The organism is Enterobacter mori LMG 25706, assembly GCF_000211415.1.
In the GTDB taxonomy this organism is placed as follows: domain Bacteria; phylum Pseudomonadota; class Gammaproteobacteria; order Enterobacterales; family Enterobacteriaceae; genus Enterobacter; species Enterobacter mori.
Window position 1 is genome coordinate 503748 of sequence record NZ_GL890774.1, and the last position, 115343, is coordinate 619090.

The following is a 115343-nucleotide window of genomic DNA, read 5'->3' on the forward strand; positions in this document are numbered from 1 at the left end:
AGAGTCTCCTGGCGCCTTGCGTGCGAGGTGCCAGGAGACTCTTCGGGGACGACGGTGTTCGATTCCGGTGCCCGCCGGTGAAACAACGGGTTCCTTTTGTGCGCAGATGTGCGCCGAGCGATACCGGCCCCAGCCACGAAACGGGTCGGGTGCGATCGCTGACTCAGCGACAGGCTATGACGACGGCCCGGTCCCTGCGGCAGCCCACAGGTGGTTTCCTTGTCTTTCGCTGGAGGCGGTCAGCCTCCAGCGTCCCTGTTCCTCTCCTTCCTCAGCTTGCCCCCGCCGAACCTCAGATCGCTCGATCATGGGAGTTTGCGCCCCAGCCAGAACAGGAAATGCGACATGAACCATCCCAACTTTCAGTACGGCAGCGTCTACAGCGACATTGAGGCCGTCAGCCTGGCCGGGCAGCCGCTCGACTGCCATCCGGCCTGGTTTTCGGAAATCGAGCCGTTCCCGAACGCCGTGCTTGCCCATCACTACCCGGATGTTCCGAATCTGGGCGACATGACGGGTATCGCGGACCAGGTATTCGCCGGGACCGTAACCTCACCCGACATTCTTGTCGGCGCCACGTATTGCCAGGCTTTCAGCGTTGCCGATGCGAGGAAAGGTCTCGCCGACCCGCGCGGCGCGATCACCCTGAAATATAAGGAGTTTGCAAATATCGTTGATGAAACCCGACAGCAGCTGCACCAACCATCCGTCACCGTCCGCTTCGGAGGCGGCAACAGGCAAGGGCCGATAGATACAGCGGCTTGCCTGACCGCACGGGGACACAAGTGCGATTTCGAGGTTGAAACCTTCGCTGCCCAGTCGGTCACCGGGCAATGGACGCACGCCCTGAACACCGCCAACGGCGGTAAAGGTAGCAGCGAGGACGGGACCGGTCGCGGCGTGCCAATCGTCACGTATAAAGCGACTTTGCCGGGAATGCCTGTCGCCTTCTCCCAAACAGCCGCAACGAGGTTCGCCTTGAGGGCGGTGACGGGCAAATCGCGGGCGCGCTGTCGATTGGTGGTGGTAACCGGAAGCTTGCGAACCCTCATTCTCGGCTGACGTCGAGGCCACGCTTCGCCATAGTGCGGCCATGCGTTGCTGATCCCGATCAGCGCCATGCCAGCAGCCGGGTCTTCAGGCTGCGCCGTGGAACAACCACGTAGACCGATCCAGTCCGCTTCGCATCATTCTCGCGGACGCACGCCACAGCCGGCGTCGATGCACCTCGTCCACGCGCGATCACGCTCTTCCAATTCATGCCCGGCGCCTACCGGCCAGCCGCGGTATGTCTTCGCTCTCGTGTTCATTCTTAGCGCCCATAACGGCGCATGACTGTCAGGAGGCCCCCATGGGCACTATTCGTCTCAAAACGAACCAGCACCGTCTGATTTCCAATCTTAGACATGCCTTCAATCCTCAATCCATGCTCGGCGAGCTGCTGCAGAATGCACGGCGAGCCGGCGCGAAAAACGTCCACATCACCGTGGACAACGACACGGTCACTGTCTGCGACGATGGTTCCGGCATCGCCGACCTGCAATCTCTGATTCACATCGCCGAATCCGGCTTGGACCCGGAGCTACAGGCGCGCGAGAACGCCTTTGGTATGGGCGTGCTTTCAACCTTGTATTTTTCCAGGCGTCTGTCGGTGCATTCGGGCACGCAGGCGTTCAGCGCAAGCACCGCGACCATCATCCGCGGCGACGGCATTGAAGTCTACGCCGAAAAGCCTCGTATCGGCACGGAGATTCGTCTCGACGGAGTGCAATCTCCGACTGCCGGCGTCAGTCTGCCGGTTTGGGCGGAACAGCAGTTCAGGAGGTTGTGCGAAGCCTTTCCGGTGCCTGTCTTCCTCAATGGCATGGAACTGGCTCGACCACTGACCGATCCGTCATTGCCTTGGCGCGAAACGTCTGTCGGCCGGATTCTGCTCGACCTGGAGGCTTCATGCGTTCAGTGGCAGTGCTTCTTGCAGGGACTTCCCATCGGGCTTTCACCCAGAGCGTCCAGACATCACGTAGTAGTGTTGCGCAACGACATGATCGCCCGACTTCCCGATCGGCAGCATCTTCTTAATGAAGCTGACGAGTGTGTTCGCATCCGGGACGCGATCAATCAGACCTACCGCCAGGCATTGACCGAAACCAGGGAGCGGTTGCCGGCCAGCGAGTTCATTGAGCACGTGCGACGTGAAGTCGCCTGAGTAATTGTTCCAACGGGGGCAACCCCGAAGAGGAACCTGATGTTCCGTCATCAGTAGCCTACCGGCACATGCAGGACTGGTAACGGTCTTGTGTGAAGCTGCCGGAACAATGAGTTGGGCCCTTTGGGGCCGCGCTGATGCCGTGAGGCTAAGCGTTACCTGCGAGCATCAATGCGGGTACGGCGCTAGGCTGGATGGTATGACCAACGTAAGTGAACTGCTGATAAACACCGTTATGAACAACAAGCCAAAGATGCTGACAGGCTTGAACCAAAAGGTAAGCGGTCGGATACCTCATGTGCTCTTGGGGTACACGGACATTATGACCGCCGGTGGAAAGGCAGGGTCTAACCCATCTCGTTACTCATGCGAAACACGGTAAGCCCGTATCACTGCCCTTCGGGGCAGGCAAACCGTAAGGAATGCTGTTGGTGGTGCGGGTAGAGGAATGTGGAAAAAGCGAATGCCGTCCTGTAATGGGGCGGATAAGGATTGAGCCGCAAGGCAACATCATCCTGCGCGAAAGCGAGCAGAATTCCACTTGGTCTTTCTCTACGAGAAAACTTGTCCAACCTTCTATAAGAGGGAATTGCAGATGACTACGCAAGAAATTGCTTGCGCGGGTGCACCCTCACACGAATCGGTCACATGGCACAGCATCGATTGGGCCAGGTGCCACCGTGAAGTGCGAAGGCTCCAGGCGCGTATCGTAAAGGCGACACGGGAAGGAAGACATGGCAGGGTGAAAGCCCTGCAATGGATTCTGACCCACTCGTTCAGCGGCAAAGCTTTAGCCGTCAGACGAGTCACCGAGAACCAAGGCAAGAAGACACCGGGCGTGGATGGCATCACGTGGTCCACCCCGGAAGCCAAGTCTCAAGCCATGTTGTCACTCAAGCGGCGTGGGTATTACCCTCAACCGCTGAAGCGTGTCTACATTCCCAAAACAAACGGGAAGATGCGACCGTTGGGTAGGCGCTAACAATTTCCACCGTCATGGATCAACCTGACCACATGTTTGCTGGCGTTGCCGGCTGCATGCCCAGGCAGTCGAGACCTTCGAGACTGCGGTGCTTTATTGCACTGGTTGGCCTGTTCTATCGGCGCATACCGCGCCACTCACTCAACCCACAAGGGACCCCTCCCTTGTGGCGGGAATCCCTTGCTTTTCCTCAAGGAGATCCCAATGGACCGTTCCCTCATCAAGTCCCTGATGCCTACGCTGGTCGCAGGTCACGTGCCTCGTAACGCACGAGGCTTCAAGTATCGCGTATTCGATGATCAGCCGCAGATATCTGCATTCGGCTTCGCCATTGATCCCGATGCCTTCGACGGCCAAGTGGTCGCGGCCAGTGACGATGCCATCGTCGTCAAGGTCAAGCCCACCGAGTTCGCGGTGCTCGACCGCCATCTGGTGTCCTCTGTCCCGAACGAAGGGGCCAGGGTGCATGTTCAACCCTACGCACGGCGCCGGTTCGACGGCCTGCGCGCGGACACCGCGGAAGAACGCACCGAGATGACGTCTGACGGCATTCCCTACACGGTCAAGACGCACGTCCTGGGCTCCGCGCCGGCCAAGCTGCCCATCCCCGAGCCACAGTGCCTGGAACTGGGCCAGCTCATCCAGCAGTTGGAAGAAATGCCGGCGCCCGATGGTTTCCGGCGTATCACCCACATGCTGGTCGATGCCGGTGCCCGTGACTTCACCTGGGTCGATCCGAAGCCGTCCAGCATCATCAAGACGCCTCCGGCAATCAGCTTCGCGGTTTCGACCGGAAAGTTTGAGGGCCGGGTGACGATCCTCTATGACCGCGCAGGCGACACCTACGTGGTGGAGCTACATCGCGACGGCGAATTGGTCGTTCGGCACGACGAGGTGTATTTCGACATGCTCGGCGAAGTGCTGGAGCGGCTCATCGACGACGGGCGCTGGCGCCTGATCGACGTGAGCGTGATCGACGCCAAGCCCGCCCGGCGACGCCAGGCGGTGCTTGCGTGACTTTCACGGCCAGCGACTCCTGGGTGGTGTATTCGCCCAACGAGTCGGCCGTCAGCGACAGTGCTGGCTTCTGGTCCAACAAGTTCGGCTGGGTCCCCCTCGACTAGGCGACGTGTTTCCCGACCGATGAGGCCCGTGACGCGGTTCTGCCGATATCGGTCGGCCACGACGCGCGGCTCGTTCCCTGGCTTGAGGCTCAACAGTTCTACGGCTGACCTCAAGACCTCCAGTCCTTCCATCAACCGGTCATGTACCGCAGCGACTCCCCATCCAGAAGGTTGGGGAGCCTTCTCTATTCCACACAGGAGATCCCGTCCATGTCACTACGTTTCAAAGGTGCCGACCTGCGCCCCGTGCTCGCCGAGGCCGAGGCGAACAAATGCCGCGTCGTCCTGGTAAAGGACCACGGCGTCTACTTCCTTGCCGAGCGAGGTGAGGGAACGCCAGAGGGGCGTCAGAAGCTGCTGGCCTACGCCATCGGCTGCAACCCTGACATCGACCCGTTCGATAATTGGTGGGAACGCGCCCGAATCGAGTTGGGTGGCGATGATTTCGCAGAGCATTTCGAACTGCGGGACAGCGTGTTCGCACGCATCCTGAACAGCGAGGACGATCTCGAACTCTCCGCCACGCCGACACAACTGTTCCTGCAAGTCGTTTCACCCACCCAGGGCGACGACTGAACGACGAACCGGTCGCTCTGTACGCAGCAGCGACGTTTCATTCACCCGCCGGGGTCCTGTCCCTGCGTGGGAGGACTCCGGTTTCTTTCTGGAGATATTCATCATGCCAGCAATCACCAGCAGCACATCCTCACAGCCTATCAGCGATACCGGCATCTCGTTTGATGAAACCGCCTGGCGAGCTGTCTGCGAGAAGGTCGCCGTACAAGCCAGCAACAGCTGCGGACTGTCTCACGACTATTACGTCGAACGCTTCAGTTCGGAGATTGAACGACACGTAGATCGACTGCCCGAAAGCCAACGGACACAAGCTCTGCAGATCGCGCAGGACTGGGATTACGCAACACCTGCCGAGAGGCAGGAAACCGACGACTGGAATGCCGAGAACGGCTACTGCACACACGGAATCGAGCTGGGATGTTGCCCGGCAGGTTGCGGTTCATGACACTACACTGATCCAGCGAATCCCCCTGATGGGGGCTTTTTTTCGTGCGGCGAACGAACAATAGGGCTGCGAACCAGTACCGATTCCGGATAGCCGGCTGGCGCAGTGGATGCCACGCTACCGCCATGTTGCGCTGACCCCGGTCAGCAACATGCCCAGGTAGCCATTGGTCTTCAAGGCTACGGCGCGGTTCCGTCCGCGTGATCACACCAGTTCGCACTCGGCATCCCAGCGCGAACGACCGTCGAGCAATCGGTGGTGATGCCAACCTGGTTGTTGCCAGATCTCACGATCCATCAACCCGCGCGGGGGTTACACACCTCCCGTACGGGGGTCGGTGTGTCTCCGCATTCTTGTCCTCAAGTCTGGAGATTCACCATGACCACTTCTACCGAAAAGTCCTTTTTCGACCTGCACATCACTGGCCTCGGCTATCTCAATCGCATCCGCGAAGTGAAGCCGAAGAAAGGTGAGCCGTTCCTGGCCTGCGATATCGCAGCGCTCAATGGTCCGAGCGACGATGTCTCGTACGTGCGTTTTGATACGCGCGTTTCGGGCACCGATGCCCAGCACCTGATCCGTCGCTGCATCGATGCCGTCGAGGCAGAGAAGAAAGTGATGATCGGGTTCCGCCTGGGCGACCTGTGGACCGACACCTTCACCTATTCCAAGGGGAAACGCGCCGGTGAACAGGGTGTCAGCCTGAAGGCCCGCCTGCTGTTCGTCAGCTGGATCAAGGTCGATGGCGTCCTGAAGTACAAGGCCGAACCCAAGCCAGACGAGTCCGAACAGGATGCTGCGGAACAATCCGCTGCATCTGCTCCCGCTCCGCAGGAAAAGCCGGTTCCGGAAGTATCCGAGCCGATCGCCGAACCTGCTGACGAAGCCGCTGACGCGCAAGCACCGGCACTGGCCGAGTCGTTCTGATCCGCAAGGCCCCCTCACAGGGGCCTTGTTCTTTTCATCATCACCAGGAGCACTCCATGATTACCCTCCCGGGCCAGTTGGCTATCAAGACCATCCACGGCAGGAATGGCGACTTCAATGTCGGCCGCCTTTCGACCAGCATTGGTGAGTTCGTCATCAAGAATGCCGAGCTGGACCAGTATGACGAAGGCAAATACGACGGTGATTTCGTCATCACCGAAATCAGACCCTCCACCTACAACACCAGTGGGCGGATGGTCATCGAAATCCGCGCCCACCTGGGCGGGATGACCCTCTCGAACATCGATCGACTGAGCAAGGATGAAGCCCAGCGGCTGAGTCCGCAGGAGGTCGATCCCATTGATGAGGAAACGCAGGCACCTGCGGCCGCGGCCAGGCCTCCAGCCAGGACGAAGGCCCGCAGCACGCGCGATCCACTGGTCGCCACCACGCCGTTCGGCCGCGAACCAGCGGCTGCATCATCCTCCAACGCCTCGGCCGAGGAAGACGATGTCGCACTGTTCGGCATGCTCTGGCCGTTGAGCGAAACCGTGAAACTCGACGCAACCGTCGACCGCCGCGTCCTGCGTCAGCAGCGCGACCGGCTCGATGCGATGGGCTATCGGTTTGAACCGCTCTCCCAGGACTGGCACCTCGCCAGCACCTGATCGACCTTGATCCATCACCCATCGGGGCGCTTCCCCGATGGGCAAGCTTCCGATGATTTCAAACGAGGAGCTTCATCATGAGTCGGCACTGCTTCGACACGTCCCACAAGGGATTTCCCATCATCGTTGTGCTCGGCTGGGATCGGCCGATGCAATATTTTTTCCTGACCATCGAAAAGCCTGCAGAGCTGATCGATGATGCCATGCAGGTCGAGGATGACCGCTTCCTGTACAGCAATATGCACGAGACCGACCCTTTCGGTCATGACCTGGACTACTACCGCGAGGTCTTGCGGCATTTTCAGATCATCGTGCCGGAGAGCCTGTTCAGAGAGGTCCTGTCCGACGCCGAGAGGAATGTCGGCAACCGCTTCGTCAGGCATCAGGCAGACGGTTCATTCACCGAACTGGGGCGCTGAAAAGCCCACGTTCTTTTATCCCCGACGGGCGTCTTTCCCGCCGGGAAGGTCCCCGTTAATTTCTTCAGGAGACCTTCTCATGGGTTGGCTTTTTTCCCGTCGCTCACGTAGCGAACTGATCCATCATCTGGTGCAGTCGCAGGATTGCCAGGCCGCATATGTCGAAACTCTGGCCTATACCCTTCGCGGCAACGTGTTGTGGTCTGTGGTCAAAGTAACGGCGAAAGAGCCGAACAGGCTCAACCTCGCTGCCGGTGAATCCTTCACCTACATCGGCTGCACGCTACTGCAACGCTACCGTAACGAGTGGGGCTACAAGTCGATGGATGAATCCGTTCATCCCTACTACTACAGCTGCCCGCTCAGCTATCTGGAACGCGCACCCACTCAATCGCCGGAATGGCGAGCGGGTGTTCGGGCGTACCACGATCACAGGCGTATAGCGCGTTCGGCATCTGCCGTTCCAGTCGCCTGAAATTCCTCATACCAGTCCTCGGACTGCCCCTGCATTGCAGGTTTTCCACGCATGCGCGCGTCCGGCCTTGTGCCGGCCGTCGATGCCGCTTGCCCAATCCTCAAGGAGATAGACATGCAACTCGCATCTCGTTTCGCATCACGTTCCCCGATTCTGCGTGCAGATCATCCGCTGTCGGATGACCAGATTCGCGCAGTCGCTCCCTCCATCTTCGCGGATACACCGCATGGAAGCCGCTCCGAACGGTACAGCTACATACCGACATCCGCCGTTCTGGCGAAACTACGCAATGAAGGGTTCGAGCCCTTCATGGTGTGCCAGACCCGCGTGCGTCATGAAGACCGTCGCGAGTTCACGAAACACATGCTCCGCCTTCGCCATGCAAGCCAGATCAACGGCAAAGAGGCGAATGAGATCATCCTGCTTAATTCGCATGATGGCACCAGCAGCTATCAAATGCTGGCCGGCATGTTCCGTTTCGTGTGCCAGAACGGTCTGGTGTGCGGCGATATAGTCGGTGACGTTCGTGTGCCCCATAAGGGCAATGTCACTGACCATGTAATCGAAGGCGCCTACGAGGTCCTGAGCGGATTCGACCAGGTGCAGGACTCCCGCGAAGCCATGCGAGCGATCACGCTCGATGATGGCGAGGCGGAAGTATTCGCAAGGTCGGCCCTGACGCTCAAATATGACAGCGAAAGCAAGGTGCCGCCGATCACTGAAAGCCAGGTTCTGGCGACACGCCGGTTCGATGACAATCGCCCGGATCTGTGGTCGGTGTTAAACCGGGTACAGGAAAACCTCGTCAACGGCGGTTTGTCCGGCCGGACTGCCACTGGCCGTCATCAACGCACGCGCGCTGTGCAAGGCATCGATCAGAACGTTCGCCTCAATCGCGCGCTGTGGCTGCTGGCCGAAGGTCTGCGGCAGCTCAAAAGCTGATCTTCGCGGACTACGCCCATTTCGGGCAATGCCTGCGGCTTTCTCCCATCGCTCCTGACGGAGCATTCCTCACCCCCAGGGGCTGTACCAGCCTCACGGGCTGGTGCTGTCCCTGGACCTTTCAAAGGACACGACCATGCCCGATACAACATCTTCGCAACTGCTTCTTCGCATTGACGAATGCCCCGACCTGATGGCCGACGGCTACATCGGCGACGAAGGCGGCAACCTGATATTCCTGTCCGTATGGGCACGAGATACAGCCATTCAGCAGTTTCTGGCCCGACTCACACTGGGTCGTGACGACGATGGTCTGGATCAGTTCCACCTCATCACCGACGCAGGCGGCTCCGTGCCGGTTTTCGTCGGTAACGTCGACAGGCTGGAGAAGCGCTCCACGCGCCTTTTCCGCCGCACGCTGTTCGGCTCGATGGTCAACCTGTGGCTCTTCGACCAACGCTGCGTCAAGCCCGACAAGGCTAACGCCAGCGCGCTGACGCTGTTGCCCAGGGACTCAGGCCACCGGCTTGATCGCTTGTGGACACTGGTACAGGAAACCTGCCCATTGCCACTACTCGATCACTGGCGCGACATCGTGCTGAAGCTCCTGATGGAGCAATCCATGCTGGCACGTCTTCCCATGGCTTACGGGCCACTGGAAGGTCATCGCCTGGCACTGGATGTCCCCGTGCTCACCAGGGCACTCGGCGACCTGATCCGTAACGGCACCCTCAGCGCCACGGCGCATGAACTGGCTTCCGGCATGCCTTTACGGCGCGTCGCCTGAAGCCTCGCAAGGGCATGCACAAGCTGCATGCCCCTCATTTTCACAACCAGAATCAGGAGATTCACATGGCTCTCATGTTCCCCAGGCTTGCCCGCAATTTCGCGAAAAACGGGTACTACCCAACAGACGAACCCACGCTGGAGCGGGTGCTCAACGCGCTGGCGCCGGCCGCGGGTCAAGTCGCCATCATCGACCCTTGCGCGGGCGAAGGCGTTGCCATCGCCGAAGCTGCACATGCGCTTGGCCGTGATCTGGTGTCAGCTTATGCCGTCGAATTCGACGAAGAGCGTGCCAGACATGCCCGAGGGCTTGTCGACCATTGCCTGCACAGCGACCTGATGGATACGCTGATCAGCCGACAGAGCTTTGGACTGATGTGGCTCAATCCCCCCTATGGGGACCTGTCCAGGGATGCCGATGGCAACATTGGCTACCAGGGACAGGGCCGCGCCAGGCTGGAGAAGCTGTTCTATCAGCGCGTCCTGCCGCTTTTGCAGTACGGTGGCGTGCTCGTTTTCATCATTCCGAGCTACACGCTGGACGCCGAAATGGTGGGCTGGCTGACACGCCATTTCACCGGACTACGCATCTATCGTGCGGTCGAGCAGCAGTTCAGGCAGGTGGTGATCTTCGGCACCCGTTCACGCCAGCGCGATCTGGCGAGTGATGCCAAAGCCATCCGCAACCGGCTGCTGCAGATCGGATCAGGCGATATCGAAGCGGAAGAACTGCCGGTCGAATGGCCGTTCGTCCCGTATTCCGTCCCAGCCACACAGGCCGAGCCGGAACAGTTCTACCGGGTCACAATGGAGCCGGAGCAATTCTCGGCCGAAGTTCATCGCCTGCAAGGGCTGTGGCCTTTGCTCGATACGCATCTCGGCGCTTCGCAACAATCGTTGCGGCCGCCGGCCCGTGCCTTGTCTCACTGGCATCTCGCCCTGGCGCTCGCAGCCGGCGCGATTTCGGGTGTCGTGCGCTCCAGATCCGGCAAGGTGATGGTCGTCAAAGGCGATACCCACAAAGAGAAGTCCGCCGCGGTCGAATACAACGAACGCGACGACGGCTCGATCGCCGAAACGCGCATCCTCACAGACAAGTTCGTGCCGGTCATTCGCGCATGGGACATGACACCCGGCTCCCCCACTAGGGGAGAAGTGCTGACCATCCACTGATTCCTCATCCCCCTAAAACCAACGCCTGGTCAGGTGCTGGCTTCGCCTTTTCATCAACGCAACTGGAGCAAACCATGTCCTTCAAACTCTTCCCACGCCAGCGCACCGAGCCGGCCTCCATTCCTCTGTTCTCCAGCGGTGCCCTGACGCTCAGCGCCAGGGTGCAATGGCTGGACAGCACGGGACTGGTTGATCCCCATCGTTTCCTGCATCGCCACCTGCGTGGTGATTGGGGCGATCTCGACGACACCGAACGACGCGCGAACGATGCCGCCCTTCGCTCCGAAGGCGTCCTGACTTCGCGCTACCAGGTGACGCCGCGGCTGTTCCTGCTGGTGACCACCAACGCGAACCACAGCCAGACCGTGATCCGACTGACCAATCCCGAACTGGTCAAGACAGGCCTGGACCTGCTGGAGTTCCCAACGATTGTTTTCATGCAGTCGGGATGGAACGTTTACACGCTTCAGCAGGCCTCGCGCCGGTCATGGCGGATCGGTCAGAAGCTGGCCGTGAAGGTCATCTATCTCGGCTATGCGGACACGTCACAAATGACGTGCCTGTCGCTGATGGCCAAGAAGATCCTCGTCTCGCAGAGCACGTCGGGAGACGTGCCGGAGTCCGGTCTGGATGCCCTCAACACGGATGGCGATTCCGTAGAAGTGGCGATGGCAAGGCAACTTGTCGCCGCCTGATTCAACTCCCATGCCAGCGTCCCATCGGGTCGCCGGCCTTCTCGTTTCTTCCACCTTGCAGTCATGCCCGCGTTCTTCGTGGGCATGACTGTGTTCTTTTTCATCGCAAGGAGATTTCCATGAACACCAAGACCCAAGCTACGTCCGGAATCGTCAACGCTCGCCTGACGCTCGACGTGACCTATCTGCTCAACGGAGAACCCGTATTGGAAATGCTTGAACGCCTGCGCGGACTGTGCGAGCGCGCTATCGGCGAAGGCATATTGACCGGCGAGACCGCCGCGGAGGTGGACACTTGGTCAATCGACGCTTCCCTTTCGCCCTCGGCAGTCGCCAGTGAGACACACGAAGCCGAGATCGCCGCCTTCATACGGCAGCGTATCGAGGACGGAAATCTCGACGCGGAAGACATCCCCGTGCGCATTGTGCGTTACGGCCTGATGGCCCCCGAAGCATTCGTTTCCGAGATGCGTGAACGCATAGACATGGATGACGGCGATGACCTCGAAGCACAGGCCACTGTTACCGTATCGGCCGATCCTCCGGATCATGCAGAATTCGAGATGCGGATCACGGTCGCCTGCGTCAACGCTTCCGGCATGTCCGACATGCCGATCTTCACCGTCAGGATCACCCGGGAAGAATATGACCTGGGTGTTCATTACGACAAGGCCAAAGACCTGGCCCAAGAATCCGGATACGAAGAGCCGTTCGTCTGCTTCGATGCGACAGAACAGGACGCCATACTGTCGGCCGCGCGAAAGCTGGGTTTTGTCCGTGAGGATTGATCCGGTAAGGACGCATCCACTTCATCAGGCCCCAATACGGGGCCTTTTTTTCGGTCCAGAGGGTGAGCCTGAGAAGCTGGTAGTGAAGGTCATCCTCCCAGCCTGCAGCACTGCATAGATTGCTCAATAGGGGAAGCCAGCAAATCCCTTTGTTTGCTGATGCTCCCGACATCAACAGCGATGGTGTCGGTTCAACGTCCCAGAGAACCAACACATGCAACCATTCAGCCACCTTCATCGCCGTCTGGCGGGCTGCGGCCTGCTGATCGCCGCCGTACTGATGAGCGGCTGCACGACGACAACGCCTCCACCCAAGGTCGCCCCGATCGGGAAGCCGGCGATCGCACCGGCAAAACCGAAACCGCAATTCGTACCCGTCGTTCGCTATGGCCGTTACACGCTGGTCGAACTGGCGCCGGCATCGGCACAGCAAGACCTGTTGCTGCAGGTTGTCGATGTCGCCATCCCTGACACGCGCAGCGCGACAGTAGGCGATGCGCTGCGTCACGTTCTGCTGCGTTCCGGCTACCAACTTTGCTCGGTGGGCGACATCACTGCGCTCAACTCATTGCCGCTGCCCGCATCCCACTATCGGCTGGGGCCGATTTTTCTGCGCGATGCCCTGCTGACATTGGCAGGTCCTGCATGGGATCTGAAAGTCGATGATGGCGCTCGCAGGATTTGCTTCAACCGCGCTCAGCAGCCGTCTTCAAGTCAGACCCAATCGCCACCGCAGTCAGCCTTGAGGGCTACCGGTCATGTCGAAAAACGTCCGTTCACAACGGAGGTGCGGCCATGACCACCATCCCTCGCTCTCCCCGTCGCTCGCGCGAACCACTGCTGCGCGTGGTCACCATCACCTGGGTCTTGCTGATCAGCACGGGAGCAGTGGTGAATCACGTGGCGTTGTCCAACCTTGCCACCGAGACAGGCGGCAGCGCACAGAGCACGCAAGTCGCAGCCCTGGAGGCCCGGCTGGCAGAACTGGGTCAACAGCTCGAAGCGCAGCGTCAGCAGCCTGCCGCGTTGACGACCACACAGTTCGAGACCGAGCGTCAGGCCATCGAGCAACGGGTTTCCAGGATCGAGCAGGCCCTCGGCGAACGGCTGACGGTCGATAGCCTTGCCCCGTTGCATAGCCGCATCGAGCAACTGGAAGCCCGCCTGGCGAAAGCCGCTCAGGTCGTGCCCGCCCCAATTCGCACGCAGAAGAACCAGGCCTCCAGGCCCAAAGCGGCGGTTCCTCCATTCAAGGTTGTCGGTCTCGAAATGCGGGGCGGTGAACGCTTCTTGTCGATTCAGCCCGCGGGGGGAGCTTCCTCGCCACTGACCGGCGTTTTGCGGCCCGGTGAATCAGAGGCTGGCTGGCGGCTGGAAACCATCGAAGACCGTACCGCCTTGTTCCAGAACAACGGTCAGGTTCTTCGCGTGGTAGCGCCATAGGAGGGCCAGATGAACCGCATGATCATTTCGCTTGCCCTGGCTACCAACCTTGCCGTCGGCGTCATCTCCCCTGTATCAGCACAGAACACCCGCACGTCCACGTCACCTGTTGTACCTGGTCAGGAACAGGAGACAACCGCGAGCAACAGCGATGAGCAGAACGCCCGCGACTGGGGGCTGCGCCTGGAGGAATGGACACGTTACCGGGAGGTGATGCGCGGTCCGCTGGGCATTTTTTCCCCCAATCTCGATCCGCTCACCGCGCTCGGCATCGAAGCGCGTTCAGATGAAGAGCGCCGGCGCTACGCCGAACTGCAGGTTCAGGTCGAAGCGCGGCGTGTCGAGAAAACACTGGCTTACCAGCATGCTTATGACGCTGCCTGGCAACGCCTGCATCCGGGCATGCAGCGCGTCAATTTGCCGGGGGCCAACCAGACCTCCAGCGCAACCGGCGTGCCGGGCGATGCGAACCGGTTGGCCGTATTCATCAAGGACGGTTGTGCCCCATGCGGCCAGCTTGTCCAGCAATTGCAGACCTCCGGGGCCGAATTCGACCTCTACATGGTCGGCAGCCGCCAGGATGATGCCCGCATCCGCGATTGGGCCAAGCGTGCCCGGATTGACCCCGCCCGTGTTCGTAGCGGTTCCATCACCCTCAACCATGATGCAGGCCGCTGGTTGTCGCTGGGCCTGAAAGGGGATCTGCCAGCCGTCGTGCGGCAGATCGGCGGCGAATGGCAAAGGCAATGAATCGCTACGCACGCCTGCTTGCAGTTCTGGCCGCCTCGATCGCCGGAACCGCGCTCGCCAAGGCACAGGAGATACCGCCTCCTGCCTACCAGGTCGCGGCGCAGCGAGCGGATATTCCGTCCCCGGTGCTCTATGCCGTTGCGCTGCAGGAGAGCGGCTTGCGGCGTGGTGGCCGACTGGTCCCATGGCCCTGGACCCTGAATGTCGCTGGAACCGCCCGCCGTTTCGGCAGCCACGCCGAGGCATGCAGCGGGCTGAGCAAAGCGTTGCGCGAAGTGCCGCCAACTCGTATCGACGCGGGACTGGCTCAGATCAACCTAGGTTACCAGAAGCCTCGCTACAGCCACCCCTGCGACCTGCTCGATCCCTATCGCAACCTCGCGATCGCGGCCGAAATCCTGCGTGAACAGCATACGCCGGGCGAAGACTGGTTGCTCGCGATCGGTCGCTATCACCGCCCGGCTGGCGGCGCCCCCGCCGCGCGCTACCGGCGCAGCGTCAGCCAGCACCTGGCGCGTGTGGTCGGTCCTTCCCGTGCTGACGCTTCCACCAGGAGGAATACCCCATGAAGCCTGCCTTCACTGCCGTTGCCGCGAGGCCGGTTCTTTGCGCCCTGTTATGTGCCGGTGGTCTGCCAGCCCTGGCAGGCCAGCCGCCTCTCGTGGTGGTCGAGGACCATGGAGGCAGGTCGGCCTTGCCTTACTACCAGGCGCTGGACCTGCCACCACGCCAGGGTCAACCGAGCTCGCCGCGGGTCTCGGTGCCGCCGTCCGCAGGCAAGACCTTCAGCGAAGCCGATATGCTGCCCGTGCGCTCGGAGCGGCTGTCGCCCGGCGATGAACCTCGCAGGGTGATCCAGGCACCAGGCCTGGCCCCCGTTTTCCTCATCGGTGATGACGAACGCTCTCGCACCTGGCTGATTGAGCGCAAGGCGGCGCTGCACGAAATCAGCGCCATCGGTCTCGTGGTCAATGTCGGATCGGCGGAGACACTTGCTGGGTTGCGCAAGCTGGCTCCCGAGCTCACGTTGTCTCCGGTATCGGGTGACGACCTCGCGCAGCGGTTGGGACTGCGGCATTACCCGGTCCTGCTCACCGCCACCGGCATCGAGCAGTGAGTGCGCCATCATGGCCCAGCCTCATGCGGTGGAAGTGCTGCTGCGGCCAGCGGTGGAGCTATACACCGTTGCGGTTTGCGCCAGCGCCGCGTTGGTGTGCATAGTAGCCCCCTGGTCGCTGGCGTTAAGCCCGCTGCTGGGCTTCGGCAGCGCTCTGGCATTCCTCGTGTTCGGCGGCATCCGCTTGCGCGAGGCGATGGCCATCTTGCGATACCGCCGCAACATCCGCCGCCTGCCTCGCTATGTCATGACCAGCCGGCAGGTGCCGGTCAGTCGGCAACGCCTGTTTATCGGCCGCGGTTTTCGCTGGGATCAACGCCACACCCACCGGCTGATGCAGACCTATCGACCGGAGTTTCGGCGCTACGTCGAACCCACACAGGTCTACCGTCTTGCCCGGCGCGTCGAAGAGCGCCTGGAGTTCGCGCCGTTTCCGCTTTCAAAACTCGCCCGGGTGATTGCGTGGGACAGCCCATTGAATCCCGCGCGGCCGCTGCCCCCGGTGGGAGGCATGCCACGCCTGCACGGCATCGAGCCGCACGAGATCGACGTCACCCTGCCGCTCGGCGAACGCGTCGGTCACTCGCTTGTGCTGGGAACCACCCGCGTTGGCAAGACCAGGCTCGCGGAATTGTTCATCACCCAGGACATCCGTCGGCGCAACGCCTCCGGTGAACATGAGGTCGTCATCGTCTTCGATCCGAAGGGTGACGCAGACCTGTTGAAGCGGATGTACGTCGAGGCCAAACGCGCCGGGCGTGAGGGCGAATTCTATGTATTTCATCTCGGATGGCCCGACATTTCGGCCCGCTACAACGCTGTGGGACGTTTCGGCCGCATCAGTGAGGTGGCGACCCGCATCGCCGGGCAGCTTTCCGGGGAAGGCAATAGCGCTGCATTCCGTGAATTTGCATGGCGGTTCGTCAACATCATCGCCAGGGCCCTGGTGGAGCTGGGGCAGCGGCCGGACTACCTGCTGATCCAGCGACATGTCGTGAACATCGACGCGCTGTTCATCGAATATGCCCAACGCTACTTCGCAAGCCATGAGCCGAAGGCTTGGGAGATCATCGTTCAGCTGGAGGGCCGGATCAACGACAAGAACACGCCCCGTCACATGATGGGCAGGGAGAAGCGCGTGGTGGCGCTCGAACAGTATCTGTCTCAGGTGCGCGTATACGACCCCGTGCTTGATGGCTTGCGGTCGGCAGTGCGTTATGACCGCACCTATTTCGACAAGATCGTCGCGTCGTTGTTGCCGTTGCTTGAGAAGCTCACCACCGGCAAAACAGCACAGCTGCTCGCCCCCAACTATTCCGACCTGAACGACCCGCGACCGATCTTCGACTGGATGCAGATCATCCGCAAGAGGGCGGTCGTTTACGTTGGCCTGGATGCCCTGTCGGATGCGGAGGTCGCGGCGGCGGTCGGAAACTCGATGTTCAGCGATCTGGTATCCGTCGCAGGACACATCTACAAATTCGGGATTGATGACGGCCTTCCCGGCGCGGCTACCGAGATGAAAATTCCCATTAACGTTCACGCGGACGAATTTAATGAATTAATGGGCGATGAGTTCATTCCCATGGTCAACAAAGGTGGCGGCGCGGGCCTCCAGGTCACGGCCTATACCCAGACGCTGAGCGATATCGAAGCACGCATCGGCAACCGCGCAAAGGCTGGCCAGGTCGTCGGCAACTTCAATAATCTCTTCATGTTGCGGGTACGCGAAACGGCCACGGCAGAGCTGTTGACCAAACAGCTTCCCAAGGTCGAGGTTTACACGACTTCGCTGATGAGCGGCGCCTCCGATAGCTCGGATATTCGCGGCCAGACGGACTTCACCAGCAACACCCAGGATCGCATCACCACGACAAGCGTGCCGTTGATCGAACCCGCGCATGTGGTGTCTCTGCCCAAAGGCCAGGCGTTCGCATTGCTGGAGGGCGGGAACCTGTGGAAGGTTCGCATGCCATTGCCGGCGCCGGACCCGGACGAAGTGATGCCGAAGGATCTGCAGCAACTGGCAGGCTACATGCGCCAGCACTACGTCGAAGCCGGCGACTGGTGGGAAAACCAGGGACTTCCCGGCCTTCAGGATGAGCCCCTGCCGGACGACCTTCTCGACGACTTCCGGCACATTACCACAGTTGAAGACGAGGCGGCACTGCCATGAGCGATCCGGCCGCAACAGCGCAACGCCAGCAGAACCGCCAGCAGGGGCTGATCGCCGGCATCATCACGCTGCCGTTTCGCTTCTTCGGGGTACTGTGCGGCTCGCTCCTTCTGTGCATCGTCATCGAGTGCGTGGGCATGCACCTGTTCTGGCCGGAACAAGGATGGCGGCACGCAGAGGGAATGCTGGACTACGAGCTGACCCAGCTCTCCGGCCACTTCACCCGCAGCGCTCTCATACAGGAGCCGGGGCGAACCGCCCATTGGCTGGTCGAACAGGCCTACGAGTGGACCTTCGTCAAAACCGGCCTGCTGGAATGGATGCGCACTGCGGCGAACCATGCCAGCGCTCCCAGCCATGGCACAGCGCGGGATTTTCGCTACTACATCAGCCAGGCCTATGTCTGGGTGGAAAGCTACCTGATCGCCGCGGCGTTCACGACCCTGGTGTTCATCGTGCGCCTGATGGTGTTGGTGCTGACCTTGCCGCTGTTCCTGATGGCAGCTTTCGTCGGGCTGGTCGACGGCCTCGTGCGCCGCGACATCCGCCGTTTCGGCGCCGGACGGGAATCCGGCTTCATCTATCATCGCGCCAAAGCATCGCTGATGCCGCTGGCGGTGCTGCCATGGGTGATCTACCTGGCGCTTCCAGTGAGTATCAGTCCCTTGCTCATCCTGTTGCCCAGCGCGATGTTGCTGGGATTGGCAATGGACATCGCCGCCGGAAGCTTCAAGAAGTATTTATAGGTGTATTGCCACAATGCAAACTGACACTCGGGTCTGCAAAAGTTGATCGGCAATAACGATCAATCTTCAATTGTTGATCTGCAAAAGCATTCATGAAACACGAAATACTTCTGCCATGATGAAATTCCACCCGGTACGTCAAAGACAGGGAGCCCGGAGTGGAATAGCGACCAACACCATGGAAATCCGCCCGCGCTGTCATTGGCGGTTTTTTCCCTCCGGCCATTGATGGCCTTTTCGGCAGACAAAAAAAACGCCAGCAAGGACGGTAAATGCTCATTCTGACGCGCCGCGTCGGTGAAATTATCCGTATCGGGGACGATATCACCGTCACCGTCCTGGGGGTCAAAGGCCAGCAGGTGAAGTTCGGAACCTCTGCGCCGAAGGACGTGAATGTTCATAGAGAGGAAATCTATGACCGGATTCACGGCGAAAGAGTTTCGGCTCTTTCTGGAAAGAATCTCTATTAGACAGAAGCTATGAATACAGGCGCAATTTTGCGCCTGCTTCTCTTTTCAGTTAGTGGGTCGATCAACCCAGCAGCGTTTTCGCAAGCGACATCTGTTCATGCTCGAATGCGGGCGCGAAATCGTCCAGCTCGTTCGAGCGCAACCCCACCGCGGCACTGAGCGCCACCTTCCGCCAATCCACAACGGCTGCATGCACTTCGGCCAGAACGGCCAGCGCATCGCTCCTGCTCAACGAAAAATACGCGCTTCGGGCCAGCAGCATCTCAATATCGGTGATCGGCCCATCCTCTTCTGACAGCCAGGTCTTGGATTCCCGATCCTTGTCGGGGAAGGGATTGACGTCGAAGGCCGGCGCCAGTCGCCATAGCCCCTGTTCGACATGCAGAAAACCATGGTTCTGCAGGTGGTCGTCCACATTGGTGATCAACAGGTTGAAGACCAGACGCCGCCACAATTGCTGTACATCGGCGGTCGGCGCATGTCCCAGCGAGCGGATAACGTCCGCGATCTCGGTGTAGCTTCGATCCTCTTCGCGCGAAGCCTGGAGCATGGATGCGGCCGACTGATACGGTATACGCCCGTCGGCACCATCGCGATCGAAACGGCGGATGATCGCGACCGGTATGCCGTCGAGTTCCACGATACGGGCAGGCGCAGCGTCGATGCCGGCACGTTGCGCCAGGCACAGCGCCAGCACCTCTCCGCGCGTCACGCTGCGCGTGTCTCCCACGCTCGGGAATTTTCCGATAGCCAGCGCGCCATCTTCATCGACCACAGTGCTCTTGGGCCGCATGCCGCCAAGAGACGTGCCCTTGCCCTGCAGGTAACGCAGATCCTCGGTGCTTTCCTGGCCTTGCTCAACCGCACGGCTGGCGCTGTAGATGCGTTGCAGTTCCAGAAGCGGCGGTGTGCTACGCCTGCCGTCCTCCACCGTCCGACAATAGCAGCCATCCTGGTCGCGCAGACGCAAGGCGCCAACCCGACTAAAGTCGTCAACCGCCAGCAGGTAGTCCAGCTCGGTCAGCGGGGAGAGCGCTGCGTTGTCCTTCCGGCGCTTGGCGTGGTCCCGCGCGATGACCCTGCGTCCCCATGCGTCTGGAGCCGTATCAGCAAGGGCGAAGTGAAAGACCGAATCATGCGCTGACGGTGCCCTGCGTGGTTGATACCCGGCGTGAAGACCGAGATCGGCGGACACATTGAAGCCGGTCGGGTTTGCCAGCCAGTCCTGGTCGTAGGCGAAGGTTGTGTTTTCGCGGCGGCCCTGCTTGACGTAGACGAGGGTGCCAACTGGCGTGCCCGCCTTGCCGATGCAGACCTGAATCTGCTGACGTATCGAAACAGCCGATTTCATAGCGCCCCCGATTTGCCCGGCTTGCTACGCACGCGCTGGGGCAGGTTTTCGTCCATCAGCGTCAGGCCGATGTCGTCACGCGCCGTATCCAGCAGGCCAGCCAGCGCCTGTATCTCACCGAAGACATGCAGTGCGCGGGCAAAGAAGTGGATGGGCACGCGCACATCACCTTTTTCCATGCGCCGGACGGTGGACACGGATGCGCCCATTCGCTCGGCCAGCGAGGCCTGCGAAATCCGGCGGCGCCTGCGTGCCAGCGCGATGTCGCTGCCGAGCTTGCGGATGGCACGCTCGACAGGCAGCGGCAATGGAACATCTACTTTATCACTCTCAACGGAGTGACTATCTGGTTTATGTGTTTTCATGAGGCGGATTATTGCATTCTCCCGCCTAACTTTCAATAACCGCTCTCAAGGGAGCGCGCTTGTCAGATTAGCACCCCTATCGGAATGCTTATTTGCAGTGGAAGCATCTTTCTCCTGATATTGCGCAAGCGGTTCCGGCGCAAGCGAACACGCCACATTCGATCCCTGTCCCCCCAGCGAGCACCCACAGCCGACAGCGGCCGATACCACGTGGGCACGTCCGGACAGGCATATCCCCCGCATCCCAGGAATGTGGTGAGCCGGCAGTTCTCATTGTTTGCGGCTTTCACACGCTCACCGCCGCAGCATCAAGCCATTACGTATCAACGGGGAATGCACGATGGCACGGTCCTACCGCCCGGCACTTGCAAGGCGCAGCACGCTCGCAGCGCTGCTGATTATCGGCCTGTCGACGGCTCTACCGGCAGTCGCGACCGACGACAGCACTGAGAAGGAGCACCTGGCGGCATTCGTTCGCCAGCTGGACCTGCTCGGTCGTCTCGCGAAGCAGTCCGCTGCGACCGCATCGCAGGAGCGCGCCCGCTATCACTTCGACTACACCCGCCTCACGGCTGACCTGCAGCGCATGCGGACCGGCATCAACGACTACCTGACGCCGCAGCGCGCCCAACCGCGCGACCCCGCTGCGTTGCAGGGCGACTACCGACAGGACTCCGAACAGGAGCCGAAGAAATGAATTCCAGCCAGATCACCGCCTTTCAGACAAACGGCGGCTTCACCCCATCCGCCGTCTCCGTCGTGCTGGTCGGCGCCGTGTTCGCGGTCCTGCTGCTGTGGGGCGTGTGGGCGCTGCGTACGGCCTATGTTGGCTGGTCGGAGCAGCGGATTTCCCAGCGTCAGTTCCTCGGTGTCGCGGTGCGTTTTGTCGCGATGTACGTCGTGCTGACTTTTTTCCTCCTCTCGTAACGCAAAGGCTCACATCATGAATCCGGTTTCGCATCCCTTCCGCTACGCACGCATCGCCGCCCTGGCTTCCCTGCCGGCGTTTGCCATGCTGAGTTCGCTCGCTCAGGCCCAGGGCCTGCCCACGCTTGAAGACCCGTCGCGCGGCACGGGCTCGGGCATCATGGATACGCTGCGCAACTACGGCTACGACATCGTGATGCTGATCGCCTTGCTGGTGGTCGCATCGATGTTCGTCGGCGTTTGCTATCACGCTTACGGCACCTATGCCGAAATCCACACGGGCCGCAAAACGTGGGGCCAGTTCGGTCTGACAGTCGCGGTAGGCGCCGTCCTCCTGGTCGTCGGCATCTGGCTGCTCACCGAAGCCACTGGCGTTCTGTGAGGTACGAGCATGTCTGAGCATCAGGACGTCCGGCCTGACGGAACTGTAGCGTTCCTGCCGCATCGCCTCAACCGCCATCCCGTGGTCGTTCGCGGCCTCACGGCCGATGAACTATGGGTGTGTGCGGGCCTGTCGGGCGCGGCCGGCCTGTCGGTGGGCATTCCGCTGGCGATTGTCTTCTCGATGATCGCCATCGCGCCCACCACCATCGTGCTCGGCATCGCCGCCGGCGTCTTTGCCGGCGGCGGCATATTGCGCCGCCAGAAACGCGGCAGGCCAGACACCTGGCTTTACCGGCAGATCCAATGGTGGACCGCACGACGGCATCCGGGCATTGCCCAGTTCGTCGGCGGGCGGGACCTGGTGACCCGTTCGGGCTACTGGACAACCAGGCGGAGGGCCGCCTCATGAGCCGGTTCAAGAACGAGATTACCCATCTGCAGGCGCATATCAAGACCCTGCGCCTGGGCGCGGGCGCTTTGCTGCTGGTGGCCCTGGTCATGGGGATCGGCTGGTGGAATGCGCCGCGCGACCTGACCATTCACGTGCCGCCGGACCTGCGCTCGGGCAGCACCAGGAAATGGTGGGAAGTGCCGCCAGAGTCGGTTTATTCGTTCTCGTTTTATATCTGGCAGCAACTCCAGCGCTGGCCCGTCAATGGCGATGAAGACTATTCCCGCAACATCCATGTACTGTCGCCTTACTTCACGCCATCCTGCCAGAGTTTCCTGCGCCACGACTACGAATATCGCCGCACGGGCGGCGAACTGCGTCAGCGCGTGCGCGGCATCTACGAGATCCCCGGCCGGGGCTACGGAGAAGACCCCACGCTGCGCGTCAGGGCCGTCTCGGACAGCGACTGGATCGTCACGCTGGATGTGACCGCAGACGAATATTACGGCTCCGAACAGGTCAAGCGCGCGCTGGTGCGCTACCCCCTCAAGGTCGTGCGCTCGGATGTCGATCCGGAACGCAACCCGTTCGGTCTGGCCATCGACTGCTACAGCGGCGCGCCGCAGCGCATCACCACCCCTGCCCCTGTGCCCCAGACCAGAGCGACATCCGGCGGCCTCGGCGGCCCATTGGGAGACACGCCATGAAACACGTCCTCTATCTCCTCGGCATCCTGGTCACCGCGGGACTGCCCACTGCGGCCCAGGCGCTGGAAATCCTGCGCTGGGAGCGACTGCCGCTGGCTGTGTCCCTGCATGTGGATCAGGAGCGCGTCGTCTTTATCGACCGCAACGTCCGTGTCGGCGTCCCGGCATCGCTGGCCGGCCGCCTGCGTATCCAGAGTGCCGGCGGCGCGATCTACCTGCGTGCAAGCGAACCGATCGAGCCCACGCGACTGCAATTGCAGGACGCCGATAGCGGCGCGTTGATCCTGCTGGACATTGCCGCCGAAGCTGCGCCGGCAGGTCAGCCACCGCTGGAGCCTGTGCGCATTGTCGAAGCCGAGGGTGCGCCCACCCGCTACGGCGACCTGACGGCGGCAGCAACGGCTGACGACGACACGCAGGACGCGGTGTCCCGCACAGCTCGCCAGACGCCCGTGCCCGTAGTGCTGACACGCTATGCCGCCCAGAACCTCTATGCGCCCCTGCGTACTGTCGAACCGGTATCCGGCATCACGCGTGTCAATCTGAAGCGCAACCTGCCGCTGGACACCTTGCTGCCGACCTTGCCGGTACGCACCCGGGCGCTCGCCGCCTGGTGGCTCGATGGCCTTTGGGTCACGGCTGTGCGTCTCACCAACACCTCGAAACGCTGGCTGTCTCTCGACCCACGCGATCTGCAAGGCGACTTCATGACGGGGGCCTTCCAGCACAACACGCTGGGGCCGGCCGGTACGCCCGATGACACGTCGGTGGTTTATCTGGTGACCAAAGGACACGGCCTGGCTGAATCGCTGCTGCCAACGATCAGTCCCGTCAACGCGGCGCTGAACCTACCGGGGCCGAAGGCACCGACCGCCAAGAATGGAGGCCGTCATGAAAGGTAATGGCCTGCTCAAGTGGCTGATGATCCCGATGGCGCTGTTGCTGGTCTTTGTCGGCGTGAAGCTGTTTTCCGGTGGGGGTAGCCAGCCCGGCCGTGATGGCGGAACCCAGCTCACACCCGAAGAAGCCAGGGCCCTTGGCATCGAAGGCGACACGCCGCGGGATACGGTGGCGACGCTGGTCGGCCAGGTCCGGCAGTTGCGCACCGAACTGCAAACCGCACTGACCGACAACAAAACCCAGAAAGCGGAGAACGAACGCCTGCGCCAACGCGAGGGCGCCATCGATCGCCATATCCAGAGCGCCCTGGAAACCGAGCGTAATCAGTTGAAGAACGACCGCGAGCAGGTCGCCAGCGAACGCCAGCAAACTCAGGGTCTCCTGCAGGATCTCCAACGCCAGTTCGAGAACCTGAGCAACAAGAGCGGACATGCCGATCTGCCGGTCGGGTTGGGACTGGAGCCTGGTGACGGACCCGAAGCCGATGGTGTTCGCTGGATCGAGCCGGAGGATGCCCGCAGCGACGGCAAAAGCCGTACCCTTGGCACAGCCGGGAACTTCACATTCCCGACCAGTTTCGGCCCGGCACAGAAAACGCTGGATACGACGAGGGATGCAGTCGTCGACGCCGGCAGTAAGGCAACCGGCGTCTCCACGGCGAAGCCCGTTTTTACCGTACCTACGAACGCCACGTTGATGGGGTCGATTTCGATGACGGCGTTGATCGGGCGTGTGCCTGTCGACGGGACCGTGAACGATCCATACCCCTTCAAGGTCCTGATCGGTCCGGACAACCTTACCGCCAATGGCATCGACATTCCCGATGTCGCCGGTGCGGTCGTCAGCGGAACGGCGTCGGGCGACTGGACGCTCTCCTGCGTGCGCGGCCAAATCCGTTCGGTCACTTTCGTGTTCCATGACGGCACCATCCGCACGGTGCCCGAGGATGGCGAGCGTGGCGGCAACCGTCAGCAAAGCAACAACGGCAACAGTACGCAGGACGGCCTCGGCTGGATCAGCGATCCCTACGGCATTCCCTGCGTGAGCGGTGAACGGCGCAGCAATGCCCAGCAGTATCTCGGCACTCAGGCACTGATCACCGCTGCCGGGGCAGGTGCGGCATCGCTGATCAAATCCGACAACGGCAGCGTGGCGGTGGTCGCCAACAACAACGGCTCGCTCGGCACGGTCGGCATTTCCGGCAACGAAGCGATGGGCCGCATCCTCGCCGGTGGCGTCCAGGACATGTCGCAGTGGGTGAACAAGCTCTATGGCCAGGCATTCGCAGCGGTGTACGTCAAACCCGGCGCCAGGGTCGCGGTTCATCTCGAACAACCCTTCACCATCGATTACGACCCGAAGGGGCGCAAGGTCGATCATCGTCTCGGAGGTGCTTCTGATGCACAGGATCTGGATTAACGGCCTGGCGGTGCTGGTCATTGCCGTGGCGCTTGGCGGTTGCTCGACCAGCAAGGAAAAACTGCTGCCCCACGATGGAAAGACAATGATGGACATCTGGAACGAGGAAACCGGCGGCAACGCCCGCGGTGGCCAGATCGCACGTCAGTTGCTAGACGCCAGACAATCGTTGCGCCGTCCGCTGACCGAAGTCGATGTGAAGGCCGCGCCTGCGGTCAATGCCAGCTATACGCGCACGGCGCAAAACGAGATCTACCGGCAGTTCCAGCGCCTGCCGAATCCTGATCTCACCCTGTACGTGTTTCCCCATCTCGCGGGCACCGATCCGGTGCCCATCCCCGGCTACACCACTGTCTTCCCGCTGTACCAGCGCGTGCAATACGCCATGCCGGGCGAACGGACTGAGGACTACTGATGGGACCGTTTTTCAAACGCCGCGCTACGGCGACAGAGGTCAATAGCGGCTCCTCGCCAGATGCTCCATCGGATGCCTGGGCTCGCTATCTCGCGTCACTGGAGGCACACGGAATCCCTGAACCCGGCAAGCGGGACGCCACCAGGCACAGGCCCGCAACCCTGGCCGATGAACAGGCGCTGTACGACGTTTCACCGTCCTTTGCCGACCTGCTGCCGTGGGTGGAGTATCTGCCGGAGTCCAGGTGCATGCTTCTGGAGGACGGTGTTTCCGTCGCGGCATTCTTCGAACTGATGCCGATCGGCACGGAAGGACGGGAAGCATCCTGGCTGGCTCAGGTCCGGGACGCGCTGGAAAACGCGCTGCAGGACAGTTTCGACGAACTGGACGAGTCCCCATGGGTGGTGCAGTTGTATGCACAGGATGATGCCGACTGGAACCGCTATCTTTCCACGCTTGAAAACTACCTTCAGCCTCGGGCCAGGGAAAGCGAGTTCACGAAGTTCTATCTCCGTTTCTTCGGCCACCATCTGCGCGCCGTCTCCCGGCAGGGAGGGCTGTTCGAGGATCGCACGGTCACACGCTTGCCCTGGCGCGGGCAGACACGACGTGTCCGGCTGGTCGTCTATCGGCGCGTCGGCAATGCGCCGGCCCGGCGCGGGCAATCCCCCGAACAGGCGCTGAATGTCGTCTGCGAACGCCTAGCTGGCGGCCTCGCCAATGCCGGTGTGCAGGCGCACCGCCTCGATGCCGCCGCGATCCACGCCTGGTTGCTGCCCTGGTTCAATCCAGGACCGGCGCTGCTGGGTCCGACAGACGAAGACCGCGAGCGGTTCTATCGCCTGGCTTCCTATCCTGAAGACACCGAAGAAGGCGAACTGGAACTTGCCAGCGGCACTGACTTCGCGCAGCGGCTGTTTTTCGGCCAGCCGAGATCCGATGTCGAAAACGGCCTCTGGTTCTTCGACGGCATGCCCCATCGCACCATCGTGCTCGACCGTTTGCGCACGCCGCCGGCAACCGGCCATCTGACCGGCGAAACCCGCAAGGGAGGCGACGCCATTAATGCCCTGTTCGACCAGATGCCCGAAGACACGACCCTATGCCTCACCCTGGTGATCACGCCGCAAGACATTCTCGAAGCCCATCTGAACCATCTGGCAAAAAAAGCGGTCGGCGAAACCCTGGCATCGGAACAGGCGCTCAAGGACGTGCAACAGGCACGCGGTCTGATCGGCAGTTCGCACAAGCTCTACCGCGCTTCGCTGGCGTTCTACCTGCGCGGCCGCGACCAGGCCGATCTCGATATGCGCGGCCTCCAGCTCGGCAATGTCCTGCTCAATGCGGGCCTGCAGCCCGTGTGTGAGGAAGACGAAGTTGCTCCGCTCAACAGCTACCTGCGCTGGCTTCCTTGCGTCTACGACCCCGGCAAGGACAAACGGCAGTGGTACACCCAGTTGATGTTTGCACAGCACGCGGCCAATCTGGCCCCGGTCTGGGGGCGCAGTCAGGGAACCGGCCATCCTGGCATCACCTTCTTCAATCGCGGCGGCGGCACCGTCACCTTCGATCCGCTGAACCGCCTCGATCGGCAGATGAATGCGCACCTGTTCCTGTTCGGGCCCACCGGCTCGGGCAAGAGCGCCACCCTGAACAACATCCTCAACCAGATCACGGCGATTTATCGCCCGCGAATGTTCATCGTGGAAGCTGGCAACAGCTTCGGCCTGTTCGGCGATTTCGCGGCGCGGCTGGGCCTCACCGTGCATCGCGTCAAGCTGTCGCCCGGCGCTGGCGTGAGCCTCGCACCGTTTGCCGATGCCTGGCGGCTGGTGGATACGCCAAGCCAGGTGCAGACGCTCGATGCGGATGCGCTGGACGACGACACCGCGGACGAGGAATCGACGGAAGGCGACGAACAGCGTGACGTCCTCGGGGAACTGGAAATCACTGCCCGGCTCATGATCACAGGCGGCGAGGACAAGGAGGAAGCCCGAATGACGCGGGCCGATCGCAGCCTGATCCGCCAGTGCATCCTTGAGGCCGCACAGCGTTGCGTATCGGAGAAGCGCACGGTGTTGACCCGCGACGTGCGCGATGCGTTGCGTGAGCGCGGCCGTGATTCCACGCTACCTGAAACCCGCCGCACACGCTTACTGGAAATGTCGGATGCAATGGATATGTTCTGTCAAGGGATCGACGGAGAAATGTTCGACCGGCCCGGTACTCCGTGGCCGGAAGCGGACATCACCATCGTCGACCTGGCAACGTTCGCGCGCGAGGGCTACAACGCACAACTCTCGATCGCCTACATCAGCCTGATCAACACGGTCAACAACATCGCCGAACGCGATCAGTTCCTCGGCCGCCCCATCATCAACGTGACAGATGAGGGCCATATCATCACCAAAAACCCTTTGCTCGCGCCCTATGTCGTGAAAATCACCAAAATGTGGCGCAAGCTGGGGGCCTGGTACTGGCTAGCCACACAGAACCTCGACGACCTGCCGAAGGCGGCGGAGCCCATGCTCAACATGATTGAATGGTGGGTCTGCCTCAGCATGCCACCCGACGAGGTTGAGAAGATCGCCCGCTTCCGTGAGCTCAACCCGTCACAGAAAGCCCTGATGCTCTCGGCCAGGAAGGAGGCAGGGAAGTTCACGGAAGGCGTGATCCTGTCCAAGTCGATGGAACTGCTGTTCCGCGCGGTCCCGCCCAGCCTGTACCTGGCGCTCGCCATGACCGAGCCGGAAGAGAAAGCCGAGCGCTACCAGTTGATGCAACAGTTCGGCGTCAGCGAACTCGATGCCGCCTTCCAGGTCGCGGAAAAAATCGACCGGGCGCGCGGCATCAACTCTTTGCCTCTGGACGCATTGGACTGAACCGGGAAGTGGCCGGCGTCTTCCGGCTGGAACAGTCTGTAGCCCCTTGAATCGTGGTCAGATAGACGTAACAGGCCAACCAACAACCCGGTTCGGTCAAATTCTCTTTATTTGTCCCAAAAACAGAACGGTTGTGTTCGGCTGTGATGAAGAACCGACGCGAACAACCCGACCTTTCAGCAGATGACCTGGAGCCTGTTATGCAATTCTCTCCTTTTTCTCATTTTCCCCTTCATCGCCTGTTGAGGTCACTGATAGTTCTCACTCTTACCGGATTGCTTCTGGCGACATGGTACTTGACGAACAAATCCAGTTCACCTGCAAAGGTCAGTGCGGACAACACTTCCTCACAAAATTTTGAAGCGATTCCACCATGGAGGTACGGCAAAGCCAACTCACGTTTCACCCTGGTCCTGTACGCTGATCTGGAATGCCCATTTTGTAAGAGTTACTACCCAGAGCTTAGGGCATGGGTCGATCGAAATCCCGACACGAACCTGCAATGGCACCATCTGCCACTCCCCATGCATGCACCCGCCGCAACTCGACAAGCCCGGCTGGTTGAGTGTGCGGGAGAGGCCGAAGGGTCACACTGCGTTCTGGCAGGCTGTCACCTGGGTCTATCAGCAAACCCGCAGTGACGGGGCTGGCATACCTGAAAACATGCAATACCCTGCGCTCACTCCAGCAATGCAGGCCTGCATGGATAGCACACGTCCCGAGGCAATTATTCAGGCGCAGGCTAATGAGGGGGCACGCGAAGGTATCACCGCGACCCCAACACTTAAACTGAACGATAACCAGAGCGGTCATATACTTATCCTGCCAGGCCCCGTCGAAGGTGATGTACTGTTGTCAGCATTGGATTTGCTATGCACCGATGGCGACGCAGACAGGGAAAAGGACTCAGGAGTACCTGATGATGGTGTTAGCCAGTTACCCAGATAGCTTGGCATAACGAACGCTAATCCAATGACTTCAAATAATCATGGTACTTGAACAAACCAGGCTGGCTAGACCAGCTTGAACCGCAACGTCTCATCATCGTCCATGCCAAAATAACTGGCCACTTATTACTTCGGTCCATTCTATCAACAGGCGTCTGACCATAGGCCAGGTCATTGCCAGCACTGAATGGACTCCGCAAACACGGTTGCGACGGATAGTGAAGGCAATGCGGCCTACTATTAAGGCGCCTTGTTTGAGATCGAGACTAATGGCAGATAGCCGTGGCTAGCCCGCTTAGTAGAGACTCCAGCCCTCGGACTGACATCACAGGAAAGTAAGCCTTGGCTTCAAAGAGGCATGCTGGAAACCAGCACAACTCCTCAACAATGAGTATCGAGGTTTGTGCAGCGAGCACAATACGGATACGGTGGATTTCCGATTGTTGACTGACCCGCGAGCACGTTCTGGATGAACTCGGAGAATCCACAACAGCAACCTGTTTCAGGAGTCCGGACATGCTCAACCCGTTTCGCACCCAATCCGGGCCGATACGCTTTCCATCGGCGGTAGCCAGCGCCTTATGCGTAGCATTGGGCCTGGCCAGTCAGGCGGCCAGTACCGCAGAAGTGACGGTTTTCACCGACCGATCTGTCACGCTAAAATCGGCGGATAACGCCAATGTCGTCCATATCGACGCTGCACAGGAAATCGAGGCCAGCCTCGCGGCCGATCTGCCCGCCGATCCCCATCGTGCCCAGAGCATCGTCCAGGGACGTCTTCAGCAGGGAGGCTCGCAGCTGCAACGTGACCTTGCTTCCGCCTGGCAGGGCGTAGCCGATGCATGGGGCCTCAGCGTTTCAACCGTTCCCGCAGTCGTGGTCGACCGGCGCTATGTCATTTACGGTGAGCCGGACGTAGCCAGGGCGGTAGCCCGTATAGAGGCATACCGGAGGGCGCAGCCATGAAGCGCGCCCGTCGTCTCCGCGCCGCAATCGCGGCCCTGATGCTTGGAACCGCATCGTCGGCCTTCGCGCTCAACACCGCATCGATCACAGTTTCAGCCCTATCCCCCGATTGCCTCGAATACCGGGTCGTCGGGGTCTGCTACTGGCTCTTCTGCACCACTTTCGGCTGCTCGGTACGGACGTCGGTGAAAGTTAGCCATTACGTGCCCGATGCCGTGGTTTCCAGCTATGCCAATACTGGCGAGAATCCGTGGGTAGAAGTGCGTGCCATGAGCATGCCGAACACCACGGCACAGGCCGGCGGCGATGGCACGACGAATCAGGACCACGAAAACAACCTGTCGAAGTTCAAAAACGCTGACGTGATCGGCCACCCCGGCGGGGCTGTCCTGGGTCAGCTCGCCAGTGCTTCGGGCTATTCCTGCGAAGGTGCAGGCACGGCCTTCATGCCATACCTGCTGAGCACGCTCGACACGGTGGCATGGCGCTACAACGTGCCGGAGGCCGTCTATCCGGAAGCACTGATCCCTGGCATGCGCGAAATCGGGGCGCGGACTTCTCTTAACCTGTGGGGCGCCGTATACCCGAGGGGCGGGTTCCTGCATCAGACCGATGACTACAAGAGCGGTGCGGTCGTCGCGCAGCGCGCCGGCGATATCGTCACCCGCCGCGGCCAGATTCACGTCTACCAGCCTCTGCTCGCCACCGCGCGCGACGGCTACTGGCCGTCTGGCGAATTCGTCGAAGGCGACGCCTCAACGGGCAAGTGGCAGGAACTCACGCCCACGATGTCCAGTTCGTGCGCCGTCTTTCCCCATTCCAACCAGCGCGTCCAGGCCCAGCAAGGCGACTATGCCTGGGCGCTCTGGCGGCCCTACAGCTGCTGCCAGCGCCGCGGACAGACCTTCCTCGGCAGCGTCGACTTTAGCGGAGGGAGCGCACGATGACTTCATCCTCCACTCCCGCACTCAGCAAGCACTTCCGCAGGGGCCTGCTTGTTTGCGCCCTGACGGCGGCATGCTCTGGTGCTGTCGCCCAGACGAGTGTCAACGAATATGGCCTGCAGCATCGCGGCAGCGTCATTGGCGACGATGTGCTGTACAGCATCGGCGGCGGACGGGCGGTATCCATGACGGGTGCGGCAAACATGCGCTCGATCGGCGTTGGCGTTGGCTGGAACAGCAACCTCATTTGCGGCGACATGAGCCTCACCACCACGCTGCAGAACCAGTTGAACGGCATCACCAACGGGTTCCAGACCATCATGTCGAATGTGATCCAGAACGCCACCAGTGCGGTGGCTTCGCTGCCTGCGCTGATCATCCAGCGCGCCGATCCCGGTCTCTATAACCTGCTCACCAACGGTGTCCTGCAAGCCAGGCTCGATTTCGACCGCTCGAAACTCACCTGCAGGGCGATCGCGAACAGGATGGCCGACATGGCCGGTGGCCAGCTCGGCTGGGACCAGCTCGCGGAAGGCATGGCGCTCAAGAAGGCGGTTGCCAGCACCGATGCGGTTTCCGCGATCGAGGAGGCAGAAAGCAGCAAGGGCAATGAAGGCGTGCCCTGGGTCGGAGGCGACAATGCCGGCGGCTCGGGCCAGGCGCCTATCCGCGTGGTCGCTGACGTGACGCGCGCCGGCTACAACCTAGTCAACGGGCGCAGCGTCGATGACACCTCATCCATCGATTCCGGCAGTTGCGGCGACCGGCTGGCGTGCCAGACCTGGACCTCTCCGCAGGCTGCCGTCACCTGGGCTACGCGTGTGCTGGGCGAGCAGGAACAACGCACCTGCGAGAGCTGCACCAAGACGCAGACCACGCCCGGCGTCGGTCTGACACCGCTCATTCAGGAAGAGTACGAGACCAAGCTGGAGAGCTTGCAGGAACTGATCTCGGGCAGCAAGTCGATGAGCTTCGACAACCTGCAGGCGGCCAGCAGCACCTCGTTGCCGATTACCCGTGGCGTGATCGAGGCGCTGCGTGATGAACCCGATCAGGACATCCTCGCAAGGCGTCTCGCTTCCGAGGTTGCGCTCGCCAGCGTGCAGGAAAAAGCATTGCTGCTTCAGCGCACGCTGCTGACCGGGCGGATGGAGCCGAATGTGGCAGCGAACGAAATGGCCCAGGAGGCGGTCACGCAGGAGAGCAACATTCTCGACCGCGAGATCAACAACCTCAAGACCGAGCTCGAACTGCGCCGTGCGCTGGCCAACAACTCCCCGATGCAGATCATCCAGCGCCACAGCACCCGGGCTGCGGGTTCGCGTGGTGTGTACCAGGGCGATCCCATCCCCAATCGCCTCGATGAATTGCAGCGCTCGCAATCGGGAGGAAGCAATCCATGATCCCGGCCTGGCTTCGCATGCGGTGGTTGTTCAATCGCCGTGTCGGCTTCGCGTTGCTGTGGACGATCCTGCTGCTTGTTGTGGCGATCGCCATCAACCTGATTGGCATCCGTGTGCTTGGCAGTATCGAAGGCTGGCAGCGCTGGATGGACGACCATACGGACTATTTCCTGGCTTGGCGTCTGCTGCTTTATGCGGGCCTCGCCTGGGGTTGGTTCTGGATGCGTAAACGGGTACTGGCTCGCGAACCTGGTACGGAACCATACCAGTGCCTCATCCGTGTCGAAATCGCCGGCGTGGTGGCTCTGGCCGTTCTGGAAGGCAGCCTGCTGCTGCAGTCCACTTGATGAGCGGAGGACACCATGACGCTCTATACGTCCGATTATTTGGAGTATTACCTGACACTGGTTGGGTGGATCGTTCATAACGGCATCTGGTCGGTCCTGGTCGCCAGCGGCCTGTTTGCGCTCCCGTTTATCGCGATCGTCATTCAGGAATGGCTGAAAGCACGCGCGGAGGGAGCTGACGAGGGCAACAAGGGCGTGCTTTCCTCGATGCGGATCGAAAACCGAGTGTTCGTCGCCATCGTGGTGATCATGTTCGCCGGCATTCCGTTCATCGATGTGGATCTCAATACCATCAGCTTCGATCAGTCCCGCTCCAGCCAGTGCCAGGTGAACGTTCCCGCGCCCAGCGATACGGGTTGGGGCCAGTCATTCACCACGCTCAACAACCAGTCGGCCAAGGTGCCGGTCTGGTGGTTTTTCATGCACTCGATCTCCAGGGCCGTCACCGGCGCCGCCGTCGCGGCGCTCCCGTGCGGAACCGACCTGCGGCAGATGAGGATGGACATCGACAACACCCGTATCGACGACCCCTTGCTGGCCCAGGAAGTGACTGATTTCGCGCTCAATTGCTACGGTCCCGCCCGAGCCAAGCTGTTCATGAACCGGCCGACTCTGAGCGAAGAGCAGATGGCGGACGTCAGCTGGATCGGCTCCAATTACTTTGTCGACACGCCCGGCTACTACGACACTTATCGCTCAAGCACGCCTCGCGAGTCATGGCCCTACGATGACAGCCGTGATGCTGGGCTGACCGAGGTGCCTAGCGGCGCCGGTTACCCAAACTGCCGGGAATGGTGGTCGGATGGCTCAACCGGCCTGCGCGCCCGCCTGCTGGCTCAGGTCGACCCCAACCTGCTCTCGCGCATGGCGAACTGGGCTGGCTTCATCTCCAGGACCCAGTTGGACGATTCCGTGATCCGCGCCATCGCGGCCCCGCGTCAGCAAAAGCTGAACCAGGGCGCCGTCTACACAGATTACGGCGGGCAGATCGACAAGACCTTGCCGAATGTCGTTACCCGAGCCGCGGGCGATGTGGGGATGGCGGTGGGTGCCTTGGGGTTCTTCCCGGCGATGGATGTCATGCGCCAGGCTTTGCCCATGGCGTTGTCGCTGCTGAAGATGGCCTTGGTAATATCCATTCCGCTCGTGCTGGTGATCGGCACCTACGACCTGAAGACCGTGGTGACTGTCAGCGTGGTCCAGTTCGCCCTGTTCTTCGTGGATTTCTGGTTCCAATTGGCACGGTGGGTCGATTCCACGATCCTGGACGCGCTCTATGGATGGGGATGGGGCTACAACCGCCCGATGACCAATTTTGACCCGGTGATGGGGCTGAACAACGCGTTCGGGGATCTCTTGTTGAATTTCGTCATGGCGACGATGTTCCTGGTGCTGCCTGGGTTCTGGCTCACCGCGCTGACTTGGGTTGGGGTTCGTGCAGCTGGAGTGATTTCCGCCTTTTCGAACAGCACCAAAGACGCAGCATCTGCTGGAGGGAAAGGACCTGGCGTCGTTTCAAGCAAGCTGAAGTAGCTTGGAGTTCAGAGGTCCTTTTCATCGGGGAAGTCAGGATGATCAGTATCGTTGTAAGGCACCGGATCGTATCCTGGTGTCTCGCGGAGATCTTCCTGACTGGTAAACACCCACATCTTTTCTTCCGGGGCGTCGCCACGTCCGGCTGACCAGGCAACTGCGACAGCGAACAGGAGCAGCAAGGCCAGCCAGAAGGCGACGTAGAGGAGAACGCCAAGCACTACGAGCCTGGCAAGCCACGGGAGAGCCGACGCCACCAGTCCGGGGACGCCTTGCGCAACCAGCCAGCGAGCAGCCTTCTTTTCCAACCGTGTATAACCACGCCATGCACGCCCCATGCCGCTACCGAGCCGATAGGCCCATCCCTTGTTGTGTGCGTGCGTTGCCATGGCCATATCCTCGCTTCTCACTGTTGCATTAGTTCATCGTCGAAATATCTTCCTGTGTCGTTCGCAGACGGGTTGGAGGCACTGCTTTCTTACTTCAGACCTCCACAAGGGAGCTTTGTTCGTTCTAGTTTCTCAAGCACCTGGATCAACGCTTCCACGGATCGATCACCGTGATGCCACAGTCCACGAAGTCCTTGACGTTGCGGGTTGCCAGGCTGGCGCCTCGCGACTTTGCGATCGCCGCGATCATGGCGTCGAACTGGCTGATCGGCTTGCCTGCCAGTTTGCGTGATGCTGCGATTTCGGCGTAGGCATCGGATGCGTCATTGTCGAAGCTCAGCACCTGTCCGGCCATATCCGAAGAGAAGATGCCGTGAATCGCCTCCATGAGCGCGGCCTTGCGTTGGCCGTCCGGCAGCAGGCGCACGCCATACAACAACTCTGCCCGCGTGACTGTCGTGGTGAACAACGCTGAGCGAGGTTGCTGAGCCAGCCAGGCCAGCGCAAGCGCATCGGGAACTGGGCGAAGTGTCTCGGACAGAACGTTGGTGTCGAGGACGATCATGCACCAAACTCCGGAGGGTTACGAATGTCATCCCGCGCCGGCAGGTCCAGCTCGATCCCGCCTAGCGGCTCTACCCGCGCACGGATAGCCTCGATCAAAGAATTGCCGCGTGCAGTCTCGGTCGATAAAGCCGCCCGCAAGATGTCGCGAGCCTCATCTTCCATCGAACGGCCATGCTGAGCGGCTTGCACGCGCAGACGCGCTTTAAGCCCCTCGTCAATGTTCCTGATGGTCATCGTAGTCATTGCCATGCCGCACCTCCATTAGTCATTGATGACATATTAGTCACTGACTAACGAAAACGCAAGGTGGCAGCTCTCAGATCGACCTGCTTGTGAGACGGCAGGGCTCGCATCAACCGTCGGCGGATCTCAATGCTGCGTGGCAGGCATCAGGCCGCCCGCGGTATCGAGATCAACGCGCCTCAACTTCTCCAGCAGACCAAAAGATTCGCGTTCGCCCCCCCAGAATACGGGTGAATACCGCACACTGGCAGATGAGAGAGTCGAGCAATAGCCGCTGGTCCAATGCCGAATCGCATTCCGCCACGCCCGACATAATGAGTGCATAGGCCCGTTGCGCGTGAATGCTGGTTCCGCCGTTGTTGTCTGAATGATCCATGCTGTCCCCTCCGTGGCCTTGTTCCCCTGCGCCGCCCGGAATGGAATCCGACAGATGGCGGCGACCTGCAGGGGTGAGAAACCGGCTGATACCAGACCGGCCTGACGCAAACGTCTGCCCTACGGATCGCCATAACGCGACCCGCTGGTATCAAGTTCGGGTTCTCACACCCGGCGCCTATGAGTGGCACACCACAAGGATTGCACATCGCAATTTGCTGGAGCAATAAAAAGATCAATTTTTTCCGGTAGATAAGGCCAAATTCCGTCGCAGCCTGGAGCTGTCGTGTGAGTGCGTCGCGGACGATGACAAAGGGACGGCATCCGTGCCGCATTCCTGCTAGCTGGAACTGGCCCAGAGGGCTATATCAAAGGGTTTCGGCAAGGGCAAAAGGTCGTCAAGGGGCAAGGGAATGGGCCCCAAGGGGAATGGGCCTATCCGGAAAAGGAAAAGGTTCCGCGGTGACCACTACTTCAGGTGCTTCCATGTTCACGCTGTTCCAACGAAAACGCCCCGTGCAGGCCGCTACCGCAGCGCCCGCCACTGCAACAAAGGCCAAAGGGTGGATAGCGCCGGAGACGGCCGCATCGCTGCTGTCCACAGCGCGCCGGCAGAAACTGCTGGAGTACATATGGCAGCGGACTTCGCTCTCGCGTCAGCAATTCGCAGTGCTGTATCTCGGTCCACTGGAACGATACGCCGAGTTGGTCCAGCAGTTTCCGGCATCGGAATCACACCACCACGCCTATCCCGGCGGCCTGCTTGACCACGGGCTTGAGATCGTCGCCTATGCGCTAAAGTTGCGACAGTCTCACCTTCTCCCGGCAGGAGCGACACCGGAGGATCAAGCCGCGCAAGCCGAGGCCTGGACAACCGCCACAGCCTATGCGGCGCTATTGCATGACATCGGCAAAATAGCAGTCGACCTGCACGTCGAGATTAGTGACGGCAATCTGTGGCACCCCTGGCACGGACCGTTACACCATCTATATCGCTTCCGCTATCGCAAGGATCGGGAGTACCGCCTGCACAACGCCGCGAGTGGATTGCTGTACAACCACGTGCTCGATGGCGAGATCCTTGACTGGCTTAGCAACTACCCGGAACTGTGGGCGGCGCTACTTTATGTTCTGGCCGGCCAGCATGAGCACGCCGGAGTATTGGGCGAACTCGTCACGCAAGCCGACCGCGCTTCCGTGGCGCAGGAACTTGGTGGCGATCCCGCGAAGGCGATGGCCGCACCGAAGCATGCATTGCAGCGCAAATTGCTGGAGGGGCTTCGCTATCTGCTCAAGGAAGAGCTGAAACTGAACCAGCCGCAGGCGTCGGATGGGTGGCTGACGCAGGAAGCGTTATGGCTCGTTTCCAAGACGGCTTCAGACAAGCTACGCGCACATTTGCTGTCTCAGGGCATTGAGGGAATTCCGGTCAACAACACGGCCGTCTTCAACATCCTGCAGGACCACGGCATGCTCCAGACCACAGCAGAGGACAAGGCCATCTGGAAAGCGGTCGTCACCAGCGACTCTGGCTGGACCCACACGTTCACGCTGCTTCGGCTCGCACCAGCTTTGATATGGGAAGGCAATGAGCGTCCGCCGGCGTTTCAGGGAACCGTGGAAATGGTGCAGGACGACACCGCTGCGGCGGATGCATCCCCCGCTTCACCTAACGTTTCGGAGCAGCCTTTGCCTACCACCGGAACGGCATCCGCTCCAGCGCTCTGCGCTCCTGCACCTGGCACGCAAGCGCCCAGCGCAGATGGCGTCGAGGCCTTGCTCGACTTGCTCGGGACACGGGACGTCGAACTGCCGTCGACCACAGCATCATCGAACAAACCAACAGAGACAGGCCCCGGGCAAGATCAGGAACCTGAGCTACAAACACCTGCTGCTCCCTCCGCAATAGCAGTGAAAAACGAAACTCAGGTGCTTCCATCCGGCGAACACTTCATCGCCTGGCTGCATCAGCATATCAGAAGCCGTAAACTGATTATCAACGATGCGAAAGCTTTGGTGCATACAGTTACCGATACCGTTTACCTTGTCAGCCCAGGATTGTTTCAGCGCTATGCCCAGGAGCATCCAAAAACTGCATTTCTTGCAAAACAGGAGAATATTGCGGATTGGCAATGGATTCAGAAGAGATTTGAAAAGCTGCAATTGCATCGTAAACAGGATAACGGGCTGAATATCTGGACCTGCAATGTGACTGGCCCCAGAAAATCGCGACGCCTGCATGGCTATCTTTTGGCTGATCCTGCACGCCTTTTCGATGAGATTCCTCCCGACAATCCATATTTGAACCTGGTAACAGCTCCAACATCGCAGGCGTCAGGCGAATAACAAGCCGAACAGTTCATACGCTAGATTTCCCTGATCCTAAAGTGGCAATGCTTCACTGCGTTTCGCACTTTTAAGTTTTGAGGCTTGTGACTAAATTCCCATGCAAAATTTTTTGAAGATTAGAACAATTTAGCAGTATAGAAGCCTTATACTGTAGTGGGCACAAATTCCCAGTATTTAAGGTTGTTTAGGTGACAATAGACTCTGAATGATAGAACTTTAGATGATTGGCTGATGTGAGCACTAGGTTCGTTTCAACATAAGACCACTACGGCAAACAAATTTTAAAGTTGTCAAATTGACCGTATACAACAAAGCTATCAGGCAGCGCGCTCCCTGACGGTATGGTTTAATGAATCAGCCATTGCTGTATAACTGACAGTGCACAGAGTGAAAGATCGTGGCCGACCGCTCCACTACACCAATATGGCTTTCACCACGGTTCTTAATGAAGCGCATGTTTAACCTGTCACTCCGGACATTGCAGGGCTTCGTTGAGTTAATTTTTGAATCTGCTCGACGACGTTGCCCTGTCTGGACTTCTCTTGGTCAGTAGGCTGCCAAAGACTGTTGACATCAGTATAAAGACGCTGATCCGGAGCGAAATCCTACATCTGCATAATAAATATTTCAATGGCTGAATAGCACGAATTATTCTTTTATTTTTTCCACCTGTGCTAGCTTAAACGAGAATGTTTTTCATAATTTTATCACTGACCTTTCCCGCCACAATAAGTCTTAGTGGCGGGAGTTTTTATAATCCCGTGGTTAATGTAATAAAACACCAGAACTTTTGGTTCCTTTCCTTTCAGAAGGATTGTTGTCAAAACTAATTGCTCATTGAACCGATAGTGGCGTCATGGGCAGGCCAACGTTCGGCCTATAAATTCCCTTCCTCGACTGAAAATTCTCATGCCTAAGCGGTATGTCTGCGACCTTGCAGAAAGTTTCTAACATTCATTCGCATTGCTGGTACCATTTAAAACCCTTTTATGCACTTGCCATGTTTCAGTGCGGTCAGAATAATGTGCTCATCTATCCACATCAACTCATCACCGTTTTATAGTTGCATCCTGTATGGCAAGCAGAAGGTACAGGTGGGGCAGCCCGCCCTCCCGGACCGGTTCCGCGCGCCATCCGCAACGCATCAACAGCGCCTGCACACCGTCCACAGCTCCGGTTAGACGGACCATCAGTGGTGCCACCTGGCAGCCGTTGTCGTCAAAAGCTGTCTCAAGACTTTTGCGCACGAGGTAAATCCCATTCACGCTGGCATTCAAATTGACGGCCTGACGTCCCGACCACTCCCGCCTACTCAGCATGCGGTAAATCCAATGCATTTCCCGGGCCGTATCCAGGGCATACGTCAGTCGAAACAGGTCACTTTGCACCGCCTGTTCTCCGTTGCTGAACCGCCACAGGTATTCAAGCTTGGCGGACAGGTTCGCCCGCACGCCCTGCTCCCGCCCCTGCCTAAGTAGCCATTCAATGTCTGGGGTAACGTCCCGAGAAAACCGACGCTGTTTCAGTGCGTTACTCAACCAACGAGTAAGAAAAAGGTTTTCCTGCGCCAGAGACACCACGGCACAGTCCTGTCTTGCAGTCGCAAGCGCTACGAGGGCACACCATGCCAGGTTGCCTGCTTTTTCTGTCAGCGTCATTGTGCATCACTCCCTTCGTCCTGCCGGCCATGTCCGCGCCCTTTTCAGGTAAAAACGTCATAAGGTGAGTATTTTAAACGGAACTTCAACTGATGGTCACTCCAGATCTGTCTGCAAAACCAAATAAATAATGCCATGAGTGTAAGCGCCCCGTGAAGGACGTGGGGTAAAAATTAGTTTACAGATAGGGTGACGTTCCAGGGGAGCAGCTCATTCACGCGGTTGGCTGCCCGTGAAATCATAAAAGGATCCACCGAATTTACTGCCTGCTGAAACTGAATTTTCGCCGCAAAGGTAAACAGCCTCTGCCTGTGCGTAATCCAGCACCGTTGGCTACGCCTGAAGCGTTAAACCAAAGCTGGTCCGTTGATTTCATGCACGACTCTCAGATTTGCGGTCGTCGTTTTCGTACGTTCAATATCGTTGATGATTTTAATCGTGAGGCGTTGTCGATCGAAATACACCTGAATCTGCCAGCCCTGTGAGTAGTTCGTGTACCCGACAGGATCGCAGCCAACCGGGGATATCCCGTCATGCTTCTCATGGATAACGGACTACCGTCTGAGTCAACTGTTTTTACGCAAAGGGCTCCAGCCATCTGATAAGAAGGCGATGGTTTATTTTATATCCGATATTGCTCATTTCCTTTTGGCTTATAAACATGCTTACCATGATATACAAGGGTACGGATGGCCCGACAGGACTTGACACTGCATTTTGGGAAGCCATGGACGTTGAACATTATCTAATGGTCGCGATGCGCCTTACGGCCCGTTGAATCACGTCCCATGGCTTATTTCGTAATAACCTTTATAATCAATATCCTGTTTTACAATTGCATGCGCCACTCTTGCAACTTTTGTTGCCATAGCCGTCATGGCTTTTCTTTTCTGATCAGGTTTATCTCCATTTTCCCGGATATAGCGTTCATATTTGTACCGGAAGCTGTTTTTCTCTCGTTCTTACGGCTACGGTGGCGGCAAGCCAGAAGGCATATCTTAACCGTGCGTTTCCACGTTTTGACCATCGGTAACTACTGTGTTTTTGCCCGCTCTTACTGGCGGAAAGATTAAAACCTCAGAAGCTTAGGTATAGTCGGTAATGCGCAAAACGTGTTAAATCACCACTTTCAGCAATTATCATCAGGGCAATGACAGCGCCAATGTCCGGGATCGTACGTAAATGCCGGTAGTCACTTCGTTCCTGTAAATAATTTTCTGCCTGTTTCTCAAGTTTTAATCATTGAGCCGAAAGTTCCACATACCGGTGAAGCTGTAATCTGAACGTGGTCACTGCCAGAGAATCATCTGACAACGGTAATGCAATGGAATTTTCAGCTACGTCATAGAGATGTTCAAGAAACTGCTGTTTATACTGCTTCCGACCAACAACATCCCATGACTGTTTTACAAACAAATCCCGGTCCATTAACGTGATACAGGACGGTGTGGGAAACTGTAGTAAGAACTGGCAGACCACTCTGCCCGTGACATATGCAGATATTGTTCAGCTTCGGGAAAATAAAGGGTCAGATAGTGATTCACAAGGCTGTTCATACAGCGGGTTCGTGCCAGAGTAACTTAATAATTCCCTTAAACCTTACCAAAGCATAGATTAAGTTTATGCCCTCGAAATATTCTATAAACGTGATTTCATCTCCATAATATAGCAATTAGTGGGGCCAGTCGTAAAAAGTAAAATCGTTCCTGTATGTATATGAAGTAAGTAGTAAATATAATCAACTCATTTCATAATGTTATTTATGTAGATTACCTTTAATACTATTGACATTTTTGGCTACTGCACTAGAATATGATATATCAATGCAATAACCAAAATGCTATTTAGTTTACTTCAGTGTCTTTTAGTTGAGGTTGTGTACTATATCTATTTAGATAATTACATTCACTTTCTAAACAGAAGTAAAATTAAGTAAACAACAATCACCAGGAATATGATATTTATCATGATCAACCCTAACATTGCACCAACCATCCCAAATTTTAATAAATAAGAAAACAAGAAATAATTTGTAAATCCAGAAGCCAGGTAGGATATAAAAACAATCATAATACAAATAAAAACAAAAGCTAAACAATATAATATTATAGAGGATTTATTTTTCATATGGCAGCCCAGTAATTTCAATGTTATTAGATTCAGTGTGGCAACTGTAATGGTAGAAATTGTTTTAAAGATCTGTCACTGCAGCCCGACAAAATTAATCGAGGCGGTTCATATTAGGTTAACTGGTATAAGAGTTGGTGAAATTTAAAAATAATTTAGTTTTATTTATTAACCACCTTCAAAAAAGTAAAATGCCATCATAACTGGCATGAGAAAGTCAAATATTACACCCATCCAATACCATCAAAAAGATAAGGAAATAACATTTTATATGAATAATTCATGCCTAAAACCTTATAACTTTATAACTTTATAACTTTATAGAAATTATCTCTTTATAAATAATGGAAATATTTTCATAGTTATTCCTGTTTAGATTCCTGCTTATTGTTGTTTCGGTAATTAAAGAGTCAATAATTTCAAAAATCAATTCCGACTCATAATTGTGAATAAACGCAGCCGACCTTACCAACGACGAATGCTTTTCCATTAGCCTTACCTCTTGTTCGAAAAGCAAGCTTTCCAGTTCCGGATAATACATAGACTCCGTGCGAAAAATCACCTTCAAATCATAGACCAACTGCTCATGAGCATTATTTTTTATTATATTTTTCGTAATAATGTAATCAATAGGATCAGATTGAGAATAAACTTCTACTAGTAATTTAATTTGCTTATCCATATTATCTTTAAGTGTTTCCTGCGCTATTTTCATTTTGCTTTCAAAGCATCGATAGACCTGGCCTACACTCAATTGAGCATGAGCTGCGATATCATGCATTGAAGAACCACAGATCCCTTTTTTTCTAATACATAAGGATGCCGATTTTATTATTCTTTCCCGATGCTCCCGAACTACTGATTTATTTTTAACATTTAATGCCATTTATCATATCTCCATGCATATTAGATAAGGAATATTTAAATGGCGGCATAATTACCGCCACTGGCATCAGTTCGTTAATTATGATTTCCAGCCACCACCAAGTACCTTATAGAGGGTAACGTGCTGTGTTATTTCACTTAGTCTGGTCGATATCTCTGTTTTTTGGGCCTCAAATAAAGCTCTCTGCGCAACAAGAACATTCAGATACCCATCAACACCTACCTGGTATCTATTGTTAGCAAGGTCATAATATCGCTGGTTAGCAGCAGTATCCTGCTGCCTGGCGGCAAGTTCATATTTATATGTTGATTGTCCTGCCAGTGCATCTGAGACTTCCTTAAATGCCTGCTGGATAGCCCTTTCATAATTGGCGATTTCAATTCGTTTAGAGACCTCAGCGACATCAAGATTTGCCTTATTCTTACCCCCATCAAAAATAGGGACGCTGATGCTCGGCACAAAAGACCAGGCAGCTGTACCACCTTCAAGCAAATGGCCGAGACTTTCAGATGCCGAACCTCCTGACGCAGTGAGACTTATCGTGGGGAAAAAGGCTGCTCTTGCCGCGCCAATGTTGGCATTTGCTGCTTTGAGCGTATGTTCGGCTGCAATAATATCGGGCCTGTTAGTAAGAACGTCCGATGATATACCGCCCGGTAGTGCGGGAAAATGCCACGCTTTATCTAAAGTAGCATTTTTCACTATATTCATCGGTATTTCTGTACCAAGCAAGAGTCGTAAAGCATTCGCATCCTGCTGTACTTGTCGGGTATATTGATAGACTTCAGCTTCAGCGCTTCTCAGGGTAGTTTCCGCCTGGGACAGATCCTGTTCACTGCCAACATCCATTTCATAGCGTTGTTTAGTTAAGTCATAAGTTTCACGCTGACTTTCCGCGGTATCTCCGGCAAGTTTAAGTAAATCTTTATCTGCGCACAGCGTCAGATAACTGGATACGACCTCCGATATCAGGCTGATTTGTGTAGCATGCGCAGTTGCTTCTGTGGAAAGATAGTTTTCAAGTGCCTGCGCTTTCAGGCTACGAAGCCTGCCAAAAAAATCAAGCTCCCAAGATGTCACGCCAAGGTTCGCTTCGTACTGCTGGTAAGTCACCGGCCCGGTAGTCTGAGTTGAATACAAATTCCCTGGCAAATGAGACGATGTCTGACTGCCACTGGCCTCTATCGTGGGGAATAAGGCGGACCTTTCAATACGATACTGTGCCCTTGCCGATTCAATATTCAATGCAGCGACTTTAAGATCACGGTTGTTCTGTAGCGATCATGCCACCAGTTGCTTCAGTGTTGCATCAGAAAAGAAACTTTGCCATTCAATATCAGCGGCATTTTTATGTTGCCCGTCCTTGATCCATTGACTCTTCACAGGAATGTCAGGTCGTTCATAATGTGGTTGTAAGTTACATGCACTTAAACTGAACAGCGCAGGTAATAAGATGAAAAGATTTTTTTTCATTTCATATCCTTTTCGGCAACAGAGTATTCCGGGCCGAAACACTCTGTTGCCAGTCTGATAAATCATACCCTTTAACCAATACGCTGTTTTGGGCGATTTTTAAATATAATGTTGCATTAACACGCAGTTGCATGTATAACATCCCTGTTAACCGAGGTGAGCTTTTTTAGTCATTGACTCATATTTCCTGATTATTCTTTATTTTATATCACGCCAGTGAGTCACTTTATTTTCCCATATGTAACGGTAGTTGTTAATTAAATCCTGCGCTGTTCGGGGTTTTCGGCATGTCAGAAAAGTAAAATCAGTAGATTTAACGTCAAGCAGACCTTCAGCTATACTGGCTTCATTCGTGACCATATCATTTCCACACCACGGTACCGGCGATGCAGAAAAATTTTGGTCAGTGTCACGCGGTATATTGATTGAGTCCAGATACCTGAAGAACTCTTCCTGGTCTACAGGGCAATACTCGATATTAATACCTGAGGCATTGCTTACCAGTTCACATAGCTCGCGCTGAGATACAGATTGTGAGCCAGTAATGATATAAGCCTGCCGACCTTGCCCCGCGCCTAATAATAATGCCGAACCAGCCAGTGCACTATCATCTTTCGCAATAAAAGTTGCTTTTCCTTCTCCTGCGGTCGTGTACCATTTATTACCGGACATTAATGATAACATTACGGATGTTGTCAGATAGTTTTCAAGATAAAGATTATTTCGCATAACATTAAAATCCAGGCCACAATCGCGCAGATAAAATTCTGTAGCCGTATGATCTGGCGTAACATAAACATGAGCATAGGCCGGATTTGTTGCGCCCAGGAATGAAGTATATGTAATGTGTTCCATTCCCGCATTTACTGCTGCATCAATAACATTTTTATGCTGCCGAACCCGTTTATCTCCAATCAGGACGCCTGAGACCATAAAAAGACGCGTTCCGCCTGCAAAAGACTTTTCCATCCCTTCAGGATCATCATAATTCGCCTGTCTGAGCTCTATCCCAAGTGATTTCCAGCAGTTACGTAATTCAGAATCTATTCTGCCGGGCTCAGGACAGGTAAAAATTAATTCCTCAGGATTCGCACTTGAAATCATATTTTCAGCGACACGTCCCCCTAACTTCCCGTCAACCCCCGTGATAACATATTTCATACATTCTCCTTAGTTAAAATTGATCTTGATTCAGTTTGCCATAGCCGGTCAAGGCTGAACATCTTTCAGGCAATACATAAACCTGTCGACAACAGGTTTATGTATTGCATCACAACACGGCACCAGATAGTTACAACTTATAAAATTTGATTGTAATGAATGTATCCTTTTGTCAGAGATAAAATAGCGCTCAATATCATACCCTTTTCTCCTGACGATACCCAATCGGGGCAAATGATAGCGGTTCACATCCATAATAAATTGCTGAAAATCCGCCCTGGTGCCCGAGTAATTAAACCGAACATAATTACCTTCCGGGATTATGATTTTTTTTAATTTATCATTCCCGGTAAATTTCACCATACACTCCTCTTCTGTTGCTGTAGAAAACCTTATCATCCCCCAGGGTTTTCCTGAACAGCTCGGCTCAAAGTGACTGATGCCACTGAGATAGGACGGAAGTTCCGGGTAGTGTCTGAAATGTCTGTTAAAAAAATTCATTCTCACATCTATATCAAACTTGTTAAGGCCTTCAAAGAGACAAGTATAAGGAAATGAATGCTGCATACCGATTAAAGTTTGTTGTGGTACTACAATAATGTCAGGCTCTGATACCGGATATTTTATCCTCTGATATGGTGGATAAAGCTGTGAACAATCCCATACAGCTTTATTTCTGTATCTCGCTGGCGTCTGGTGGAAATAATCCTTGAAAGAACGCGTAAACGCCTGTTGCGTGGTGAAACCATATTTCAGCGCAATATCTAGAATATGAGCCCGGGTTATATGCAACTCTGTAGCAGCGGCAGATAACTTTCGCAAGCGAATATAACGACTAAGGGTAACACCTGTTAGCTCATGGTAAAAGCGCTGCAAATACCATTTCGAATATCCTGATTTCGCCGCCACCGTATCCAGAGATAACTTTGACGCTAGCTGAGATTCAATCCACTCAGTGAGGTCGTAAATGACATCATGTTGCATTGCACACCTCCTTATTACCAAGAACAATATCAAAAACGAAATTAAATGCTGACAGAGAATGAATAATCTTCGCGCGATCAGAAGGCATCAAAACAATAGTTCTGAGAACTCCCATGAAAACATAGAAAATTGCTGGACTAAGTGTTTTTGTTGATATATCAGTTTGTACAATTCCTTTTTTCTGGGCATCTGATAAAACGGAATCAATCATGACGAACAGGTCACCCATTTTATCCTCCCCTGAAATATGAGCATCGCGTAACATTCCGGTATATTCATGGCGGAATACAGTCATCTCAATCACATTACGCAGATGCCGGTTTCCCTCTACATCTTTAATCCCCTCTAATAAACACTTGTACAGCGCCATAACAGGGTCCGGGCGCATTTTTACCAGTTCGATTTCCGTAAACAGAAAAAGCGGTGTCCGTTCAACAACTTGTTTAACAAGACCATTTTTCCCACTAAAATGCCAGTAAATGGCCCCCCGGGTACATCCGGCTTTGGTGGCTATCATCTGCAATGTAGTACGACAGATGCCCGTATCCCGAAAACATTGCTCCGCAGCGTCTAAAATATGCTCCCGGGTTTCTTCAGCATCCTGTCTGGTACGTCTGACCATTTGCAAGTCTCCAGAATAAATTCAGCAGTTTCATAAAAAGACGCTGCACAGCTCTACGGTTTCAGCACCGGTATCCATTACGAATACCAGTACCTTTCACATCACTATTTTTCTTCCTTAGTGACCTGTATTCCTTTTCCGGTGGATTTCTTCGTAAAAAATCCCGCAACAAGTACATAAAACAGGGGGATGTAAAAAATGGCCAGTATGGTAGCCGTCAGCATTCCTCCTACAACGCCTGTACCAATGGCATGTTTGCTTCCTGAGCTTGCACCTGTAGCAATCGCAAGAGGGATTACACCAACAATAAATGCAAGGGACGTCATAATGATGGGGCGCAGCCGCACTCTTGCAGCTTCAGTTGCTGCTTCCGAAAGCGACATACCATGTTTTTCATGAAGTTCACGTGCGAACTCGACTATCAGTATTGCGTTCTTTGCTGACAGGCCAATTGTTGTCAATAGCCCAACCTGGAAAAACACATCATTCCCCAGCCCGCGTAACAGCGTCGCCCCTACGGCCCCAATCACTCCCAGCGGAATGACTAACATGACAGAAAAAGGAATACTCCAGCTTTCATAAAGCCCTGCCAGACAAAGGAACACGATAATAAGGGACAGTGCATAAAGCGCTGGCGCCTGCGAGCCGGAAAGGCGTTCTTCAAAGGAAAGACCAGTCCAGGCAACATTCAACCCCTGTGGCAATTTTGCGGCAATCTCTTCTACAGCCTTCATCGCATCGCCAGAACTGTAACCCGGAGCCGGCTCACCAAGAAGTTCAACGGCAGGCAAGCCGTTATAACGCTCCAGTTTCGGAGAACCATAAATCCATTTTCCGCTGGCAAATGATGAGAATGACACCATCTCGCCGTCGCTGTTGCGTACATACCACTTATCAAAATCCTCCGGGGAAATTCGTGAACTGGCTTCCCCCTGGATGTATACTTTTTTTACACGACCGCGGTCATTGAAATCATTGACATAAGACGAACCCCACGCGGCAGACATGGTATCATTTACATCTGAAAGACTGAGTTTCAGAGCCTGCACTTTCTCGTCATCAATAAGGATTTGGTACTGCGGCTCATCATTCATGCCATTAGGGCGAACCATCTGCAGCGCCGGGTTTTGTGCTGCCATCCCAAGAAACATATTTCGTGCCTGCATTAATTTTTCATGCCCGCCTCCGGTTGTGTCCTGAATAAACAGGTTAAAACCTGTCGCATTACCCAGTTCCATGACTGCGGGAGGTGCGAAAGAAATGACGGTTCCTTCTTTTATTGTGCTGAAATAGCCCATCGACCTTCCTGCCAGTTCGAACACGGAGCCTTTTCTTTCACTCCACGGTTTGAGTCCGACGAAAACCATGGCGGAACCCTGACCGCGTCCGGCAAAGTTAAATCCGTTGATGAGCATCGTTGTGGCAACCATGTCCTTTTCCTGTGTCAGAAAATATTCCGATACTTTGGTTAGCACTTTCTGGGTCTGCTCCGCGCTACTGTTTGGTGGCATCTGTACCTGCACAAAAAGATTTCCCTGATCTTCATCAGGCAAAAATGAGGTCGGTATCTGAGGGAACAGAGCGACAAGCAATGCAATGATTGCCATAAAGAATAACATCGCTCTTTTCCTGGCCCTTAACGTACGGTCAACGCCGTTGCGGTAAAGAACGGTTCCCCGTTCAAATTTACGGTTAAACCAGCCGAAAAATCCTTTTTTTGCCTGAGCACCGTTGTGGGATTGTTTAAGAATAGTTGCACAAAGCGCCGGGGTAAAAATGAGGGCAACAAGCACCGACAGCGCCATCGCAGAAACAATGGTGATGGAGAACTGACGGTAAATCACGCCAGTGGAACCACCGAAAAACGCCATCGGAAGAAATACAGCAGAAAGGACCAGACCGATCCCTACCAGAGCGCCAGAAATCTGTTCCATGGATTTTCGGGTCGCTTCAAGCGGCGAAAGTTTTTCTTCTTCCATCAGACGCTCGACGTTCTCGACAACGACTATCGCATCGTCGACGAGAAGACCAATGGCCAGTACCAGACCAAACATGGTCAGTATGTTAATTGTAAACCCGAACGCGGACATAATACCGAAGGTGCCCAGCAACACGACCGGAATGGCCAGTGTGGGGATGAGCGTCGCTCTCCAGTTTTGCAAAAAAATCAACATCACTACGAAAACGAGGACGATAGCTTCGATAAGGGTATGTACCACCCCTTCAATCGAGGCACTTATGACTGGCGAAGTATCATAGGGATAAATAATCTCAACCCCTTCAGGTAACCCCGGCTTGAGTTCGTCCAGTTTCGCCTTGACGGCTTTAATTGTGTCAAGGGCATTGGCTCCGGTAGCCAAGCGTAACGCAATAGCTGTACTGGGTAGGTTTTTACCGTATTTAGACTGTATTGAAAAACTTTCGGAACCCAAGCTTACTCTGGCGACATCTTTTAATAAAACCCGTGAACCGTCAGGCTGTACTTTGAGAAGAATATTTTCAAACTGCTCAGGTTTTGTGAACCTTGTTTTCCCGATGACTGTCGCACTAAGTTCAGTATTTTCATTTGTCGGCAATCCCCCCAGTTGCCCGGCGGATACCTGAACGTTCTGAGCCTGAATCGCTGAGCTTACATCCAGCGGTCTAAGCTTGTAGCCATTGAGTTTATTTGGATCCATCCAGATACGCATCGCATACTGGGCTCCCATCATGGTGAAATCACCGACGCCATTTATGCGTGTCAGCGGATCCTGAATGTTTGATACCAGATAATCTCCAAGGTCAAAGCTACTCAGCCGGCCATCTGTTGAAACAAGTCCTGCAAGTAGCAAAAAGTTAATCTGATATTTTGCCACTCGAATCCCCTGGTCCTGTACTTCGTCCGGTATTAAAGGGGTAGCCAGTGATAACTTATTTTGTACCTGGACCTGAGCAATATCCGGATCTGTACCCTGATCAAAAGTCACAGTAATTGTGAATGATCCGTCGGAATTACTTTCGGATTTAAGATAACGTAAATTATCAAGGCCATTCAGTTGCTGCTCGATAACCTGCACGACAGTATCCTGAACCGTATCTGCCGATGCTCCCGGATAAGACCCCGTAACAGCAATCGCAGGTGCAGCGATATTTGGATACTGATTTACAGGTAAATTCATTATGGAAAGAGCACCAGCCAGCATAATAATGATGGCCACAACCCACGCAAGCACGGGGCGGTCAATAAAAAAACGTGACATCACGACCCCTTACTTAGGCTGAGTAGATACAGAAGATGAAGGCGCTTCGGCCTGAGCAATCTTTACTTCACTACCGGGCTGAGCCTTTTGTGTTCCATCCACAATCACACGATCTCCACTTTGTAGTCCATCGCGTATCAGCCACTGATTACCTACCACCCTGTCCGTCACAACTGATTTACGGATCACCTTATTATCTTTATCGACGACAAGGGCTGATGCCTGGCCTGTAGGATCACGGCTAATCCCTCTTTGCGGAACAAGAAGTGCATTCTCACTGACACCTTCCTGCAATTTTGCGCGCACGAACATTCCCGGCAATAAACGACCATCCGGGTTCGGGAACTCAGCACGGATAATGACAGAGTCGGTGCTTTCATCTACCGTTACTTCTGATAGTTTGATACGGCCCGGGTCTGAATATTCAGTCCCATTATCCAGCAGGAGTTTCACTTCAGCCTGTTCTTTACCATTTTGTTTCAGACGGCCTGCTGCGAATTCATCCTGTAATCTAAGAAGAGCAGTGGAAGACTGTGGGATATCCACATAAATAGGGTCGAGCTGCTGGATCGTTGCAAGAGCATTAGTCTGATTAGCGGTAAGCAGTGCTCCCTGAGTATATGAAGAGCGACCAATGCGGCCAGATATTGCAGCAGTGATTGTTGTATAACCTAAATCGATTCGGGCTGAGTCAACATCAGCCTGTGCCTGCAACCAGGATGACCGTGCATCATCCCGGTCCTGTTGACTTATCGCTCTCGTTTTCAGAAGTCGTTCATAACGCTGGGCTAACAATCTGGATGACTCAAGGCTGGCTTCAGCTTTAGCAAGCGTTGCCCGGTAAGGAGCCGGATCTATCTGATATAATGCCTGTCCGGCTTCAACAATGGCACCTTCATCGAATAATCTTTTCTGTAGTATACCTCCAACCTGAGGGCGTACTTCAGCAGTCCTGAATGAAGACGTTCGACCGGGCAGTTCTGTTGTCAGCGCGACGTTTGCTCCGGTTAATGTAACAATTCCAACCTCTGGAACTGAATTATGAACGGGCCGCTGTGGCTGGTCACAGCCGCTGAGCGTAAGGGTAAGTAGTATCGACAGCGCCGGATACGCAGGACGAAAAAGCACAAACATTGTGAGCGTTCTCTCTGTAGTTTGAATGTTCATTCTAGTATATTCATACTAAAATATAACTTGCAAGAGATATTGAAGAGGTAAACTAATGAGCGAAATACAGGACGAAGAGATCGGCGCAAAAAGTAAGGACAGGAGAAAGCAGGTTCTTGATGCAGCAGGAAAATGTTTCCGAAACCTTGGGTTTCATGGGTGCAGCATTGCCAGGATTTCAAAAGAGTCGGGCATGAGCCCGGGCCACATCTATTATCATTTCGCTAACAAAGAAGCCATTGTTGAAGCCTTGGTAGCACAACAGGAAAGCACGATGTTTGAACTCATCAATGACATAGCGGCATCTCCTACTGATGAAAAACTTGCTGTAACGCTAAAAAGGCAAACGGCACGAATGGTTGAACTACATACCTCTCCGGAATTTATTGGTTTATGGCTTGAAATTGCCGCTGAAGCGGTACGTAATCCTAACGTTTCAAAAGTACTTCAGTTATCCCATAATACGATTAGCAGCAGATTTAATGAACAATTGCTCAAAAGAACTCACAAAAATGATGATAGCGAAATCAGTCAGTTGCGTACACGTATGGATATTATTGCATCTATATTTAGTGGCTTATCACAGCATACAGCATTGAGATCGCACCATGCGAATGGAGATAAAGAAACGCTCATCGAAATGATAAATTCTGTGATTGATCTCTTTTTCGGGGAATACTAGTCAATATAATGCCATAAGCTTAAAAATAAAGATCCGGGCCCTCTCCTTTTGGGAGGGCTAAGCAAAAGAGATGCAAATACTTCACGGGAAATATTTTCTTAATTAAAATCATTTCTTAATAGTTTTAAGCCTTTTTCTTCTTTTTATTACGATTTTTCTTGCTTGTTTATCACGGCGGCACATTATCACGCTCACAATTAATGAAAACACTGCTAAAAAAAGCAATAATAAGTCAATCATTTTACACCCATCTGCGATAGTGAATATTATAATTTAACCGTCCAGTGAAATGGCCTGACAGTATAAAACTTAATTTACGGTTGTAGATTATCTTTCTGACTATCCTAAACGAGGCCGACTAATGAACAACACTATAACCTCTTTGTGAAGGAAAGCTCCATAGCAGACTGTAAATACTCTTTTAAAAATTCAAAAAAACCCACCACTAAACGAATAGCGGTGGGAAAACTCAGAGTTACAATGATGATGTTTACTCGCAGGCATAATAACACTATTGTATATTCCATAAGGAATAATTTGTGCTATCCAATTCTTTGGGGGGTGCATTATCAGTTTTTGTGAGGTAACTCCTTGTCTTTAATTCTAATTTACTTCACGACATAGGGAAAGGTAACTTTCTTGGATATTCTTATAAATTTAATTAAATACTCATGATCTACAATTACTTACCACTCATTCAAATTTCATATTATTAGAACAACTGACCTCAATGCCCACATAAATATTATTTGATAATAAATCATTACAAATGCTTTCGCGATGCATTGTAACCTATTGAGAATTCATCATATTCACTAGATGTGGCTTTATGTAATTAATTGTAAAACTCCTTTATAGCACATATTGCTAATATAGATGTTGTTAATGCTATCATCAGTTGATAATGTACCAATAATTTTATATTTATAATTACTGGAGGCGATTTTGGTAAATAAAATAAAATTAGGCGAAAATGTTCTGGAGGCCGCCAAGGATAGGATTGGTTGGATTTTTGATACTTTTCAGAGAGTTAACGTTTCTTTCTCAGGAGGTAAAGATTCTACGGTCCTAATACATTTAGTGGCTGAAATAGCTCGTAGTAGAAAGCGTAAGTTTAGTGTATTGTTTATTGATTGGGAAGTACAATTTTCTTTAACTATCGATCATATACAAAAAATAAAAGAATTCTATGCTGATTGTATTGAATATTTTTATTGGGTAGCACTCCCAATAACTACAGTGAACGGAGTCTCCCAGTACCAACCCGAATGGGTTGCTTGGCAACCGGACACAGACTGGGTTCGTCAACCTCCACCCTATGCGATAACTGACCCAGCTTTTTTCCCTTTTTATCGGCATGCAATGACTTTTGAAGAATTTGTACCTGCTTTCGCAAGTTGGTTCGCTCAGAAAAAAAGTGCAGCCATATTAATTGGAATACGTACTGATGAGTCACTTAATCGCTTTTGTGCGATTAATTCTTATAAAAAGCTCCGTTACGCTGATAACAAACCCTGGACAACAGCATCGCAAGAAGGGTTTTATTACAATGCCTACCCTATATATGACTGGAAGGTTAACGACGTTTGGCGTTATCATGCTAAAACTAGTAATATTTATAATTCACTTTATAATCTTATGTTCCAAGCTGGTGTGCCATTGAGTTCAATGCGCATTTGCGAACCTTTCGGCCCTGAACAACGAAAAGGATTATGGCTTTATCATGTACTTGAACCTGCCACATGGGAAAAAGCTTGCCAACGCGTGGCTGGTGCTAATTCCGGTGCAGTGTATGCCAACCAAACTGGAAATTATTTTGGTAATCGAAAAATTACCAAACCCGCTCATCATAGCTGGAAAAGCTATGCGATGTTCCTACTGGATAGCATGCCATCGAAAACAGCAGAACATTATCGTAATAAAATTGCAATCTATTTAAAATGGTACAAAACTCGGGGTTTTCCGGTCGATATACCTGATATTCAGGAAAGAGATCTTTGTACAAAAGATATTCCCTCATGGAGACGCATTTGTAAGACACTTATACGCAATGATTTTTGGTGCCGTACTCTATCATTCAGCCCTAATAAAGCTCATAGTTATGAAAAATATCTGCATCGCATGCAGGAAAAACGTAAAGAATGGAATATAATATGAAAATTGAACAATTTTTTAAACCCCTATCTGAAGTTCTTAACACAATGACTTGTGATGAACAGATAGAAGCTATTAACTCTTTAAAAATTTTTTTACATAACCATGGCCCTTTCAGTGATGAGCCGGTGGACTGTGTGTTATGGATAAAAGCCGAGAAAGTACTGGCAAACGATTATAATCCTAATATAATAGCTGCGTCAGAAAAAAGACTACTGCTTACGTCCATAAACAAAGATGGATATACACAGCCCGTTGTCGTTTGTCAGGAAAAAGGACAGTATATTGTGGTTGATGGATTTCACCGAACCCTTCTAGGTAAGGAAAATAAACTTCTTAACAACCGTTTAAAAAATCACCTGCCGGTTGCATGTATCCGTGACAGTCAGACTGAAAAATCAGATCGTATTGCGGCGACAATTCGTCATAATCGAGCCCGAGGGAAACATCAAATTATGGCTATGTCAGATATAGTCAAAGACCTTACAAATTTAGGCTGGAAAGATGAACAAATTGCCAAAGAATTAGGTATGGATGCAGATGAAGTACTCAGACTCAAACAAATTACAGGGTTAATAGAGTTATTTATAGACAGTGATTTTTCTGAAGCATGGACAGTTGAATAAAACTTCAAATTTTGCCTTTGCCATAGGTTATTCCCTGTGCCTGCAATTATTCGTCATTTCCCCTGACGATAACCCGGACAGCACAGTAAAGAGACAAGCCGTCAGGCCCTTCTTGAGTCACGCGTATCGATGAGGAGAAGCCTCGCATGAGGTACTTCCCGGTTACCGACGGGTCCAGGGAAGACACATAGCTGGTCGTTCAGAGTGTGCGTCAGGAAACCGGGAAGTCTTCACTGCATCAGTGATCTCACCGGTCAGGCAAAACAACAAGCATGATGATGAAAACTTACACTGACATTCTTACTGTCATACGGTTTTCGTCGCCACACGGCCATCATGAGCGCATCCAGCGCCAGTTCGCGTGAGAGAGCGGGTTTCATTGACCAGCCCACCACATTCCGGGCGAAGAGATCGGTGACGACTGCCAGATACAGCCCGCCCTGCCAGGTACGGAGTAGAGTAAGAGGCAGGACGTAGTCGGACTATTTTCCTGCCACTCCTCCCCAAACCTGACGTACACCTTTCAGCGCATCCAGCTTTCCGTCTAAATGCTGGCTAATGCCATTGCCACTTCCGGATACCGTTACGTGTACGTGTTTCTGGTCTCTGTCCTCATTAAGGGTTACCCTCGGGCAGACACCAGCTGGACAACTTCTTGCCTTGCCCGACCATCCGGTACAGGATCTCGCCCGCAAGATTGCCATGGCCGGTTCTATATTAACGGGCCAGCCGGTCAGCCAGCTTCCAGAATACCACACGGTCGATATAACTGAAAATTTTCGCCTTAAAATCAACGAACTGGTAGAACGCATCCCAGAACCTCAGTTTCCGGTTGAGTTGACCAACCATATCGATCTTATTTTCACTGTAATTGCTTGATAACAATGTCGTCAGGGATGCCGCGAAGTTTCTGGCCTTATCCCGTGGAATTGTCGTGACTACCCGCATATCACCATAGCGACTGCGTTTGCGGATGATTCGATGTCCCAGAAAGTTAAAGCCATCATTAACATGGGTGATTCTGGTCTTGTCCATGTTCAGCCTGAGTTTCAGGCTGTCTTCGAGCACGCTACGACACTCCTCCCTGATGGCTCCCGCCTGTGATTTAGTGCCTTTGACGATGAGGACGAAATCATCGGCATAGCGGCAGTACCCCCACCGCGGGTTCCAGAGTTTGTCGCGAACATCCTGCGGTGCACTAACCAGCAACGCACGAAGCTGATTAATCGCTTGCGTGCGGGCTTTGACTGCACTACGCCGGGCAACGCTAATAATCCGAAGAGCTTCACACGCGCCGGACTGCATTTTTGGTATGGCCTTGCTACTCCCCGATAGCACCGTACGGGCGGCATTCTCTGCATCCAGTGGATCTGATTTCCCTTCAAGACTACGTTTTGAGCGATTTGGCCCGGTTAACTTCAACCACATAAATGCCATTCTTAATGAGATAACGTGTTCCCTTGCATAGTACCGCGCGGCCTTTTTCAGGATATCCCGTTCTTCTTCCGTACACTTCAGTTGCGCCCTGAGCTTCAGAATTTCGATTTTTGCCTCCAGCAAATCCCGGGCATGCTGCTCATTGTTATCGGGCCTGATGGCCCGCAGCAATTTATAAAGGCTATGTGTAGAAACGCCCAGACGCCCGGATACTTCGGCAACGGAATAACCGCGCTCCGTTATCTGACGGACGGCTTCTTCCTTAAATTCAGGTGTAAATCGTGGTGTGCCCATACGCTCCTCCTTGTATCTCGAAAGTGGATTACTATGAACTGGCTTAGATTTGGCAAAGTCTGTGTAGTCCGATTCCTCCCGGGGTTATTGAAGCCCGTAGCATAGCCATTGACGCACAGGCTGAGCCGTTCATCTGAAGCCCGAACAGTTGTCCGAACTTCAAATCGTATTTGCAAGGGGGGGTATAGATGAGCGTGTCAAATCAACGTTGTGCAGGCATAGATGTTTCAAAAAGTACTCTGGATATTGCAATCAGCAATAATGCCAGCCAGTTCACTGCACCAAATGGAAGTGACGGTTTTACTCAAATTATCGGAGAATTAGAGCGAAATGAGACAAGATTGATCCTCATGGAAGCAACAGGAGGGCTGGAGTCAGGTGTAGCTTATGATCTTCAATCAGAAGGCTTTGACGTTGTCGTCATTAACCCACGTCAGGCTCGAGATTTTGCCCGTGCAATGGGCTATCTTGCGAAGACGGATCGTATTGATGCCAGAGTATTGCTTCAGATGTCTGAAGTGATTAACCAGCACCCGGAACGGGAAAAATACATCCGTCCCTTGCCTGATGCACACAGGCAGATTCTGGCAGCGATGGTGGTCAGACGCAGACAACTAACAATCATGCTTACAGCCGAACGAAACCGATTACATCCTTCGCATCCTCAGAGTTATGAAAGCATCAAATCAATTATTTCGGCACTGAAGGGTGAGCTGGCTCGCATTGAAGGTGAAATGGCGATTCACATCAAGGACCATTTCAGTGAGTTATCTGATCTACTGAGTGCAGTTAAAGGTGTTGGGGCTGCGACTGTTGCTGTATTGCTGGCTGAAGTTCCTGAGCTTGGTTCGCTCTCTCGACGTGAAATTAGCGCTCTTATTGGGGTTGCTCCAGTAAACAGGGATTCCGGCACGATGCGCGGTCGCCGAACAGTATTCGGAGGGCGAGCTTCCGTCCGTACAGCTCTCTATATGTCAGCTCTGGTTGGGACGAGGCACAATCCGGTAATAAAAGAGTTCTATACACGCCTGGTTGCCGCAGGAAAGCCCAAAAAAGTTGCACTGACGGCCTGCATCAGAAAATTGCTGACCATCCTGAACGCAATGCTGAAAAAGAATGAAGCATGGGATCCGATGTATCACCAGCATGCTTCATAGTCGCGCTCGAAAGACAGTTGCTATGCTCAAACTATAGGGCAGGATCGTCTACCGGGGTGGGGGCAGTCCAGTCGCGGATAAGCATCAGCAGACGCTGGTTATCTTTATCACGCGCCGAGACCGGGTTGTGCAGCCACGCATAGAACCCGGCCCGGGCGACATTCAGTACCCGACACATCGTCATCACACCCCATACAGTGCGGTGTTCATTGATAAAGCGGTACTTCAGTCGGGCTCCCTTGCAAAGTACCGCGCGGCCTTTTTCAGGATATCCCGTTCTTCTTCGGTGCGTTTGAGCTGCGCCCGGAGTTTCAGGATCTCGCTTTTGGCTTCCAGTAAATCCCGGGCATGCTGTTCGCTGTTATCAGGTTTGATAGCCCGTAGCCACTTGTAGAGGCTGTGTGCGGAAACGCCCAGACGGTCGGATACTTCGGCAACGGAATAACCGCGCTCCGTTATCTGACGGACGGCTTCTTCCTTAAATTCAGGTGTAAATCGTGGTGTGCCCATACGCTCCTCCTATACTCAAACTATAGGGCAGGATCGTCTACCGGGGCGGGGTCAGTCCATAAATGAATCTGAGGTGTCTGTTAAACCCATGGCGATTCAGGGTATCGCATTCAGAACAACCTCATGAGGCTATCTTTCGTACCAGCTGTTCAATATCCGCCCGTGCCATCGGATCCAGGCCAAAATAGTTATGGATACCAATACCTTCTATCAGGGCATCAATCGCACGCGCTGTTGGAGGTGTGAAATGTTGCTCAAGCGCCATCCGACTCTGTTTCATCCAGCTCTGGGTAAGCGCTTTCAACTGAGGGTTTCTTGAAACAAATGTATAGAGCTCAAAGCTAAGTGTAAGTGTGCGTGGAGACCCCCAAATCTTCCTGTCAATAATATCCACAACCGCAAGCAGAGCCTGTTCACGCGTTTCAGCAGCACCCAGAATCTCGCTGAACTCATTACTTATCTTGAAAGACAACAGAATAAATGCCTCTGCAATTAGCTGGTTTATGCTTTCAAAATAATATGTCAGCGATCCAAGAGAAACATCTGCCATTTCGGCGACCTTTCTCGCGGAGGTTCCCGCCACTCCGTATTGTTCAATAATATCCAGAGTAATGCTGATCAGACGTTCCCGACGCTGCGGATCATAGCGACGCTTTCGGCGGACAGATTGTTGAGCTAACTCTTTGTTACTATGTGCGTCCATATGTAAGTTCTCTTCAATGTGGTATACATTCATTACTTTATATGTACAATCGTGCATATAAAAGCTTTCTTTTTCATTCTAAAGAGTCGGAAGAGTTATGGATCAGACAATAAAAACGCATTCACCGTTAGTACGACGCCGAGCGCTTTTTGCGTTTTTTCTAGTGATAGGCGTTTCAATGGCTTCATGGGTAACACGTACTCCGGCTATTCGTGATCAGCTGTCTGCTTCTACTTCGGATATGGGGTGGATCCTGTTTGGGCTTTCTTCCGGCTCAATGGCTGGCCTTCTGAGTTCTAACTACCTGGTCGGGAAGTTTGGGACCCGTTGGGTCTCTGCCGTTGGTGTTTCCATCCTGGTGCTCGGACTTTTCACTGTAGGTCTGGGAACGTATATAAGCCATGCTCTTCTGGTCAGTTTTGGTTTATTTTTATTTGGTGCAGGTATGGGCTTATCCGAAATAGCAATCAACATTGAAGGTGCTGACGTTGAAGAAAAAATCGGCAAGCCGGTTCTGGCAGGTTTACACGGTTGCTTTAGTGCAGGCACTCTTATCGGAGCGATTATAGGCATCCAACTGACTGCCTGGCATTTTCCGGTTCAATACCATCTCTGGCTGATTGCAATGCTGTCCATACCGGCTGTTATCTTCGCAGCGAAGGGACTAACTTCAGGTTTTGGTCGGGCGCCGTCAGGCTACTCTTCATCAGGTCGTAACCATAAGAATAAATCGACCCACCTCTTGCGGGATAAGCGCCTACTCATGATTGGCATGATTATCATGGCGATGGCGCTGGCAGAAGGTGCCGCCAATGACTGGTTACCCTTGCTTATGGTGGACGGACACGGCTTCGCGCCAGCATCTGGTTCCCTCATCTATGCCGGATTTGCAGCAGGGATGACGGCAGGCAGATTTGCAGGTGCCTACTTCATTGCTCGCCTGGGAAGAGGTAAAGTCGTTTTTCTAAGCACTTTGTCATGCGCCGTAGGCCTTTCCCTAGCTATTTTTTCACCTCACCCTTCACTGGCAGCGTTGTCAGTTCTTTTCTGGGGTATGGGAGCATCACTAGGTTTCCCGGTCGCAATTTCTGCAGCTGGAGGTTCCGGACCGGATTCAAGCCGCCGGGTCAGCCTGGTGGCAACCGCAGGATATATATCTTTCCTCGTCGGGCCCCCATTACTGGGGTTCATCGGTGAACATATGGGGCTTCGAATGGCACTGGTTGTGGTTCTCGCGATAGTTATTCTCGCGGCATTCATGACTCCGGCAACAAAGCAGGACAAAGATACCAGGATGTGTTAGCCCATTTTAAATTAAATTAGATCACGGAATTTCTTAGATGAACGAAGCACAAAAAGCGGCAGCAGGTATGTTATACGATGCAAATTACGACGATGATTTACTGAAGAAACGGGATGAGGCGAAATCGAAACTCTTTACCTTAAATCACACATCATTCACAGAGAAGAAGAAAAGAGAGGACATTCTTCATAGTTTGCTTGGCAAGCATGGTGAAAATTTCACAATTGAAGGACCTTTCTATTGCGATTACGGCTATAACATTGAAATAGGTGAGAATTTCTATGCCAATGTTAACTTTACTGTTCTCGATGGCGCAAAAGTACAGATCGGAGACAATGTTTTTATCGCTCCAAACGTGGGAATTTATACCGCAGGGCATCCCCTTGATGCCGAGCGCAGGAATAAAGGGCTTGAGTATGCTCATCCGGTAACGATCGGAGATAATGTCTGGATAGGTGCTGGGGTAAACATCCTTCCTGGCGTTACGATTGGTTCAAATACCGTAATTGGTGCTGGCGCGGTCGTGCTCAGAGACGTACCTGATAATATGCTTGTTGCCGGCAACCCGGCCAGAATAATCAGAAAGATCACAGACGAAGATAGGCTAACTGGACAGACCCCATCCCGGTAGACGATCCTGCCCTATTAAAGAGGAAGCCGTCCGTCAAATTACTGAGCGCGGTTATTCCGTTGCCGAAGTATCCGGACGTCTGGGCGTTTCTACACATAGCCTTTATAAATTGCTGCGGGCCATCAGGCCCGATAACAATGAGCAGCATGCCCGGGATTTGCTGGAGGCAAAAAGCGAAATTCTGAAGCTCAGGGCGCAACTGAAGCGTACGGAAGAAGAACGGGATATCCTGAAAAAGGCCGCGCGGTACTTTGCAAGGGAGCCCGACTGAAGTACCGCTTTATTAATGAACACCGCGCTGTGTGGAGTGTCATGACGATGTGTCGGGTACTGAGGCCGGATTCTATGCGGGGCTGCACAACCCGGTCTCGGTACGCGATATAGACAATCAACGCCTGCTGACGCTCATCCGAGACTCATATGCCCTGAGTGGTGGCGTGTATGGTTACCGCCGGATTCATGGTGATCTGAATGAAATCGGTGAAACCTGCGGTAAAAATCGTGTAGGTCGCATTATGCAACTGAACCGGAGCAAAACCGTTCGACCAAAGAGATCCTGAGATGTCTAAAACGCTATATCGTCCGTGAGCTCTATCCACTGATTTTATCGGACCTCGCACATGCAAATCGTTAGCTTTTGACACAGGAGCGTCAATGCGGTTGCCGAATCGTTCTTCAGTTCGCTAAAAAAAGAGCGGTGCAGAAAACGGATCTATAAAACCCGGGATCTGGCCCGGGCGGATACAGATTGTACCCGTAATGCTAGTATCGGCTCCGTGTAACTGCATTGCACCAGAAAGAGAAAAACGATGCTCTATCTAATATTAAACATGACATTACCTGAGGAAATAAAATGAGAGTGAAGGTCATAGTAGCGGACATGGACGGAACTTTTCTTGATAACAATAGTGAGTATGACAGGACTCGTTTTATGAACCAGTACTGTAGGATGAAAGAACAGGGAATACGGTTCGTGGTAGCAAGCGGTAATCAGTACTATCAACTTGCATCATTTTTCCCAGGAATCCAAGATGAAATAGCCTTTGTGGCAGAGAATGGCGCCCTAGTTATTGATTCCGGAAAAGAAATATTTCACGGAGAGTTGAAAGATGGGAGCGCAAAAAAAATTAATCACATACTTGAAAGCTATGGTGATATCAACTTTGTGGTTTGCGGGTTGAAAAGTGCTTGGGTTAAAAAGGGAGTATCTGAGTCATTTCTGCAAAACATGAAAAAATACTATCACCGTTTGAAAGTTGTGAATAGCTATGATCAGATTGAGGATGTTATTTTTAAATATGCCCTGAGCCTAGATGATAAAGCAATCCCTGCCCTTTTAAAAGATTTGAGCACTCAGCTTGAAGCTATAATGACTCCGGTGACTAGTGGTCATGGTTCTTTGGATTTGATCATTCCCGGCATTCATAAGGCAAGTGGTATTCAACGGTTACTTAGTCGGTGGGATGTGGGTCGCGAGGAAGTCGTCGCGTTCGGCGATAGTGGAAACGATATTGAAATGCTGACATTCGCGAAATACTCATTTGCTATGCCAAACGCCACTGAAGCGGTCAAACGCGTTTCAACTTATACCACTGCAGATAACAACAATTACGGCGTGCTGGTCATGATAGATGAGATCCTGGCAGGGAACAGCCCGTTTCAATAATAGGAACTCTCAGCCAGCTGATTTCCAGCTTTAACCCGGGCAAAAAACAGGGGGTTCTGCCCAGTCTTCCCTGAGTCCATTTTGTAAGCTAAAACAGAGTTCCTGTATATAGAACATTAAGTTAGCAATGGTTCCGTGGTATCTCTCCGACCCCGGCTCAACTGATGCAATAGGAAAGCCGGCTGTGGCGCTTACTTCATTCCATCAGCAAAAAAGCCGTCCATTGACCAGGACGGCAACACTCCAGAATTATGCATGCACTTTGCGATCGTCCAACAGTTGCTCGACACTGTTTACTACTTCAGGCTTCGTCTGTTCAATTTCTGCAATAATCCCGGCAAATTTCGGTAAGTAGGCTTTATGCGCATACAGCAATTGGTCCAGTACCCTGATCGCCGCCTCACCTGCTGGGATTAGTGGATTAATGGTAAACGCATGTAATGCAGCACCGTAATCTCCAGTGACGGCTGCCTCAATCACTGTCTCTTCCATCGCTTTCATCAATTGAATCATGCCTCTCGCTGCTGGTGGCAATTGGCCCCAGCGTAAGGGTTCCGGTCCGTGCGAGGTAATTGCCGCCGTTACTTCGACTATACAGTCAAAAGGCAGATCGGCTATCGCGCCATTATTACGGGTGGAGACCACCATCAACTTACCGGTGTTGTTCTGAATCGACGAAATCAGATCACAGGCTGCATCGCTATAGTGCGCCCCACCACGTAAGCTCAACTCTTCCGGCTTATAGTTAAGGTTTACATCTTTATACAACTCAAACAGGCGCTGCTCGGTCTTTTTCACCACCTCCGCACGAGTCTCATAGCTATCGAACCCTTCTACCGCATGTTGCAGCATCGGCTCCTGCAGATAATAATAGCGGTGGTACCCGCAGGGCAGAATCCCCAAATGTTTAACCTGCTGGTAATAAAAAGGGATCTGATGAATATTTTTTAGTCCTTCATCTGTATTGCGAAGACTCTCAGGTGCATAAATTTTATCAATCAGCTCTGAGGTAAGTTCATTACCCTTCCGATCCCATACCCTGTGCCAGTGAAAATGATTAAGTCCGGCAAATTTAAACCAGAGATCATCTTCTTTAGCTGCCAGTACCTCGTATGCCTGGTTGATATGACCAAAGGGTACATTACATAAACCAACGGTTTTTTCCCAGTTACCATATTTAATTGCGGCTTCAGTCACCATTCCTGCGGGGTTGGTAAAATCGACCAACCAGGCATCCGGACAGAGAGCACGCATATCTTCAATAATTTCCAGTATCACCGGAATGGTGCGAAACGCCTTAAAAATGCCCCCTGCACCATTGGTCTCCTGCCCAAGTAAACCGTTTGCCAGCGGAATGACTTCATCCTTCAGCCTGGCATCCAGCAAGCCGACTCTAAACTGGGTGGTCACGTAGTCAGCCCCTTTAAGTGCTTCTTTTCTGTCGAGCGTTAGATGCACCTGCCAGTCCAGTTTGGCAGCGGCAATCATTCGTTTTGCCATGTTGCCAACAATTTCCATTTTTTCGACGCCCTCTTTGATATCTACCAGCCACAACTCGGCGATGGGCAACTGATCCTTGCGAAGAATAAGACCTTCAATCAGTTCAGGCGTATAACTGGAACCTCCGCCGATAGTGACAATTTTTATCTTATTTTGCATAGTTCAGAACTCCTTCATATTTCAGGTAGGGTGAATAGAAGCTTATCTAAATACAGGTAATGATATCCTTCACAACATTGTGATTTTATTAAAGAAGATAAAAGATAAAATAAATCAACGTATGTTTGCTTACAGGCATTCATTCGTAATAATTATTTCTGGCTGGAAATAAAATGATAAACTGACCCAGAAGAACCGCGCTATTACTTACCCGCAATCACACCATCGGTAATCTCGCGGTCCACACCATGAGCGCCCTCGGTAAACATATCCATGATGCTCAGGCCTTTACCTCCTTCATCCCAGCCACCTTCATTCAGGTGGGCAGCAACTGCTCCACCCCATAAAAATTAGTTAGCAATTTGTCAGACATAATCCTTTCTTTTTGAGCGAGCGATTAACAATCATCCGACAACTTCCGGGTTTTACTAAGTCCTGCACCTCTCGGTGCAGCAAGAAAAATTCCTTCACCAGTTCGCGGCATAATATGGCATTAATCAGATGATCTTGGGCATGAACAAAGATTAATATGACTGGCATTTTACCGCAGCCTTCATCAGTACCGATTAGTGTGGTCTGAATCTTGCGCGCATTACGCGCTGCAGTGCTGGCCTGCTCCAGACAGGCAAGAGCTGTTTACGTGCATCCTGCAGAGCTTGGATCGCCGAAAAGCGGGCTTCTCCTGTATAGATAATTAATTCCCATCATCGTACTCTCCATTTCCAGCATATCTACTATTTCATCTCCTCTGCCTTGGGGGCTCATTTGCCATTTCAGCTTCTTGTTCCAGTAGCTGGCGCTCATACATTTTGAAGAATGGATAGTAAATCAGGGAGGACAAGCCGATCAGTCCCCCCACCAGCACCACCGCTCGCCAGTCCCAGCCGGTTGACCATGCCGCACCTACCGGCCCCGGAGTAGTCCAGGGAGCCAGCGAGACCACATGGTTAATAAGATTGGTACGCGTTGCAATCCAGGCTATTACCGCGTTAATTAACGGCGTGGTGATAAACGGGATAAATAACAACGGATTCATTACCACCGGTGAGCCGAAAATAATCGGTTCATTAATATTAAACATGCTGGGAACAAAGCCAAGACGACCGATGGAACGTAAATGGGCAGAACGTTTTGCAATTATCACAAATACTCGAAGGAAAGGAAGTTGAAGCGTTGCCACTAATGTCCGGGGTGTTAATGCTTCGCCAGTCAGTCATTGCCGGGCCTTTCCCATCCCTTTAATTCAGATTAAATAATTGCGAGGAACAGTTCGAGCACTTTGAGGGAACTTTTTCTCCCATATGTGGTGATTTGTTGTCACCGCATGAAACGAGGTGAGCTTCGTCAACGAAACATCTAAGATAATTTGGGGGAAGTGGAAACATAACAGTCCCCCTCGAATGACAGGTTGTGAAATTACTTAAATAAAATCCGGCGCAACAACCCCGGATTTTATTGCCTATAAACTCCCTGCCAGTCTGGGAGTTCCGTAAAGCTTTCAGCTTTGGGCCAGTTATTCACCCCCCTTATGAATTGTTAAAATACCTTGCGATTTGGCAATTGCAAGAGTCAAACAAGAAATCAACAGGGTTCCCTATGGGGGGAAAAAGAGCTTAGCGTGCACCCGATGGAACTATAAATATCACATAGTTTTTGCTCTGAAATACCGGAGACAGGCGTTCTATGGAGAGAAACGTAGGTCAATAGGTAGCATCCTGAGAAAGTTATGTGAGTGGAAAAACGTACGAATTCTGGAAGCGGAATGCTGCGCAGTTTATATCCGCATGCTTGTGGAGATCCCGCCGAAAATGAGAGTGTCGGGCTTTATAGGATATCTGAAGAGAAAAGTAGACTGATGCTTTTTATGAGCAGTTTGGTGATCTGAAGTCCAAATACAGAAACAGGGAGGTCTGGGAGTTACTACATGGATACACTGGGTAAGAACACGGCGAAGATACAGGAATACATAAAACACCAGCCTGAAGAGGTTTAAATGGGAGAGCAGTTATCGATCTCTTATCCGGGCACCACTATTCTTTTTTATGCTTGTTTATGAATCCCTATGTTTTGCAATTCAATAAGTTGGCGTAAAAAGTCTTTCTGATAGGTTTTGATTTATCCCTTCGTATCCGGAGAATTTGGGGTCAGATTGAGGGTCATTCAGTTCGACAACTGGAGTGACCCTCACATGTTAACTGACAGCAAAATCCGCTCAGCAAAACCTCTCGCAAAATCATACAAACTCACCGACTCGCAAGGCCTGTACTTAGTGGTATCGACCAGCAGCGCTAAGCTGTGGTATTTCCGCTATCGCCTCAATGGTAAAGAAAGCCGTCTGGCCTTTGGCCCCTCCGCTGTCACGACAGGCGGTGGCTCTGCTGAAACAAATTCAGGCGATTTCCGGTGAATCGGTCTTCGTTTTTCCGGGCGCACATACCCTGAACAAGCCGATGAGTGAAAACACCATCAACAAGGCGCTACGCGTGATTGGCTACAATACCAAAACCGAAGTCTGCGGCCACGGTTTCAGGGCAATGGCCTGTAGCGCCCTGAATGAGTCCGGACGCTGGTCAAGGGATGCCATTGAGCGACAGATGAGCCATAAAGAGCGCAACGGTGTTCGGGCTGCCTATGTGCACAAAGCGGAGCATCTGGAAGCCAGAATCGAAATGATGCAGTGGTGGTCCGATTATCTTGATAGGTGTAGAAAAGTCTACGTCCCCCCGTATATTTGGAGAGAATATAAAATATTTAAATATTGGATACACAAAATTCCGAGTAGAAAAATCGGCATTTTGTGTGATTTTACATATTAAAAAAATCAAAAACTAGCCATATCCATAGAGTTATAATCTATAGCTGTTAATTAATTTGGGAAACCCGAAAACCTATGCGAGGGAAGTGAACAACCACCGTTCCAACAATCGCGTCATCCCGTTCAATGGCTACTTCATGTGTTGTGAGGATAGCCAAACGTCCCGTCACCGGTTCACGGCCATAGTCGTCTGGAGTGACAGTTACTGTATCCCCCTCAACCAAGTCAAGGGCATCTGTGCGATCAACTCTTCGCTGCGGATCCGGCATTGAGATACGTGCGATTTCGTGCGCTTCATCTGATGTAATCTCAGTACGTTTGCCACTCCCGATGGACTGAACCCTATTAAGCCATCCATTAAGATTGAAAAATGCCGCTAATACAGGCCCCACGCTTGGTACGTGAGCCAGTACCGTTTCAATTTCCACATAAGCTTGAAAATCGACTAAACCAGGTTCGTCTCCAAGCAAGAAATGTCTGCCATCGGAGAGCTGTTGTTCGACCAAATCTACATGTGCACGCAACTGCGTGGTCAAATGTGGAATATCCTGCTCCAGCTGGTCGACCGGCATAAAATCACCGAAATAGGCTTTTCGATCCCGCATCAAATTCTCAGGGAACTGATGAATATTATTACCTATCGACAAGCCCGAACTGGCAATGTGTAGGTCGCGGTCACTCCAGGATGAAAGAGCAATTGCAAGCCCTCGGTTTCCTCCGGGGAAAATAGTTGGTGTCGGGAAACGTCTTTCAAGCTCAACTGCAATAAGGCGAGAATCACAATATATATCTGCTCCTATTTGCATTACCGGGGTTTTACGATATCCACCGGTCAACGCGGTAAGCCTGGGTTTAGGCATAATCAGCTCTGCTTCTACTGACTGCCATTCCAGGCGCTTTAAGCCAAAGATTAGACGCAGCTTTTTCGCAAACGGCGAAGCATCAAAATGATGAAGGATAATATCGGACATAGACTCACCTGTTTACAGATAAAAGAAATGATTATTCAGCGGCCCATCCCGACGGGTCAGGCGCGCACCGCTTGCCAAAAGGCTTGCCACCCTAATCTGCGCCACACAGGGGCTTCCTGGGGGCTATCCTGGCAATGATTGATGACCATATCGGCGATTGAGTCGATTAGTTGTCCTATAAACTCTTCAGGCTGTGGGCGTACTACATTTTGTACAATGCCAGCACGCACGATATATCTAAAATCCTCAAACATCTCCCATGAAGCCACTCTGGTTTCATCCAGCAGCTTGTCCCAAGAGTTGAGATACCGCGCAACCCTATATTTTTTGGGGGAAGTCATTCCCCAATCAATATAGGCATGCCAAAAATGCCTGAGTTCGCTCTCCACCGAACCAGTTAAATCTATAGAGACCATATCTCTAAATTCGCTCTTGATACAAAGATAGAGCTGATTGAAAAGGTGCTCTTTCGTTGAGAAATAAACAAACAATGTCCCGTCCCCAATTCCAGCCATTCGGGCGATTTTGGCGGTTGGCGCGGAGAGGCCCAATTCTGAAACAGCTTCAAGGGCTGCATCCAGGATCGCGTTACGTTTTACTTCGCTCAAAGGTCGAGCCATAACTGCCTCTTTAAATGAGTGACTAGGCGGTCATTTTATGTTAACTAAGATGACTAAGCAAGACCTGGATTGTCATTCCGTGCTATCGCCTACAGCAGGTCAGCGGTCAAAAGAAGCTGAATGTTGCTGCATCGTACCGAATTGCAAACCTGGGTTTGGGCATCGCACCGATGCCAAGATCGTGAGGTTCTGTAGTCAGAGTTGCGCTGAGTATCATGTTCTCATGCTTATTCCAAAATATAAATGCTCGCCGGTCCAACAAAAACGATACATACCCTACATTCATCAGGATACATTGAATAATCATCTGAAAATAATGGCGAAATAGAAAATCTTATTTCATGAAGGAGATTTCTCATGCCAATTAAAATAATAAATACGGTGAATACGATACAACACCAGACTGGATGACTATACAAGAAGCGGTTAAACTTGCAAACAAAACAATGAAAGAAAAAATAAAAGATAGCGACATATATCGCAATGCATTACATGGCTCCATATCTCTTTCAATATACTTTCAGCCTCCTTTTATAATGAGAAAAATAAAATTATCAAATGAAAAATCAATACTAAAACCTATCGAAGACTCGTTGCTATCTCGACTCTGTTTTCTTGACAAAAAATCTTTTCTTGATGGCCTAGGGTTAATGCTTAGCACTGAGGGAAAGTATCTCTATGCCACACATCAAATTATTGACAAAAAGTTAATTGGATATGAGCACGTTCTTATCCAGAGATTACTCGCGAATTCCCTGAAAATACACAAACCAATTATTGGAATATATGCCATTAACTATGGCATTACTGTATCTGTATCTGTATCTGTATCTGTATCTGTATTCGGGGAAATTTCCCAGATCTTTTCTAAAATGGAATGGATTGAGAGAATACAACAACAAATTAAAAGGCTTCCAGATAGTTTTTCATCCATGATAGCGGCTCAAATCCCTTCCCAAAATTGGAATGATTATTGTTCTAAAGAATTTTTTCCTCTTTATGACGTAACACAAACTCCAGTTTAGGGACATAGAAGGCACCTTCACCGGGATTTACCGACCATTGTAACCCCTGCGCCTCCAGAGAGGCTGAGAGCGCGTTTTCCAGCCGATCCCAGTCGGCGTCGCTTCCCATGCGCTTTTCAGGACGGGTGGATAACTTGATTGCGACCTCTTCAAATCCAAACTGCTTATAAATATCAAGCACCAGCTGAAGGATACTTTTACACTCCCCCTCTATCTCATATCTGACATTAGCGGAGAATGTCCTTCGACACTCCCCGCTAATTTTAAAACGAACGGTGTTGAGCACCGTTCTTAATCACCTCGCCAGAACCTACCGAAGTTGGTGCTGATTTATTAGCGCTGATTTATGGGGATCCCTCAGCAGCCTAGCCGGGAGTTTTCGATAGGCAAATAAAGCCACCCCTGTTTGCTGAGCACAGCCAGTAACAGTAATTGTTAAAGCAGCAACGATAACAAGCTTATTAACAATTTACCTTTTGATAGTAAATAGCAATAATGAAAATCAACAATGGCACTTTACGGATGGTAATAGCACTTACCAAAGTAAGCATTATTACTTCTGGTGTGAGATTTTTACAAAAATCAAGGTAGTGACATCCATAATGTAACGCCACTACCTATCATTATATTAAAAAATCAAGGCAACATATGTGGGGCAAGTACAGGTCCGGGACCAGGAGGGCCTGGTGGGCCAGGAACACAAGCTGTCGCGCCAAGACATAGTAACATTATTGCCAACCACAGTTTAATTCTAATTAAACGGCTAAACTTTTTGAAAAAATTAATCTTCAATCTTTTCATTCTTAACCTCTCATTATTTTAAATCAAAAATGAACAATGGGATTCCCTTGAGTTTTCTTTTAAAAACTCAGGGTGAACTCTTTTGGGGGGCATCAAAACCCAATACTACTCTTGTACTTTTCCTTATCCACTGCAGAAAATCATCGACATAAGTGAATACAACCGGGACAACAACGAGGCTCAGTATGGTTGATGTTAACAATCCACCAATGACTACAATGGCCATTGGTTGACGAAAACTCGGTTCAGCGCCCAGCCCCAGTGCATTCGGCATCATACCTGCACCCATCGCAATGGTTGTCATTACTACAGGACGTGCACGTTTGTTGCATGCATCAATCAACGCTTCCAGCCTGTTCATGCCATGGCGTCTTGCCACAATTGCATATTCGACAAGCAGAATTGAGTTTTTTGTCACGATCCCCATTAACATCAGTACGCCAATAACAACCGACATTGAGAAGGATTGACCTGTCATCCACAAAGCTACAATGGCACCAGCTAGCGCTAACGGTAAGGCAGAGAGAATGGTCGCTGGTTGCATAAAATCGTGAAATAAGACAACTAATACCGCATAGATGCAGAATATCCCGACAACCATCGCCAGGCCAAAGCTTTCAAATAGCTCGCTCATCCTCTGGGCTTCACCCTGATCAATCCGTTTTACACCCGCAGGCAAGTGTTTCATCGCAGCCAGTGACAGGGCTTCACGCTGTACATCTCCAATCGCGCGTCCATTGAGTTCGACCCTCAGCGTAACATTGCGTGAACGGTCAATCCGGTCTATCTGAGAGGGGGCGCTTCCCATTGATATGTCAGCTACAGACCCCAGAGTGCCAGGGCCATTATGTCCCTGGATGCGGAGTTGAGAGATGGCATCAAGGTCGCTACGTAATGCCGGATCCATCCGCACGCGGATATTTATTTGGCGTTCGGGCAGGTTGAGTTTAGGCAAAGATGTAGAATAGTCTCCATAAGTAGCAAAGCGAACAGCGTCCGCCAGCGCTTCAGAAGTCACGCCAAGCATTGCCGCTCGGGCATAGTCTGGTCTTACCTGGACTTCCGGACGTTGCAACGCAGCGCTGGATGTCACATTGCCAATTCCTTTGAGTGTACGTAGCTGCGCTTCGACTTTTGCCGCCGTAAGCATTAACAAATCTGACTCATCACCGGTAAGCGTCAGCTCAAATTTATTGCCATTCTCACTTCCGCCTACGGAGACACGTACGCCAGGTAACGATCGCAGTACTTCCCTCATTCGTGCTTCAACAGCAGACTGTTTCGACTTTCGCTCCCCACGAGAAACCAGCTCAACCGTCAATGTTGCGCTGGTAACATCAGCCATGGTGGATGCATCGGGTCCTCCGCCGGTGTTGGCCGTTCCCACTGAGGCGAATACACCTTTAACCTCCGGTAATTCAGCTAACATTTTGGCGGCTTGCCGGGCGGCCTCCGCGGTATCCTCAAGCGTAGAACCCTGAGCGAGCTGCAATGATATAGAACTTTGTGATTTATCCTGTGCAGGTATAAAAGCCGTTGAGATGAAAGGTATCAATGCCATTGCCAGCGCGAAGAAAACCATGCTAGCGCCCACCGTGGTTTTACGTTTGCGCAGTGCCGCCTTAGCCAGGTTGAGATATTTCGTCATCAGTGGTCTGTTAGCATCACTCTGATCGCATTCAGGATGACCGGGCTTCATCATGTAGGCTGCCATCATGGGGGTCAATAATCGAGCAACTAATAGTGACGCCAGAACAGCGACTGATGCTGTTACACCAAACTGGCGGAAAAACTGGCCAGCGATGCCGCTCATAAAGGCTGTTGGGAGAAACACTGCAACCAGGGTAAGCGTCGTTGCTATCACTGCCAGACCAATTTCATCTGCCGCTTCCATCGCAGCCTGATAGGGTGTTTTTCCCATCCGGAGGTGACGTTCTATATTTTCGATCTCAACGATAGCATCGTCGACCAAAATACCCACGACCAACGCCAGCGACAGCAGCGTAACCATATTGAGTGAATAGCCTGCCAACCACATATAGGCGAAGGTTGGAATAATTGACAGGGGAAGAGCGACCGCAGCAATAAGTGTTGCACGCCAGTCTCTCAGGAACAGCCAGACAACAATAACAGCTAAAAATGCCCCTTCGATCAGGAGTAGCATAGAACCACTGTAGTTGTCCTCAACCGGGTTTACGCTATTGCTCACCTCTTTGATATGAACATTTTTTGGGGCCAAATCCAAAACGCTGGCGCGTACTTTTTGAGCCACATCGACATCTGAAAACCCCCGTGAACGAGTCACTTTGAAACCAACAACCGGTTTCCCATTGTGCAGCGCATAACTGATGGGATCTGCATGACCATCGGTTATTCTGGCTATCTGATCCAGTCTTACCCAGCGACCATCCGATAATGAAACCGTGATACCAGAGAGTTCGGCGACGGTTCCAACTGTTGCAATCGTGCGAGCAGACTGACGCTGACCACCGATATCGCCTTGACCTCCCGAACTTTCCTTTTGCACAGCTTTGAGTCGGTTAGAAACATCCGAAGGCGTGACCCCAATCCCACTCATCAGCACCGGATCCAGCTCAACCAGCACCTCACGATCCACACCGCCAACGCGTTCAACAGAGGCTACGCCGTCGACAGACATCAGTCTTTTAGTGATCTGATTATCGATAAGCCAGGAGAGTTCCTGCTCATCCAGCTTATTCGACTCAACGATATAGGTTAATAAGGATGACGCGGCTGCAGTTTGCTTCGAAACGGTTGGTTCATTCATACTTGCGGGTAAATCAGAACGCGCGCTGTCCACAGCGTTACGTACTTCATTAACGGCAACTTCACTGTCTTTATCAATTTTGAAAGTCACGATAATACTTACCGTGCCATCAGTAATGGTAGTGGTAATATGATCCAGTAACACTAATGAGGTGAGCTTATCTTCAATTTTACGTGCAACTTCAGTTTCGAGCTGAGAGGGCGCAGCGCCTTCCAGCGTCGCTGAGATCTGCACTGTAGGCAAATCCATGTCAGGGAAATCCTGGATCTGCAGTTTGCTGAAACCAATCAGACCGAAAATCATCAATAATATAAACAATAATATTGATGGAACCGGGTTGCGAATCGACCAGGAGGAAATGTTCATTGAACGCTATCCTGTTGCTTTGCCTTACCCGAGGAGATATATCCGGACGAGACGGTCACTTTTGCCCCTTCAGACAAGAAGGCGCCTCCCTCAGCAACAACCTGTTCTGTCTGCGAAAGACCGGATTTCACCTCTATCCGTTCTCCAATTCGCCTGCCTGTCGTCACCATCCGACTGACCACCCGACTGTCGTTGTTGAGCAGCCAAATATATGAACGGCCATCACGCAGCACAATGGCAGTTTGCGGTAAAGTAAGGGCGACACGTTCACCCAATTCAATATTCCCGCTGACAAACATGCCGACATGCGCTGAGGAGTTCGGTTTTAATGACACATAAACAACAGCGCGTCCTGTGTCTTCATTTAATACGGGACCGACAAGACGAACGACTCCCTCGACCTGTTCCCCGTCTGGTAGCCGGATATCTGCACGCTGCCCTTTATGGACAGAAGAGAGCTGACGGGCGTCGACTTCCGGTTTCCATTCCAGCTTTCCTTGCCGGATTAAGCGATAAAGCTCAGTGCCTGTTGATACAACATCCCCAAGAATTCCCGATTTTGATGCGACCACCGCATCATCTGTGGCGAAGATCTTTGTCTGAGACAATTTCAGATTGGCACTGTCCAGGTCCGCCTGCGCTGAAAGTAATGATGCGGATGCTGTTGCTTCGTTGATGCGATACTCTTCTATCTGTTGATCCGAAAATGCGCCACTGCGACTGATTGCTTTTGCTCTTCGATTGTTTGAACGAGCCTGTTCCAGAGATGCCCTCGCCCGAGCGACCGTTGCTTGCTGTTTGCGGACTTCTGCTTGTACGCTCTCGTTCGACAACTGGACAAGCAAATCACCGCGTTTCACCTGCGCCCCCACCTCTATGCTCAGTTGAGCAATACGTAACCCTCCCGTTTCTGGACTGACAATCATGTCTTCCCATGCTTTAATCGGGCCATTGACCAAGAGAGATTCAGGCCAGCGTTGAAAGCTCGGTTTTACTGCCTGAACGGTGAGCACTCCGGCATCCTCCTGTTCCTTCTCTGCTTTCTCGGAAGAGTCCTGACGGCAACCAGCAACCGCCATAAAGGTAAGCGATAGAACGAGCAATAATGTTCTTCTTAGATAACTGTTCAAAATGCACATGTATCTACCTGCTACCACTAAAATCTTTTCGGAATTCTGATAAGCTTCAGGGCTGTTCCCCCCCTCGCAACCCGTCCTCAAGTGCCTGATAAAGGGCGACCAGCTACTCTGTATAGTTATCAGCGGCTTTTGCGAAATACGGAACCCGGGCATCATGTCTGTCCTCAACGGGAACACCCACTCCGGGCTGGATAGCCTCCACTTTTCGACGAACCTTGCCGAACAAATCGCCTTCCCATGCAGCATCAAAGGCGAAAGAACGGCTCGTCACTCCCCCCCTGAAATTGGTGTTGGAAAGCCGTTGAAGTATGGAACCAGTCCAGAAAGAGGACTACTCCGAGATCCAAGACGAAATATTTACCCGCACGCGTTCAATACCGGTACGGGCAGTTGCCCGGCCCTTCCCATCTCAGGAACACTGTACTCTGGCGTTCTCTGGCCCTGCCTTCGTGGATGCGGACAACATTGAGTAATGGCAATATTCCTGTCGGACACTTGAGGAATGTCAATTGGGTGTTCCTAGTGAAAATTTTCAGTAGCGTGATATTACGTCGATTAAATGTTAAGCGCCGTCCAGAAGTGTTAAGCAGGGTAAAAAATCATCGAAGTTGCTGCACGGATCTTTTTAAAGTGCCAAACTAACGTTAATTCAGACTGGAATGTTATGAGAACCCGCATGGCAAGTGTTCTGTTAATTGATGACGATATTGAGTTAACGGCCATGTTAGTGAAATACCTCCTTCATGAGGGATTCCTTGTTACGGCTGTCCATGATGGAGAGTCCGGCGTCACTGAAGCGATGTCTGACGAGTACTCGATTGTTGTACTTGACATCATGATGCCACGCCAGTCTGGTCTTGATGTACTTCAAAGCATACGACAAAAAAGTGCAGTGCCGGTTCTTATGCTGACAGCACGCGGTGATGATGTGGACAAAATTACCGGCTTAAACCTAGGCGCTGATGATTATGTTTCTAAGCCTTGTACTCCTGCCGAACTTGTTGCACGCATTCGTGCCATTTTACGGCGAATAAACTCCACAAACATGACACATGGTTCTGATTCATCTGGCATTGTTACTTCAGAGGAACTGAAAGTTGGTCCGCTATATCTTTGGCCTGGTAGTCGAAGCGCCCAATGGAAAGGACAACTGCTTGAACTTACCGGGACCGAATTTAATCTACTGGAAGTTTTAGTCCGCCATGCTGGCCAGCTTGTTAGTAAGCAGAGTATTTCTTTGGAAGCGTTTAATCGACCTTTGGCACGTTTTGATCGGCGTATAGATGTGCATATCAGTTCGATTCGTCAAAAGCTTGGCAGTCGAGTCGATGGTCAGCCCTGGATCCAAAGTGTCCGCGGCCTTGGTTATCAGTTTTTGAAGGATTAATACTTATGATGTGTCATCCTGGAAGATTATTTTGGAAGCTGTCGTTAGCTCTCTTTTTGTGCATGTTGCTGACAGTTGCCAGCGCCGTAGCTTATATATTATTAACGGGCTCAGTTAGCCCAACAATCCCTCAGGGCGCTGCTGCCATTGGGCCAATCCCTGTGTTGCCTATGATATCGGGTTTATTTGCTGTCATCATTACTGGGTTTACATGTGCCTGGTATTTTTCACGACCTATACAGCGATTAAGTCGGGCATTAGCCCAGGTTGCAAATGGTCATTTTGATACCAGGGTTGTTCCTCTTATGGGGGGACGACGAGACGAACTAGCCGACTTAGGGCACGACTTTGACCAGATGGTCGAACAATTACAAAAAGCGGTCGAGTCTCAACGCGTATTATTCCATGATATTTCCCATGAGCTCCGTTCGCCATTAGCACGAATGCAAGCTGCAATTGGCCTTTCTCGTCAAGACCATGAGTGCTCGCAAGAAATGTTAAGCCGAATAGAAATAGAGAGTATGCGTCTTGATGCAATGATCGATGAACTACTCACCTTACATAGCCTCGGGGATAAAGCCGTTGTCGAAAAGAGAGATCGCATTGACTTGATCGAACTATTACAGGCGATTATTGATGATGCTGACTTTGAAGCTCGTGGGAAGAAGCGAAAAGTTATTTTTCACACCGCAACGGAAAAATTTATTGCAGAAGTTCAGGGTGAATTGATTTACCGCGCTTTCGAGAACGTTATTCGTAACGCGGTCAAATACACCGCTCAACACGATGTCGTTGAAGTATGTTCCTACATAGAAAATAACTCCATGCTCGTAGTCTCCATTTCTGACCGCGGACCTGGTGTGGCACCAGAATTACAAGATAAAATATTTGAACCCTTCTTCAGGATAAATGGTTCCTTAGTAGGACGAGGGGCAGGTTTAGGTTTGGCAATTGCAAAAAGAGCCGTTACGGCGCACGGAGGGAATATATCTGCGAATAATAGAAAAGCTGGCGGCCTTAAAATAATAATAACAATACCAATGACTTATTAACAACCTGGCGAGTAATTTAATATTTTCACGGAAATAAGGTCGCATTCATGTTCCAATTGCATTAAGAGCGAGTTATTTGGGGGTGCATAATTAAATGAAAACATTAAACACTCATAACCACATAGTCATATGTCAATGCTGTGACCATATATGTGAAATTCCAGAACTAACACGTTCGCATATTGCGGAATGCCCGCGTTGTCGGAAATTTTTAGCTCGTAATGATAACTTCGGGCCAAGTGAAATGCTCGCTATTTGTATCACAGCAATCATCGTATTCATCCTAGCTAATGCTTACCCTTTGGTTACCCTTGAGGCTCAGGGAATGTCTCGTCATACCTCATTACTGGAGGCTGTTGTGATTACCTGGAACCAGCCCGGTTTGTGGGGTCTGGCACTCATGTCATTATTTGTCGGTTTTATATTCCCATTATCTCAATTGTTGTTGTGGTTGCTATCCTTGCTGCAGATCCTTTTTTTTCTAAAAAAAACAGTCTTTTTTGCTCTTCTTACTCGTTGGGGACGATTGTTACAGCCCTGGAGTATGCTGCCTGTATTTTTTCTGGGTGTGCTCGTAGCAGTAATAAAAATTGCTGGCATGGCCAAAATCATCATCGGCCCCGGATTATGGGCCATGGCCATCTTACTCGTATTGTTAACATTGCTGTCCAGACTTGATTCACGCCTGCTCTGGCGTTTTGCTGAGGACGCAGGCTTAACTCACGCTAATGGAAATATTCGGGTTAAAAGAACCAATGTAACCCGGTTAGTAGAATGTCATATTTGCGGCTTTTCACATGAACTGAGGGGAAGTCCGGATGATGACAATGACGCTATAAAAGAGCTTATCCGATGTGAACGGTGTGCAAGCCTCATTCATTTGAGAAAAGTAAACAGCATTGCCCGGACATGGGCATTCCTGCTGACAGGAATGTTGTTGTATTTTCCGGCAAACATCCTCCCTATTATGAAAACAATGACACTTTTCAGTACATCAGAACATACGATCCTGGGGGGAGTCGTTGAACTTTGGAGAGGTGGAGCTCCGGATATAGCTATTGTCGTCTTTATTGCCAGTATTGCCGTGCCTCTGATTAAGTTCACAACCCTAATTATGTTACTGATCAGTGTCCATCATGCACAGAACAGAACGAAACCCAATAAATATAGCAATCGGTACTCATGGCTAATGAGATTACTTATACGACAAAAAAACGATGAGGTGCGTTCAATTCAAAACCGCAGGACTAAAACACAATGCTACCGTTTTATCGAATTTATCGGCCAGTGGTCCATGCTGGATGTTTTTGTTGTGCTTTTATTAGCTGCATTAGTTAATTTCCAGGGACTGATGCAGGTGACTGCTGGTATGGGAGCAATTGCATTCGGCGCCACTGTTTGCCTGACCATGTTGGCAAGTTTGAGTTTTGATCCGCGACTGCTCTGGGATGATGAGTTTTGCAACATCAAACCATCGCCAGCGCTAACAACGTCCCACCTTAATGCCGAAAAGCAAAGAGATATAGAGCAGGGAGATTCTCATGCAAGAAACGGCTCGTGATCCACAAACAAATCCAATTCAGTCTGGTGAAGGAATAAAGGCCGAACTCCGTCAACGTCGCTTCCGGTGGCCCTCGGGTATATGGTTTTTGCCAATCGTTGCAGTGCTGGTAGGAGCCTCTTTAGTCCTGCACAATTGGTTAAATACCGGCCCATTAATCACTATTCGTTTCAACAGCGCTGAAGGATTGTCTGTCGGAAAAACCCAGGTGCAGTACAAAGAGGTCATCATCGGCATAGTTGAAAATATCGAACTGGGCCCCAGAGGTGAGTTCGTATTAGTCAAAGCACGTATCAATAAAAATGCCGCTTACCTTGCGAATCAGGAAAGTCGATTCTGGGTAGTGCGCCCTCGATTTGGGATTGCAGGGCCCTCTGGCTTGGGAACCTTACTATCAGGTGCTTATATAGGTGTGGATGCTGGTAAAACACAAGATAGGCCACGAACAGAATTTGTAGGCCTGGAGGTCCCCCCTGCTGTAACAAATGATCGTCAGGGGAAACGGTTTATTATTTACAGCAGCACATTGGGCTCACTTGATATTGGGTCACCTGTGTATTTTCGACATATTATGGTCGGGAGAGTCGCCTCCTATCAGTTGCAGCAAGATGGGCAACGTGTCGCACTTGAAGTATTTATTGATGCGCCAAATGACCGTTTAGTTACTAAAAATACACGTTTTTGGAATGCCAGCGGCGTAGACCTCTCACTAAATGCTGAAGGGTTAAAATTAAATACCCAGTCTCTGGCTACGTTGGTTGCGGGAGGGATTGCCTTTGACAAGGTTCAGGAAGTCGGAAATAACGAAGTTGCACAAGCTGATAGCAGCTTTCAGCTCTACCCGGCGCAAGATGCTGCTTATGATGATATCGGCGGGGCGACATTTCCTGTTCGTATGGAATTTACTCAATCAGTACGTGGATTGTCTGTCAATGCACCGATTGAATTTCAAGGGATCCCACTTGGCAAAATTAAGCGTATCAACTTGCGCTACGACAGAAAACAACGTCGGTTCTTAAGCGTAGTTGAGGGTGAAATACAACCGAAGCGACTGGATCTTGACAGCGATCAAACTGGTACAGTTTCCCAACTAGCAGCGAACTCAACAGCAGTAACGACTGCACAGCCCCAATATACTCAGATGAAAAATAATGAACTGTCTGCAGAGTTACAGCGCCCTCTGTTCCTGCGTCAGTTAGTGGCCGACGGCCTTCGAGCTCAACTCGAAACGGCCAGTTATCTTACTGGGCAAATGTATGTGTCACTGTCATTGGTACCCAAAGCACCAAAGGCAACTTTGGATATCAGCTCCTTACCACTTATGTTGCCCACCACTCAGGGGGGATTGGATCAGATGGAAGAACGTGTTTCCAACATACTGGGGAGCCTAGAACAGGTGCCATTTGGGGATATTGGTAAAGAAATACGTACATCATTACGAAGCGTTAATAAATTGTTAAATAGCGTCAATACACAATTGACTCCGGAAGCCCGTAAAACGTTGCAAGAGGCTCAGCGGGTACTTCAAAGTGCTAATACCACGTTGCAAGGGTTTGGCAACTCTACTGGCGAACAACTCCCTCTTGTCCAAAACGCGAATCAGACATTACAAGAGATAAATCGCGCAGCACGCTCGGTGAGAATTTTGACGGACTATCTGCAAACTCATCCCGAAACCTTGATTCGTGGGCGTGATGACGGCAGTGAAGAGAATACGTCTCAAACTAAGTTGCCTGTACCAACTATACCAGCGTCTAACGACTAACCCGTCGATGCGGGCGTTCTCCCCATACGTTAGACACAAATCACGAATATAGAGAGCGGAACAATGCAAACATTATTAACCAATCAAACTCGAATTAAGGTATGGGGTACCGTGCTCATCGTGGTGATGGCATTGACCGCATGTTCCTCATCGCCACCTGTACGGTATTACACTTTGCAGAATGCCGCTCGTAGCATGTCCGAAAAGTCTTTATCGGCCTCCCCAGAAGGCAATGCGACCAACATTCTAAATGGCAACAGGAAACCTTTTGTCTTGCAAATACTACCGGTAAAAATCCCCACGACCATCGACCTCCCTCAGTTATTGGTGCGTAGCAACGATGGGGAAGTCGCTTTATTGGAAAACAATCGTTGGGTGGGACCACTCGGTGACGAAGTTCGTAGCGCACTTGTATCGCAGCTCACGGGGATCTTGAAGGTGCCAGAGGTATCTTCTCTGGCTATCCCACAGGATTTATCAATCTACAGACTCCAAGTCGATGTGACACGTTTTGACAGCATTCGCGGACGCTATGTGTTGCAGGACACCAATTGGAGCTTACGCCAAATAATTCCGACAGCGAATGGTGACGCATCCCCTTCAGCACCTATGTTGCTATGTGCAACCCGCCAGATTGTTCAAACAGAAGATGATTCTACAGGTGCTTTGGTCCGTGCCCACCAACTTGCTCTGGAGCAATTGGGTTTACAAATTGCTGAAGCAGCAAACCAACCTCCGAGTAAATGGGGATGTGGTAAATAAGTAGCGGGGTGGATTGGCCCCTATATTTCCAGACACCTTTTATCACTTAACCCATTACTGGTCCGACGCCGCAGATATTCACGCGGCGAGCGATATCTCAGCACACTGTGCGGATGCCATTCGTTATAGTGTTCGAACGCTTCCGCAAGGTTCTTCACTGCCGTCACTCCGTCAGGTTTCGGCATGATACTGACATAGTCGCGCTTCATCGTTTTCACGAAGCTCTCTGCCATTCCATTGCTTTCAGGGCTACGCACTGCCGTGTTTCTCGGTTCAAGTCCTACCATTCGGGCGAACTTCCGTGTTTCATGCGCCCGGTAGCACGAACCGTTATCCGTCAGCCACTCCACCGGCGAGACCGGAAGGCCACTGCCGAAGCGACGCTCCACCGCACCCAGCATGACGTCCTGTACCGTTTCACTGTCGAACCCACCGGTGCTGGCCGCCCAGTGAAGCGCTTCGCGATCACAACAATCCAGTGCGAACGTCACACGCAGTTTTTCACCGTTATCACAGCGGATCTCGAACCCGTCAGAACACCATCGCTGATTACTTTCCCCAACGGCCACTTTCCCTGTATGCGCTCGTTTTGAAGGGGGTAAGGACGGCTTCCGTTCGAGCAGCAATGCGTGCTGTCGCATGATGCGGTAAACACGTTTGGCATTCACGGCAGCAAGGTCTTCGGCTTCTGACTGGCGACGCAGCAGAGCCCATACCCGCCGATAGCCGTACGTGGGTAGCTCACCGATGACGGCATGTATACGCATAAGAGCATCAGTATCATCCGGCTGGCGTTTTCGTCGGCGATCCTGCCAGCTGTCCGGACGTTTTAACCTGGCATGAAGCTGCGCACGTGAGACCCGAAGGCAGCGGCAGACGAAGCTTATTCGCCATCCTCTGGCAACAAGGGTACATGCGCCATCCACTTTTTTTGGCGGCCGATAGAGCGCTGCTCGTAACAGAGTCTTACAGGTGCATCTGAAAAACCTCCGGCATAGCCGGAGGTTTTTATTATTGGTATATTCAAAATTATCTATTCTCTTTCGCGGAAAACCTCTCTTGCGATTTCTAAGGCATCAGTTATTTTTACAATCCCGGCAGTCAGTACCAGTTGCATTAAAATCTCCCCAATTTCTTGTTTGGTTATTCCTGCGTTCAAAGCAGACCTAATATGCATTTTTAGCACGGAGGAACCTGATGAACCAAGGGAAGCACATGAAGCAATTATTATTGCTTCACGTGTTTTAATATCAAGATTTTTTCGTGTATACAGTTCGCCAAACTCCCATTTTAAAGCCAAGCGTCTAAAGTCAGGTGATACGCTATAAAATGCATTCAAATAAGTGTCAACTGTGATATCCATCCGTTCTTCGTACATTTTTTTAGCATCTTCAAAATATTGCCCTTCATTATTTCTTAACATAACATCGTTCTCCTGCTCTGATTATCAGCAACTAAGGCCAGAATGAAATTAGCATCTTTCATTGCATTAAACATATACATCTCTACCAATAAATTCAATGATAACACCTATGGACACTCTACTTATCTTTAATGCCTTAATCTGAGCGCGTAGCGGCTAATGTACCTTATATCCAGCATCAGGATAATGACTCAGCAGAGTTTTCCTGACACCCTTAAACTTCAATAAAGTAATAAATAAAATGTCGCTAGAAAATATTTAATTCAATCCCCGTAAATTAAATATAAATAATGGCATTATTGAGGCAACGTATCTTACTTTCTCCATTTCGAACCACTCTAACACATGGCTCCGATTTATATTATATCTACCGTCCATATGAATCATCATCAACAAGTGGCCAGGCCCAAGGAGCACAAACAGCACTCAGTTATAACGTTAAATATCTCAGTGATGTTTATATGGTGCATGCCAGCATCAGTAATCCCTAATGAAATCAACATTATCCCATGGGCTGAGCATGAAGAATTGAATGATTTTTTAGAAGTAACATCTGTGTCATGGATAAACACGCCCTCCCCACTTTGGACGAAAAATAAACCATCTATTGAATAATTATATTTGTCGGCAGATAACTGTCATTACGACCCAGCTCTTACGGTTTATAGAATTGAATTCGAGTTCTTACCATTATGATTGTAGAAGAAGCAACCACCGCTGAAAGTCGCCATTTGCGGCTTCCTGACACCTTTTTCATTATCAAGCTAAGCTGTGCTTAACTCCATCGTATTGCAGCACTTCAAATACGCTATATTGGTCCTCTGAGCAGGGCTTTTACGTAATAATTATATGTGTGTAAAACAAACTATGCGTCTTGCAACGTTCCTTAAAGTTGGCCCGCAGGGAAACTCCGGACTGCCCCCCTTACCTTATTCGCCCCCCTCATACCAGGGGTGTTAGCCAGCCAGACCCGGCATGATCACTGGCCCCCAGTCATCTATGATCCGGGGGATGTCACCGGGTCTGATGGGGCACTGGTAACCGCTAATAGGGGTCAGGTCAGGCACTTTTACCGGGACCATCTGTAACGTGGATGCCGAAACCTACTCCCTGTGGTTAAATGCGACAACTTTTTATAGCGGCCACAAGACCTTTGATAAACCTAGGGCAATCCATCATTTCCTGGCCCCTGTCCCTGAAACTCTCAACGGTACGAATGGTATTAATGCCCTAATAATGGCTGTCTGAAATCAGCCGGTTCCCCAACAAGCCTTTTTCCTGACGAACTCCTGCATTCATATATTACCCCGCCTTTATTTAATTATATAACTGGTCATCCGATATGCATTTATAAATCACAAGGAATCAGTTGAAAGAAAACTTAAATACATTCTCATAGTTATCCATTCCCATGTATAATGTAGTTAAAGACCTTTCATGAGAAGAAAGCAAGCTGGCAGAATATTTTTAATTACCTGTCAGCTTTTTTGGAGCGAGCAACCCCAGAAGAATTATTAATTCCTCTTTAATTTAGGATTGTTGCATTAGCCTGAAATTGTACTTCTGGCTGGATTATTTTCAATTTTATCTGCTGATTTGACACGCATGACCAGCGGTGAAAATATGGTGAGGATAATCAGCAACCCCAGAGGGAAAACGAACAGGTTTGAGAGTCCAAACTGATGCACGACAAAGGAAAGGATTGCCGGAGATACCAGCATACCGGTATATCCGATGCCATTTACAATGCCGATGTTGCGTCCCGCATTTGCAGGGTCTTTGCGCCCCGCGTTGGAAAGCATTAATGGTGCAATACAGGACAGCCCCAGGCCGAATAATGAATACCCGATGATCGCAAAGAAACTCTGTGAAGCAAATGAAACTAACATGAGTCCCGATACAGAGAATATGCCACAAAGGAATACAACTTTGATCGCACCAATCTTCTCAGCGATAAAGTCTCCAAAAATACGACCAACAAACTGTGCACCGATGAAGAGGCTGATGGCAAATCCAGCCGTTGAAACACTGGTATCCACTTCACGTCGCAGATACTCCTGCCCCCAGTCACTGATGGCATTTTCACCAATCATTGAGCAGAGTAAAAGCAGTCCAAAGCCAGTCATCAGTATAATGATTGCAGTATTGGACGATGAGTTGCTACTGATATTTTTAGCTGTTATGGGTTTAGGTGCCTCATCGACCAGCATCTCTGATTTATCAAGCAGGAAGCGCGAGATGAAAATACTGATTGCCAGCAAGATCACGCCACATACGGTGAAAGAAACAGTCGCGCTCTGAGGATATAAACCCACGAGATAACTCCCCAGCATGCCAAACAGGAAACCACCAAGAGAGTAACTGGCGTGGAAGGCCGACATTATAGAACGCTGATAAAACCGCTCTACCTGAACACCATGCGCGTTGAGCGCCGTGTCTGTCGCGCCACGCAGTAAACCAAGCGAAATACAAATCGCAAACGCGAACCAGTAATGAGTGACATATGCGAGAGCTATCATCGATACAGGGTAAAGAACAACAGTGAACGTAACAACTTTTTTTGGCCCGAAAATATCAATAAATTTCCCGATCGCAATGGAGCCGACAGCAGCGCCAACGCCGATACCAAGTGCGATCATGCCAAAATCTACATCTCCCTGTGCGCCGTCAAGTCCCATACTGCTTCGAAAAGCCGATACACTCGTCGACCAGATATACATCATCGCGCCGATTAACATAAAACCTGTAAACGTTGCCATACGGGCATTGCGTACCCGTGGCGTGACAAGAGAATTATCACGACTCATGTTGTCTTTCCTCGTTCTGTTAGCTGATGCTTAATATTCAGAACTGTTCTGCCACCCGTAGCGCATTAGCGGCTATTGTGAGAGCAGGATTCAGTGCTGCAGATGATACGAATGTTGAACTGTCGACAATCCACACATTATCTAAATCATGAATTTTGCAGTTCACATCAACAACGCTTTTATTTTTGTCTGTACCCATTACCGCTGTTCCGCACATATGAGAATTAGTAGCAATACCCATTCGTTCGGTTAGTACAATCGGATATCCCGCACGCTTCAGCACTTGCTTAGTTTTGGCAACAAGTTCCTTGTGCGTTTTCAGGTTATTTGGAGTCCAGTGGATTTTTATTGCATCCTTTTCTTTATCGTAAATAACGCGGTTTTCCTGCGTGGGTAAGTCTTCTGACGTAATATAAAGATCTACGCTATGGTCAGTGAGATATTTGGCAACGAAACCTGGGACCCATTTTTTCATACCAGTAATCATCGGTTTTCTGATCTTCCCCAGCATCTGCACATTTCCCAGAGGAAACTCATTATTTTCAGACTTCAGATACCAGTCATTAAAAGCAACTGTCTTCTGGAACTTAACTTCATTGCGTTTTAATGGATTCACCGCAATCATGAAAGTACTGTTATGGACCATATAATTACGGCCCAGTTGATCAGAGCTGTTTCCCAGTCCGGCTGGGTGAGAATCGTTTGCTGATTTGAGCAGCAGAGCTGATGTATTTACCGCACCACAGGCCAGAACAAAACGCTTCGCTTTAATGCGCACAGTTCTGCCGTTACGAGAACCTGTTGCTTCTACAACATTTTTACCCGCATCGTCCGTGATGAGCCGATCAATACGGGTTTTAACCAATAAACGGACACTACCCGCATTCATCGCCGGGCGTAATGCACTAACCTCTGCATCGTTTTTTGCATCGATCATGCACGGATATCCGTCGCAGGTAGAGCACAGTACGCATGGGCGTCCATCACCATAATCAACCGCAGCTGGCATTGAGAAAGGCTTAAGCCCCTGTCTTTGCATGCTCTTCACAAGGCCATGCAAGGCCGGATCGTGCTTCAGACCCTTCCAGCAATAATCGCGTGAACGCCAGGGCTCTACTGGATCTGAGCCTGCATCGCCATGAACCTTGAACAGCTCCTCCGCCTGGCAGTAATAAGGTTCCAGTTCTGAGTAACTGACCGGCCATTTTGGTGACACGCCTTCACGGTGTACCAGTTCCTGGAAATCTTCTTCCCGCCAGCGCGGCAGCATCGCACCATAGAATTTGGTGTTACCCCCTACATAATAGAACACACCTGGCTTAAAGGAGTTGTAGTCCCGGTCGAACCACGATTCGGCGTTACGATACTTCCCGTCGCCAAATACAGCATTAAAATTCCAGTTATCATTTTCGCGCGGCAGGAAATCTCCACGTTCAATGATAACCACCTTCAGGCCTTTATCCTTAATACCGTGGGCAAACGTCGAGCCCCCCATTCCAGACCCAATTATGACGACATCACACTCAAGATTGCCTGCCGAATCGGGTTCGACAGTTTCAATAATGCGCCGGTTACCCGGCGCAGATTTATCAATCTCTTGTGAAGAGATTTTAATGGTGTTCATGTATGACCCTTACAGATGTTGCTCTGACTGGCGCAGAACCTTGTACTCATCCTGACGTTCATCAGTGATATATTCCGGGATTGGGAAGTCCCACCACCCTGGTACAAATGGGCCTGCAGCATCGCGGTCTGTCGGCACTTCAATCAGAACCGGCTCGTTGCAGTCCAGTGCCTGTTGCAGGATTGGCTCAAGATCTTCAGGACGTTCAACGCGCCATGACCTGAGGCCAAACGACTCGCCCATTGCTTTATAGTCTGGCGAGTAGGGTTCTCCATCCGGCGTAGTGAATTCTGTGCCGATATGACGACTGGTCTGTTTGCGCTGACCGCCACGAATCGACATGTAACCTGCGTTGTTCTGGATAAGGAACACAACCGGAATGCCGTTCGTTTTACAGATAGCAATTTCCTGAGAAGTCATCAGGAAATCACCGTCACCCAGAATGCAAACCACAGGCTGATTCGGTGCCGCCAGCTTGGCACCAATAGCCGCCGGGACAGCCCAACCCATTGATGAGAAACCACCTGAGGTCAGGTGCGTACGCGGTTGATAGACAGGGAAGGTCTGTTTAACAGCCCCCTGCGTGTTTCCTGAGCCAACGACCACGATAGTGTCGCGCGGGAAGACTTTACGAAGTGCACCTAGCGGGCGTTGTGACGTGAACGGGAAGCGTTCTGAATCCCGGCGCTTAGCCAGCTTGGTTTCCCATTCATCCTGAAGCTGCTTTAATACCTGCATGTATTCAGGACGATCGGCTTTTTCTCCATCCAGCTCTTTAATGATGTGAGCCAGCGCATGACGTGCATCAGAAACGATGCCAACGGTTACCGGGTAGTTTTTACCGATTTCATGCGGATCGATATCAATGTGGATCAGGCGTGATGGCGGAATTGAGAACGTTACGCCTTTCGCATAGCTTGATGATGACCAGTCAGTGAAGCGGCAGCCTACTGCAATAATCACATCAGCATTTGCCGCAATCGAGTTACCACAAGTGGTACCCGTCTGGCCTACACTACCAGCAAACAGCGGATGATCTTCCGGGAATCCACTTTTACCGTTCCAGGTCGTTACCACGGGGAGTTGCAACGCTTCCGCCAGTGCCAAAACTTCTTTCCAGGCTTCACCCGTGATAACACCACCACCAATAACCATGCCCGGGCGCCGCGCTTCTTTCAGAAGGGACACGGCTGCACTAATGGCTTCCGGATCCGGGAACACACGGCCTACAGGCAGACGCTCTTCAATGGCGTGGAGTTCAACTTCTGCTGCTTCAGCCTGGACGTCCATTGGGATCTCAATGTGTACAGGGCCCGGGCGGCCGGTTGCCATCGAACTCCATGCGCGATGCATAATGAACGGCATTTCTTCTACTCGGGTGGCAACCCAGTGACGCTTGCTGACGGCCTCGGCAATCTTAGGGAAGTCGTTGTCAGTGTAGCGCTCCAGCTCCTGAAGCAGGCCATGTCCACGCATGTGTGTTGGCGGACCACCGGTGATCAGCATGACACTGGTCGAGTCAGTGAATGCAGTTGCCATACCGATGACGGTATTACTCGCCCCCGCTCCGATGGAAGTCACAGCGACCATTGGCTTTCCTGAAACGCGGTAATAACCATCTGCAAGGTGCACTGCGCTCTGCTCGTGGAAAACCTGAATGAATTTCAGCTTCGATTCTTCTTCCAGAAAGGCGTCTGTCAGTGTCCAGATACCATGACCCGGAATACCGGCGACATATTCAACGCCATAATTTTTCAGCGTCTGAGCCACCACCTGACTACCCGTTAATTTTGTCATTACTTAATCCTTTATTTACTGAGTTGAGCCTGGCGACATGCCCATGCCAGGCCCTGCTTGGTTAATTTGCGGATATTTGGATCCTGGAGGTTGCTGGTATCATGACCAATCGAATGGTAGAAAACGCGACCTTCACCCCAGTTGCGGACCCAGGCAACCGGGCTTTTCTGCCCCTTCAGCCACGGCATTGGATTGCCGTCAAAAGTTGTTTCCGCCAGAACGTTGATACCCGGAGAAGTCTCCATATAGTACTGCTCAGAAGCGACCGGGAAATCGTTCACACCGGCGCTTACAGGGTGATTTTTATCCGTAATATTGACCGTATAGGGATGAGGGAAACCTTCACCTGTGGGATGCTCAAGGAATGAACCACCAAGCAACATATGGTAACGAAGGCTTGAACGGAAAGCAGCGCCAGCTCCGTGCCAGCCTGCCAGCCCCGTACCTGATTCGACTGCTTCGAGAAGGTGCTGTTCCTGAGAGGCTGTAAGCGTTTCGGTTGTTACGGCATTGTTCCAGCCAATCACGATAAGATCATAAGCTTTCAGGTCGCGATCCAGTGTAAAAATGTCCGTACTCTCTTCTACATCGAAAGAAAGTTCTTCGTACAAACCTCTGGACCAGGCGGCGATTTCATAGGGAAAGTGGCCTGGCCAGCCACCATACAGGTACAATACTTTTGGCATATTTCCATCCTTCTCCGCTAAATTTTGCCATTTGGTTATTCGTATAACCTGTTATAAAGGTAATTGCAGGGTTGTTATGATGTCAACGTAGTGTTAACCAAACAGACATAGTGTTTTCATATGATGTGAAGCAGCTCACTTTGCCAGCAGAGTCATAGCCAGGAAAATGTTAATCAGATCACTTATTATATTTTCACATGACACGGGAGAAGCAGGAATCAGATGGTCTCAATGAAAGATGTCGCAAGGGAAGCCGGTGTATCACAGCCTGCTGTATCCTATGCCTATAATGGGTCACCTAAAATTTCAAAAGGGATGCGGGAACATGTCTTTGCCGTAGCGCAGCGTCTTGGCTATGCCGGGCCCGATGCACGTGGCAGAAGTCTCCGGTCTGGCCGGGTTGGCGCAATTGGACTGATAGTGATGGATCACCTGTCATATGCATTTGGTGACCCATGGGTGATGTCGCTCCTGAAGGGGATCAGCAGCGTGAATGAACTTTCAAACGTTGCCCTGACGCTTATTCCCATGAATAACCAGTCCATACGTCAGGATGATAATTCACCGGCAGTCATGCCAATGCGAGGCCTGATTGACGGATTACTCGTCTCGACATTACCGGACGATCACCCGGCTATTCAGACTATCGTTCAGCAACAAATCCCGGTAGTCATCATCGATTCTCCATCTATCCCCGACGTCAGCTATGTGGGTATCGACGACAAAGAAGCGGCAAAGGCGCAAATCAACCATCTGATTTCACTGGGCCATACTCACATCGGCATTCTTGTCGAGCGCCTGATACCCGATGGTTTTAAAGGGGTTGTCACTCAGGACCGTATTCAACGCTCGAATGAGATGATTGCCCGCAAAAGAGTGCTGGGTTACATCGAGGCTGCAAGTCAGGCCGGAATCGATACAGACTCCCTGACGATTTATGAAGCGGGGGGATTTGATCGCGCAGCGGGCGAGAAGGCCAGCGACCATCTGCTGGATGACCCTTCAATCACAGGCGTGGTGGCGACCTCCGCTGTAATGGCCCTTTCATGCATATCCGTCGCCAGAAAAAGGTCCTTCACCATACCAAAACAGCTTTCCGTGGTGGGATTTGATGATGTGCCGGAAGCGCGGGAGTTCTCACTGACCACTATCAGGCAGCCTACTTCTGAGAAAGGAATTTATGCTGCGAGATTACTCATGGAACACATCGAATCAGGAGGTAGTGCCAGAGCAGAAAAAAAAATTTTCCCGACCGAACTGATTGTGCGCAGCTCAACGGCAGCTCCAGGTTCGAGGGTGTCTAAAGTCAGATAGTTGTTTCATTTTTGTTACACACTTGCGTCACTGTGCGTCTGAATTTATTTTGTTTGAGAAATTTATTTTGTGTTTTTGTCACTCTATTTTTGACCAGGTAACGAGTCACGCTCATGCATGAGTAAAACAATTTATGAGGTTAAAAATGGCTGAATGGATCAAAAGCGCTGCTAATCGCGAAAAGGTACTGACTGAAAATAACCAACTGAAAGATAACGTTTCAGGCATTCTTCTTGATATTGAAAAGCGTGGTGATAAAGCGGTGCGTGAATTGTCTCAGCGCTTTGACAACTGGGATCGCGATGATTTTCGTCTCACCCCTGCCGAAATTGAAAAATGCGTGAGCACTCTGACAGAAACTGAGTACAACGACATTCAGTTTGCTCAGGCTCAGGTGCGTAAATTTGCGGATGCTCAGCGTTCAACAATGCTGGATCTGGAAGTTGAAACATTGCCCGGCATCATTCTTGGGCACAGACATATCCCGGTATCCGCTGCAGGCTGCTATGTACCTGGCGGGAAATACCCACTGCTTGCTTCAGCACACATGTCCATTGTAACGGCCAAATCGGCGAATGTACGTCGCATTGCGACTGCTGCACCTCCTTACAAGCAGGCGCTTGCCCCATACATCATTGCCGCTCAGCATCTGGGTGGAGCTGACGAGATTTATGCTCTCGGGGGCATTCAGGCAGTTGCCGCGATGGCGCTGGGAACGGAGTCAATTGCTCCGGTAGACATTATCGTCGGTCCTGGCAATGCCTACGTTGCAGAAGCAAAGCGTCAGCTCTTCGGAAAAGTGGGCATCGACCTGTTTGCAGGTCCAACTGAAACCCTGCTGATTGCTGATGAAACGGTTGATGGGGAAATGTGTGCAACTGATCTTCTTGGTCAGGCTGAACACGGACCAGACTCACCCGCAGTGATGATCACCAATTCCCGCCATCTCGCAGAAGAAACGCTGAAGCAGATTGAACGCATTCTGGACATTTTGCCAACGGCAGAGATTGCGCGTCAGGCGTGGGAGAACCACGGAGAGATTATCCTGTGTGAAGATCATACAGAGATGGCGCGCATGTCAGATTTTTATGCCTCTGAGCACGTGCAGATCATGACGACTGATGATAACTATTTCCTACAAAACCTTCAAAACTTCGGTGCTTTATTTATCGGCCCTCGGACTAACGTGGCATATGGAGATAAAGTTATCGGTACTAACCATACTCTGCCTACCAATAAAGCTGCCCGCTACACCGGTGGCCTGTGGGTTGGTAAGTTCCTGAAGACTTGTACTTACCAGAAAGTGCTGACCGATGAAGCATCAGCGATGATTGGGGCACACTGCTCGCGTCTGTGTCTGATGGAAGGGTTTACAGGCCATGCAGAACAAGCGAATCTGAGGGTACGTCGCTATGGTCATCAGGATGTGCCTTATGGCGGAGCGGCCAGGTAACCGGATGTAGTCTTCACCCTAGTAAATGCTTTTGTGTATTCGTAATGTGTTGTTGTGTCTTTGCTACCGAGTAGTTCATTGGTTTCACTTGTGAGCGGGCAGGAAGCCCTGCTCACTTTTTAGCCTGAACCTCCCCATAATATTCCCGCTCCGTCATTATCAAGATAATTAAGTATTTCCTCAGGAACCCCTTTAAGATCAGTCAGAATCGTCGCTGATTTGATAAGAGACCTGGTAATTTTGCTGTCCCCCGAATACTGAAGAGAAACACGGGATGAAAAAGGCTGCCTGAATGACGTGGACGCAATCCCCGTAATAATGCCATGCAGATATCTTACCGGCCTTCTGTACTGTGGCGTGAGAATAGTGAACGTCATTTCATTGTTTTGCTTTTGCTCACTATCTATCATAAATATTCGATCACCCAGCATAAAACAGAACCCATTGTAGCGAAAGACATAACCCGTTTTCCCGGGGTGCCCCATTAGAGGAAATCGCTCTATCGTGGAATATTCTACTACATTGTCCCTTTCGTAAATCACTGTTACTGAGCGGAGAACTTTTCCTTTATAAATTGATGAATAATGGTAGCGATGGTAAACTCCCAAATAGTCACTGAGATTATTCGAAGTTAAATTCGCCAGAGAAATAAAATAATTAAAGTTAACAGATCCAAGAAGTGCATTTCGCGCATCTGCATCATTGGACTGAAAAAGCGCTTTAAATTTAGGTGGAGAAAGATACAGGTCTTCAGGACCAAGATTGAAATACCGGGAAACTTTGTTCAACGTGTTCCTCGAAGGTAAGTGATGCCCGGCGAGATATTTATTAAACTGTTGTCGGTTGATATCAGTCTTACGACACATGTCAGCGATTGAGTTGCATGAAGAAAGCAGCAGCCTTAGATTATTCTGAATATTGTTTTTTATCTCTTCAACCATAAAATATTCCCCCTAATTCCAGAGCATGCTACCATGTGATCGCTTACGTGTCATAGATGTCTTGTAATGACGAGTTTCCATTACTCTCAGCGCTAACGGTACCACTCGCCAGGTTTTTACGTAAGAGTAGAGTCATATCCGTCCCACCAGACATGTAAGTTAGCCCCCCATCTAAGTTCTATAAATGGATAACCCCGCAGGTTGGCATACCTAGCTCCGTACGGTTTATGCCCATGACTTTCAACTTCTACTAATGGTAGAACCATCTTCACGACCAGATAACAACGTTGTTGCACAACTGTCCCGTGAACTTAATCTTAACGATAACCTGTTGTTCAACAGGTGCCATCTTTACCGTAAAGGCCTGTTGCTTCCACAAAACGGTGACCCAGTACAGCTTCCCATCATGCTGTCGCCGGAACCGGCTGAAGTGTCCCCGTTCCGGCCTGCTGTTTGGCAGTCTCTATTCGGTTATCGTCATTACAAGTATTCACTACAGCTTCCACGTCATCGAAGCCGGTTGCTGGGCAACCCGTCTATCGGGGTCAGCTTCCTGCTGCCGATTTAGTCCATGGTCAACGTCGCCCAGGGCGGCGCCTGTCTGAGGGTATGGTTTAAAACCAAAGACGTAGAAATCAAAGTCATTGCGCTGCCCTCGGCGTTTTCTGGTATGCCGGGCATCACCGAAGTGGCGATTTTTGGTATCAACTTACGTTTCATGAAGCCATTTATCGCGGTGCTGTACGGCGGCACGGCGGGCGGCGCGTGGGTAGTGTCACTGCACGCCTACATGACCGCTGTCGACCTGATGGCTATTCCCGGCATTGCTGACCGCTCGCTGCTGAACGACATTATCGGAATGGTCATCGCCTTTGGCGTCGCTTTCGTCGTCTCCCTAGTACTGAAATACAAAACGGACGCTGAATAATGTCACTTCCATTACGTCTTCCTGCGATTTTGCAGGCCGTCATGCCGTGCCTGCCGAGCGCGCTGGCCGATAGCCGCTATCCCCGCTGGCGCCATGCTCAGGTTACCGGGCGGATGAACGACTCCAACGGTTTGGTCGATTTCACGGGGCGCTATCACCTGTTCTATCAGTGGAGCCCGCTCGCCTGCGATCATAAGTTCAAATGCTGGGCGCACTGGAGTTCAGATGACCTGCTGCACTGGCAGAATGTACCCATTGCGCTGATGCCCACCGCAACGGCTGATAGTCCGGTAGCGCAGTGGATAACAACCTGTTCCCGACAACGTTAAGTTTGGCCAATGGAGGCCGAAGCGCGTGGCAGTTTTGGCGACGGAAAACGCCGACGGTATCTTCCGCAAAATCGGTCCGGTCCTGCCGCTGTCGGAGTGCTATACCGACCACCTGCGCGACCCGAAAGTCTGACTGCATGAAGACCTCTGGTACATGGTGCTGCTGTTCAGCTCCCCGGACCGTCATCACTGGAGCAATGAAGGCAAAATCGCCGGCTATGCATCAACGACCTAGGCGACACGGGCTATATGTGGGAGTGTCCGGTTCTGTTTCCGCTCGGCTGACAGCATATTCTGATATGCTGTCAGCCGGGGATAGCCCGGGAGAAAGAGCGCTACCTCAACATCTATACGGCGGTGTGGATCGCCGGTGATGTCGACTACGTCGACGCCTCTTTCACGCAGGTGAACTGCACGAACTGGACGCCGGATGCATTCTGCTACTGGCAGCTGCGAACATGCGTGGTAGAATAAGCGTCTTGTTTTCAGGCTCATGGCGTCGTAATAAAAACCAAACGCGTAACCTTAAAGACATCGCCGAACTGGTGGGCGTTTCCAAAGCTACCGCCAGCCTGGTGCTGAACTGTCGTGGCAAGGAGCAACTCGCTGCGCAACAACCCCAGGCACACCATCGGCCTTGTGGTGCCTGAGATCACCAACTACGGCTTTGTGGTCTGTCCCAGCTTGAGATGCTGTGCCGCGACGCGGGCGTCCAACTGCTGATCTCATGTACCGGCGCCCCCCCCGGTCAGGAGAGCATGGTGGTGAAAAACATGATTGCCCGCCAGTTCGACGGGCTGATCGTCGCCTCCTGTATGCACAACAATGCCGACTACCTGAAGCTTAACGAACAGCTGCCAGTCGTACGGTTTAACCACTGTCTTTATGAAAGCGCTCTGCCTGGTGATGACCGATTCAATTCCCCCGACGGTGGAGCTGATTTCCCGCATCGCGACGAATTCTGGTTTTTAGGCGGTCAGCCGCGTCTGTCGCCCTCCCGCGATCGCATGGCTGGGTTTATGCAGGTCTGGCCTAGGCTGGTACTGAACTGCGCCCGGAATAGGTGATCAACGGCATCGACCATCCCAGCTCCGGCTATGAGATGTTCGCCACCCTCCGCGCGCGTCTGGGTCGGCCCCCAAAGGCGCTGTTTACCGCCGCCTGCGGTCTGCTGGAAGGAATTCTGCGCTATATGAGATGAGCCAAAACACCAGTTGCTCGATTCTGATATCCAACCTTGCGAGCTTTGAGGATCTCTAGGATTTGCCGTCGCTGCGTATTGATGCCGTAAATCAGGACAATCGCCAGTTGGCCTGGCACTGCTACGATCTGATAAGCCAGTTGATAGATGGTAGTGCGCCTGAGCCACTACAGCGCTACCTTCCTGCGTCCCTGCATATCCGCTATCAATGATTTAGTCATTGAAGCAGCTCTATTTGAAGATGGTGGTTTCCAGTAGGTTGCAGCTAAATCAATTATAGTTAATGCAACAGTTGATGCTCACAGATAGAATGTGTTCGATTTTGTAAGATCAAACTGACGACGGACGCTATGAGATCTTAAACGAAGGTATGAGTGATGTCATGGACTAAATCTTGTTGTATGACCACCAACGGCGTCATCAGCCACAGGGAAATATTAGCCCGGAAGAATATGAACACAACTTAAAGGAATGAGCGTCTAAAGGTGTCTGTTTTTAGTGAACAGTTACATTATATAGAGCTGTTCGCGAATATAATCGTTAAGAAGTCTTAGAACTTTAGTGTAGATAACCCTTAGATTGCGTATGGAATTCGTTAATATCAGCGGTGGTTTTATGTCCAAATTGGTTATTACACTGCAATCCAAAAGTCATTTTTAATAAAACTAACTTCATCACCAACACATACGCCAAGACGGTAATTTTGATGAATTCGTATCACAATAACAAGGCAAAAATAAAAGTCAAAAACTCTTTTACTTATATGTAAGATACATATAACGCTTTCTCTCATCATATAAATGACATCTTTTCACTAAGCATCCCCTTCAAATAATGGGGTATCTTAGTCTTTTCATGAATAGGCTTTTCATTTCCCTTGGAATACTTACTCACAACATTAACAATTATAAACCCTTACTGTTTACAGAACTTCTCGGTTCTGTAAACGAGTAAGGATTACTTATCTATTTCTGTAATAACAGACCACGGATAGTGTACGAAAGAAAACCGGACAATAAAACAAGTCCCATTACAAAAATAAAGCCATTCATCAATGAACTATGATGTGAAATGTATCCAATAATTGCCGGCCCTGCCAGAATACCAATATAACCAAGTGTTGTGACCGCCGGGACAGCGACCATCTGCGGCATAGCATCCTGTTTCCCTACAAGGGAAAACATAATAGGAACGATATTTGAACAACCAAGGCCAATAAATAAATATCCGAGAAGTATAACCGATAGTTGGGTACCCCAAATTACAGCGGAAAAACCAAGAAGTGCCAGCACGCTACCTGTCAGTACGATACGTAGTGCGCCAAAGCGCCCGACTATATAGTCGCCAGTGAGACGGCCTGCAGTCATTGCTGTAGAGAAGAAAACAAACCCAAGCCCCCCCATACTCTCTGCAATGTCACGGCTATCAATTAGATAAACCGCACTCCAGTCCAGAACAGTACCTTCGGCCATGAAAATAATGAAACAGATTAGGCCCAGCGTCAGAACGATACCTTTTGGAAAGGCGAAAGCGGGCCCTTCAGATGGATTAGCGTAGGGAAGCAAATGTCTGAAGCTCAAAAATAACAAAACAACAATCATAATAATCACAATCAGTGCAGCCTGAAGTACACTGAGCCCACCGGATAGCATTCCCGTCATGATCCCAGCACCTGCGATCCCTCCAACACTGAACATGCCATGAAACCCTGACATCAGCGGCTTATTTGCTTTCTGTTCCACGAGAATGGCCTGGACATTCATAGCGCAATCCGTTGTGCCGACACCAATACCGAATGTAAATAAAAAGATTCCGAGCAAGATTGCATTATTGATAACAGCGAGTAAAGGTAGCGTCGCAACCATAATAAATATAGAGACAGTAATAATTCGCCTGCAGCCATGACGTGAGGTTAATGCACCTGTCAAAGGCATCGCAGCCATGGCACCAAATCCGAGGCATAATAATAATGTTCCCAGTACACCATCGTTTACTTCCGTATTTAATTTAGCAAACGGTACGATCACTGCCCATGCGGCCGTAGCCATACCAGCAACAAAGAAAATTATTCGCGTAGAAATTCTTTCATTCATTACAGAAACTCATCAATTGAAATACAATAATGTATTGGTTTAAAATTTAAACATGCCAGCCAGATAACGTATCTGGCTGGTTATTATCAGACGTTCTTAGCCCCGGTCAGTGGAATGTCTTTTTTCGACATTGCCTTTTTACTTGTTTCATCGTCTGCCTCCCCTCTTAGACCAAAGAGATATGTCAATATTGCAGATAGACCCAATGCAGTAAATGCGCCGCAGATAAAATAAAGAGAAGGTTGTTCCGCCGGAATAGAGAAAATATTATGGAACACCATTGACATCATTTTAACTCCCAGATAGCCGTTGATAGCGCCACCAACACCGCCAGCAATCATGTAAATAGGGATGAGTCGTTTGAAACGTAATACCAGTCCGTACAATACCGGTTCTGTAACACCGGCCAGAATCGCAGTTAATGCGGCTGAGCCTGCGACGGCCTTGAGTTCCGGATTTCTTCTGGCTTTGAGCCATACACCAATGGCGACCCCCATTAAGGCATACACAGAGACGGCTTCCCCCGTACCACCTATAGGATCTCCTCCTGCCCGGATATTTTCTATCTCCAGAGGCGCAAGACCCCAATGAAGCCCTAAGGAAACAAGAAACTGCCAGGTCGAACCCAAGAACGCACCGGACAATGTACCACTTAGGTTCATAACGTACATCACACCACCGGCAATAAGGCGTCCGACTGTTGTTGCAAATGGACCAAAGACCAGCACGGTCGCGGTTACCATCACAGATAAACTGATCATCGGCACCAGAAAAAGCTGAAGATCTTTGTGAATCGTTCGTTTCAGGAAACGTTCAAGATAGTAGTAGACACCAATACTTAGAAAAACAGGGAAGACGTTGTAGCTATAGTCAATTCCAACCAACGGAAGGAAATAGATATGTTGAGCAACTCCTGTAGAAAAGATACCAGTGAATGTAGGTTCAAGCAAAGCAGCGCCAATCGCACCTGAAACATACGGATTTATACCCAACTTATTTGCCATAGTAATACTAAGAAAAATTGGCAGAAAATAAAATAACGAGTTTGCCGAAGCAAATATAACTTTATATAAATTATCAGATTCAGTCATTACGCCAAGGAGAACAAGTACGGTTAAGGTAGCTTTGATCATACCAGCACCTGCAAGCACCGATACCAATGGAGTAAAACTCCCTGAGATCAGGTCGAACGTTCGGTTCAGCAATATATTCTTTTCATCTGCATTTTTCTCTGCATACGCAGACTCTGCTACATGACTATTCCCAATCAGCGGTAACATATCTTTGTAAACCTGTTCCACTTCACTTCCAATAACAATCTGATACTGGCCAGATGTACGCAGTGCTGTCATTACACCTTTCAGTTTTTTAATTTCATCAGTTTTTGCCTTGTCATAATCGTGTAATGTTATCCTTAACCGGGTCGCACAATGTACGAGATTACTGATATTCCCCCCGCCACCAACTAACTCAATAAGACTATGCGCGAGTTCATTATATTTCATATGCAATATTCTCAGTAGGATTTCTACTTATGTAATGGCCGCCGGCCCCGGCAGCAAATGTAAGGCTGCAGGTACCCTGCAGCCGTTTGGCTTAAATTAAATTTCGGCCATTCGTTTCGATGACTTTTTGATACCAATAGAAACTGTCTTTGCGATATCGGTTAAGCGTTTTCTGACTATCATCGTCGCGGTCTACATAGACAAACCCGTATCGTTTTTGATAACCATTTAGCCAGCTCAAAAGATCAATAAAGCTCCAGGTGCAGTAGCCAAGCACGGAAACTCCGTCGCTGATAGCATCGCGTATTGCATTTATATGACATGAGATATATTGAATCCGGTAGCCATCATGAATTTCATTGTCTTCTGTCAGCGTGTCATACTCGCCCAGACCGTTTTCTGTAATGAGTACAGGTAAGTCATAGCGGCTGGAGACTCTGCGCAAGGCGATACGTAGCCCCGTAGGATCGATATCCCAATCCCAGTTTGTTTTTTCGACAAAACGGTTATTGACGTATTTAAAAAGTCCAGGCTCGCCGGAATGCTGCGTGGTACCTTTTACCCCTGTGGTATTCATGACCTGCTGACCAACACCGCCTTCAAGGGGGTTATTTGCGCATGTCATGGACCGATAATAATTAATCCCCATAAAATCAGGACGTCCCGCCTTGAACAAGGCGACATCAGCAGGCTCATACTCTGGTACAACATCGTTATCAAGCATCCATTTCCAGACGATTTTCGGATAGTGCCCCAATGCGTAGACATCCATCCAAAGATATGACTTAAACTCTTCCGCATTTTCTGCAGCCAGAACATTGAGCGGATCGCTGTCCAGAGAGTACGCCGGGCTGTAGGCGAAACTTGGTCCAATTAACCCAGCAATCCTCAGTTCGCGGAAGAGTTTAATCGCAGCTGCATTAGCAAGTGATGCATGGTGATTTGCCTGTAACATACGACGGACACTTTTCACAGCTGGGGGATGTAATGCTGTTTTGTACCCAAAGGGAATGAAGATATTTTGTTCATTCATGGTTACCCAGTACTTGACCTTACCGTTGTACCGTTCAAACAAGAATCTAGCGTAATCAACAAAATGAGTTATGCATTTTCTTGATTCCCATCCAAGGTATTCATCTTGTAATTTTTGAGGTAAGTCCCAATGATAAAGAGTTAACATTGGTTCAATACCTGAACGGATTAACGCATCAATGAGCTCATCATAAAAAGCAATCCCCTCATCATTAATTTCACCATATCCATTTGGAAATACACGGCTCCATGATACCGAAAAACGATATGTCCTTAGCCCCATCTCTGCCATTAATGCAACATCTTCCTGTACTCGGTGGAAGTGATCAATAGCAACATCACCATTTGTATTTTTAAATGTTCTTCCTTTTTCTTTTACAAAAGTATCCCAGATTGATGCACCTTTCAAAGATGTATCTACACCCCCTTCGATTTGATAGGCTGCGGTGGCTGATCCCCATAAAAAATTATTAGGAAAATCTGATTTAAATTTATGTTCCATTACTGCACCCGCTTGGTTATAAACTTATTTTAAGTTAATAATTTCGGCTAATTCATTTTGTGATAGAAGTCGTTTTTTTTGTTACGGAATAGGTATAATAGTTATATTAATCACAGACAACCTTGATCATGAAATGGAGCTTTAACTCGTAACCAACTGAAATACAACGAAAACCAAGAGGTGTAAAAGTGGTATATCGCGATATTGCTAAAGTGTTAAAAATAAGGATAAACTCGTCGGAATATTCCCTAGGTGACAGGTTGCCACCTGAGAACAAACTGGCTGATTATTATAATATTTCCCGCACTACCTTGCGGAAAGCTATTAATGAACTCCAAAAAGAGGGAATGATTGAGGCACGGCATGGTTCAGGGAATTTTATTATAAAGAAGAACTTCTCTGCGAATGTAACTACACTTAATGGTCTAAGTGAATTGGCAGGTTCAGTTGGAAGTGTGATTCACAGTAAAGTTATCAATTTTGAACTCGAGCTAGCATCAAATGCTTTAGCAAGACACCTGAACATCAAAGCAGGTGACGAAGTTTTTAATATAAAAAGGATACGTTATTTAAACGATAGCCCGATGCAGGTAGAAGAAACATGGATGTCCCTTAATTTATTCCCGACATTAACGATCAACCACATGCGTGGTTCAAAATACCACTTCATTGAGAAAGAATGTAATATCAAAGTAGCCGGTTGTTTTGAAACATTCATGCCATCAATTCCGACAACGGAAATGGCAGCATTGCTAAAAATAAGCGTAAAAGACCCTATCATGAGACTGGAAGCCCAAGCGATCGATCTCGATAACAATCCCTTAGATTATTCAATAATCCACGCAAACATGTATGAGTTTCAAATAAAATATTTCTGGCCGCGTGTCTGAATCAGAATCATACCGATTCCGGAAATACACTTAACGGCCACCTTCCACGCTATGTGTGCTGACATCGTTTAGTCGACATCAGCACACCGTCTTTTCATTATGTGGACAGTGTGTTTTACTTAATTAATTTGGAAACGTTCGGTCTATGGTGATATTCATTATCACATCGCATGCCATACCTAACCAGCAGGTCGCCTCTCTCCATCTCCTAGGCGTACGGTAGTTGTAGATATTCTTGAAAAGAAGGTTTGAGGTTCTCCACGAACTCTCTTTCTCAGCTTTGAGCTTTATTCATTTGCCGCCAGATGGCCTCTGGTTAAATACCGCCCCCAGCTATGAATGGATAAAAATAGTGCTCCATTTCTCGCCCCAAACAGCCAAAGCGCTTGATGCCTTGATTGAGGAAGCAGGAATACATAATTTTGTGAACAGAGAACTTTTGAGCAGAGATGAGATTGAACATTTTGTAAGGCTAATAGTAAAAGCCCCCTTAAAGATCATCTATAAATACCAATAACTTATTTGATATTGCTGAATGATTTAAATCTTTTAGATGGTTAGCAGTCATTTATTCATTTTCAACTATATGCATATAGTACAGCTTAATAATTAAATTTAGTAATGGATTATATTTTAAAATTAGAAACAGACATTTATAAAGTTAACACTTCCGCTCTCAAAAATTAGAGTGTCGGATGACTCAGCCCATGAATAAAAACTCATCCCCCAGGATTCCATTAACAATATCAAAAAAATCAGACTTAGATGGAGTGTTTATATCAATGGCTGCACTTAACCAGTATACAATCAAACCAAAAATACGTCTTAGTTTTATCAATGGAACATTAATTATATTATGTATAGCTAGTGAAAGGTTATTTGACAAGTATAACCCCTTATTCAAACTGTCCACACTCTCTTGTAGTTGAGAATAGAAATAATATCTAAAATCGCCTCTTCGAGCCTCAATGAAATATTCAAAAAAAACCTCCGGGAGCGACTTATCTTTGCGGTCTTGAAACCATTCCCTTGTTTCTTCAAAAAACCCCCTCTCTTGAGTGTAAAACATTTCATATCCTGTCATTAAATAATTAATTTTACAGAAATTAACAAATAAAGAGACCATCATAAGTAGCTGTTTTATTTCACAGTATTTTGCCTCTCTCTTTTCTGCAGGAACTCAGCATCATATAATAACCCTACTGCTATTTTTTGATTTGATTTATTCTCCATATTAACGTTAAGAAAATAGATATTTTATTAACAACTGGTGTGCTTGCCCGCCATTGTCATAAATGCTTCGATTCAACATCAGCACCTTCAATATATATAACCCTCTCGCAGTCTCTATTGTAAATCAAGGCCTCTGCCAGTTGCATACCGAGGTCAATAATTATACAAATAGCAGTAAATTCTGCAATGAAATCCACCTCATACCATTTTTACCTCACAAACAGAGCAGTAGGTTAATGGGGCATGCTTAGCACCCATAGCCCCACTCTACTTCTGAAGTGAAAGCCCCCGGTTGGTTGTGAATTGCCCATATCCGTATAACCCTTAATGTAATTTCAATACCATTCAGTAAAAATAACAATGAAAAGAGTACACAGTCGCTATAAAACATTACTGATTTTTCATGCTGTTAACTTCAATCATATACCACCCATCCATATTAAATACTCACCATATGTACTATTGTACATATAAATATGCCTTTGTACACTTCCGTTTTTGCAGCCAAGAACTATTCTGAAAAACGATCTGCCAAGAGGGCAACAGTATATGTAAATGTAAATGTATATTTACATAAAAATGGCTCATTGAGGATTAAGACATTGAATCGACACTGGTTTAACATATAGCTCTGTGGCCTCATTCTGAATGTAACAGCAAAGCTGTAATGGCCCGCTGTGGGGTGCGAACGAATTCCAGGACCTTCAGTAGTTAATTTTTTCATTCATACGAGGATCGTATCCGGGCCGTCGAACTCTATTACCGGTACGGTAAAAAAGCCACCGCTGTTGTCCGAGAGCTGGGATATCCGTCCCCCAAACCACTGGGCCGTAGGGTTCGGATTTATGAAGAGACTGGCGATTTACCCAGAGATTTAAAGCCAAGAGAACGCTATTTACGCGCAGAAAATTGCTGCTGTTGAGCATTACCTCACGAACGGTGGATACCTGTCGCTCACTCGCTGCGCCATCGGTTACCCCAGTAGCGAGGTTTCTCAAATGCTGGATTCAAGAATTTTACCCAAACAGCCGTCCTCTGGTCATTCGCTCACAGACAAATGCTTCAGTCCGGAAGATAGACCTCAGGCCTTGATCGATCGCCGTCTGACAACTCAAATGGCAGCGCAGTGCTTTGGCATCTCCGACCGTCAGTGTCTACGTCTTCTTTCTCGTTACCGCGAACATGGTCCGCTGGGTATGGCCAGCCGCCGTCGTGGAAAACCAAGTAATAATCAACAGCCATCAGGTCTTGCCCAGTATGCACTCAATATAATCCGCGGGCGCTATACGGACTTCGAACCAACGCTGGCATGTGAAAAACTTCCAAAATGGCATGACGTTTATCTTTCCAAAGGAACAGTCCAGTCGCTTATGGTTAAGCCGGACTCTGAATACCTCGTAAACAACGGACACCAAAAATTCAGCAGCCACGCTATCGCCGGGCCTTTTGTGGTGAACTAATCCAGATTGATGGCTGTGACCACCACTGGTTCGAGAATCGTGCTCCTGCCTGTACTGCATTGGTCTATGTTGACGATGCAACGAGCCGGCTGATACAGCAATCGGAATCAACATTCACCTATTTTGAGGCCACACAAGGCTACCTTGAAAATATGGTAAACCGCTGGCGTTATACAGCGCCAAAGCCAGTGTATTCAGAATATATAACAAAAATTCCACCTGTGGCGATGGCTATACCCAGTACCCCGTTTGGTCGTGCGATACATGAGCTGAATCTTCAGACTATCAGCGCGAATAACTGCTCTGCCAAAGGCCGCGTGGAACATGCTCATCTGGCGCTTCAGGACCGTCTTGTAAAAGACTCCGGCTCAGGGGGGGATTAAGGGCATTTATCGAATGGGCTTTGGCTAATCCGTCTGCCACACAGGAAGAAAAAAAGGGCGACACCCCATTTTTTTGCAAATTTTTCGTCTGTAACAATCTTCTGCTGCTCTGATGATGGTTGATGGTGTGCAATATATTTCACCATCTGCAAATACCTTGTAAATATCATCATCTGATTTTTTGCATGGCAAATACCAAAAGTGCTTATAAAAATAATTGCAGTCACAAAATATAATTAAAACTGAAATTTAAATGAAACATACCCTCCGTAACTTTCGGGTTTCCCTGGTTAACTAGAAAAAAGAAACGTCATGTTTAATAAACTTATATTACCTGTTATGACAGGTGCAGGATTATTTTTAACATCAAATCTCGCTCTTGCCCTGGAGTTAAATTACGAGCACAAATATGAGGATATTTCCAAAGAGCACACGGATGAGATTGAAATTTCTCATGATTTCGAATCAGGTATCGGGATTGGTTCCAAACTTAAATCCCACCCTGTTGAGAAGGCTAACGGCGACGCAGGTAACTTCTTCGACAAAAGAAAACTTAGCGAAAAAGAATTCAAAATTAACTATAACAAGGACATTACCGATCGGTTTAGCATTGAACCGGGCATGTCTTTCACCATTAAAGACGACGAGGAAAAATACAAACCGTCGATTAAATTTAAGTATCGCCTGTTTGATAAAACAAAACTGTCTCTTCGCTACCGTAAAGAAATAAGCGATCGGGATGAAAAACCAACCAAACGCGTTGACCGTATTGAAGGCAAAATATCGCAAAAAATCGGCAAGTTCGACCTGGGCTATACGCTCACCTGGTATCATGGCAATGAGAATTTATATAATAAAAAACACTATAATACCGAGCATGAAGTGGAAGTTGGCTATCAACTTACCAAACATTTCTCACCCTATATTGGGGTAAAAAACGAGGCTGTATCGAAAAGCTCGTCCGAACGGCAGACAGAATATATCGTCGGCATGAACTACAAATTTTAATCATCACCAGGAGCTAAAATGAAAAAGTTACTGACCTTGAATCTGCTGCTGGCGAGCATAACATTCAGCCTGATTCCCGCCTCACACGCCGCATCAACGGATAGCGCTCGCTACACGCTGGAAAAGGTGGTGATGCTTAGCCGGCACGGCGTTCGCCCGCAAACGGATACCGCCAGTCTGGAGGAAGCCACCGGGAAAAAATGGCCTGAATGGAACGTACCGGACGGTTTTTTAACCGGCCACGGCTATGCGGGAATGTTGACGCAGGGCGCTTATCAGCTGGCTGAATGGCAATCTCGCGGCCTGCCGGTCAGCGCTGGCTCGGCCTGCCCGGAATCGGGAAAAGTATGGCTCTGGGCGGCACCGGATCAGCGAACTAAAGCGACCGGCGCGGCGCTGCTTGACGGAATGTTCCCCGGCTGCGGAATGGTCACTCACGCCTCAGCGAATAAGTTCGACCCATTATTTGATACCATTGAAATGGGCATTGCCAAACCGAATGAACAGCTCGTCTATCAGCAGGTAAGAGAAAGAACCGGCTCTTCGCAACAGACGCAAAAAACGCACGCAAAAGCGGTGGCGGATTTACGCCGCGCGGTATGCGCCGAAGGCGGTAAAAGCTGCGAATTTTTGGATAAAGAGTGGGTCGTTAAAATAAATGACAAAGGCAAAGCGAAATTAAGCGGCCCGGTATCAAAAGGCTCTTCGATTGGCGAACCCATTCGCCTGCAATATAGCGAAAACCTGCCGCTATCTCAGGTAGCATTCGGGCATGCGAAAAATGCACAAGAGGTGAGTAATTTAATGGCCCTCCATGCGGACAAATACAATCTGGTCAGCAACACCCCGGAATATGCCAGCCACGGTGGCTCGCTGTTAATGCGCCAGATAATTGGAGCCTTGTCTGATAATAACGAAGGTTCAAAAAGTACCGAACTGAAAAGCCCGCTGGTTATTCTGGTCGGCCACGACAGCAATATTTCACAAATTCAAACCATGCTCGGCTTTAACTGGCAGCTACCGGTTTACCCACGCAATGATATTCCGCCGGGCGGCAGTCTGATTATGGCACGTTACCTTGATAAACAGACCGGTGAAAAAATGGTTCACCTTACCTTTAGCGCCAGAACATTAGATCAGTGGCGTCAACTTTCGCCATTGAACGCGCAGAATCCGCTGCCGACAGCCGAATTTAAATCGCCCGAATGTCATGAAACCGCTATTGGTGAGCTGTGCCCGCTGAATAAATTCATCCAGCTGGCAGAGAAAAACCTGGTCTATGACGGCAAGGATTTAGCCGTATTCCAGTAACGCGCAATTCACCTGAAAAATGCATTCTCCCGCCTCCTGACGACAGCCGTAAATTCCGCGGATAGCATGGGAAAATGTCTGAAGCACTCAATCCCCCCGTCACGTTCGGGGGGAAAAAATAAACGTGAAAATATTTGCACATAGGTGCAAGAAATTCGCAAAACTGTAACATTTCGCCGATATATTCCACTCTGTCTTTCAATGCAAGGGATAACCCCGTGGCTTACCAACCCGAAGCTCGCCGCCATACCGCATGGCCTCAACTCCGCCACAAACTGTCGGTCGTCAGCCAGGAGCCCGCCAATCTGCTGGCCGTACTGCTGCTGGTTTTGTTCAGTTGGATAATCCTGGTACCCGTTGTTTCCGTGCTGCTAAACGCGGTCCTGGTGCAAAGCGGCGATGAGGGCCGTACCGGGACAGCGGAAGGCGCGCTGACCTCCTGGTATCTGCTGCGCACTCTGACTTCACGCATGTCCGACCTGCTGCTCTGGACGCCGCTGCTCAACACTCTGGCCATCGCCCTGACTACCGTGACTGGCGCGCTGGCCATCGGCATCGCTCTGGCGTGGCTCATCAATCGTACCGATATCGCCGGCAGAAAAGGGTTCTCAACCCTGCTGATCGTGCCGTTTATGCTACCCTCCTGGACCTTCGCGCTGGCGTGGAGCACCATCTTCAAAAACCACGCCATCGGAGGGCAGCCGGGATGGCTGGAGGCGATGGGCGTGCAGACCCCGGACTGGATGGCCTATGGCTACTTCCCGATCGTCGTCATTATGATCCTCCACTACACGCCGCTGGTTATTCTAATCGTCGGCAACGCCCTGAAACGCATGGATAGCCAAATGGAAGAGTGTGCCCAAGTACTTGGCGCTTCACGTAACGTTATCGCCTTTAAAATTATTATCCCTCTGGTTCGTCCGGCGCTGCTCTCCGCCGCCCTGCTGATTTTCGCCGACTGCATCGGCGAGTTCGCCTTGCCCTATATTCTCGGCCTGCCGGTGCATTTCGATACGCTGTCCACAGGATTGTATCGGGCGATTGGCACCCGACAGTCGGGCGTGGCAGCGGTGATCGCCACGGTGATTATGCTGATGGGGATGCTGACCCTGATGCTGGATATGAAAATGCTGCGCGAGGCCCGTCGTTTCGTTACGGTGGGCGGCAAGGGCACCATGGAGCGCCGCCGCAGCCAGGGACACTGGCGCATCGCCGCTGCCGGGCTGCCGCTGCTGTTCGTCCTGCTGGGCGTGGCGATTCCGCTTCTGACCCTGTTCCTGTCAACGATAATGACGCTCCCCGGCCGCTTTACCGCCGATAACTTCACCCTCGCCTACTGGATTGGTCATGACCTCGATACCGTGGCCCTGCGTAACGGCATTCTGCTCACGGCCGAGTTCTGGCACACGGTATGGAATACGTTGCTGATCGTCGGCTCGGCGTCCATCGTCTGCGGTATTCTCGGCCTGCTGGTTGGCTACGCGGTGATGCGCTGCCACTTCCGCTGGCTCTCTTCCTTCCTGCGCCAGCTGACTTTTTTGCCCTACCTTGTGCCGGGCATCGCCTTTGCCGCCGCGTTTCTTTCTCTGTTTGCGGTCGCTCGCGGGCCGGTTCCGGCGCTGTACGGCACGCCGCTGCTGCTGGTACTGGCGCTGATTGCGGAAAAAATCCCGTCCGCCAGCCGCTCCGGTATTGCCGCGATGACCCAGCTAGGTAAAGAAGCCGAGGAAGCCGCGCGCATTGCTGGCGCTGGATGGTTCACCCGTATCCGCCGCATCGTTATTCCTATTCAGGCCGCACCGCTGGCAACAGGAATCCTGCTGCCGTTTATCTCGGGCATCAAGGGCGTCAGCCTGTTCGTCATCCTCGCGACTCCCGCAACGGATGTCCTGACCACCTGGTCCTTGCGCCTGATTGACTACAACTACCAGCAGGCGGCCAATGCCGTGGTGCTGATGATCGCACTGATTTCATGGGCTGGCACATTGATGATCCAAAAGATCACCGGTACCGGTCTTGCAGAGGGTCTGGAGAAATAAAATGCCGACGATTCACTTAAATAATCTGACAAAAACCTATCCGGGCAGCGATACCCCGGCGGTAAACAATATCAACCTGACGGTAAAAGACGGCGAATTTATGTGCCTGCTGGGCCCCTCCGGCTGCGGAAAAACCACGATCCTGCGCATGATTGCCGGCATCGAGCACGCCTGCGGCGGAGAGATTGCTATCGGCGATAGGATCGTTGACTCAATAGCCAACGGCATCTACGTCCCGCCGGAAAAACGCGGGATTGGCCTGGTCTTTCAGAGCTATGCGCTCTGGCCGCACATGACTGTGGAGCAGAACGTTGATTTTGGCCTGCGTTTGCAGAAAATCGCCGCTAAAGAGCGCATCGCCCGCTGTCAGGACGTGATGGAAAAATTGCGTATCGCTGATTACGCCAAACGCTATCCGGCACAGCTCTCCGGCGGCCAGCAGCAGCGCGTCGCCCTCGCCCGCATGCTGGCGGTTAATCCCGGCGTACTGCTGCTGGACGAACCGCTTTCCAACCTGGACGCCGCGCTGCGCCTGGAGATGCGCGCCGAGCTGCGCCGTCTACATGAAACCTTTGGCACCACCATCGTTTTTGTCAGCCACGATCAGTGGGAAGCCATGACCCTGGCGACCACCATTGCGGTGATGAGCGCCGGCCATATGCAGCAGGTCGGTAAGCCGGATGAGATTTACGCGACGCCGGCGAACCGCTTTGTAGCCGAGTTTATCGGGACGCCACGCCTGAATATGATCCCACTCCATCAGCCATCCAGCGGGCTGGCGCAGCATCTACAGCAGCGCTTCACCCTGCATGAACAAACCCGGCACTGCGGCATTCGTCCGGAAGAGATCGTTCTCAGCCAGGAACCTGATAACAACGGTATCCCGATGACCATCGATAACATTATGCCTACCGGCGGAAGCTGGGTGATTGAACTAATTGCCGGGCAGGATCGTCTGTTCCATTCCACGCAGCTGCGACCGCGGTGGCAGGTTAGCCAGCAGGTTCACTGCCAGCTCCCGACCGCCTCTCTGCACTTCTTTAATAGCAACGGGCTGCGTCACGATTTCTCCATGAATTAACCGCATACTGACTTTTGAGGAACTACCATGAAGCATAATCTGGCCGCCATCTCGATTGCCGCCGCGCTATTAAGCAGCCACCAGGCCCAGGCTGAAACCTTCGATTTGCAGGCGCTGATCGCCGCAGCAAAGCAGGAGCAGCCGATGACGGTTTACGCCTCAACCGGTAAGATCGTGCAGCAGGCGAAGGCCTTCAGCGAAAAATATGGGCTAAAGGCCAGCGGCGTAAAAGCCGATGCCCCGCAGATTATTGAAATTAATGAGCCGGGAGGCGCAGGCCAAAAACGTGCGGACCGACGTTGCCATCATTGAGGATGCCCCTGCGGGAACGGTTCAGTTGCTGAATAAAGGCTATGTGCAAAGCTGGGTGCCGGACGATCTCAAAGGCAGCATTGCCGCCCGCAGCCAAAATCCGCTGACCATCGTGTTAGCCCCCAACGTGTTCGCCTATAACACCGAACGTCACGCCACCTGCCCGATTACCAACCTCTGGCAACTGACGGAACCGAAATGGCGCGGACGCGTGGCAATGCAGGCCCCGACGGGCAAACCGGCTTACACCGACTGGTTCAGCCAGATGGAAACCCACTACGACCAGCAGATTCGTGACGCTTACCAGCAGGAGTTCGGCAAGCCGCTACAAACCGATGAAAAATCTGCCACGGCAGCCTTTGTCAAAGCGCTGGCGGGCAACGGCGTACTGCTGACTCATTCAGATAACGACGCCGCTTCCGCCATCGGCGCGCCGGACAGTAAAACCGACTTTGTCGGCCTGGTGTCCACAGCCAAATTCCGCGACAACAAGCAGGGCATGAAGCTGGGCCTATGTAATGGGCTGAAACCGTTCATCGGCTGGAATTACCCGAGCCTCGGCGTGGTTGCCACCGGCAGCAAAAGCCCGAATAGCGCGAAGCTGTTTATCCACTACCTGATGAGCGCCGACGGGATCGCGCCGCAGGGCATAGACGGCAAAATGTCCACCAACCAGCAGGTAAAACTGCCGGCCGATGAGGCATCCGGCATTGAAAAATATCGCGGCGAACTGATGGTGTACCTGACCACTACGGTACAAGAAGACTGGGATAGCCGCCAGGACTGGCAGGATCTCTGGAGCCTGAACTACAAGAAATAGGTTCAAACAACATAACCGGGCAACACCTCATTCATTTATAACGGGCAGCACACCTTGACCACTATTGATATTGAACAGCGCGAAGCGACTCTCAAACGTATTATCGTCGAAGCCGGAGATACCGCCCTGCGCTTCTTCCAGACCCGCAAAGCGGGCGAATATGAACTGAAGGGTCATCAGGATATCCTGACCGAGGCGGACACCTTCGTTGAAGCACTGATTTCAGGTACTATTAACGAAGCCTTCCCTCAAGATTTGATCCTCGGCGAAGAGACCGCCAGCCAGCCTGCCAGCGCGGAGAGTTTGTGGGTGGTAGATCCGATCGACGGCACCGCCAACTTTGCCCGCGGTATTGCCCATTTTTGCGTGTGCATCGCCTGGATTCGCCACGGCATCACCGAGCTGGGTGCTATTTATAACCCGGTAAGCCAGGAGCTCTACTTGGCTCGCCTCGGCCATTATGCGCTGAAAAACGGCCAGCCGCTGCGCTGTAGCGCCATTACCGACGCGCAGCGGGCTTGCGTGGAGCTGGGCTGGTCTTCTCGCCACAGCCAGCGCCACTACCTGGACGTCATGGCTGCGATGCTTAATCTTGGTGCCAGCGCGCGCCGCGGCGGTTCCGGCGCGCTGGCGCTGGCCTGGGTAGCCGAAGGCCGCACCGACGGCTACGCCGAAATTCATATGAACGCCTGGGACTGCCTGGCCGGGCTGCTGCTGGTGCGTGAAGCAGGCGGCCAGACCGGTAATCTTCCCGATAACGCCGAGGCCATTTTCCGCGGTATTCCCGTGCTGGCCGCCGCGCCGGGTATTGCTGACAAACTGTCCCGTGCGACGGGTATTCCGCTCGCCGTCGCGCCGCAGCCTGCGGCGGCGGAAAAGTCGCCGACGGTGCGCTATCCTCGCCCGCCAGTCAGCCTGATCGCGGAAGATTTTCCCGGCTGGGGGATGAATATCTACATAGGTGATTCCAAAGGCGTGAGCGACATGGCGCAGCTGGCAGAGCATGATATCGGCATCGTCATTAACTGTGCGGTAAATCTCGATATCGACTGGGTCACGATGCCGGAACCCGGCGTGGCGACGCACCAGCTCTCCCACGGTTCGGGCCCGGTTCGCTACTATAAGCTCGGGCTTGTCGACGGCGACGGCAACGCGCCGGAGATGCTCCACGCGGGTTATCAGCTAATGCGTTCGGCGCTGCTGCAGCAGATCCCGGACAAGGCCTCTTATCGCAACCGTAAACGGGGCAATATTCTCGTCAACTGTCGCGGCGGCCGCAGCCGCTCGGTGGCGCTGGTGGCGCTATTTATGCACCTGGAATGCCCGGAACGTTTCCCCACTCTCGACGACGCCATTGCCCTGATCCGCGATAAGCGCCAGCTCCATCCGCAAGAGTGGTATGAAACGCCGAAGCCGTCGCTAACCCGCCTGGCCGAGTATGCCATTATACGTGAACGAGCCATCACCACAGCGGAACAGCACCATGAGCAATAGCCGGCAAAGTAAAAATTCTGGTTTCGCCAGCGCCACCGAGGTGGCGCGCCTGGCGGGCGTCTCCCGGTCCGCGGTGTCGCGCACGTTTACGCCAGGCAGAAGCGTGTCCGACGAAACCCGGAGCAAGGTGCTCGCGGCCGCAGAGGCGCTGAACTATCACGTCAATCACCTGGCGCGCGGCCTTTCCAAAGAGGCCAGCCGCCCGGTTTGTATTCTCGGCGGCAACCTTTCCTCCCCTTATCAATCGCGTCTGCTCGAACATCTGACCCTGCGCCTGCACAAGGCCGGGCGCGCGGTGATGGTGATCAACACCGATGACGGTGAAGCCAGCGCAAAAGAGGCGTTGCAGAAAACGCTGAACTATCGTTCTACCGCGACTATCGTGCTGTCGGGCAAGCCGCCCGTCTCGCTGATTGAGCGCTGCCTGCAAAGCGGGCAGCAGGTGATTCTGATCAACCGCCTGGGCCAGTTTCCTCATGCGGAAAATATCGATCTCGATTACAGCTCAATTATGAAGGAAGCCTTTAATCATCTGATAACAGCGGGATGTCAGCGCCTGGCGATTGTCTCCTCCGCCGCCCGCTCACCGAGTATGGTGGTCCGCGAAACCCGCTTTCTTGAGGCCGCCGAAGAGGCCGGTACCGAGATGACGTTAATCCGCCCCGGCAATACCAGCTACCAGACGGGAGTCCTCGCCGCACGCGAGCTGCTAAGCCAGCAGACGCGCCCCGACGGCATATTCTGCGTCACTGACCTTATCGCCTGTGGTTTTATTGATGCCGCTCGCCACGAGTTTGGCCTGAATATTCCGCAAGATATCTGCGTTATCGGCTTCGATGATATCGAGCAGGCCAGCTGGCTGGGCTATCAGCTCACGACCTTCGCACAGCCGCTGGCCGAGATGGCGGAAGCCGCCTGTGAACGGCTGCTCTCTCCCTGCGTGAACAAACCGGGGAGCCAGCTGTTTGATGCGCGCCTAATAAGACGTAAAACACTACGCTAGCAGCGTCAGATTGCTGATAACCCCTCCTCCGGCTCCGCCTGCTTTACAGTCATTGACCTCTAAACGTGTGAGTATCTGAGGAACTGTATGGACCAGATCTGGACTGACTCCGCCCGGTAGTATTTCTTTCAACTACCGGTCAACTTCCAGCGCCCTAAGTCCTTCCTGAATATCTCAATCCTCCACATAAAGTTGTGAAATCAATGAAATGTGATTTCAAGATACTCACTCATGAACAATTGCATAACGTCTGCTCATCGCTCACAACGGATACTGCGTCCTGTCCGCTCCACAGCCAAGAGCGGACGTCAGAAGTATAATTCCATGTAGATTGAATGGATATAGGTTGGGTATGATCTCGCGTTTTTAATGAAGAAATTGCTAGCATCTCTTTGTATTAATCTATGAGTAATAGACTATGCTTGTTCATTGGCTTCAGAGGAAAAATCAAAAGCTTGGGCTTAAGTAGCAACTTAAATCATTTTAATGTGTTAGCTTAGTAGAATAAAAGAAAGTTGCTATACTACTGTACGGTAAGATGTGAAGGAAAAAAGAGTCACCCTAAAAAAGCGAAACCCCGAAAGGGAGCAAACCGAACCAACTGCTCTGATAAGAGTCTCTTAACATTCATAGCTAAAAGTCAAGCTCCTAACGATTTTCTTATTTTTGATTTGTAGCCTCATTGTATCCAATTTCAAATCCTTAATATATGGCAGTTTAATAATTATGATTGGGACAAAACCACGATATTGCTTCAGATTATCTCCCTAC

90 protein-coding genes and 21 pseudogenes (1 of these 111 only partly in view) are annotated in these 115343 nt (G+C 51.4%); 74 read left to right on the forward strand and 37 right to left on the reverse strand.

Annotation, left to right across the window (positions count from 1 at the left end; all coding sequences use genetic code 11):
- Positions 1–345 precede the first annotated feature (345 nt).
- The 23 genes and pseudogenes from ENTMO_RS26985 to csrA form a co-directional block, all read left to right on the forward strand.
- Positions 346–717 (forward strand): annotated as a pseudogene (locus tag ENTMO_RS26985) (DNA cytosine methyltransferase); the annotation flags it as partial.
- 634 nt (positions 718–1351) lie between these two features.
- The gene (locus ENTMO_RS23750; protein WP_010427535.1) at positions 1352–2206 is read left to right on the forward strand and encodes an ATP-binding protein; all 855 of its coding nucleotides are present in this window, start codon (positions 1352–1354) and stop codon (positions 2204–2206) included.
- A gap of 595 nt (positions 2207–2801) precedes the next feature.
- Positions 2802–3179 (forward strand): annotated as a pseudogene (locus ENTMO_RS0104250) (reverse transcriptase N-terminal domain-containing protein); the annotation flags it as partial.
- Positions 3180–3392: 213 nt separating this feature from the next.
- A complete protein-coding gene (locus ENTMO_RS0104255; protein ID WP_010427539.1) occupies positions 3393–4205 on the forward strand; it encodes a hypothetical protein in 813 nt (270 codons plus the stop codon).
- Between the two features lie 317 nt (positions 4206–4522).
- On the forward strand, positions 4523–4888 hold the full coding sequence (locus tag ENTMO_RS0104260) for a DUF3085 domain-containing protein (RefSeq protein WP_010427540.1): 366 nt from the start codon (positions 4523–4525) through the stop codon (positions 4886–4888).
- A gap of 103 nt (positions 4889–4991) precedes the next feature.
- Entirely contained in the window at positions 4992–5333 is a 342-nt protein-coding gene (locus ENTMO_RS0104265; protein ID WP_010427541.1) for a hypothetical protein, read from the forward strand.
- Positions 5334–5711: 378 nt separating this feature from the next.
- Positions 5712–6134: pseudogene (locus ENTMO_RS0104270) on the forward strand (STY4534 family ICE replication protein); the annotation flags it as partial.
- Between the two features lie 182 nt (positions 6135–6316).
- A complete protein-coding gene (locus tag ENTMO_RS0104275) occupies positions 6317–6928 on the forward strand; it encodes a DUF3275 family protein (RefSeq protein ID WP_010427546.1) in 612 nt (203 codons plus the stop codon).
- Between the two features lie 77 nt (positions 6929–7005).
- Positions 7006–7347 (forward strand): hypothetical protein, encoded by a 342-nt coding sequence (locus ENTMO_RS0104280; protein ID WP_010427548.1) that lies wholly within the window; start codon positions 7006–7008, stop codon positions 7345–7347.
- Positions 7348–7426: 79 nt separating this feature from the next.
- On the forward strand, positions 7427–7822 hold the full coding sequence (locus ENTMO_RS0104285) for a hypothetical protein (RefSeq protein WP_010427550.1): 396 nt from the start codon (positions 7427–7429) through the stop codon (positions 7820–7822).
- A gap of 114 nt (positions 7823–7936) precedes the next feature.
- Entirely contained in the window at positions 7937–8764 is an 828-nt protein-coding gene (locus ENTMO_RS0104290; protein WP_010427552.1) for a DUF932 domain-containing protein, read from the forward strand.
- Between the two features lie 136 nt (positions 8765–8900).
- Positions 8901–9551, forward strand: a complete 651-nt coding sequence (locus tag ENTMO_RS0104295) for a hypothetical protein (RefSeq protein ID WP_010427554.1) — start codon at positions 8901–8903, stop codon at positions 9549–9551.
- A 65-nt stretch (positions 9552–9616) separates the two neighbouring features.
- Positions 9617–10723: a DUF6094 domain-containing protein gene (locus ENTMO_RS0104300; protein WP_010427555.1), complete on the forward strand. Its 1107-nt coding sequence runs from the start codon at positions 9617–9619 to the stop codon at positions 10721–10723.
- Positions 10724–10797: 74 nt separating this feature from the next.
- Entirely contained in the window at positions 10798–11418 is a 621-nt protein-coding gene (locus tag ENTMO_RS26990; protein ID WP_010427556.1) for a hypothetical protein, read from the forward strand.
- Between the two features lie 119 nt (positions 11419–11537).
- Entirely contained in the window at positions 11538–12206 is a 669-nt protein-coding gene (locus ENTMO_RS26400) for a hypothetical protein (RefSeq protein WP_010427557.1), read from the forward strand.
- Positions 12207–12420: 214 nt separating this feature from the next.
- On the forward strand, positions 12421–13005 hold the full coding sequence (gene pilL2 / locus ENTMO_RS0104315) for a PFGI-1 class ICE element type IV pilus protein PilL2 (protein ID WP_010427558.1): 585 nt from the start codon (positions 12421–12423) through the stop codon (positions 13003–13005).
- Entirely contained in the window at positions 13002–13649 is a 648-nt protein-coding gene (locus ENTMO_RS0104320; RefSeq protein ID WP_010427559.1) for a hypothetical protein, read from the forward strand. Before pilL2 ends, ENTMO_RS0104320 begins: the two co-directional genes overlap by 4 nt.
- Before the next feature lie 9 nt (positions 13650–13658).
- Positions 13659–14399 carry a TIGR03759 family integrating conjugative element protein gene (locus ENTMO_RS0104325; RefSeq protein ID WP_029484959.1) on the forward strand — a complete coding sequence of 247 codons (741 nt, stop codon included), beginning with the start codon at positions 13659–13661 and terminating at the stop codon, positions 14397–14399.
- A complete protein-coding gene (locus ENTMO_RS0104330) occupies positions 14396–14968 on the forward strand; it encodes a transglycosylase SLT domain-containing protein (RefSeq protein WP_010427561.1) in 573 nt (190 codons plus the stop codon). Before ENTMO_RS0104325 ends, ENTMO_RS0104330 begins: the two co-directional genes overlap by 4 nt.
- Positions 14965–15516 (forward strand): integrating conjugative element protein, encoded by a 552-nt coding sequence (locus ENTMO_RS0104335; RefSeq protein ID WP_010427562.1) that lies wholly within the window; start codon positions 14965–14967, stop codon positions 15514–15516. Before ENTMO_RS0104330 ends, ENTMO_RS0104335 begins: the two co-directional genes overlap by 4 nt.
- Positions 15517–15526: 10 nt before the next feature.
- Positions 15527–17692: a type IV conjugative transfer system coupling protein TraD gene (gene traD / locus ENTMO_RS0104340; RefSeq protein ID WP_010427563.1), complete on the forward strand. Its 2166-nt coding sequence runs from the start codon at positions 15527–15529 to the stop codon at positions 17690–17692.
- Positions 17689–18438, forward strand: a complete 750-nt coding sequence (locus ENTMO_RS0104345; RefSeq protein ID WP_010427564.1) for a TIGR03747 family integrating conjugative element membrane protein — start codon at positions 17689–17691, stop codon at positions 18436–18438. Before traD ends, ENTMO_RS0104345 begins: the two co-directional genes overlap by 4 nt.
- A 272-nt stretch (positions 18439–18710) precedes the next feature.
- Positions 18711–18908 (forward strand): carbon storage regulator CsrA, encoded by a 198-nt coding sequence (csrA, locus tag ENTMO_RS0104350; RefSeq protein ID WP_010427565.1) that lies wholly within the window; start codon positions 18711–18713, stop codon positions 18906–18908.
- A gap of 61 nt (positions 18909–18969) precedes the next feature.
- Here the strand turns inward: csrA and ENTMO_RS0104355 are convergent, their stop codons facing one another.
- A complete protein-coding gene (locus ENTMO_RS0104355) occupies positions 18970–20259 on the reverse strand; it encodes a type II toxin-antitoxin system HipA family toxin (RefSeq protein ID WP_010427566.1) in 1290 nt (429 codons plus the stop codon).
- A complete protein-coding gene (locus ENTMO_RS0104360) occupies positions 20256–20624 on the reverse strand; it encodes a helix-turn-helix domain-containing protein (protein ID WP_041951347.1) in 369 nt (122 codons plus the stop codon). The genes ENTMO_RS0104355 and ENTMO_RS0104360 overlap by 4 nt, the downstream gene beginning before the upstream one ends.
- A gap of 340 nt (positions 20625–20964) precedes the next feature.
- Here ENTMO_RS0104360 and ENTMO_RS0104365 point away from each other — a divergent pair, with 340 nt between their 5' ends.
- The 14 genes from ENTMO_RS0104365 (at position 20965) to ENTMO_RS0104435 (ending at position 34789) form a co-directional block, all read left to right on the forward strand.
- Positions 20965–21321 (forward strand): integrative conjugative element protein, RAQPRD family, encoded by a 357-nt coding sequence (locus ENTMO_RS0104365; RefSeq protein ID WP_010427569.1) that lies wholly within the window; start codon positions 20965–20967, stop codon positions 21319–21321.
- On the forward strand, positions 21318–21551 hold the full coding sequence (locus tag ENTMO_RS0104370) for a TIGR03758 family integrating conjugative element protein (RefSeq protein WP_010427571.1): 234 nt from the start codon (positions 21318–21320) through the stop codon (positions 21549–21551). Before ENTMO_RS0104365 ends, ENTMO_RS0104370 begins: the two co-directional genes overlap by 4 nt.
- Before the next feature lie 16 nt (positions 21552–21567).
- A complete protein-coding gene (locus ENTMO_RS0104375; protein WP_010427573.1) occupies positions 21568–21933 on the forward strand; it encodes a TIGR03745 family integrating conjugative element membrane protein in 366 nt (121 codons plus the stop codon).
- A gap of 9 nt (positions 21934–21942) precedes the next feature.
- Positions 21943–22344, forward strand: coding sequence for a TIGR03750 family conjugal transfer protein (locus ENTMO_RS0104380; RefSeq protein ID WP_010427575.1), 402 nt, complete (start codon positions 21943–21945; stop codon positions 22342–22344).
- Positions 22341–23033: a PFL_4703 family integrating conjugative element protein gene (locus ENTMO_RS0104385; RefSeq protein WP_010427577.1), complete on the forward strand. Its 693-nt coding sequence runs from the start codon at positions 22341–22343 to the stop codon at positions 23031–23033. Before ENTMO_RS0104380 ends, ENTMO_RS0104385 begins: the two co-directional genes overlap by 4 nt.
- Complete coding sequence (locus ENTMO_RS0104390; protein ID WP_010427579.1) at positions 23030–23935, forward strand: TIGR03749 family integrating conjugative element protein; 906 nt, start codon at positions 23030–23032, stop codon at positions 23933–23935. The genes ENTMO_RS0104385 and ENTMO_RS0104390 overlap by 4 nt, the downstream gene beginning before the upstream one ends.
- Entirely contained in the window at positions 23925–25352 is a 1428-nt protein-coding gene (locus ENTMO_RS0104395) for a TIGR03752 family integrating conjugative element protein (RefSeq protein WP_010427581.1), read from the forward strand. The genes ENTMO_RS0104390 and ENTMO_RS0104395 overlap by 11 nt, the downstream gene beginning before the upstream one ends.
- Positions 25333–25767, forward strand: a complete 435-nt coding sequence (locus ENTMO_RS0104400; protein ID WP_010427583.1) for a TIGR03751 family conjugal transfer lipoprotein — start codon at positions 25333–25335, stop codon at positions 25765–25767. The genes ENTMO_RS0104395 and ENTMO_RS0104400 overlap by 20 nt, the downstream gene beginning before the upstream one ends.
- A complete protein-coding gene (locus ENTMO_RS0104405; RefSeq protein ID WP_010427585.1) occupies positions 25767–28649 on the forward strand; it encodes a conjugative transfer ATPase in 2883 nt (960 codons plus the stop codon). The genes ENTMO_RS0104400 and ENTMO_RS0104405 overlap by 1 nt, the downstream gene beginning before the upstream one ends.
- A 1463-nt stretch (positions 28650–30112) precedes the next feature.
- The gene (locus ENTMO_RS0104415; protein WP_010427589.1) at positions 30113–30562 is read left to right on the forward strand and encodes a TIGR03757 family integrating conjugative element protein; all 450 of its coding nucleotides are present in this window, start codon (positions 30113–30115) and stop codon (positions 30560–30562) included.
- Positions 30559–31509: a TIGR03756 family integrating conjugative element protein gene (locus tag ENTMO_RS0104420; RefSeq protein ID WP_010427591.1), complete on the forward strand. Its 951-nt coding sequence runs from the start codon at positions 30559–30561 to the stop codon at positions 31507–31509. Before ENTMO_RS0104415 ends, ENTMO_RS0104420 begins: the two co-directional genes overlap by 4 nt.
- The gene (locus ENTMO_RS0104425; RefSeq protein ID WP_010427594.1) at positions 31506–32909 is read left to right on the forward strand and encodes an integrating conjugative element protein; all 1404 of its coding nucleotides are present in this window, start codon (positions 31506–31508) and stop codon (positions 32907–32909) included. Before ENTMO_RS0104420 ends, ENTMO_RS0104425 begins: the two co-directional genes overlap by 4 nt.
- Positions 32906–33256, forward strand: a complete 351-nt coding sequence (locus ENTMO_RS0104430) for a hypothetical protein (RefSeq protein ID WP_010427596.1) — start codon at positions 32906–32908, stop codon at positions 33254–33256. Before ENTMO_RS0104425 ends, ENTMO_RS0104430 begins: the two co-directional genes overlap by 4 nt.
- Before the next feature lie 15 nt (positions 33257–33271).
- Positions 33272–34789, forward strand: coding sequence for a conjugal transfer protein TraG N-terminal domain-containing protein (locus tag ENTMO_RS0104435; RefSeq protein WP_010427598.1), 1518 nt, complete (start codon positions 33272–33274; stop codon positions 34787–34789).
- Between the two features lie 8 nt (positions 34790–34797).
- On the opposite strand, the gene ENTMO_RS0104440 is transcribed toward ENTMO_RS0104435, so the two are convergent.
- From ENTMO_RS0104440 to ENTMO_RS0104450, 3 genes are all read right to left on the reverse strand, one after another.
- Entirely contained in the window at positions 34798–35178 is a 381-nt protein-coding gene (locus ENTMO_RS0104440; protein WP_010427601.1) for a DUF3742 family protein, read from the reverse strand.
- Between the two features lie 145 nt (positions 35179–35323).
- A complete protein-coding gene (locus ENTMO_RS0104445; protein ID WP_010427603.1) occupies positions 35324–35743 on the reverse strand; it encodes a type II toxin-antitoxin system VapC family toxin in 420 nt (139 codons plus the stop codon).
- Positions 35740–35994 carry a FitA-like ribbon-helix-helix domain-containing protein gene (locus tag ENTMO_RS0104450; protein WP_010427605.1) on the reverse strand — a complete coding sequence of 85 codons (255 nt, stop codon included), beginning with the start codon at positions 35992–35994 and terminating at the stop codon, positions 35740–35742. Before ENTMO_RS0104450 ends, ENTMO_RS0104445 begins: the two co-directional genes overlap by 4 nt.
- Positions 35995–36849: 855 nt before the next feature.
- Here ENTMO_RS0104450 and mobH point away from each other — a divergent pair.
- Both mobH and ENTMO_RS26410 read left to right on the forward strand, forming a co-directional pair.
- Positions 36850–38709 carry a MobH family relaxase gene (mobH, locus tag ENTMO_RS0104460; RefSeq protein ID WP_010427609.1) on the forward strand — a complete coding sequence of 620 codons (1860 nt, stop codon included), beginning with the start codon at positions 36850–36852 and terminating at the stop codon, positions 38707–38709.
- Positions 38710–39007: 298 nt separating this feature from the next.
- Positions 39008–39326, forward strand: a pseudogene (locus ENTMO_RS26410) (transposase); the annotation flags it as partial.
- A gap of 435 nt (positions 39327–39761) precedes the next feature.
- On the opposite strand, the gene ENTMO_RS0104465 reads toward ENTMO_RS26410, so the two are convergent.
- Complete coding sequence (locus ENTMO_RS0104465) at positions 39762–40370, reverse strand: DUF2913 family protein (RefSeq protein WP_010427611.1); 609 nt, start codon at positions 40368–40370, stop codon at positions 39762–39764.
- 236 nt (positions 40371–40606) lie between these two features.
- On the opposite strand from ENTMO_RS0104465, the pseudogene ENTMO_RS24980 reads away from it, so the two are divergent.
- Positions 40607–40924 (forward strand): annotated as a pseudogene (locus tag ENTMO_RS24980) (DDE-type integrase/transposase/recombinase); the annotation flags it as partial.
- A gap of 225 nt (positions 40925–41149) precedes the next feature.
- On the opposite strand, the pseudogene ENTMO_RS24985 reads toward ENTMO_RS24980, so the two are convergent.
- The 8 genes and pseudogenes from ENTMO_RS24985 to ENTMO_RS0104505 all read right to left on the reverse strand — a co-directional run.
- Positions 41150–41950, reverse strand: a pseudogene (locus ENTMO_RS24985) (transposase); the annotation flags it as partial.
- Positions 41951–42807: 857 nt separating this feature from the next.
- Positions 42808–43383 (reverse strand): TetR/AcrR family transcriptional regulator, encoded by a 576-nt coding sequence (locus ENTMO_RS0104475; RefSeq protein ID WP_071985401.1) that lies wholly within the window; start codon positions 43381–43383, stop codon positions 42808–42810.
- A gap of 78 nt (positions 43384–43461) precedes the next feature.
- Positions 43462–44856 (reverse strand): annotated as a pseudogene (locus ENTMO_RS23775) (efflux transporter outer membrane subunit).
- Positions 44857–45054: 198 nt separating this feature from the next.
- Entirely contained in the window at positions 45055–46017 is a 963-nt protein-coding gene (locus tag ENTMO_RS0104485; RefSeq protein WP_010427620.1) for an NmrA family NAD(P)-binding protein, read from the reverse strand.
- A gap of 48 nt (positions 46018–46065) precedes the next feature.
- The gene (locus tag ENTMO_RS23780; RefSeq protein ID WP_010427622.1) at positions 46066–47001 is read right to left on the reverse strand and encodes a helix-turn-helix domain-containing protein; all 936 of its coding nucleotides are present in this window, start codon (positions 46999–47001) and stop codon (positions 46066–46068) included.
- Positions 46991–47623 (reverse strand): TetR family transcriptional regulator, encoded by a 633-nt coding sequence (locus ENTMO_RS0104495; RefSeq protein WP_010427623.1) that lies wholly within the window; start codon positions 47621–47623, stop codon positions 46991–46993. Before ENTMO_RS0104495 ends, ENTMO_RS23780 begins: the two co-directional genes overlap by 11 nt.
- A 104-nt stretch (positions 47624–47727) precedes the next feature.
- A complete protein-coding gene (locus ENTMO_RS0104500; protein WP_010427625.1) occupies positions 47728–50862 on the reverse strand; it encodes an efflux RND transporter permease subunit in 3135 nt (1044 codons plus the stop codon).
- A 9-nt stretch (positions 50863–50871) separates the two neighbouring features.
- The gene (locus ENTMO_RS0104505; protein ID WP_010427627.1) at positions 50872–52029 is read right to left on the reverse strand and encodes an efflux RND transporter periplasmic adaptor subunit; all 1158 of its coding nucleotides are present in this window, start codon (positions 52027–52029) and stop codon (positions 50872–50874) included.
- Positions 52030–52084: 55 nt separating this feature from the next.
- Here ENTMO_RS0104505 and ENTMO_RS0104510 point away from each other — a divergent pair, with 55 nt between their 5' ends.
- The 3 genes from ENTMO_RS0104510 to ENTMO_RS0104520 all read left to right on the forward strand — a co-directional run bounded on the left by ENTMO_RS0104510 (position 52085) and on the right by ENTMO_RS0104520 (position 55491).
- Positions 52085–52711, forward strand: coding sequence for a TetR/AcrR family transcriptional regulator (locus ENTMO_RS0104510; RefSeq protein WP_010427628.1), 627 nt, complete (start codon positions 52085–52087; stop codon positions 52709–52711).
- A 945-nt stretch (positions 52712–53656) separates the two neighbouring features.
- Positions 53657–54868, forward strand: a complete 1212-nt coding sequence (locus ENTMO_RS24990) for a phosphoadenosine phosphosulfate reductase (protein ID WP_010427629.1) — start codon at positions 53657–53659, stop codon at positions 54866–54868.
- On the forward strand, positions 54865–55491 hold the full coding sequence (locus ENTMO_RS0104520) for an IbrB-like domain-containing protein (RefSeq protein ID WP_041951359.1): 627 nt from the start codon (positions 54865–54867) through the stop codon (positions 55489–55491). The genes ENTMO_RS24990 and ENTMO_RS0104520 overlap by 4 nt, the downstream gene beginning before the upstream one ends.
- A 311-nt stretch (positions 55492–55802) precedes the next feature.
- On the opposite strand, the pseudogene ENTMO_RS26060 reads toward ENTMO_RS0104520, so the two are convergent.
- Positions 55803–55952: pseudogene (locus tag ENTMO_RS26060) on the reverse strand (IS3 family transposase); the annotation flags it as partial.
- Positions 55953–56074: 122 nt separating this feature from the next.
- Positions 56075–57222, reverse strand: a pseudogene (locus ENTMO_RS26415) (transposase).
- Between the two features lie 188 nt (positions 57223–57410).
- Here ENTMO_RS26415 and ENTMO_RS0104530 point away from each other — a divergent pair.
- Positions 57411–58379: an IS110 family RNA-guided transposase gene (locus tag ENTMO_RS0104530; protein WP_010427634.1), complete on the forward strand. Its 969-nt coding sequence runs from the start codon at positions 57411–57413 to the stop codon at positions 58377–58379.
- A gap of 70 nt (positions 58380–58449) precedes the next feature.
- On the opposite strand, the pseudogene ENTMO_RS25690 reads toward ENTMO_RS0104530, so the two are convergent.
- Together ENTMO_RS25690 and ENTMO_RS0104545 are read right to left on the reverse strand one after the other, a co-directional pair.
- A pseudogene (locus ENTMO_RS25690) lies at positions 58450–58889 on the reverse strand (transposase); the annotation flags it as partial.
- 121 nt (positions 58890–59010) lie between these two features.
- Positions 59011–59592: a TetR/AcrR family transcriptional regulator gene (locus tag ENTMO_RS0104545; protein ID WP_041951360.1), complete on the reverse strand. Its 582-nt coding sequence runs from the start codon at positions 59590–59592 to the stop codon at positions 59011–59013.
- Positions 59593–59689: 97 nt separating this feature from the next.
- Between ENTMO_RS0104545 and ENTMO_RS0104550 the strand changes: the two genes are divergently transcribed.
- The 4 genes and pseudogenes from ENTMO_RS0104550 to ENTMO_RS0104565 all read left to right on the forward strand — a co-directional run bounded on the left by ENTMO_RS0104550 (position 59690) and on the right by ENTMO_RS0104565 (position 63192).
- Positions 59690–60895 carry an MFS transporter gene (locus ENTMO_RS0104550; RefSeq protein ID WP_010427641.1) on the forward strand — a complete coding sequence of 402 codons (1206 nt, stop codon included), beginning with the start codon at positions 59690–59692 and terminating at the stop codon, positions 60893–60895.
- A gap of 37 nt (positions 60896–60932) precedes the next feature.
- Entirely contained in the window at positions 60933–61526 is a 594-nt protein-coding gene (locus ENTMO_RS0104555; RefSeq protein ID WP_010427642.1) for a sugar O-acetyltransferase, read from the forward strand.
- Between the two features lie 13 nt (positions 61527–61539).
- Positions 61540–62071 (forward strand): annotated as a pseudogene (locus ENTMO_RS25695) (IS3 family transposase); the annotation flags it as partial.
- Between the two features lie 308 nt (positions 62072–62379).
- Positions 62380–63192: a Cof-type HAD-IIB family hydrolase gene (locus ENTMO_RS0104565; RefSeq protein WP_010427646.1), complete on the forward strand. Its 813-nt coding sequence runs from the start codon at positions 62380–62382 to the stop codon at positions 63190–63192.
- A gap of 249 nt (positions 63193–63441) precedes the next feature.
- On the opposite strand, the gene ENTMO_RS0104570 is transcribed toward ENTMO_RS0104565, so the two are convergent.
- The 4 genes and pseudogenes from ENTMO_RS0104570 to ENTMO_RS0104575 all read right to left on the reverse strand — a co-directional run.
- Positions 63442–64851, reverse strand: coding sequence for a 6-phospho-beta-glucosidase (locus tag ENTMO_RS0104570; RefSeq protein ID WP_010427648.1), 1410 nt, complete (start codon positions 64849–64851; stop codon positions 63442–63444).
- Positions 64852–65057: 206 nt separating this feature from the next.
- Positions 65058–65171 (reverse strand): annotated as a pseudogene (locus ENTMO_RS26905) (hypothetical protein); the annotation flags it as partial.
- A gap of 34 nt (positions 65172–65205) precedes the next feature.
- The gene (locus ENTMO_RS25700) at positions 65206–65472 is read right to left on the reverse strand and encodes a PTS lactose/cellobiose transporter subunit IIA (protein WP_410779683.1); all 267 of its coding nucleotides are present in this window, start codon (positions 65470–65472) and stop codon (positions 65206–65208) included.
- 118 nt (positions 65473–65590) lie between these two features.
- Positions 65591–65983: pseudogene (locus ENTMO_RS0104575) on the reverse strand (PTS transporter subunit EIIC); the annotation flags it as partial.
- Between the two features lie 448 nt (positions 65984–66431).
- Between ENTMO_RS0104575 and tnpA the strand changes: the two are divergent.
- From tnpA to ENTMO_RS25705, 3 genes and pseudogenes are all read left to right on the forward strand, one after another.
- Positions 66432–66844 (forward strand): annotated as a pseudogene (gene tnpA, locus ENTMO_RS25040) (IS200/IS605 family transposase).
- A 195-nt stretch (positions 66845–67039) separates the two neighbouring features.
- Positions 67040–67258, forward strand: a complete 219-nt coding sequence (locus tag ENTMO_RS26910; RefSeq protein ID WP_071985403.1) for an Arm DNA-binding domain-containing protein — start codon at positions 67040–67042, stop codon at positions 67256–67258.
- Positions 67203–67667: pseudogene (locus tag ENTMO_RS25705) on the forward strand (tyrosine-type recombinase/integrase); the annotation flags it as partial. The gene ENTMO_RS26910 and the pseudogene ENTMO_RS25705, both read left to right, overlap by 56 nt.
- 46 nt (positions 67668–67713) lie before the next feature.
- On the opposite strand, the gene ENTMO_RS0104585 reads toward ENTMO_RS25705, so the two are convergent.
- Entirely contained in the window at positions 67714–68637 is a 924-nt protein-coding gene (locus ENTMO_RS0104585) for a glutathione S-transferase family protein (RefSeq protein WP_010427658.1), read from the reverse strand.
- A 56-nt stretch (positions 68638–68693) separates the two neighbouring features.
- Entirely contained in the window at positions 68694–69257 is a 564-nt protein-coding gene (locus tag ENTMO_RS23790; protein ID WP_010427659.1) for a TetR/AcrR family transcriptional regulator, read from the reverse strand.
- Between the two features lie 407 nt (positions 69258–69664).
- On the opposite strand from ENTMO_RS23790, the gene ENTMO_RS26080 reads away from it, so the two are divergent.
- Both ENTMO_RS26080 and ENTMO_RS26915 read left to right on the forward strand, forming a co-directional pair.
- Complete coding sequence (locus ENTMO_RS26080; protein ID WP_157133704.1) at positions 69665–70282, forward strand: hypothetical protein; 618 nt, start codon at positions 69665–69667, stop codon at positions 70280–70282.
- A 212-nt stretch (positions 70283–70494) separates the two neighbouring features.
- Positions 70495–70619 (forward strand): annotated as a pseudogene (locus tag ENTMO_RS26915) (IS4 family transposase); the annotation flags it as partial.
- 531 nt (positions 70620–71150) lie between these two features.
- On the opposite strand, the gene ENTMO_RS0104605 reads toward ENTMO_RS26915, so the two are convergent.
- Positions 71151–74237, reverse strand: a complete 3087-nt coding sequence (locus ENTMO_RS0104605; protein WP_010427663.1) for an efflux RND transporter permease subunit — start codon at positions 74235–74237, stop codon at positions 71151–71153.
- Positions 74234–75376 carry an efflux RND transporter periplasmic adaptor subunit gene (locus tag ENTMO_RS0104610; RefSeq protein ID WP_041951362.1) on the reverse strand — a complete coding sequence of 381 codons (1143 nt, stop codon included), beginning with the start codon at positions 75374–75376 and terminating at the stop codon, positions 74234–74236. The genes ENTMO_RS0104605 and ENTMO_RS0104610 overlap by 4 nt, the downstream gene beginning before the upstream one ends.
- Positions 75377–76052: 676 nt before the next feature.
- On the opposite strand from ENTMO_RS0104610, the gene ENTMO_RS0104615 reads away from it, so the two are divergent.
- The 5 genes from ENTMO_RS0104615 (at position 76053) to ENTMO_RS23805 (ending at position 81903) form a co-directional block, all read left to right on the forward strand.
- Positions 76053–76763 (forward strand): response regulator, encoded by a 711-nt coding sequence (locus ENTMO_RS0104615; RefSeq protein ID WP_029484969.1) that lies wholly within the window; start codon positions 76053–76055, stop codon positions 76761–76763.
- A gap of 5 nt (positions 76764–76768) precedes the next feature.
- Positions 76769–77815 (forward strand): ATP-binding protein, encoded by a 1047-nt coding sequence (locus ENTMO_RS0104620; RefSeq protein ID WP_010427666.1) that lies wholly within the window; start codon positions 76769–76771, stop codon positions 77813–77815.
- A gap of 244 nt (positions 77816–78059) precedes the next feature.
- Complete coding sequence (locus ENTMO_RS23795; RefSeq protein ID WP_010427667.1) at positions 78060–79376, forward strand: paraquat-inducible protein A; 1317 nt, start codon at positions 78060–78062, stop codon at positions 79374–79376.
- On the forward strand, positions 79357–81141 hold the full coding sequence (locus ENTMO_RS23800) for a PqiB family protein (RefSeq protein ID WP_010427668.1): 1785 nt from the start codon (positions 79357–79359) through the stop codon (positions 81139–81141). The genes ENTMO_RS23795 and ENTMO_RS23800 overlap by 20 nt, the downstream gene beginning before the upstream one ends.
- Positions 81142–81204: 63 nt before the next feature.
- Entirely contained in the window at positions 81205–81903 is a 699-nt protein-coding gene (locus tag ENTMO_RS23805) for a PqiC family protein (RefSeq protein ID WP_041951348.1), read from the forward strand.
- Positions 81904–81923: 20 nt separating this feature from the next.
- Here ENTMO_RS23805 and ENTMO_RS0104640 read toward each other — a convergent pair.
- From ENTMO_RS0104640 to ENTMO_RS0104665, 6 genes and pseudogenes are all read right to left on the reverse strand, one after another.
- Positions 81924–82865: pseudogene (locus tag ENTMO_RS0104640) on the reverse strand (IS3 family transposase); the annotation flags it as partial.
- Between the two features lie 71 nt (positions 82866–82936).
- Positions 82937–83326 (reverse strand): carboxymuconolactone decarboxylase family protein, encoded by a 390-nt coding sequence (locus ENTMO_RS23810; RefSeq protein ID WP_010427675.1) that lies wholly within the window; start codon positions 83324–83326, stop codon positions 82937–82939.
- A 1544-nt stretch (positions 83327–84870) separates the two neighbouring features.
- Positions 84871–86133 carry an MFS transporter gene (locus ENTMO_RS0104650; protein ID WP_010427677.1) on the reverse strand — a complete coding sequence of 421 codons (1263 nt, stop codon included), beginning with the start codon at positions 86131–86133 and terminating at the stop codon, positions 84871–84873.
- A gap of 37 nt (positions 86134–86170) precedes the next feature.
- On the reverse strand, positions 86171–87757 hold the full coding sequence (locus ENTMO_RS0104655; RefSeq protein WP_010427679.1) for a GMC oxidoreductase: 1587 nt from the start codon (positions 87755–87757) through the stop codon (positions 86171–86173).
- A 9-nt stretch (positions 87758–87766) separates the two neighbouring features.
- Positions 87767–89554 (reverse strand): thiamine pyrophosphate-binding protein, encoded by a 1788-nt coding sequence (locus ENTMO_RS0104660; protein ID WP_010427681.1) that lies wholly within the window; start codon positions 89552–89554, stop codon positions 87767–87769.
- A gap of 11 nt (positions 89555–89565) precedes the next feature.
- Positions 89566–90240, reverse strand: coding sequence for a ThuA domain-containing protein (locus ENTMO_RS0104665; protein ID WP_010427682.1), 675 nt, complete (start codon positions 90238–90240; stop codon positions 89566–89568).
- 231 nt (positions 90241–90471) lie between these two features.
- On the opposite strand from ENTMO_RS0104665, the gene ENTMO_RS23815 reads away from it, so the two are divergent.
- Complete coding sequence (locus tag ENTMO_RS23815; RefSeq protein ID WP_202795935.1) at positions 90472–91554, forward strand: LacI family DNA-binding transcriptional regulator; 1083 nt, start codon at positions 90472–90474, stop codon at positions 91552–91554.
- Positions 91555–91699: 145 nt separating this feature from the next.
- Complete coding sequence (hisD, locus tag ENTMO_RS0104675; RefSeq protein WP_010427685.1) at positions 91700–93007, forward strand: histidinol dehydrogenase; 1308 nt, start codon at positions 91700–91702, stop codon at positions 93005–93007.
- Positions 93008–93126: 119 nt separating this feature from the next.
- On the opposite strand, the gene ENTMO_RS0104680 is transcribed toward hisD, so the two are convergent.
- Positions 93127–93948 (reverse strand): helix-turn-helix transcriptional regulator, encoded by an 822-nt coding sequence (locus ENTMO_RS0104680; RefSeq protein ID WP_010427686.1) that lies wholly within the window; start codon positions 93946–93948, stop codon positions 93127–93129.
- Between the two features lie 440 nt (positions 93949–94388).
- Here ENTMO_RS0104680 and ENTMO_RS0104685 point away from each other — a divergent pair.
- The 3 pseudogenes from ENTMO_RS0104685 to ENTMO_RS23825 all read left to right on the forward strand — a co-directional run.
- Positions 94389–94876, forward strand: a pseudogene (locus ENTMO_RS0104685) (PTS transporter subunit EIIC); the annotation flags it as partial.
- Positions 94876–95636: pseudogene (locus tag ENTMO_RS26860) on the forward strand (sucrose-6-phosphate hydrolase); the annotation flags it as partial. The pseudogenes ENTMO_RS0104685 and ENTMO_RS26860, both read left to right, overlap by 1 nt.
- Positions 95637–95709: 73 nt before the next feature.
- Positions 95710–96618, forward strand: a pseudogene (locus ENTMO_RS23825) (substrate-binding domain-containing protein).
- Between the two features lie 753 nt (positions 96619–97371).
- Here ENTMO_RS23825 and ENTMO_RS0104720 read toward each other — a convergent pair.
- The 3 genes from ENTMO_RS0104720 to ENTMO_RS0104730 form a co-directional block, all read right to left on the reverse strand.
- Positions 97372–98499 carry an MFS transporter gene (locus ENTMO_RS0104720; RefSeq protein ID WP_010427691.1) on the reverse strand — a complete coding sequence of 376 codons (1128 nt, stop codon included), beginning with the start codon at positions 98497–98499 and terminating at the stop codon, positions 97372–97374.
- A gap of 86 nt (positions 98500–98585) precedes the next feature.
- The gene (locus tag ENTMO_RS0104725; RefSeq protein WP_010427692.1) at positions 98586–100004 is read right to left on the reverse strand and encodes a PTS transporter subunit EIIC; all 1419 of its coding nucleotides are present in this window, start codon (positions 100002–100004) and stop codon (positions 98586–98588) included.
- Positions 100005–100095: 91 nt separating this feature from the next.
- Entirely contained in the window at positions 100096–101538 is a 1443-nt protein-coding gene (locus ENTMO_RS0104730) for a glycoside hydrolase family 1 protein (RefSeq protein WP_029484972.1), read from the reverse strand.
- Between the two features lie 188 nt (positions 101539–101726).
- On the opposite strand from ENTMO_RS0104730, the gene ENTMO_RS0104735 reads away from it, so the two are divergent.
- Positions 101727–102428: a GntR family transcriptional regulator gene (locus ENTMO_RS0104735; protein WP_010427697.1), complete on the forward strand. Its 702-nt coding sequence runs from the start codon at positions 101727–101729 to the stop codon at positions 102426–102428.
- A gap of 700 nt (positions 102429–103128) precedes the next feature.
- Here ENTMO_RS0104735 and ENTMO_RS0104745 read toward each other — a convergent pair.
- Positions 103129–103497, reverse strand: a complete 369-nt coding sequence (locus ENTMO_RS0104745; protein WP_010427702.1) for a hypothetical protein — start codon at positions 103495–103497, stop codon at positions 103129–103131.
- Between the two features lie 903 nt (positions 103498–104400).
- Between ENTMO_RS0104745 and ENTMO_RS26425 the strand changes: the two are divergent.
- The 10 genes and pseudogenes from ENTMO_RS26425 to ENTMO_RS26085 form a co-directional block, all read left to right on the forward strand.
- Positions 104401–105483 (forward strand): annotated as a pseudogene (locus tag ENTMO_RS26425) (ISNCY family transposase); the annotation flags it as partial.
- A 333-nt stretch (positions 105484–105816) separates the two neighbouring features.
- A complete protein-coding gene (locus ENTMO_RS0104755; protein ID WP_010427706.1) occupies positions 105817–106512 on the forward strand; it encodes an oligogalacturonate-specific porin KdgM family protein in 696 nt (231 codons plus the stop codon).
- Between the two features lie 18 nt (positions 106513–106530).
- A complete protein-coding gene (locus ENTMO_RS0104760; RefSeq protein WP_010427708.1) occupies positions 106531–107823 on the forward strand; it encodes a histidine-type phosphatase in 1293 nt (430 codons plus the stop codon).
- A 218-nt stretch (positions 107824–108041) separates the two neighbouring features.
- Positions 108042–109862: an ABC transporter permease gene (locus tag ENTMO_RS0104765; protein ID WP_010427710.1), complete on the forward strand. Its 1821-nt coding sequence runs from the start codon at positions 108042–108044 to the stop codon at positions 109860–109862.
- A gap of 1 nt (position 109863) precedes the next feature.
- Entirely contained in the window at positions 109864–110943 is a 1080-nt protein-coding gene (locus ENTMO_RS0104770; protein WP_010427713.1) for an ABC transporter ATP-binding protein, read from the forward strand.
- A 27-nt stretch (positions 110944–110970) separates the two neighbouring features.
- Entirely contained in the window at positions 110971–111255 is a 285-nt protein-coding gene (locus ENTMO_RS26430) for a hypothetical protein (protein ID WP_237702308.1), read from the forward strand.
- A complete protein-coding gene (locus ENTMO_RS23835) occupies positions 111230–112075 on the forward strand; it encodes an ABC transporter substrate-binding protein (RefSeq protein ID WP_237702309.1) in 846 nt (281 codons plus the stop codon). Before ENTMO_RS26430 ends, ENTMO_RS23835 begins: the two co-directional genes overlap by 26 nt.
- Before the next feature lie 54 nt (positions 112076–112129).
- Positions 112130–113569, forward strand: a complete 1440-nt coding sequence (locus ENTMO_RS0104780; protein ID WP_010427714.1) for an inositol monophosphatase family protein — start codon at positions 112130–112132, stop codon at positions 113567–113569.
- Positions 113559–114572, forward strand: a complete 1014-nt coding sequence (locus ENTMO_RS0104785) for a LacI family DNA-binding transcriptional regulator (RefSeq protein ID WP_010427715.1) — start codon at positions 113559–113561, stop codon at positions 114570–114572. Before ENTMO_RS0104780 ends, ENTMO_RS0104785 begins: the two co-directional genes overlap by 11 nt.
- Before the next feature lie 726 nt (positions 114573–115298).
- Positions 115299–115343 carry the beginning of a hypothetical protein gene (locus tag ENTMO_RS26085; RefSeq protein ID WP_157133705.1) on the forward strand. 360 nt of this gene lie beyond the right edge of the window, so 45 of the gene's 405 nt are visible here — the first part of the coding sequence; its start codon is at positions 115299–115301; its stop codon lies off the right edge, out of view.

Coding starts and splice junctions, on each gene's coding strand:
- ENTMO_RS23750 (WP_010427535.1), top strand. CDS start 1,352: ATGGGCACTATTCGTCTCAAAACGAACCAGCACCGTCTGATTTCCAAT.
- ENTMO_RS0104255 (WP_010427539.1), top strand. CDS start 3,393: ATGGACCGTTCCCTCATCAAGTCCCTGATGCCTACGCTGGTCGCAGGT.
- ENTMO_RS0104260 (WP_010427540.1), top strand. CDS start 4,523: ATGTCACTACGTTTCAAAGGTGCCGACCTGCGCCCCGTGCTCGCCGAG.
- ENTMO_RS0104265 (WP_010427541.1), top strand. CDS start 4,992: ATGCCAGCAATCACCAGCAGCACATCCTCACAGCCTATCAGCGATACC.
- ENTMO_RS0104275 (WP_010427546.1), top strand. CDS start 6,317: ATGATTACCCTCCCGGGCCAGTTGGCTATCAAGACCATCCACGGCAGG.
- ENTMO_RS0104280 (WP_010427548.1), top strand. CDS start 7,006: ATGAGTCGGCACTGCTTCGACACGTCCCACAAGGGATTTCCCATCATC.
- ENTMO_RS0104285 (WP_010427550.1), top strand. CDS start 7,427: ATGGGTTGGCTTTTTTCCCGTCGCTCACGTAGCGAACTGATCCATCAT.
- ENTMO_RS0104290 (WP_010427552.1), top strand. CDS start 7,937: ATGCAACTCGCATCTCGTTTCGCATCACGTTCCCCGATTCTGCGTGCA.
- ENTMO_RS0104295 (WP_010427554.1), top strand. CDS start 8,901: ATGCCCGATACAACATCTTCGCAACTGCTTCTTCGCATTGACGAATGC.
- ENTMO_RS0104300 (WP_010427555.1), top strand. CDS start 9,617: ATGGCTCTCATGTTCCCCAGGCTTGCCCGCAATTTCGCGAAAAACGGG.
- ENTMO_RS26990 (WP_010427556.1), top strand. CDS start 10,798: ATGTCCTTCAAACTCTTCCCACGCCAGCGCACCGAGCCGGCCTCCATT.
- ENTMO_RS26400 (WP_010427557.1), top strand. CDS start 11,538: ATGAACACCAAGACCCAAGCTACGTCCGGAATCGTCAACGCTCGCCTG.
- pilL2 (WP_010427558.1), top strand. CDS start 12,421: ATGCAACCATTCAGCCACCTTCATCGCCGTCTGGCGGGCTGCGGCCTG.
- ENTMO_RS0104320 (WP_010427559.1), top strand. CDS start 13,002: ATGACCACCATCCCTCGCTCTCCCCGTCGCTCGCGCGAACCACTGCTG.
- ENTMO_RS0104325 (WP_029484959.1), top strand. CDS start 13,659: ATGAACCGCATGATCATTTCGCTTGCCCTGGCTACCAACCTTGCCGTC.
- ENTMO_RS0104330 (WP_010427561.1), top strand. CDS start 14,396: ATGAATCGCTACGCACGCCTGCTTGCAGTTCTGGCCGCCTCGATCGCC.
- ENTMO_RS0104335 (WP_010427562.1), top strand. CDS start 14,965: ATGAAGCCTGCCTTCACTGCCGTTGCCGCGAGGCCGGTTCTTTGCGCC.
- traD (WP_010427563.1), top strand. CDS start 15,527: ATGGCCCAGCCTCATGCGGTGGAAGTGCTGCTGCGGCCAGCGGTGGAG.
- ENTMO_RS0104345 (WP_010427564.1), top strand. CDS start 17,689: ATGAGCGATCCGGCCGCAACAGCGCAACGCCAGCAGAACCGCCAGCAG.
- csrA (WP_010427565.1), top strand. CDS start 18,711: ATGCTCATTCTGACGCGCCGCGTCGGTGAAATTATCCGTATCGGGGAC.
- ENTMO_RS0104355 (WP_010427566.1), bottom strand. CDS start 20,259: ATGAAATCGGCTGTTTCGATACGTCAGCAGATTCAGGTCTGCATCGGC.
- ENTMO_RS0104360 (WP_041951347.1), bottom strand. CDS start 20,624: ATGAAAACACATAAACCAGATAGTCACTCCGTTGAGAGTGATAAAGTA.
- ENTMO_RS0104365 (WP_010427569.1), top strand. CDS start 20,965: ATGGCACGGTCCTACCGCCCGGCACTTGCAAGGCGCAGCACGCTCGCA.
- ENTMO_RS0104370 (WP_010427571.1), top strand. CDS start 21,318: ATGAATTCCAGCCAGATCACCGCCTTTCAGACAAACGGCGGCTTCACC.
- ENTMO_RS0104375 (WP_010427573.1), top strand. CDS start 21,568: ATGAATCCGGTTTCGCATCCCTTCCGCTACGCACGCATCGCCGCCCTG.
- ENTMO_RS0104380 (WP_010427575.1), top strand. CDS start 21,943: ATGTCTGAGCATCAGGACGTCCGGCCTGACGGAACTGTAGCGTTCCTG.
- ENTMO_RS0104385 (WP_010427577.1), top strand. CDS start 22,341: ATGAGCCGGTTCAAGAACGAGATTACCCATCTGCAGGCGCATATCAAG.
- ENTMO_RS0104390 (WP_010427579.1), top strand. CDS start 23,030: ATGAAACACGTCCTCTATCTCCTCGGCATCCTGGTCACCGCGGGACTG.
- ENTMO_RS0104395 (WP_010427581.1), top strand. CDS start 23,925: ATGAAAGGTAATGGCCTGCTCAAGTGGCTGATGATCCCGATGGCGCTG.
- ENTMO_RS0104400 (WP_010427583.1), top strand. CDS start 25,333: ATGCACAGGATCTGGATTAACGGCCTGGCGGTGCTGGTCATTGCCGTG.
- ENTMO_RS0104405 (WP_010427585.1), top strand. CDS start 25,767: ATGGGACCGTTTTTCAAACGCCGCGCTACGGCGACAGAGGTCAATAGC.
- ENTMO_RS0104415 (WP_010427589.1), top strand. CDS start 30,113: ATGCTCAACCCGTTTCGCACCCAATCCGGGCCGATACGCTTTCCATCG.
- ENTMO_RS0104420 (WP_010427591.1), top strand. CDS start 30,559: ATGAAGCGCGCCCGTCGTCTCCGCGCCGCAATCGCGGCCCTGATGCTT.
- ENTMO_RS0104425 (WP_010427594.1), top strand. CDS start 31,506: ATGACTTCATCCTCCACTCCCGCACTCAGCAAGCACTTCCGCAGGGGC.
- ENTMO_RS0104430 (WP_010427596.1), top strand. CDS start 32,906: ATGATCCCGGCCTGGCTTCGCATGCGGTGGTTGTTCAATCGCCGTGTC.
- ENTMO_RS0104435 (WP_010427598.1), top strand. CDS start 33,272: ATGACGCTCTATACGTCCGATTATTTGGAGTATTACCTGACACTGGTT.
- ENTMO_RS0104440 (WP_010427601.1), bottom strand. CDS start 35,178: ATGGCAACGCACGCACACAACAAGGGATGGGCCTATCGGCTCGGTAGC.
- ENTMO_RS0104445 (WP_010427603.1), bottom strand. CDS start 35,743: ATGATCGTCCTCGACACCAACGTTCTGTCCGAGACACTTCGCCCAGTT.
- ENTMO_RS0104450 (WP_010427605.1), bottom strand. CDS start 35,994: ATGGCAATGACTACGATGACCATCAGGAACATTGACGAGGGGCTTAAA.
- mobH (WP_010427609.1), top strand. CDS start 36,850: ATGTTCACGCTGTTCCAACGAAAACGCCCCGTGCAGGCCGCTACCGCA.
- ENTMO_RS0104465 (WP_010427611.1), bottom strand. CDS start 40,370: ATGACGCTGACAGAAAAAGCAGGCAACCTGGCATGGTGTGCCCTCGTA.
- ENTMO_RS0104475 (WP_071985401.1), bottom strand. CDS start 43,383: ATGGCATTAAATGTTAAAAATAAATCAGTAGTTCGGGAGCATCGGGAA.
- ENTMO_RS0104485 (WP_010427620.1), bottom strand. CDS start 46,017: ATGAAATATGTTATCACGGGGGTTGACGGGAAGTTAGGGGGACGTGTC.
- ENTMO_RS23780 (WP_010427622.1), bottom strand. CDS start 47,001: ATGCAACATGATGTCATTTACGACCTCACTGAGTGGATTGAATCTCAG.
- ENTMO_RS0104495 (WP_010427623.1), bottom strand. CDS start 47,623: ATGGTCAGACGTACCAGACAGGATGCTGAAGAAACCCGGGAGCATATT.
- ENTMO_RS0104500 (WP_010427625.1), bottom strand. CDS start 50,862: ATGTCACGTTTTTTTATTGACCGCCCCGTGCTTGCGTGGGTTGTGGCC.
- ENTMO_RS0104505 (WP_010427627.1), bottom strand. CDS start 52,029: ATGAACATTCAAACTACAGAGAGAACGCTCACAATGTTTGTGCTTTTT.
- ENTMO_RS0104510 (WP_010427628.1), top strand. CDS start 52,085: ATGAGCGAAATACAGGACGAAGAGATCGGCGCAAAAAGTAAGGACAGG.
- ENTMO_RS0104520 (WP_041951359.1), top strand. CDS start 54,865: ATGAAAATTGAACAATTTTTTAAACCCCTATCTGAAGTTCTTAACACA.
- ENTMO_RS0104530 (WP_010427634.1), top strand. CDS start 57,411: ATGAGCGTGTCAAATCAACGTTGTGCAGGCATAGATGTTTCAAAAAGT.
- ENTMO_RS0104545 (WP_041951360.1), bottom strand. CDS start 59,592: ATGGACGCACATAGTAACAAAGAGTTAGCTCAACAATCTGTCCGCCGA.
- ENTMO_RS0104550 (WP_010427641.1), top strand. CDS start 59,690: ATGGATCAGACAATAAAAACGCATTCACCGTTAGTACGACGCCGAGCG.
- ENTMO_RS0104555 (WP_010427642.1), top strand. CDS start 60,933: ATGAACGAAGCACAAAAAGCGGCAGCAGGTATGTTATACGATGCAAAT.
- ENTMO_RS0104565 (WP_010427646.1), top strand. CDS start 62,380: ATGAGAGTGAAGGTCATAGTAGCGGACATGGACGGAACTTTTCTTGAT.
- ENTMO_RS0104570 (WP_010427648.1), bottom strand. CDS start 64,851: ATGCAAAATAAGATAAAAATTGTCACTATCGGCGGAGGTTCCAGTTAT.
- ENTMO_RS26910 (WP_071985403.1), top strand. CDS start 67,040: ATGTTAACTGACAGCAAAATCCGCTCAGCAAAACCTCTCGCAAAATCA.
- ENTMO_RS0104585 (WP_010427658.1), bottom strand. CDS start 68,637: ATGTCCGATATTATCCTTCATCATTTTGATGCTTCGCCGTTTGCGAAA.
- ENTMO_RS23790 (WP_010427659.1), bottom strand. CDS start 69,257: ATGGCTCGACCTTTGAGCGAAGTAAAACGTAACGCGATCCTGGATGCA.
- ENTMO_RS26080 (WP_157133704.1), top strand. CDS start 69,665: ATGACTATACAAGAAGCGGTTAAACTTGCAAACAAAACAATGAAAGAA.
- ENTMO_RS0104605 (WP_010427663.1), bottom strand. CDS start 74,237: ATGAACATTTCCTCCTGGTCGATTCGCAACCCGGTTCCATCAATATTA.
- ENTMO_RS0104610 (WP_041951362.1), bottom strand. CDS start 75,376: ATGTGCATTTTGAACAGTTATCTAAGAAGAACATTATTGCTCGTTCTA.
- ENTMO_RS0104615 (WP_029484969.1), top strand. CDS start 76,053: ATGGCAAGTGTTCTGTTAATTGATGACGATATTGAGTTAACGGCCATG.
- ENTMO_RS0104620 (WP_010427666.1), top strand. CDS start 76,769: ATGATGTGTCATCCTGGAAGATTATTTTGGAAGCTGTCGTTAGCTCTC.
- ENTMO_RS23795 (WP_010427667.1), top strand. CDS start 78,060: ATGCTCGCTATTTGTATCACAGCAATCATCGTATTCATCCTAGCTAAT.
- ENTMO_RS23800 (WP_010427668.1), top strand. CDS start 79,357: ATGCAAGAAACGGCTCGTGATCCACAAACAAATCCAATTCAGTCTGGT.
- ENTMO_RS23805 (WP_041951348.1), top strand. CDS start 81,205: ATGCAAACATTATTAACCAATCAAACTCGAATTAAGGTATGGGGTACC.
- ENTMO_RS23810 (WP_010427675.1), bottom strand. CDS start 83,326: ATGTTAAGAAATAATGAAGGGCAATATTTTGAAGATGCTAAAAAAATG.
- ENTMO_RS0104650 (WP_010427677.1), bottom strand. CDS start 86,133: ATGAGTCGTGATAATTCTCTTGTCACGCCACGGGTACGCAATGCCCGT.
- ENTMO_RS0104655 (WP_010427679.1), bottom strand. CDS start 87,757: ATGAACACCATTAAAATCTCTTCACAAGAGATTGATAAATCTGCGCCG.
- ENTMO_RS0104660 (WP_010427681.1), bottom strand. CDS start 89,554: ATGACAAAATTAACGGGTAGTCAGGTGGTGGCTCAGACGCTGAAAAAT.
- ENTMO_RS0104665 (WP_010427682.1), bottom strand. CDS start 90,240: ATGCCAAAAGTATTGTACCTGTATGGTGGCTGGCCAGGCCACTTTCCC.
- ENTMO_RS23815 (WP_202795935.1), top strand. CDS start 90,472: ATGAAAGATGTCGCAAGGGAAGCCGGTGTATCACAGCCTGCTGTATCC.
- hisD (WP_010427685.1), top strand. CDS start 91,700: ATGGCTGAATGGATCAAAAGCGCTGCTAATCGCGAAAAGGTACTGACT.
- ENTMO_RS0104680 (WP_010427686.1), bottom strand. CDS start 93,948: ATGGTTGAAGAGATAAAAAACAATATTCAGAATAATCTAAGGCTGCTG.
- ENTMO_RS0104720 (WP_010427691.1), bottom strand. CDS start 98,499: ATGAATGAAAGAATTTCTACGCGAATAATTTTCTTTGTTGCTGGTATG.
- ENTMO_RS0104725 (WP_010427692.1), bottom strand. CDS start 100,004: ATGAAATATAATGAACTCGCGCATAGTCTTATTGAGTTAGTTGGTGGC.
- ENTMO_RS0104730 (WP_029484972.1), bottom strand. CDS start 101,538: ATGGAACATAAATTTAAATCAGATTTTCCTAATAATTTTTTATGGGGA.
- ENTMO_RS0104745 (WP_010427702.1), bottom strand. CDS start 103,497: ATGTTTTACACTCAAGAGAGGGGGTTTTTTGAAGAAACAAGGGAATGG.
- ENTMO_RS0104755 (WP_010427706.1), top strand. CDS start 105,817: ATGTTTAATAAACTTATATTACCTGTTATGACAGGTGCAGGATTATTT.
- ENTMO_RS0104760 (WP_010427708.1), top strand. CDS start 106,531: ATGAAAAAGTTACTGACCTTGAATCTGCTGCTGGCGAGCATAACATTC.
- ENTMO_RS0104770 (WP_010427713.1), top strand. CDS start 109,864: ATGCCGACGATTCACTTAAATAATCTGACAAAAACCTATCCGGGCAGC.
- ENTMO_RS26430 (WP_237702308.1), top strand. CDS start 110,971: ATGAAGCATAATCTGGCCGCCATCTCGATTGCCGCCGCGCTATTAAGC.
- ENTMO_RS0104785 (WP_010427715.1), top strand. CDS start 113,559: ATGAGCAATAGCCGGCAAAGTAAAAATTCTGGTTTCGCCAGCGCCACC.